111 protein-coding genes and 2 pseudogenes (2 of these 113 cut by a window edge) are annotated in these 112,194 nt (G+C 62.3%); 55 read left to right on the top strand and 58 right to left on the bottom strand.

Translation table 11 applies throughout. The annotated features are described in order from the left end of the window. From DL1_RS07505 to hslO, 6 genes are all read right to left on the bottom strand, one after another. Window positions 1-472, bottom strand: partial view of a L,D-transpeptidase family protein gene (locus DL1_RS07505; RefSeq protein WP_038064396.1) — the 5' portion only. The gene continues 29 nt to the left of window position 1, outside the view; only the first 472 of its 501 coding nucleotides appear in the window; it begins with the start codon at window positions 470-472; the stop codon falls past the left edge of the window. 61 nt (window positions 473-533) lie between these two features. After that, on the bottom strand, window positions 534-1,754 hold the full coding sequence (locus DL1_RS07500; RefSeq protein WP_038064395.1) for a class I SAM-dependent RNA methyltransferase: 1,221 nt from the start codon (window positions 1,752-1,754) through the stop codon (window positions 534-536). 49 nt (window positions 1,755-1,803) lie between these two features. Next, window positions 1,804-3,630, bottom strand: a complete 1,827-nt coding sequence (locus DL1_RS07495; RefSeq protein WP_038064393.1) for an ABC transporter ATP-binding protein — start codon at window positions 3,628-3,630, stop codon at window positions 1,804-1,806. Window positions 3,631-3,701: 71 nt separating this feature from the next. Then, on the bottom strand, window positions 3,702-4,835 hold the full coding sequence (locus tag DL1_RS07490) for a CCA tRNA nucleotidyltransferase (protein WP_038064391.1): 1,134 nt from the start codon (window positions 4,833-4,835) through the stop codon (window positions 3,702-3,704). Next, window positions 4,832-5,428, bottom strand: coding sequence for a CoA pyrophosphatase (locus DL1_RS07485; protein ID WP_038064389.1), 597 nt, complete (start codon window positions 5,426-5,428; stop codon window positions 4,832-4,834). The genes DL1_RS07490 and DL1_RS07485 overlap by 4 nt, the downstream gene beginning before the upstream one ends. Next, window positions 5,421-6,440: an Hsp33 family molecular chaperone HslO gene (hslO, locus tag DL1_RS07480; protein ID WP_038064388.1), complete on the bottom strand. Its 1,020-nt coding sequence runs from the start codon at window positions 6,438-6,440 to the stop codon at window positions 5,421-5,423. The genes DL1_RS07485 and hslO overlap by 8 nt, the downstream gene beginning before the upstream one ends. 98 nt (window positions 6,441-6,538) lie before the next feature. Here hslO and DL1_RS07475 point away from each other — a divergent pair, with 98 nt between their 5' ends. After that, window positions 6,539-6,997 (top strand): NUDIX domain-containing protein, encoded by a 459-nt coding sequence (locus DL1_RS07475; RefSeq protein WP_038064386.1) that lies wholly within the window; start codon window positions 6,539-6,541, stop codon window positions 6,995-6,997. Here the strand turns inward: DL1_RS07475 and DL1_RS07470 are convergent. Beyond that, window positions 6,994-8,253, bottom strand: a complete 1,260-nt coding sequence (locus DL1_RS07470) for a PP2C family protein-serine/threonine phosphatase (RefSeq protein WP_051693408.1) — start codon at window positions 8,251-8,253, stop codon at window positions 6,994-6,996. The genes DL1_RS07475 and DL1_RS07470 overlap by 4 nt on opposite strands. Before the next feature lie 152 nt (window positions 8,254-8,405). On the opposite strand from DL1_RS07470, the gene DL1_RS07465 reads away from it, so the two are divergent. Continuing rightward, a complete protein-coding gene (locus tag DL1_RS07465) occupies window positions 8,406-8,786 on the top strand; it encodes an Hpt domain-containing protein (protein WP_051693407.1) in 381 nt (126 codons plus the stop codon). Here DL1_RS07465 and ilvA read toward each other — a convergent pair. Together ilvA and DL1_RS07455 are read right to left on the bottom strand one after the other, a co-directional pair. After that, window positions 8,738-9,988: a threonine ammonia-lyase IlvA gene (gene ilvA, locus DL1_RS07460; protein ID WP_038064382.1), complete on the bottom strand. Its 1,251-nt coding sequence runs from the start codon at window positions 9,986-9,988 to the stop codon at window positions 8,738-8,740. The two genes, DL1_RS07465 and ilvA, sit on opposite strands and share 49 nt — an antisense overlap. Before the next feature lie 38 nt (window positions 9,989-10,026). Continuing rightward, the gene (locus DL1_RS07455) at window positions 10,027-10,797 is read right to left on the bottom strand and encodes a hypothetical protein (RefSeq protein WP_038064381.1); all 771 of its coding nucleotides are present in this window, start codon (window positions 10,795-10,797) and stop codon (window positions 10,027-10,029) included. Between the two features lie 131 nt (window positions 10,798-10,928). Between DL1_RS07455 and DL1_RS07450 the strand changes: the two genes are divergently transcribed. Then, window positions 10,929-12,158, top strand: coding sequence for an argininosuccinate synthase (locus DL1_RS07450; RefSeq protein ID WP_038064377.1), 1,230 nt, complete (start codon window positions 10,929-10,931; stop codon window positions 12,156-12,158). Continuing rightward, window positions 12,155-12,691: a molybdopterin adenylyltransferase gene (gene mog, locus DL1_RS07445; RefSeq protein ID WP_038064375.1), complete on the top strand. Its 537-nt coding sequence runs from the start codon at window positions 12,155-12,157 to the stop codon at window positions 12,689-12,691. Before DL1_RS07450 ends, mog begins: the two co-directional genes overlap by 4 nt. A gap of 24 nt (window positions 12,692-12,715) precedes the next feature. Here mog and ubiG read toward each other — a convergent pair whose 3' ends face one another. Then, window positions 12,716-13,459 carry a bifunctional 2-polyprenyl-6-hydroxyphenol methylase/3-demethylubiquinol 3-O-methyltransferase UbiG gene (ubiG, locus tag DL1_RS07440; protein WP_038064373.1) on the bottom strand — a complete coding sequence of 248 codons (744 nt, stop codon included), beginning with the start codon at window positions 13,457-13,459 and terminating at the stop codon, window positions 12,716-12,718. 64 nt (window positions 13,460-13,523) lie between these two features. Between ubiG and pip the strand changes: the two genes are divergently transcribed. The 6 genes from pip to infB all read left to right on the top strand — a co-directional run bounded on the left by pip (window position 13,524) and on the right by infB (window position 20,514). Then, window positions 13,524-14,495: a prolyl aminopeptidase gene (pip, locus tag DL1_RS07435; protein WP_038064372.1), complete on the top strand. Its 972-nt coding sequence runs from the start codon at window positions 13,524-13,526 to the stop codon at window positions 14,493-14,495. Window positions 14,496-14,520: 25 nt separating this feature from the next. Beyond that, window positions 14,521-14,985, top strand: a complete 465-nt coding sequence (tspO, locus tag DL1_RS07430; protein WP_038064369.1) for a tryptophan-rich sensory protein TspO — start codon at window positions 14,521-14,523, stop codon at window positions 14,983-14,985. 133 nt (window positions 14,986-15,118) lie between these two features. Next, on the top strand, window positions 15,119-15,700 hold the full coding sequence (gene rimP / locus DL1_RS07425) for a ribosome maturation factor RimP (protein WP_038064366.1): 582 nt from the start codon (window positions 15,119-15,121) through the stop codon (window positions 15,698-15,700). Between the two features lie 3 nt (window positions 15,701-15,703). Further along, complete coding sequence (nusA, locus tag DL1_RS07420) at window positions 15,704-17,323, top strand: transcription termination factor NusA (protein ID WP_038064364.1); 1,620 nt, start codon at window positions 15,704-15,706, stop codon at window positions 17,321-17,323. A gap of 27 nt (window positions 17,324-17,350) precedes the next feature. Beyond that, complete coding sequence (locus DL1_RS07415) at window positions 17,351-17,980, top strand: RNA-binding protein (RefSeq protein WP_038064362.1); 630 nt, start codon at window positions 17,351-17,353, stop codon at window positions 17,978-17,980. Beyond that, complete coding sequence (gene infB, locus DL1_RS07410; RefSeq protein ID WP_038064359.1) at window positions 17,977-20,514, top strand: translation initiation factor IF-2; 2,538 nt, start codon at window positions 17,977-17,979, stop codon at window positions 20,512-20,514. Before DL1_RS07415 ends, infB begins: the two co-directional genes overlap by 4 nt. Window positions 20,515-20,844: 330 nt before the next feature. Here infB and mutT read toward each other — a convergent pair whose 3' ends face one another. From mutT to DL1_RS07390, 3 genes are read right to left on the bottom strand one after another with little or no spacing between them, the layout of a single operon-like run. Continuing rightward, entirely contained in the window at window positions 20,845-21,243 is a 399-nt protein-coding gene (mutT, locus tag DL1_RS07400; protein WP_038064354.1) for an 8-oxo-dGTP diphosphatase MutT, read from the bottom strand. After that, entirely contained in the window at window positions 21,240-22,607 is a 1,368-nt protein-coding gene (argJ, locus tag DL1_RS07395) for a bifunctional glutamate N-acetyltransferase/amino-acid acetyltransferase ArgJ (protein ID WP_081856280.1), read from the bottom strand. The genes mutT and argJ overlap by 4 nt, the downstream gene beginning before the upstream one ends. A gap of 18 nt (window positions 22,608-22,625) precedes the next feature. After that, window positions 22,626-23,543, bottom strand: coding sequence for a peptidylprolyl isomerase (locus DL1_RS07390; RefSeq protein ID WP_245739604.1), 918 nt, complete (start codon window positions 23,541-23,543; stop codon window positions 22,626-22,628). 190 nt (window positions 23,544-23,733) lie between these two features. Here DL1_RS07390 and secA point away from each other — a divergent pair, with 190 nt between their 5' ends. Both secA and DL1_RS07380 read left to right on the top strand, forming a co-directional pair. Beyond that, on the top strand, window positions 23,734-26,427 hold the full coding sequence (gene secA, locus DL1_RS07385) for a preprotein translocase subunit SecA (protein WP_038064353.1): 2,694 nt from the start codon (window positions 23,734-23,736) through the stop codon (window positions 26,425-26,427). Between the two features lie 259 nt (window positions 26,428-26,686). Beyond that, window positions 26,687-27,652 carry a hypothetical protein gene (locus tag DL1_RS07380; RefSeq protein ID WP_038064351.1) on the top strand — a complete coding sequence of 322 codons (966 nt, stop codon included), beginning with the start codon at window positions 26,687-26,689 and terminating at the stop codon, window positions 27,650-27,652. Here DL1_RS07380 and radC read toward each other — a convergent pair. From radC to dnaK, 3 genes are all read right to left on the bottom strand, one after another. Further along, the gene (gene radC, locus DL1_RS07375; RefSeq protein ID WP_038064349.1) at window positions 27,643-28,416 is read right to left on the bottom strand and encodes a RadC family protein; all 774 of its coding nucleotides are present in this window, start codon (window positions 28,414-28,416) and stop codon (window positions 27,643-27,645) included. The two genes, DL1_RS07380 and radC, sit on opposite strands and share 10 nt — an antisense overlap. A 93-nt stretch (window positions 28,417-28,509) precedes the next feature. Then, window positions 28,510-29,673 carry a molecular chaperone DnaJ gene (dnaJ, locus tag DL1_RS07370; RefSeq protein WP_038064347.1) on the bottom strand — a complete coding sequence of 388 codons (1,164 nt, stop codon included), beginning with the start codon at window positions 29,671-29,673 and terminating at the stop codon, window positions 28,510-28,512. Between the two features lie 75 nt (window positions 29,674-29,748). Further along, entirely contained in the window at window positions 29,749-31,662 is a 1,914-nt protein-coding gene (dnaK, locus tag DL1_RS07365) for a molecular chaperone DnaK (RefSeq protein WP_038064345.1), read from the bottom strand. 194 nt (window positions 31,663-31,856) lie between these two features. On the opposite strand from dnaK, the gene DL1_RS07360 reads away from it, so the two are divergent. Further along, the gene (locus DL1_RS07360) at window positions 31,857-32,483 is read left to right on the top strand and encodes an alpha-ketoglutarate-dependent dioxygenase AlkB family protein (protein ID WP_051693405.1); all 627 of its coding nucleotides are present in this window, start codon (window positions 31,857-31,859) and stop codon (window positions 32,481-32,483) included. Here the strand turns inward: DL1_RS07360 and DL1_RS07355 are convergent. Continuing rightward, a complete protein-coding gene (locus DL1_RS07355) occupies window positions 32,480-33,100 on the bottom strand; it encodes a glutathione S-transferase family protein (protein ID WP_038064343.1) in 621 nt (206 codons plus the stop codon). The two genes, DL1_RS07360 and DL1_RS07355, sit on opposite strands and share 4 nt — an antisense overlap. Before the next feature lie 169 nt (window positions 33,101-33,269). On the opposite strand from DL1_RS07355, the gene DL1_RS07350 reads away from it, so the two are divergent. Then, complete coding sequence (locus tag DL1_RS07350; protein WP_038064341.1) at window positions 33,270-34,505, top strand: MFS transporter; 1,236 nt, start codon at window positions 33,270-33,272, stop codon at window positions 34,503-34,505. Here DL1_RS07350 and DL1_RS07345 read toward each other — a convergent pair. Next, a complete protein-coding gene (locus tag DL1_RS07345) occupies window positions 34,493-35,347 on the bottom strand; it encodes an SDR family oxidoreductase (protein WP_038064340.1) in 855 nt (284 codons plus the stop codon). The two genes, DL1_RS07350 and DL1_RS07345, sit on opposite strands and share 13 nt — an antisense overlap. A 102-nt stretch (window positions 35,348-35,449) precedes the next feature. Here DL1_RS07345 and ade point away from each other — a divergent pair, with 102 nt between their 5' ends. From ade to DL1_RS07325, 4 genes are all read left to right on the top strand, one after another. Then, window positions 35,450-37,252, top strand: coding sequence for an adenine deaminase (ade, locus tag DL1_RS07340; RefSeq protein WP_038064339.1), 1,803 nt, complete (start codon window positions 35,450-35,452; stop codon window positions 37,250-37,252). After that, the gene (locus tag DL1_RS07335; protein WP_038064338.1) at window positions 37,249-38,724 is read left to right on the top strand and encodes an AMP nucleosidase; all 1,476 of its coding nucleotides are present in this window, start codon (window positions 37,249-37,251) and stop codon (window positions 38,722-38,724) included. The genes ade and DL1_RS07335 overlap by 4 nt, the downstream gene beginning before the upstream one ends. Before the next feature lie 131 nt (window positions 38,725-38,855). Further along, complete coding sequence (locus DL1_RS07330; protein ID WP_038064337.1) at window positions 38,856-39,143, top strand: HU family DNA-binding protein; 288 nt, start codon at window positions 38,856-38,858, stop codon at window positions 39,141-39,143. Between the two features lie 99 nt (window positions 39,144-39,242). Further along, complete coding sequence (locus tag DL1_RS07325) at window positions 39,243-40,118, top strand: DMT family transporter (protein WP_038064335.1); 876 nt, start codon at window positions 39,243-39,245, stop codon at window positions 40,116-40,118. Window positions 40,119-40,173: 55 nt separating this feature from the next. Here the strand turns inward: DL1_RS07325 and DL1_RS07320 are convergent, their stop codons facing one another. The 4 genes from DL1_RS07320 to dapD all read right to left on the bottom strand — a co-directional run bounded on the left by DL1_RS07320 (window position 40,174) and on the right by dapD (window position 43,068). Next, window positions 40,174-41,349, bottom strand: a complete 1,176-nt coding sequence (locus DL1_RS07320; RefSeq protein ID WP_074854921.1) for a lytic murein transglycosylase — start codon at window positions 41,347-41,349, stop codon at window positions 40,174-40,176. 173 nt (window positions 41,350-41,522) lie between these two features. Next, window positions 41,523-41,894 carry a hypothetical protein gene (locus DL1_RS07315; protein WP_038064331.1) on the bottom strand — a complete coding sequence of 124 codons (372 nt, stop codon included), beginning with the start codon at window positions 41,892-41,894 and terminating at the stop codon, window positions 41,523-41,525. A gap of 37 nt (window positions 41,895-41,931) precedes the next feature. Continuing rightward, window positions 41,932-42,177, bottom strand: a complete 246-nt coding sequence (locus DL1_RS07310; protein WP_038064329.1) for a GlsB/YeaQ/YmgE family stress response membrane protein — start codon at window positions 42,175-42,177, stop codon at window positions 41,932-41,934. Between the two features lie 63 nt (window positions 42,178-42,240). After that, window positions 42,241-43,068 (bottom strand): 2,3,4,5-tetrahydropyridine-2,6-dicarboxylate N-succinyltransferase, encoded by an 828-nt coding sequence (gene dapD / locus DL1_RS07305; RefSeq protein WP_038064327.1) that lies wholly within the window; start codon window positions 43,066-43,068, stop codon window positions 42,241-42,243. An 81-nt stretch (window positions 43,069-43,149) separates the two neighbouring features. Between dapD and DL1_RS07300 the strand changes: the two genes are divergently transcribed. Then, window positions 43,150-43,971 carry an LOG family protein gene (locus DL1_RS07300; protein WP_038064325.1) on the top strand — a complete coding sequence of 274 codons (822 nt, stop codon included), beginning with the start codon at window positions 43,150-43,152 and terminating at the stop codon, window positions 43,969-43,971. On the opposite strand, the gene DL1_RS07295 is transcribed toward DL1_RS07300, so the two are convergent. The 4 genes from DL1_RS07295 to DL1_RS07280 all read right to left on the bottom strand — a co-directional run bounded on the left by DL1_RS07295 (window position 43,956) and on the right by DL1_RS07280 (window position 47,517). Beyond that, complete coding sequence (locus DL1_RS07295; protein ID WP_038064322.1) at window positions 43,956-44,672, bottom strand: gamma-glutamyl-gamma-aminobutyrate hydrolase family protein; 717 nt, start codon at window positions 44,670-44,672, stop codon at window positions 43,956-43,958. The two genes, DL1_RS07300 and DL1_RS07295, sit on opposite strands and share 16 nt — an antisense overlap. Then, window positions 44,669-45,628 (bottom strand): amidoligase family protein, encoded by a 960-nt coding sequence (locus DL1_RS07290; RefSeq protein ID WP_038064320.1) that lies wholly within the window; start codon window positions 45,626-45,628, stop codon window positions 44,669-44,671. The genes DL1_RS07295 and DL1_RS07290 overlap by 4 nt, the downstream gene beginning before the upstream one ends. 64 nt (window positions 45,629-45,692) lie before the next feature. Further along, window positions 45,693-46,874: a dual-specificity RNA methyltransferase RlmN gene (rlmN, locus tag DL1_RS07285; protein ID WP_038064317.1), complete on the bottom strand. Its 1,182-nt coding sequence runs from the start codon at window positions 46,872-46,874 to the stop codon at window positions 45,693-45,695. A gap of 121 nt (window positions 46,875-46,995) precedes the next feature. Beyond that, window positions 46,996-47,517, bottom strand: a complete 522-nt coding sequence (locus tag DL1_RS07280) for an invasion associated locus B family protein (RefSeq protein ID WP_038064503.1) — start codon at window positions 47,515-47,517, stop codon at window positions 46,996-46,998. Window positions 47,518-47,681: 164 nt separating this feature from the next. Between DL1_RS07280 and DL1_RS07275 the strand changes: the two genes are divergently transcribed. After that, window positions 47,682-48,671: an asparaginase gene (locus DL1_RS07275; protein ID WP_038064316.1), complete on the top strand. Its 990-nt coding sequence runs from the start codon at window positions 47,682-47,684 to the stop codon at window positions 48,669-48,671. Between the two features lie 15 nt (window positions 48,672-48,686). On the opposite strand, the gene DL1_RS07270 is transcribed toward DL1_RS07275, so the two are convergent. From DL1_RS07270 to DL1_RS07245, 6 genes are all read right to left on the bottom strand, one after another. Continuing rightward, the gene (locus DL1_RS07270) at window positions 48,687-49,505 is read right to left on the bottom strand and encodes a DUF1217 domain-containing protein (protein WP_038064315.1); all 819 of its coding nucleotides are present in this window, start codon (window positions 49,503-49,505) and stop codon (window positions 48,687-48,689) included. Continuing rightward, window positions 49,502-49,906 carry a flagellar biosynthesis repressor FlbT gene (gene flbT / locus DL1_RS07265; protein ID WP_038064314.1) on the bottom strand — a complete coding sequence of 135 codons (405 nt, stop codon included), beginning with the start codon at window positions 49,904-49,906 and terminating at the stop codon, window positions 49,502-49,504. The genes DL1_RS07270 and flbT overlap by 4 nt, the downstream gene beginning before the upstream one ends. Continuing rightward, complete coding sequence (flaF, locus tag DL1_RS07260) at window positions 49,903-50,280, bottom strand: flagellar biosynthesis regulator FlaF (protein ID WP_038064313.1); 378 nt, start codon at window positions 50,278-50,280, stop codon at window positions 49,903-49,905. The genes flbT and flaF overlap by 4 nt, the downstream gene beginning before the upstream one ends. A gap of 88 nt (window positions 50,281-50,368) precedes the next feature. Next, a complete protein-coding gene (locus tag DL1_RS07255; RefSeq protein WP_038064312.1) occupies window positions 50,369-51,673 on the bottom strand; it encodes a flagellin in 1,305 nt (434 codons plus the stop codon). 217 nt (window positions 51,674-51,890) lie between these two features. Beyond that, window positions 51,891-52,208, bottom strand: coding sequence for a hypothetical protein (locus tag DL1_RS20815; protein ID WP_143081683.1), 318 nt, complete (start codon window positions 52,206-52,208; stop codon window positions 51,891-51,893). 22 nt (window positions 52,209-52,230) lie between these two features. Then, the gene (locus DL1_RS07245; RefSeq protein ID WP_038064498.1) at window positions 52,231-52,524 is read right to left on the bottom strand and encodes a rod-binding protein; all 294 of its coding nucleotides are present in this window, start codon (window positions 52,522-52,524) and stop codon (window positions 52,231-52,233) included. Between the two features lie 332 nt (window positions 52,525-52,856). Between DL1_RS07245 and DL1_RS07240 the strand changes: the two genes are divergently transcribed. Continuing rightward, complete coding sequence (locus DL1_RS07240) at window positions 52,857-54,446, top strand: flagellar hook-length control protein FliK (RefSeq protein WP_038064311.1); 1,590 nt, start codon at window positions 52,857-52,859, stop codon at window positions 54,444-54,446. A 9-nt stretch (window positions 54,447-54,455) separates the two neighbouring features. Next, complete coding sequence (locus DL1_RS07235; RefSeq protein WP_038064310.1) at window positions 54,456-55,133, top strand: flagellar hook capping FlgD N-terminal domain-containing protein; 678 nt, start codon at window positions 54,456-54,458, stop codon at window positions 55,131-55,133. On the opposite strand, the gene ubiB is transcribed toward DL1_RS07235, so the two are convergent. Next, window positions 55,130-56,659 carry a 2-polyprenylphenol 6-hydroxylase gene (ubiB, locus tag DL1_RS07230; protein ID WP_038064308.1) on the bottom strand — a complete coding sequence of 510 codons (1,530 nt, stop codon included), beginning with the start codon at window positions 56,657-56,659 and terminating at the stop codon, window positions 55,130-55,132. The genes DL1_RS07235 and ubiB overlap by 4 nt on opposite strands. Then, window positions 56,660-57,412 (bottom strand): bifunctional demethylmenaquinone methyltransferase/2-methoxy-6-polyprenyl-1,4-benzoquinol methylase UbiE, encoded by a 753-nt coding sequence (gene ubiE / locus DL1_RS07225; RefSeq protein WP_038064306.1) that lies wholly within the window; start codon window positions 57,410-57,412, stop codon window positions 56,660-56,662. It lies immediately after the preceding gene. 88 nt (window positions 57,413-57,500) lie between these two features. On the opposite strand from ubiE, the gene mutM reads away from it, so the two are divergent. The 16 genes from mutM (at window position 57,501) to DL1_RS07145 (ending at window position 73,998) form a co-directional block, all read left to right on the top strand. Next, the gene (gene mutM, locus DL1_RS07220) at window positions 57,501-58,346 is read left to right on the top strand and encodes a bifunctional DNA-formamidopyrimidine glycosylase/DNA-(apurinic or apyrimidinic site) lyase (RefSeq protein ID WP_038064303.1); all 846 of its coding nucleotides are present in this window, start codon (window positions 57,501-57,503) and stop codon (window positions 58,344-58,346) included. 87 nt (window positions 58,347-58,433) lie between these two features. Further along, entirely contained in the window at window positions 58,434-59,210 is a 777-nt protein-coding gene (locus tag DL1_RS07215; protein ID WP_038064301.1) for an enoyl-CoA hydratase, read from the top strand. A 196-nt stretch (window positions 59,211-59,406) separates the two neighbouring features. Continuing rightward, window positions 59,407-59,673: a 30S ribosomal protein S20 gene (gene rpsT / locus DL1_RS07210; protein ID WP_038064298.1), complete on the top strand. Its 267-nt coding sequence runs from the start codon at window positions 59,407-59,409 to the stop codon at window positions 59,671-59,673. A 481-nt stretch (window positions 59,674-60,154) separates the two neighbouring features. Further along, window positions 60,155-61,528, top strand: coding sequence for a chromosomal replication initiator protein DnaA (gene dnaA / locus DL1_RS07205; RefSeq protein WP_038064296.1), 1,374 nt, complete (start codon window positions 60,155-60,157; stop codon window positions 61,526-61,528). A gap of 115 nt (window positions 61,529-61,643) precedes the next feature. Next, window positions 61,644-62,762, top strand: coding sequence for a DNA polymerase III subunit beta (dnaN, locus tag DL1_RS07200; RefSeq protein ID WP_038064294.1), 1,119 nt, complete (start codon window positions 61,644-61,646; stop codon window positions 62,760-62,762). A 40-nt stretch (window positions 62,763-62,802) separates the two neighbouring features. Further along, the gene (recF, locus tag DL1_RS07195) at window positions 62,803-63,861 is read left to right on the top strand and encodes a DNA replication/repair protein RecF (RefSeq protein ID WP_038064291.1); all 1,059 of its coding nucleotides are present in this window, start codon (window positions 62,803-62,805) and stop codon (window positions 63,859-63,861) included. After that, complete coding sequence (locus DL1_RS07190; protein WP_038064289.1) at window positions 63,858-64,283, top strand: VOC family protein; 426 nt, start codon at window positions 63,858-63,860, stop codon at window positions 64,281-64,283. Before recF ends, DL1_RS07190 begins: the two co-directional genes overlap by 4 nt. Beyond that, entirely contained in the window at window positions 64,283-64,903 is a 621-nt protein-coding gene (locus DL1_RS07185; RefSeq protein ID WP_038064495.1) for a LysE family translocator, read from the top strand. Before DL1_RS07190 ends, DL1_RS07185 begins: the two co-directional genes overlap by 1 nt. 82 nt (window positions 64,904-64,985) lie before the next feature. Continuing rightward, the gene (gene gyrB, locus DL1_RS07180; protein WP_038064288.1) at window positions 64,986-67,439 is read left to right on the top strand and encodes a DNA topoisomerase (ATP-hydrolyzing) subunit B; all 2,454 of its coding nucleotides are present in this window, start codon (window positions 64,986-64,988) and stop codon (window positions 67,437-67,439) included. A gap of 639 nt (window positions 67,440-68,078) precedes the next feature. Continuing rightward, window positions 68,079-69,026 carry a biotin synthase BioB gene (bioB, locus tag DL1_RS07175; RefSeq protein ID WP_051693415.1) on the top strand — a complete coding sequence of 316 codons (948 nt, stop codon included), beginning with the start codon at window positions 68,079-68,081 and terminating at the stop codon, window positions 69,024-69,026. After that, window positions 69,023-70,156, top strand: a complete 1,134-nt coding sequence (locus tag DL1_RS07170) for an 8-amino-7-oxononanoate synthase (protein WP_038064286.1) — start codon at window positions 69,023-69,025, stop codon at window positions 70,154-70,156. Before bioB ends, DL1_RS07170 begins: the two co-directional genes overlap by 4 nt. Further along, window positions 70,153-70,773, top strand: coding sequence for a dethiobiotin synthase (gene bioD / locus DL1_RS07165; protein ID WP_038064284.1), 621 nt, complete (start codon window positions 70,153-70,155; stop codon window positions 70,771-70,773). The genes DL1_RS07170 and bioD overlap by 4 nt, the downstream gene beginning before the upstream one ends. Continuing rightward, entirely contained in the window at window positions 70,770-72,038 is a 1,269-nt protein-coding gene (bioA, locus tag DL1_RS07160) for an adenosylmethionine--8-amino-7-oxononanoate transaminase (protein ID WP_038064281.1), read from the top strand. Before bioD ends, bioA begins: the two co-directional genes overlap by 4 nt. After that, window positions 72,038-72,634, top strand: coding sequence for a pimeloyl-ACP methyl esterase BioG family protein (locus DL1_RS07155; protein ID WP_038064279.1), 597 nt, complete (start codon window positions 72,038-72,040; stop codon window positions 72,632-72,634). Before bioA ends, DL1_RS07155 begins: the two co-directional genes overlap by 1 nt. Further along, entirely contained in the window at window positions 72,631-73,392 is a 762-nt protein-coding gene (locus tag DL1_RS07150; RefSeq protein ID WP_051693403.1) for a methyltransferase domain-containing protein, read from the top strand. Before DL1_RS07155 ends, DL1_RS07150 begins: the two co-directional genes overlap by 4 nt. A 42-nt stretch (window positions 73,393-73,434) precedes the next feature. Next, complete coding sequence (locus DL1_RS07145) at window positions 73,435-73,998, top strand: GntR family transcriptional regulator (protein WP_245739606.1); 564 nt, start codon at window positions 73,435-73,437, stop codon at window positions 73,996-73,998. Window positions 73,999-74,396: 398 nt separating this feature from the next. Here DL1_RS07145 and DL1_RS07140 read toward each other — a convergent pair whose 3' ends face one another. The 4 genes from DL1_RS07140 to DL1_RS07125 all read right to left on the bottom strand — a co-directional run bounded on the left by DL1_RS07140 (window position 74,397) and on the right by DL1_RS07125 (window position 77,910). Next, entirely contained in the window at window positions 74,397-74,654 is a 258-nt protein-coding gene (locus tag DL1_RS07140; protein WP_038064274.1) for a hypothetical protein, read from the bottom strand. 127 nt (window positions 74,655-74,781) lie between these two features. Then, a complete protein-coding gene (gene tcuB / locus DL1_RS07135; protein WP_038064272.1) occupies window positions 74,782-75,846 on the bottom strand; it encodes a tricarballylate utilization 4Fe-4S protein TcuB in 1,065 nt (354 codons plus the stop codon). Further along, entirely contained in the window at window positions 75,836-77,230 is a 1,395-nt protein-coding gene (gene tcuA / locus DL1_RS07130) for an FAD-dependent tricarballylate dehydrogenase TcuA (protein ID WP_038064270.1), read from the bottom strand. Before tcuA ends, tcuB begins: the two co-directional genes overlap by 11 nt. Next, window positions 77,227-77,910, bottom strand: a complete 684-nt coding sequence (locus tag DL1_RS07125; protein WP_038064487.1) for a GntR family transcriptional regulator — start codon at window positions 77,908-77,910, stop codon at window positions 77,227-77,229. The genes tcuA and DL1_RS07125 overlap by 4 nt, the downstream gene beginning before the upstream one ends. Before the next feature lie 197 nt (window positions 77,911-78,107). Between DL1_RS07125 and DL1_RS21185 the strand changes: the two are divergent. Beyond that, window positions 78,108-78,615 (top strand): annotated as a pseudogene (locus tag DL1_RS21185) (AbrB family transcriptional regulator). Here DL1_RS21185 and DL1_RS07115 read toward each other — a convergent pair. The 5 genes and pseudogenes from DL1_RS07115 to DL1_RS22225 all read right to left on the bottom strand — a co-directional run bounded on the left by DL1_RS07115 (window position 78,590) and on the right by DL1_RS22225 (window position 80,925). After that, on the bottom strand, window positions 78,590-79,564 hold the full coding sequence (locus DL1_RS07115) for a D-2-hydroxyacid dehydrogenase family protein (protein WP_038064268.1): 975 nt from the start codon (window positions 79,562-79,564) through the stop codon (window positions 78,590-78,592). The pseudogene DL1_RS21185 and the gene DL1_RS07115 sit on opposite strands and share 26 nt — an antisense overlap. A 5-nt stretch (window positions 79,565-79,569) precedes the next feature. Beyond that, entirely contained in the window at window positions 79,570-79,731 is a 162-nt protein-coding gene (locus DL1_RS21530) for a hypothetical protein (protein WP_156022721.1), read from the bottom strand. Between the two features lie 7 nt (window positions 79,732-79,738). Beyond that, the gene (locus DL1_RS07110; protein ID WP_038064266.1) at window positions 79,739-80,176 is read right to left on the bottom strand and encodes a PrpF domain-containing protein; all 438 of its coding nucleotides are present in this window, start codon (window positions 80,174-80,176) and stop codon (window positions 79,739-79,741) included. Continuing rightward, window positions 80,176-80,451, bottom strand: a pseudogene (locus DL1_RS21950) (tripartite tricarboxylate transporter permease); the annotation flags it as partial. The pseudogene DL1_RS21950 and the gene DL1_RS07110, both read right to left, overlap by 1 nt. A 339-nt stretch (window positions 80,452-80,790) precedes the next feature. Further along, on the bottom strand, window positions 80,791-80,925 hold the full coding sequence (locus tag DL1_RS22225; RefSeq protein WP_281244628.1) for a hypothetical protein: 135 nt from the start codon (window positions 80,923-80,925) through the stop codon (window positions 80,791-80,793). On the opposite strand from DL1_RS22225, the gene DL1_RS22045 reads away from it, so the two are divergent. Genes DL1_RS22045 through DL1_RS07095 form a run of 3 tightly spaced genes read left to right on the top strand, consistent with a single transcriptional unit; the run spans window position 80,924 to window position 82,289 of the window. Beyond that, window positions 80,924-81,109, top strand: coding sequence for a response regulator transcription factor (locus DL1_RS22045; RefSeq protein WP_074854923.1), 186 nt, complete (start codon window positions 80,924-80,926; stop codon window positions 81,107-81,109). The two genes, DL1_RS22225 and DL1_RS22045, sit on opposite strands and share 2 nt — an antisense overlap. Window positions 81,110-81,169: 60 nt before the next feature. After that, window positions 81,170-81,442 carry a helix-turn-helix domain-containing protein gene (locus DL1_RS22040; RefSeq protein WP_245739607.1) on the top strand — a complete coding sequence of 91 codons (273 nt, stop codon included), beginning with the start codon at window positions 81,170-81,172 and terminating at the stop codon, window positions 81,440-81,442. Continuing rightward, the gene (locus tag DL1_RS07095; RefSeq protein WP_245739608.1) at window positions 81,339-82,289 is read left to right on the top strand and encodes a sensor histidine kinase N-terminal domain-containing protein; all 951 of its coding nucleotides are present in this window, start codon (window positions 81,339-81,341) and stop codon (window positions 82,287-82,289) included. The genes DL1_RS22040 and DL1_RS07095 overlap by 104 nt, the downstream gene beginning before the upstream one ends. A gap of 21 nt (window positions 82,290-82,310) precedes the next feature. On the opposite strand, the gene DL1_RS07090 is transcribed toward DL1_RS07095, so the two are convergent. The 6 genes from DL1_RS07090 to DL1_RS07065 form a co-directional block, all read right to left on the bottom strand. Next, window positions 82,311-83,462: an aromatic ring-hydroxylating oxygenase subunit alpha gene (locus DL1_RS07090; RefSeq protein WP_425441847.1), complete on the bottom strand. Its 1,152-nt coding sequence runs from the start codon at window positions 83,460-83,462 to the stop codon at window positions 82,311-82,313. 136 nt (window positions 83,463-83,598) lie between these two features. Beyond that, entirely contained in the window at window positions 83,599-84,696 is a 1,098-nt protein-coding gene (gene argE / locus DL1_RS07085) for an acetylornithine deacetylase (protein ID WP_038064260.1), read from the bottom strand. Window positions 84,697-84,699: 3 nt separating this feature from the next. Continuing rightward, window positions 84,700-85,635 (bottom strand): LysR family transcriptional regulator, encoded by a 936-nt coding sequence (locus DL1_RS07080; RefSeq protein WP_038064258.1) that lies wholly within the window; start codon window positions 85,633-85,635, stop codon window positions 84,700-84,702. Then, window positions 85,635-86,312 (bottom strand): DUF1028 domain-containing protein, encoded by a 678-nt coding sequence (locus DL1_RS07075; RefSeq protein ID WP_038064256.1) that lies wholly within the window; start codon window positions 86,310-86,312, stop codon window positions 85,635-85,637. The genes DL1_RS07080 and DL1_RS07075 overlap by 1 nt, the downstream gene beginning before the upstream one ends. A gap of 30 nt (window positions 86,313-86,342) precedes the next feature. Then, window positions 86,343-86,756, bottom strand: a complete 414-nt coding sequence (locus DL1_RS07070) for a RidA family protein (protein ID WP_038064255.1) — start codon at window positions 86,754-86,756, stop codon at window positions 86,343-86,345. An 18-nt stretch (window positions 86,757-86,774) separates the two neighbouring features. After that, entirely contained in the window at window positions 86,775-88,070 is a 1,296-nt protein-coding gene (locus tag DL1_RS07065) for a flavin-containing monooxygenase (protein ID WP_038064254.1), read from the bottom strand. Between the two features lie 258 nt (window positions 88,071-88,328). Between DL1_RS07065 and DL1_RS07060 the strand changes: the two genes are divergently transcribed. The 7 genes from DL1_RS07060 to mprF all read left to right on the top strand — a co-directional run bounded on the left by DL1_RS07060 (window position 88,329) and on the right by mprF (window position 98,140). After that, window positions 88,329-89,255, top strand: a complete 927-nt coding sequence (locus tag DL1_RS07060; RefSeq protein ID WP_038064251.1) for a LysR family transcriptional regulator — start codon at window positions 88,329-88,331, stop codon at window positions 89,253-89,255. A gap of 120 nt (window positions 89,256-89,375) precedes the next feature. After that, a complete protein-coding gene (locus DL1_RS07055; RefSeq protein ID WP_038064249.1) occupies window positions 89,376-90,380 on the top strand; it encodes a tripartite tricarboxylate transporter substrate binding protein in 1,005 nt (334 codons plus the stop codon). A gap of 124 nt (window positions 90,381-90,504) precedes the next feature. Further along, window positions 90,505-91,074 carry a tripartite tricarboxylate transporter TctB family protein gene (locus DL1_RS07050; protein ID WP_038064247.1) on the top strand — a complete coding sequence of 190 codons (570 nt, stop codon included), beginning with the start codon at window positions 90,505-90,507 and terminating at the stop codon, window positions 91,072-91,074. Beyond that, window positions 91,074-92,594: a tripartite tricarboxylate transporter permease gene (locus DL1_RS07045; protein ID WP_038064245.1), complete on the top strand. Its 1,521-nt coding sequence runs from the start codon at window positions 91,074-91,076 to the stop codon at window positions 92,592-92,594. Before DL1_RS07050 ends, DL1_RS07045 begins: the two co-directional genes overlap by 1 nt. Then, window positions 92,591-93,442, top strand: a complete 852-nt coding sequence (locus tag DL1_RS07040; protein WP_038064243.1) for a shikimate dehydrogenase family protein — start codon at window positions 92,591-92,593, stop codon at window positions 93,440-93,442. Before DL1_RS07045 ends, DL1_RS07040 begins: the two co-directional genes overlap by 4 nt. Next, complete coding sequence (locus DL1_RS07035; RefSeq protein WP_038064241.1) at window positions 93,439-95,334, top strand: bifunctional sugar phosphate isomerase/epimerase/4-hydroxyphenylpyruvate dioxygenase family protein; 1,896 nt, start codon at window positions 93,439-93,441, stop codon at window positions 95,332-95,334. Before DL1_RS07040 ends, DL1_RS07035 begins: the two co-directional genes overlap by 4 nt. 199 nt (window positions 95,335-95,533) lie before the next feature. Beyond that, window positions 95,534-98,140 carry a bifunctional lysylphosphatidylglycerol flippase/synthetase MprF gene (gene mprF / locus DL1_RS07030; protein WP_038064238.1) on the top strand — a complete coding sequence of 869 codons (2,607 nt, stop codon included), beginning with the start codon at window positions 95,534-95,536 and terminating at the stop codon, window positions 98,138-98,140. 294 nt (window positions 98,141-98,434) lie between these two features. Here mprF and DL1_RS07025 read toward each other — a convergent pair whose 3' ends face one another. The 3 genes from DL1_RS07025 to DL1_RS07015 are packed head-to-tail and all read right to left on the bottom strand — an operon-like array spanning window position 98,435 to window position 101,237. Then, on the bottom strand, window positions 98,435-99,199 hold the full coding sequence (locus DL1_RS07025) for an ABC transporter ATP-binding protein (protein ID WP_038064236.1): 765 nt from the start codon (window positions 99,197-99,199) through the stop codon (window positions 98,435-98,437). Beyond that, a complete protein-coding gene (locus tag DL1_RS07020) occupies window positions 99,196-100,227 on the bottom strand; it encodes a FecCD family ABC transporter permease (RefSeq protein WP_038064234.1) in 1,032 nt (343 codons plus the stop codon). The genes DL1_RS07025 and DL1_RS07020 overlap by 4 nt, the downstream gene beginning before the upstream one ends. Beyond that, window positions 100,224-101,237, bottom strand: coding sequence for an ABC transporter substrate-binding protein (locus DL1_RS07015; protein ID WP_038064231.1), 1,014 nt, complete (start codon window positions 101,235-101,237; stop codon window positions 100,224-100,226). Before DL1_RS07015 ends, DL1_RS07020 begins: the two co-directional genes overlap by 4 nt. Before the next feature lie 244 nt (window positions 101,238-101,481). Between DL1_RS07015 and DL1_RS07010 the strand changes: the two genes are divergently transcribed. Together DL1_RS07010 and DL1_RS07005 are read left to right on the top strand one after the other, a co-directional pair. Beyond that, window positions 101,482-102,543 carry a dipeptidase gene (locus DL1_RS07010; RefSeq protein WP_143081685.1) on the top strand — a complete coding sequence of 354 codons (1,062 nt, stop codon included), beginning with the start codon at window positions 101,482-101,484 and terminating at the stop codon, window positions 102,541-102,543. A 41-nt stretch (window positions 102,544-102,584) separates the two neighbouring features. Continuing rightward, window positions 102,585-103,559, top strand: a complete 975-nt coding sequence (locus DL1_RS07005; RefSeq protein WP_038064229.1) for a class 1 fructose-bisphosphatase — start codon at window positions 102,585-102,587, stop codon at window positions 103,557-103,559. A 77-nt stretch (window positions 103,560-103,636) separates the two neighbouring features. On the opposite strand, the gene DL1_RS21175 is transcribed toward DL1_RS07005, so the two are convergent. Beyond that, window positions 103,637-103,810, bottom strand: coding sequence for a DUF1328 domain-containing protein (locus DL1_RS21175; RefSeq protein ID WP_038064227.1), 174 nt, complete (start codon window positions 103,808-103,810; stop codon window positions 103,637-103,639). 328 nt (window positions 103,811-104,138) lie between these two features. Here DL1_RS21175 and DL1_RS06995 point away from each other — a divergent pair, with 328 nt between their 5' ends. Continuing rightward, complete coding sequence (locus DL1_RS06995; protein ID WP_162178738.1) at window positions 104,139-104,558, top strand: phage holin family protein; 420 nt, start codon at window positions 104,139-104,141, stop codon at window positions 104,556-104,558. Beyond that, window positions 104,555-105,574, top strand: a complete 1,020-nt coding sequence (locus DL1_RS06990) for a hypothetical protein (RefSeq protein WP_038064224.1) — start codon at window positions 104,555-104,557, stop codon at window positions 105,572-105,574. Before DL1_RS06995 ends, DL1_RS06990 begins: the two co-directional genes overlap by 4 nt. A 169-nt stretch (window positions 105,575-105,743) precedes the next feature. Here DL1_RS06990 and DL1_RS06985 read toward each other — a convergent pair whose 3' ends face one another. Continuing rightward, complete coding sequence (locus DL1_RS06985; protein WP_038064222.1) at window positions 105,744-105,941, bottom strand: CsbD family protein; 198 nt, start codon at window positions 105,939-105,941, stop codon at window positions 105,744-105,746. 151 nt (window positions 105,942-106,092) lie between these two features. Here DL1_RS06985 and DL1_RS06980 point away from each other — a divergent pair, with 151 nt between their 5' ends. Continuing rightward, window positions 106,093-107,133: an AI-2E family transporter gene (locus DL1_RS06980; protein ID WP_051693398.1), complete on the top strand. Its 1,041-nt coding sequence runs from the start codon at window positions 106,093-106,095 to the stop codon at window positions 107,131-107,133. Here the strand turns inward: DL1_RS06980 and DL1_RS06975 are convergent, their stop codons facing one another. From DL1_RS06975 to DL1_RS06960, 4 genes are all read right to left on the bottom strand, one after another. Then, on the bottom strand, window positions 107,134-108,711 hold the full coding sequence (locus DL1_RS06975) for a phospholipase D family protein (protein WP_051693397.1): 1,578 nt from the start codon (window positions 108,709-108,711) through the stop codon (window positions 107,134-107,136). Between the two features lie 78 nt (window positions 108,712-108,789). After that, window positions 108,790-110,628 (bottom strand): sensor histidine kinase, encoded by a 1,839-nt coding sequence (locus tag DL1_RS06970; RefSeq protein ID WP_245739609.1) that lies wholly within the window; start codon window positions 110,626-110,628, stop codon window positions 108,790-108,792. Next, complete coding sequence (locus DL1_RS06965) at window positions 110,625-111,215, bottom strand: RNA polymerase sigma factor (RefSeq protein WP_038064221.1); 591 nt, start codon at window positions 111,213-111,215, stop codon at window positions 110,625-110,627. Before DL1_RS06965 ends, DL1_RS06970 begins: the two co-directional genes overlap by 4 nt. After that, window positions 111,212-111,370 carry a NepR family anti-sigma factor gene (locus DL1_RS06960; protein WP_245739610.1) on the bottom strand — a complete coding sequence of 53 codons (159 nt, stop codon included), beginning with the start codon at window positions 111,368-111,370 and terminating at the stop codon, window positions 111,212-111,214. The genes DL1_RS06965 and DL1_RS06960 overlap by 4 nt, the downstream gene beginning before the upstream one ends. An 87-nt stretch (window positions 111,371-111,457) precedes the next feature. Between DL1_RS06960 and DL1_RS06955 the strand changes: the two genes are divergently transcribed. Continuing rightward, window positions 111,458-112,194 carry the 5' portion of a response regulator gene (locus tag DL1_RS06955; protein ID WP_038064220.1) on the top strand. It continues 61 nt past the right edge of the window, so only the first 737 of its 798 coding nucleotides appear in the window; its start codon is at window positions 111,458-111,460; its stop codon lies off the right edge, out of view.

Below are 112,194 nucleotides of genomic sequence, written 5' to 3'. Positions count from 1 at the left end.
CGCGCACCATCGCATAGATCTCGCGGATCTCCTTGTCCTTCACAGCGATGCAGCCCGCCGTCCAGTCGCGCCCTTTGCCCTTGTTCTTGCCATCGCGGCCATGGATGAAAATATCCCCGCCCGCCTTCTTGCCCAGCGAGTCCGCATAGGCGACCTGCTGGGGGGTCGGATAGCTGATCCCGATCGAGAGGTAATAGGCCGAATTCGGATTGCGGCGGTTGATGTAATAGAGCCCCTCGGGCGTCTTGCCGTCGCCTTCGAACTGCTTCGGCCCAACCGGATCCCCGCCAAGCGCGATGTCATAGCTCTTGAGCACCTCGTCGCCGGACAGAAGATACATCATCCGCTTGGATTTGAAGATCTGGATCTGCGTCACGGGCGGGCCGTTATACGCAATGAATTTGCTGGAATCGCCGCAGGCGGCCAGCACGGCGAGTGCGGATGCGCCCAGCAGAAAGTTTCTACGGTTCATGATTGGCCTGCTCGAAGTTATGTTCGTTTTGTCCAGTGATACCCGATTTGCAGGGCCACATCTAGCGGGTGAACAGCGCCGCGACTTCGACATGGGCGGAAAAACGGAACTGATCGACCACAAGCAGGCGCTCCAGACGAAAGCCCGCCCCGATCAGGGTCGCCGCCTCGCGCGCGAAGGTCACCGGATTGCACGACACATGCACCAGACGGCGCAGCCGCGAGCTACAAATCTCGCGCACCTGCGATTCTGCCCCCGCGCGCGGCGGATCGATCACCACCGCATCGTAGCGGTTGATCTCGTCGGGCAGAAGCGGGCGGCGAAACAGATCGCGCGCCTCGGTGCTCAGCCGGTGCAGCCCCTTGGATTGCCGCCAGCCCTGATCGAGCGCCTCTGTCATCGCAGCCCATGCCTCGACCGCATGCACCTCGGCCTGCGCGGCGAGCGGAAGGGAAAACGTCCCGCAACCCGCGAAAAGATCAGCCACCTGCGCCACATCGCCCACCGCATCGCGCACGAAGGCCACAAGCGCTGCCTCGCCATGCGCGGTCGCTTGCAGGAAGGCACCGGGCGGCGGTGCGACCTGCGCGGCGCCGAAGCGCTGCAGCGGCGCATGGCGTTCCGCGATCACCTCACCATTCCAGCTCAGCCGCGCCAGATCAGAGCGGCGCGCGAGATCGGCCAGCGCTTCGAACTGCTTGCGATCCGTCTCTTTGCCGCCGGTGGCAGAGACATCGACCCCCGCCTCGGAATGGCTCAGCGCAAAGGCAATCTCGCCCTTGCGCGACCCGCCGATCAGCGTGGCCTCATTCAGAGCCGGGATCACGGCCATCAGTTCGGGGCGCAGGATCAGGCAATTGGGCACCTCGACCAGCGTGTCCGATGCGCGGGCATGAAACCCGATCATCGCGCCTTTCTTGGTGCGCCGCCCCGCCAGCGTCGCCCGCCTGCGCGAGCGCAGAGGTGAGGTATCCACCGGGACCTCGGGCGCCTCGATGCCCCGCGCGGCCAGCGCCTGGCGCACGACATCGCCCTTCCAGCGGGCGGTGAACTCCTCGGAGGCGTGCTGGATCGCACAGCCCCCGCAGGCGCGATAATGCGGACAGGGGGCGGCCACGCGCTCGGCGCTCGGCGTCACGATCTTCGGCGCGGCGATCTTCCCGTCAACCACCGATCCGTCAACCGTTTCGCCCGGCAGAGCCATCGCGACATGCACGGTCCCCTCGGGGCCATGCGCCACGCCATCGGCGTGCAGGGACAAGCGTTCGATCTGGTAGGTCATCGCTCTGCCTTAGCGCCCGCGCGGGGCGCTGAAAAGACCCTGATTGGGCCTATTGCGCAGCTTCGGTCTCTTCGTCGCAGCTTAGAAAGCCGCCCGACTGCCGCGCCCAGTAGCGCGCATAAAGCCCGTCTGCGGCCAAAAGCGCCTCGTGATTGCCCTGCTCCACGATCCGCCCCTGATCCAGCACGATGATCCGGTCCATCTCGGCAATCGTGCTCAGACGGTGCGCAATCGCAAGCACCGTCTTGCCCGCCATCACCCGATGCAACGCATCCTGGATCGACGCCTCGACCTCGGAATCGAGCGCAGAGGTCGCCTCGTCGAGCACAAGGATCGGCGCGTCCTTGAGGAAGGCACGGGCCAGAGCGATACGCTGGCGCTGTCCGCCCGAAAGCTTCACGCCGCGCTCGCCGAGCTTCGCGTCATAGCCGCGATTGCCCTCGTGATCCTGCATCGCAAGGATGAACTCATGCGCCTCTGCCTGCTTGGCTGCCAAGACCACCTCGGCCTCCGAAGCATCAGGGCGGCCGTAGAGGATATTTTCGCGCGCCGAGCGGTTGAACATCGCGGTTTCCTGCGTGACCATCGCGATCTGGCGGCGCAGGCTTTCCTGCGTGACATCGCGGATATCGGTACCGTCGATCTCGATTTTACCGGTCTCCGGGTCATAAAGCCGCAACAGCAGCGCCACGAGGGTGGATTTCCCGGCCCCCGACGCGCCCACGATCCCGATCCGCTCACCATCGGCAATGTTGAGATCAAGCCGCTCGACGCCGCCGGTCTTGCGGCCATAGGCAAAGCCCACATGATCAAAGCGGATCGCGCCCGCCACCGCACCGAGATCACGCGCATCGGGCGCATCTTCAAGATCATGCATCCGCGCCAGCGTGTGCATCCCGTCCTCAACCTCGCCGATATTGGTCCAAAGGCTCATCAGCGCGTTTGACACCCAGCCCGACATCTGCGCCAGCCGGATCGCGATTGCGCCCGAGGTGGCGATATCGCCAGCCGTGGTCTCGCCTTGGGTCCAAAGCACGATTGCACCGCCCACCAGCACCACAGGAAGCAGCCCTGAATAGGCCATCTGCACCGTGCGGTAGAGGCTTTGAACCTGCCCGAACCGGATCGTTGTGCCCCGAAACCGCGCCATTGCCGCCAGCGCCGCGCGATCCTCATACTCGGCATGAGCAAAGAGTTTAACCGTCTTGATATTGGTCACCGTGTCGACAACCTGCCCCGTCACCATCGCGCGTGCCGCTGCGCGCTTGCGCGAGCGGCCCCGGATATGCGGCAGGAACGCGCGAATGATAAAGCCAAGCCCAACGGTCCAGAGTACGAGCGCCAGCGCCCCCCACAGATCGACGCCCAACAGCAACAGCACTGAACCCAGAATCGAGGCCAGCGCAAACAGCGCGGTATTGACGATCTCAGAGACAGTATCGGTCACGGCGCGCGCGGTCTGCATCTGCTTTTGCGCGATCCGTCCGGCGAAATCATTGTCGAAGAACGTCACCGACTGGCCCATCGTCCAGCGATGCAACCGAGAGAGCACAAGCGGCAAGATATTGGGCGCAATCAAAAGGTTCGTCGTGGCCGAGCTGAGGGCAAAAGCCGCCGGGCGGATCAGCAGGTAGAAGCAGACAAACAGCACAAGCAGGCCGATATTGCGGCTCAGCACCTCGCCCGGTGCGCTGCCCAGTGCCGCATCAATCACCTGCCCCAAAAGCCAAGCCGAGACGACCTCCATCGCGCCCGCAAGGATCGAGGCCAGCCCCGATACGGTGACCACGCCGCCCGCGCCTTTCAGGCACCAACGAAAAAACGCGCCGAGACGCTGCGGGGGCGGTCCATCGGCTTTCTCAAATGCATCAATCATGGTCTCTCGCTTTCACAGGCGACCATATAGCCCATGGTCTGCGCGCGGAAAGCTCCGCGAAGGGCGCGCGTTCAGCCCAGCAGCTCTGAACGGCTCAGGGTGAAGCCCGAGGCCACCCAGCGCGCCTCCAACGCCCGCAGCTTTTCGCCCAGCGCCGCGCCTGTAAACTCCGGCATCAGATCGGCCGCCTGAACCGGAAAGACCTGCCTTGCGCCAAAGCCAATACGATCCTGCCAGCCCTCAGGCATCTCTTGGCCCATCAAGGCATGGTGCAAAAGACAGGCATCCGCGCCGTCCTCCGCGCCCAGCCGATAGCCAAGCACCTCTGGCCGCTCCGGGCTCAATGCCGCTTCGCGCAGACGCTCCAACCGTTTGCTTTGCGCCTTGGACAAGCGCAGCCGCTCGGCCACATCGGTCCCGCCCAGCACGGCCAGACGCCGCAGCGCATCGGCGGGCCGTGCCTCAAGATGGATCAGCGGTGCCAACCCGCGGGCATCGGCGCCCGGCAGCACGGCCTGCAAGATACCCGCCTGCGCCATCGCCGCCACCGCAGGCGCGGGATCGGGCGCACCGAGCAGCTTGAGCATCTCAGCCCCCACCCGCTCCCGCGAAAGCCCCGCAAGCCCGTAGAGATTGGCCGCGCAAGCCGCATAGCCGTCGGGATCAAGATCGCGCCCGTACCACGCGGTGAAGCGGAAAAACCGCAAAATCCGCAGATAATCCTCTTGGATGCGGGCATCAGGATCTCCGACAAAGCGCAGATGGCGGGCCGACAGATCCGCAAGGCCCTGCCCCAACGGATCGAGCACGGTGCCATCGGCCTGCGCGTAAAGCGCGTTCATCGTGAAATCGCGCCGCGCCGCATCCTCATGAATGTCGTCCGAGAAGGCCACCGTGGCATGACGCCCATGCGTCTCGACATCTCGGCGAAACGTGGTGACCTCATGCGCGCGGCCACCCGCAACAACGGTGACCGTCCCATGATCAATACCTGTGGGAATGGCCTTGAGCCCGGCCTGCGCCGCCAGATCCATCACCCGCTCGGGCCGCGCATCGGTGGCGATATCGATATCGCTCAGATCCTCGCCCAGCGCGGCGTTGCGGACACATCCGCCCACCAGCAGCGCCTGATGCCCTGCCTCGGTCAGCAGTCCAAGGACAGCTTGCAACGGCGCTGCGCGCAACCAGTCCCCATCCAGTTTCATGGTGCCATCCGATCCGCCAAGGATCGCAGTATACGCGCCGTCGCACCCCAGATGTAATAGGGGCCATAGGGGACCACGAAATAGCGGCGGCGCGTCCCGCGCCACTGCCGCGATTCCACACGGAAATTGGCCGGATCTGAGATATGCGAGAGCGGAACGGTAAAGACCTCGGCCACCTCGCCGGGCTCTGGCACCGGGGTGAAGGGCGATTTGATCCGCGCCAGCACCGGCGTTACCTGAAAAGCGGTCACGGTCTCATGCGGCTCGAACGTGCCCAGAACCTCGACATTCGCGCGATCCAGACCGATCTCTTCATGGGCCTCGCGCAGTGCGGCATGGATCGGATCGCCATCGCCGGGATCGACCTTGCCGCCCGGAAACGCGATCTGACCGGGATGGTTGCGCAGGTTTGAGCTGCGCTGCGTCAGATACAGCACCGGCTCGGGCCCCGAACTGTCAAACGCAACCAGCACCCCCGCCTGACGCAGCTTGCGGCCCTCGGGCAGGATCGTCTCCGGGTTCAGGTCAAAATCCGATGAGGGCCGCCCCGACCGACCAAGTGCTGCCAGTACAGGGGCGAGCGGATCAGTCATCGCTTTCCTCGCGCGGTGTGCCATCCGCATTCTTCACGGCCTCGAACCCCAGCGTCTCGGGGTCGAACTCGTAATGCGCGCCGCAGAATTGGCAATCGGCCGTGACCTTGCCGTCATCGGTCGTCATATGGCCGATATCGCGCGCCGAATAGATCGAGAGCGACTGGCGCACGCGATCTGCCGAACAGGTGCAGCCGAACTCCACGCGCTGCGGATCGAAGACGCGCGGCTTTTCTTCGTGGAACAGCCGCACCAACAGATCGGTGGGCTGCACCGTCGGACCGATCAGCTCCATATCCTCAACCGTGTCGAGCAGCACATTCGCGCGCACCCAGTTCTCGCCCTCTTCGCCATCGAGCAAATCTTCGGGGTTCAGCAAGCCTTCCTCGCCCGAGCCTTCCGGCGCGATATGCAGCGGCGATGCGGGAGGCATATGCTGCAACATCACACCGCCTGCGCGCCAGCTCTCGCCCTGCCCGGGCAGGATCGAGCGCCCAAAGGACAGCTCGAACCGCGTGGCAAGCTGCTCGGATTGCGCGAAATACGCCTCGGCACAGGCCGACAGCGACCCACCGGCCAGCGGCGTGATCCCCTGATAGGGCGTCGTGCCCTGACCCTGATCGATCAGAATGGCAAAATAGCCCTGCCCGATCTGCGAAAACGGATCGGCCGTCTCATCGAGCGCTTCCGCATCGTAGCTGGCCCAGCCGCGAATGCGCGCGGGCGCCCCGTCGGCGGTGGGGGCGTAATAATCGGTGGCGATGATCCGGATCGGGCCATCGCCGCGCACCTGGATCGAGAGCTTCCAGCGCAGCTTGATCGTCTGACCGATCATCGCGGTCAGCAGCGCGACCTCGGCCACGAGCATCTCTACGATGCGCGGGTAATCATGCTGCGAGAGCACCTCTTCGAGCACGCCATCAAGACGCGCGACACGGCCCCGGATATCGGACCGATCAAGTTGGAACGGCAAAACAGTGTCGTCCCAGGCGATTTGGGAAAGCTTGGACATGGTACTCCTGGCGGTCTCATTGGGGTTTTCGAGCGGCGCGGGGCCTGCCATACAGCGCCTATATAGGCAGGACAACCACAGACCCAAGGGGGCCAGTCATGATCCGTCGATTCGGCGAGCGCGTGAAACCGGAAAAACGCTACACGCTGCGACACGGCGCCTATGGCGTTCTGATCCGAAACGGGCAGGTTCTTTTGACCCATCAAAGCGCGCCCCTGCCGGAATTTCAGCTTCCCGGCGGCGGCATCGATCCGGGCGAGAGCGCGGTCACGGCCCTGCATCGCGAAGTTTTCGAAGAAACCGGCTGGGCGATCACCGGGCTGCGTCGGCTTGGCGCGTTCCGGCGCTTTACCTACATGCCCGATTACGAGATCTGGGCCGAAAAGCTCTGCACGATCTATCTTGCGCGCCCCGTATTGCGCCGCGGCCCGCCCAGCGAGCCCGCACATCGCGCCGTCTGGTTGGCCCCCGAAGCCGCGCTTGAGGCGCTGGAAAACGCAGGCGATCATCACTTCCTGCAGAGCGCCTTGCGCAGCCTGTCGCGGCGCGCGGCTTAATCGAGATTGATCTTGGCCCCATCAAAGCTGAAAACCACGGCGGAGACATCATCCGCCGGGGCCTCTTGTGCCCAAGCGTCAAGCTCCCAGCTCACCGCCTCCAGAAAAGCCCGCCCGCGCAGCTGCGCGAATTTTTGAAAGATCGCCGCGAGCCCATCGTGATCGATCATCTTGCCCTCCGGGGTCATGGCCTCTGTCATCCCGTCGGACAGCAAGATCAACCGATCCCCGGGATGAAGCCGGGTCTGCACGCTGTCATAGCGCGCCCCCGCAATCAGCCCGACCGGCAGCCCGCCATTGCCGATGAACTCCACCTCGCCAGAGCGGCGCTGCACCACCGGATAGGGATGGCCCGCCTGCACCAGCACGACCTCCCCCGTGACCAGATCCACATCTGCATAGACAAGCGTGAAATAACTCTCGGTTTGCATTTCCTCGAGCACCAGCTCATTGAGCATCGCGGCCAGTTCCGCAGGCGGACGCCCTTCGTAGATCCCGAATTCCGACTCGACCATTGCCAGATTCTGCTCGGCACTCGCCCCCGACAGATAGCCCGCCAGCCGCGCCACCATGACCGCCGAGGTAATCCCGTGCCCTGACACGTCGATCCCATAGAGCCCGACGCGCCGCGCATTGATCGGAAAGAACCCCACCAGATCGCCGCCCACATGGCCCACAGGGCGCAGCAGCAGCGACACTTCCGCAGTGCCAAAGCTGCGATAATCCTCGCGCACAAGACTTTGTTGCAGCTTGCGCGCCTCCCGCAGATCGCGCTCAATCGCCTCTTGCGAGGACCGCAGCAACGCGTTCTTCGCGCTTAGCTCCTCATGCATCGCAAGGATGCGCTGCCCCGCGATCAGCCTTGCGCGCAACTCCGAGCCATTGACCGGTTTCGACAGAAAATCATCTGCCCCGCTCTCAAGCCCGTGCGACACATCCATCGTGTCGCTTTTCGAGGTGAGCAGAATGAAGTAACCATAGCTCGCGCGCTCCATCCGCCGAAAGGCACGACAGAAATCCGGCCCGTTCATTCCCGTCATCATCCAGTCCGAAATCACGATATCGGGCGGGCTATGCGCACAGATCCCAAGCGCCTCTTCGGCACTGATTGCCGTGATCACCTCAAAGTCCGAGCGCGCAAGCTGCGCACTGATGATGCGAAGCTGCATGCGGCTGTCATCCACGACAAGGATACGTCGCCGCGCTGACGCACACGGCGTCACCTCAGAGCCAAGAGCGCGCGCAACAGGAACCATTTATCGTCTTTCACAAGCCGTCAATTTCCCCGTTTTCGCGCATTTCGCCTAACAAAGCGTGAAGCCTGTTGCAGAGCGGGGATTAAACTTTCCTCAATCTCTGCGCCCTAGGGTCGATCAGACAGAGTTCGGCGCGAAGCCAGGAGGATGCGATGATCGATTGGGACCGCGTGACAGAGTTGCGTTCGGAAATTGGCGCCGAGGGGTTCGCCGAAGTGGTGGACCTGTTCCTGGACGAGGTTGAAGCCGTGGCCTTGGCGCTCGGGCAAAGGCCCGGCAAGCTTGAAGACGAGCTGCATTTTCTCAAAGGGTCCGCGCTCAATCTCGGCTTTGGTACATTCGGGCGGCTTTGCCAGCAGGGGGAGCGTCTCTGCGCCAATGGCCAAGACGCGCAGGTCGATGTCGCGGCTATCATCTCAGGCTATCACGACTCCAAGGCCGAATTCATGACTCGGCTTGCGGAATTCACCACAATCGACGGATCTCAGATCAAGAACTCGGACAGCGTCGCATCCTCGGTGATATCGCGATAAACGAACCCTGCCGCATCAAGCTTGCCAAACAAAGTCGGAAAGTTCGTGGCCTGTTTGGTCTCGATCCCGATCAGCACAGACCCGAAATTTCGCGCGGATTTCTTGAGATACTCGAAGCGGGCGATGTCATCCTGCGGACCAAGCATCTCAAGAAAATCACGCAAGGCACCGGGCCGCTGCGGCAGGCGCAGGATGAAATACTTCTTGAGCCCTGAGTAACGTTGCGCGCGCTCCTTCACATCGGGCAGGCGCTCAAAATCGAAATTGCCGCCAGAGGTGATGCACACAACGCGCTTCCCCGCGATCTGATCGCGCAACTCCGGCAAGACATCGAGAGACAGCGCACCCGCAGGCTCCAGCACGATACCTTCGACATTCAGCATCTCGAGCATCGTCAGACAGATCCGGTCCTCTGGCGCGCGCATCACCTGCTCCGGGCTCACCCAACCCAGGTTTTGAAACGGGATCTCGCCGATCTTCGCGACAGCTGCGCCATCGACAAAGCTGTTCACCTGCGGCAGCGCGACCGGCGCGCCTTGCGCCACGGCCGCCGTGAGGCTCGCGCCGCCCGCAGGCTCGACGAACCGAAACGCGGTCTCCGGCGCCATGTCGCGCAGATAGCGCGTGACGCCCGCCGCCAATCCGCCCCCGCCCACCGGCAAGATCACAAGATCCGGCGGCGTATCGCCCATCTGCTCCAGCAGTTCGACCGCAACCGAGGCCTGCCCCTCAATCACCGAGGCATCATCGAACGGCGCGAGGAAATCAGCCTTCGACTCGCGACAGAACGCCTGCGCGGCGGCCAGCGTGTCATCGAAGTAATCGCCGGTCAGCACGACCTCGATCGAGTCCCCGCCAAAAGTCTTGGTCTTGTCGATCTTCTGCTGCGGCGTCGTCACCGGCATGAAGATCGTGCCACGCACGCCGAAATGGCGGCAGGCAAAAGCAACCCCCTGCGCATGATTGCCCGCGCTTGCGCAGACGAAGTGATCCGCGCCCGGATTGCTCTCACGCAGCTTGCGCATCGCGGTAAACGCGCCGCGCAGCTTGTAGCTGCGCACCGGCGTCAAATCCTCGCGTTTGAGCCAGATATCGGCCCCGAAACGCTTGGACAGATGCGCGTTGCGCTGCAACGGCGTGGGCTCGAACAACGCGCGCAGGGCACGGGTTGCAGATTGGGCGGACAGGGCGAATTCACTCATGCGTCATGATGTGGCCCGCCCCGCCCGGTTTGGCAAGCTCAGACGAGTTCGCGCCCCTCGACGTAATGCCCGTAAATCGTTGTCAGGATCGACAGGACCAGCATCATGGTGAACCAGCCGACAGCGAGATCCCAAAGGATTTTGACAATTAGAAACAAAAAGACCTTCGCCCCCAAAGCGGCCAAAATCATGCCTATCAACCAAATTAGAATGGAAAAGCCGATATAGATTAATGTCAGCAGGAACATCGTGCCCCACGTGCCGCGTGTCATATCCAACACCTTCCAAAGCGAGTAGCCATCCACTGCCGCCCCGGGCAGAGACGCAAAACACCGCCAGGCCACCGGCCCCAAAACGACAGATGCGACAATCATCATCACGGTTGCTGTCACAAGACCGCCAGAGGTGCCGTCGTGGCTAAGAGCGATGGCAATCCCAAGAGCGATCCCGAAAACGAGACCCAGGCCGATCCCGATCAACAGGCTGCGCCCGAAATACCGCAAGATCCGTCCGCCGTGAAAGCGTGGCCACCACGTAACCGGCTCATTGAGCAAGACGAAACGGTGCCAGTTCACGGCAATGGACGTGAACAGCGCGGCGAAAAAAATGTATCCCACGATGACCAGAAACACACCGCCTGCGCCCATTCGGAAACCTGTACCACTCGCGCTCATCATGCCGGCACCCAGAATTCCCGCAAAAAGCAAGAGCACCCCGAGCGCCCATGGCACCAGCGAGACCCGCGCTACAGCCGGCAGATTATGTGTCACCTGACGAAACGCGTGTCGGAAAATGGCCCAGGCTGTCATAATATCTCTCGCTTCAAAATTGATTTTGACGCAATCAACGGGCGCTATGTGCCGCTGTCAATCGCCTCACCTTGCCCTTGGCGCGAAAAATCGGTAATCGCGGCTCAAAATCCGCATCAGGAGTTGTTCTCATGTCCGCGCCCAAGAAAGTCGTGCTTGCCTATTCCGGCGGCCTCGATACCTCGATCATCCTGAAATGGCTGCAAACGGAATATGGCTGTGAAGTCGTGACCTTCACCGCAGATCTGGGTCAGGGCGAAGAATTGGACCCGGCGCGCAAAAAGGCCGAGCTGCTTGGCATCAAGCCGGAAAATATCTTCATCGAGGATGTGCGCGAGGAATTCGTGCGCGATTTCGTCTTCCCGATGTTCCGCGCCAATGCGGTCTATGAGGGCCTGTATCTGCTGGGCACCTCGATCGCACGTCCGCTGATTTCCAAACGTTTGGTCGAGATCGCGCGCGAAACCGGTGCCGATGCCGTGGCCCATGGCGCAACCGGCAAGGGCAACGATCAGGTCCGCTTCGAGCTGGCCGCCTATGCGCTCGACCCCGCGATCAAGGTCATCGCCCCTTGGCGCGAATGGGATCTGAGCTCGCGCACCAAGCTTCTGGAATTCGCCGAGGCCAACCAGATCCCGATCGCCAAGGACAAGCGCGGCGAGGCCCCGTTCTCGGTCGATGCGAACCTTCTGCACACCTCCTCCGAGGGCAAAGTGCTTGAGAACCCCGCCGATATGGCGCCCGATTACGTCTATCAGCGCACCAATGACCCGCTGAGCGAGGCACCCGACGAGCCCGAATACGTTGAGATCGGCTTTGAGCGCGGCGATGCGGTTTCGATTAACGGCCAGACGCTGAGCCCGGCCACCATCCTGACCCAGCTCAACGCGCTTGGCAAAACACATGGCATCGGGCGGCTCGATTTCGTCGAGAACCGTTTCGTTGGCATGAAGTCGCGCGGCGTCTATGAGACCCCCGGCGGCGCGATCTTGCTTGAGGCGCATCGCGGGATCGAACAGATCACCCTCGATTCCGGCGCGGGCCACCTGAAGGATTCGATCATGCCGCGCTATGCCGAGCTGATCTATAACGGCTTCTGGTTCAGCCCCGAGCGCGAAGCCCTGCAGGCGCTGATCGACAAGACGCAGGAATATGTCACCGGCACCGTCAAGCTGATGCTTTTCAAAGGCTCGGCCCGCACGGTTGCGCGCTGGTCGGACCATTCGCTTTATTCCGAAGCGCATGTGACCTTTGAAGAAGACGCCGGCGCCTATGATCAAAAAGACGCGGCCGGTTTCATCAACCTCAACGCGCTGCGCCTGAAACTGATCGCGACGCGCAACGCCCGCGTGAAAAAATGAGCCAATCGCAGCCTCGGGCCGCCATCGTCACCGTTTCCGATCGCGCCAGTCGCGGCGAATACGAGGACAGGGGCGGTCCGGGCTGCGAAGACTATCTGCGCGGTGTTGTCACCTCGCCGCTCGAGATCACCCGCCACATCATCCCTGATGGCCGCGAAAGCGTGGCCGACACGCTTCGCGAACTGGTCGCAGCGCAGGCCGATCTGATCCTTGTGACGGGCGGCACCGGCCCGGCCCCGCGCGACGAAACGCCTGAAGGCTGTTTCGACGTGATCGAGAAAGAGCTCGCGGGCTTTGGCGAGGAAATGCGCCGCGCGTCACTGCGCGAAGTGCCAACCGCGATCCTGTCGCGCCAATCCGCCGGGATTGCCGGGCAATCGCTGATCATCATGGTCCCCGGCAAACCCAGCGCGATCGCGACCTGCCTCGACGCGGTCTTTGCCGCTGTCCCCTATTGCCTCGATCTGATCGGTGCGGCCTATCTGGAAACAGATCCCGCCCGGATCGCGGCGTTTCGACCCAAGGCAAAATAGTCTGGGGGCAGAGCCCCTCTTCGGTCAGGGTTTCACCGCGGCGATCGCATAATTCACAGACAGGTCGCGCTCGGAGAGCGACCAGCGCCAGCTCAGCGGATTGAACACCATGCCGCGCCGATCCACCGGCAAAAGCCCCGCCTTGCGCGACAGCTCATAAAGCTCGTCGGGGGTGATGAATTTCGACCACTCATGCGTGCCGACCGGCAGCCAGCGCATCACACGTTCGGCCCCGAAAATCGCCATCATGTAGCTCTTTGGATTCCGGTTCAGGGTGGAGCAGATCATCACGCCGCCCGGCTTGAGGAGCTGCGAGATCGTATCGGCAAAGCCTTGCGGATGGGAGACATGCTCGATGATTTCCATCGCGAGGACGACATCGAACGTCTCGCCTGCCGCTGCAAGATCTTCCGCCGCACAGCAGCGGTAGTCGATTTCGAGGCCCGATTGTTCGGCATGCAACTGGGCGACAGGGATATTGCCACTCGCCGCATCCGCGCCCACGACATCTGCGCCCAAGCGTGCCATCGGTTCCGACAGCAGGCCGCCGCCGCAGCCGATATCGAGCAGCCGCAGGCCCTCAAAGGGGCGCGTGCCGGTCAGATCCCGGTTGAACTGGGTCGCAATCTGCCCCGTCAGGTAGTCGAGCCTGCAGGGATTAAGCATATGGAGCGGTTTGAACTTTCCGTTCGGATCCCACCATTCCGCCGCCATCGCTTCGAATTTCGCGACTTCGTCTGGATCGATGCTGTTTGCCGCCTCGGCCATTCTTCCCTCATCTCGTTGCCAAACGCCCATGGCAGGCGCCTCGAATGCTCTATATAGTCGAGATATGGACAGAACAGCAGGGCAAAAGCGCACGCCGGAGGCACGGCTCTACCCGCCGATCGAGCCATTCGATCAGCGCAGGCTCGATATGGGCGATGGCCACGTGATCTATGTCGAGCAATCGGGGCACCCGCAGGGCCAACCGGTTGTCGTCTGTCATGGCGGGCCGGGCGGCGGCTGCTCTCCCACGATGCGGCGGTTTTTCGACCCCGCGCATTACCGGATCATTCTGTTTGATCAGCGTGGCTGTGGATTGTCGCGCCCCCATGCCAGCGTCGAGGCCAACACCACGTGGCATCTGATCGCGGATATGGAGCGGATCCGCGAAACGCTTGATATTCCCGCATGGATCGTGTTCGGCGGAAGCTGGGGGGCCACGCTTGCTCTGCTCTATGCCCAGACCCATCCCGACCGCGCCGAAGCGCTTGTGCTGCGCGGCGTGTTTCTTGCGACCCAAGCCGAGCTCGACTGGTTCTACGGTGGCGGCGCGGGCCGGTTTTATCCCGATCTCTGGGCCAATTTCCTGCGCCCCATCCCCGAAGACGAGCATGGCGATCTGATCGGGGCCTATCACAAGCGGCTGTTCTGTGGCGATTACGTCAAGGAAGCGCGCTACGGGCGCCATTGGGCGATGTGGGAAAACGCGCTGGCCTCGGTGCGCTTCGATGGCCCGCCGGGAGAGGCCTCACCCGATTACGCCCGTGCCTTTTCCCGACTGGAGAATCACTATTTCCAGAACAAGGCTTTTCTTGAGGTCGATGGGCAGATCCTGCGTGACCGCAAGCGGATCGAACATATCCCGACGACGATCGTTCAGGGGCGGCTCGATATGATCTGCCCGCCGGTTTCGGCCTATCGGCTGGCACAGGATTGGCCGCGCGCGGATCTCCAGCTGGTCTCAGCGGCGGGTCACGCGCTTAGCGAGCCGGGAATCACCCGGGGCCTTGTCCATGCGATGGATACGCTTAGATCCTAAGAAGCCCCGATCCGAGGATATCCAGATGCTGACCTATTTCCTGCTTTTTCTCGGCGCATCCGCAGCGGCGGCCGCGACCGGCGTCATCTTCAAGCCCGGCGACTGGTACGAGAGCCTCAACCGCCCCGATTTCACACCGCCGAACTGGGCCTTCCCCGTTGCTTGGACCTATATCTACGTCTCTGTCGCCTATGCGACGGCCCGCGTGGCCCAGCTGGACGGATCGCAACTGGCGCTGGCACTCTTCGCGGTGCAGATCGCGCTCAATACGCTCTGGACGCCGGTCTTTTTTGGCGCGCATCGGGTAAGGCTGGCGATGATTGTGCTGGTGTTGCTGTGGATCGCGGTGGCCGCGATGCTACTGGCCTTCCTCAGGGTCGACATGATCGCGGGCCTGCTGGTTTTCCCCTATCTCGTCTGGCTGTGCATCGCGGCGGCGCTGAACTGGCGGATCTGGCGCGACAATCCGCGCCCGGAGCGGGTGGGCTGAACTTCCGCTTGCGGAATCTGTCGCAATTGCCTATATCGCCTTCAACAGCGGCGCGCTGGGGTCCAAACTCAGCGCCCACCGGAAACGTGTGACGGGCCGCTTAGGCCCGTTTTTTTTTGAAGGATCGGAGAATATGACCGACCTGATCGCCAAGACCGCCATTGACCGGCGGCTCGCCGATATCGTCGTCCCCGTGATCGAAGGGCTTGGCTTCGAGCTTGTGCGTCTGCGCCTGCAAGGCGGCAAGACCGCGACCCTGCAGATCATGGCAGATCGCCCCGAAGGCGGGATTGTCGTCGATGACTGCGCCAAGATCTCGACCGCGGTGTCGGCCACGCTCGACGTGGAAGATCCGATCGAGGACAATTACACGCTTGAAGTGTCCTCGCCGGGCATCGACCGTCCGCTGACCCGTCTCAAGGATTTCGAGATGTGGCAGGACCACGAGGCGAAGATCGAGACCGACGAGATGATCGATGGGCGCAAGCGCTTCAAAGGCATGCTACGCGGGATCGAAGGGTCCGAGATCCTGATCGAGATCGAGAATCAGGGCGAGCAGGTCGTGATCGGCCTGCAATTTGACTGGCTTTCGGATGCGAAGCTGGTGCTGACGGATGAACTGATTACCGAGATGCTGCGGCAGAAGAAGGCCGAGGGTCTCATCAACGAAGACGAATTTGACGAAATCGACGAATCCCCCGACGAGGAGACCTGAGCCATGGCAATCACCTCTGCCAACCAGTTGGAACTTCTGCAGACCGCCGAGGCGGTCGCCCGCGAGAAGATGATTGATCCCGAGCTGGTGATCGAAGCGATGGAGGATAGCCTCGCCCGGGCCGCGAAGTCGCGCTACGGCACCGAGATGGACATCCGCGTCTCCATCGACCGCAAGACGGGCCGCGCGACCTTTACCCGGGTGCGCACCGTGGTCGAAGATGACCTTCTGGAGAACTACCAGGCAGAGCTGACCGTCGCGCAGGCCAAGCAATATCTCGACGCGCCGGCTGTGGGCGACGAGATCGTTGACGAAGTGCCGCCGGTCGATCTGGGCCGGATCGCCGCCCAGAGCGCCAAGCAGGTGATCTTGCAGCGCGTCCGCGAGGCCGAGCGTGATCGTCAATACGAGGAATTCAAGGACCGCGCAGGCACCATCCTCAACGGTGTCGTCAAGCGCGAGGAATACGGCAATATCATCGTCGATATCGGTCGTGGCGAGGCAATCCTGCGCCGCAACGAGAAGATCGGCCGCGAAAGCTATCGCCCGAACGACCGCATCCGCGCCTATGTCAAAGACGTCCGCCGCGAAGCGCGGGGCCCGCAGGTCTTCCTGTCGCGCACCGACCCGCAATTCATGGCCGAGCTGTTCAAGATGGAAGTGCCCGAGATCTATGACGGCATCATCGAGATCAAGGCCGTGGCCCGTGATCCCGGCTCGCGCGCGAAGATCGGCGTGATCTCCTATGACAACTCGATCGACCCGGTCGGTGCCTGCGTCGGTATGCGCGGCTCGCGCGTGCAGGCTGTTGTCGGCGAATTGCAGGGCGAGAAGATCGACATCATTCCGTGGAATGAAGATCAGGCGACCTTCCTCGTGAACGCGCTGCAACCGGCCGAAGTGTCGAAAGTTGTGATCGACGAGGAAGCGGGCAAGATCGAGGTCGTGGTGCCCGACGAGCAGCTGTCGCTCGCCATCGGTCGTCGCGGTCAGAACGTGCGCCTCGCAAGCCAGCTCACCGGTCTGGATATCGACATCCTGACCGAAGCCGAGGAAAGCCAGCGTCGTCAGGCCGAGTTCGCGCTGCGCACCAAGCTATTCGTCGACTCGCTCGATCTCGACGAGTTCTTCGCGCAGCTTCTCGTCGCCGAAGGCTTCACCTCGCTCGAAGAGGTCGCCTATGTCGACATGGAAGAACTGCTGTCGATCGAGGGCGTCGATTCCGACACCGCGAGCGAGTTGCAAGCCCGTGCGCAAGATGTCATCGAGGCGCAGAACCGCCGCGCGCTGGAAGCCGCGAAGGAACTGGGCGTCGAGCAATCGCTGTTCGATTTCGACGGGCTGACCCCGCAGATGATCGAAGTGCTCGCTCAGGACGGCATCAAGACGCTCGAAGATTTCGCGACCTGTGCGGATTGGGAACTGGCAGGTGGCTGGACCACGGTCGACGGCCAGCGCGTCAAGGATGACGGCTTGCTTGAGAAGTTCGAAATGAGCCTCGAAGAGGCGCAGAACCTGATCATGACCGCGCGCATCCAGCTTGGCTGGGTCGATCCGTCCGAGCTGGAAAGCGAGGCCGAGGAAGGCGCGGAAGACGAAAACGAGGAGGAGGCCGAGGCGTAAGCCTCGGTCCCCCCGAGAGGAGCCCAGATGAGTCGCGGCGGACGTGTGAAAGAAAATGACGACCCCGAACGGCGCTGCATCGTCACGGGAGACGTTCAGCCGAAGGCCGGGCTTGTCCGGTTCGTGCTGGGCCCCGACGGTCTGATCTATCCCGATGTCGCGGAAAAACTCCCCGGTCGCGGGATCTGGGTGACCTGCGAGCGCGGCACGATCGAGACCGCGATCAAGAAGGGATTGTTCGCCCGCGCCGCCAAGGCACCGGCCGAAACACCAGAAAATCTGGTGGAAATGGTCGAAACTGCCCTTGCCAGCCGCGTGGTTGAGCTTATCTCTCTGGTTCGGAAATCCGGTAAAGCAGTTATCGGATTCGAGAAAGTCAAAGGCTGGCTGGCCGAAGGACGCGCGAAGGTGTTGCTTCAGGCCAGCGACGGCTCGGACAGGGGAAAAGGCAAACTGTGGACCCCTGAGGGCGGTCGATGGTTCGGCTGCCTGACCTCTCAGGAATTGGGTTTGGCATTTGGTCGCGATCGTGCGATACACGGCGCGCTTGCAGCCGGTGGCCTCACCCCGCGTGTTATAGAAGATGCATCGAGGCTTGCGGGATTGCGCAAGCAGGACGGCGGCCAGACCGCCATGAAGGATACGAAGACGGCATGAGCGATACGGACGGCAAAAAAACTCTTGGTCTTGGCGCAGCGTCGCGTCCCGGGCAGGTGAAGCAGAGCTTCTCGCACGGGCGGACTAAAAACGTTGTGGTCGAAACCAAGGGCAAGAAGCGGGTTGTCAACAAACCGAGCGCCGGGGCTGGCAAAGGCCCGGGCGGCGGCAAGCCTGCGGGCGGTGACCCGTCCAGACGCCCAGCCGGGATTTCCGACGCCGAGATGGAGCGTCGCATGAAGGCATTGCAGGCCGCGAAGGCCCGCGAAGTCGACGAGGCCAAAGCCCGCGAAGCCGATGAGAAGGCCCGCGAAGAAGAGCGCGAGCGCCGCCGGGCCGAGATGGAAGCCAAGGAGCGCGAAGACCGCGAGCGCGAGGATGCGCTCAAGGCCAAGGCAGAAGAGGACGAGCGCAAGAAGCGCGAGGCCGAACTGCGCGACAAGAAAAAAGAAGAGATCCGCAAGGGTGGTCCCAAGAAGGACGAAGTGCCCGATCAGGCGGCAGTCGAAGCCGCGGCGGCACGCGCCGAGACCAAAGGCGTTGTCGCCTCGGGTCCGCGCAAGACCGACCGCGAGCGCGACACGCGCAACGAGCGCGACAACCGCGCGGGCAAGGGCAAGACCGACGGCGGCGGCAACCGCCGCACCGGCAAGCTCTCGCTGAACGAAGCTTTGGGAGCTGGCGAAGGTCGTCAGCGCTCGATGGCTGCGATGAAGCGCAAGCAGGAACGCCAACGCCAGAAGGCCATGGGCGGCGCCACCCGTGCCGAGAAGCAAGTCCGTGACGTGCAGCTCCCCGAGACGATCGTCGTCTCCGAGCTGGCCAACCGGATGGCCGAGCGGAGCGCGGATGTCGTTAAATCGCTGATGAATATGGGCATGATGGTCACGGCCAACCAGCCCATCGACGCAGACACTGCAGAGCTGGTGATCGAAGAATTCGGCCACCGCACGGTTCGGGTCTCGGATTCCGATGTCGAGCAGGTGATCGACCAGGTCGATGACAAGCCCGAAGACATGCAGACGCGCCCCCCGATCGTCACGATCATGGGCCACGTCGACCACGGCAAGACCTCGCTGCTGGACGCGATCCGCAAGGCCAATGTGGTCTCGGGCGAAGCCGGGGGCATCACACAGCATATCGGCGCCTATCAGGTGACGACCGAAAGCGGTGCGGTGCTGTCCTTCCTTGACACGCCCGGCCACGCGGCCTTCACGTCGATGCGGGCACGCGGTGCCAATGTCACCGATATCGTGGTGCTTGTTGTGGCAGCCGATGATTCGGTGATGCCGCAGACCATCGAGGCGATCAACCATGCCAAGGCCGCCAATGTTCCGATGATCGTCGCGATCAACAAATGCGACAAGCCGGGCGCTGATCCGCAAAAAGTCCGCACCCAGTTGCTGCAGCACGAAGTTGTTGTCGAAGAGATGTCGGGTGATGTGCAGGACGTCGAAGTGTCGGCCAAAACCGGTGCTGGGCTCGACAACCTGCTTGAGGCCATCGCGCTTCAGTCCGAATTGCTCGAATTGCGGGCCAACCCGGATCGGGCGGCCCAAGGTGCGGTGATCGAAGCCAAGCTTGACGTCGGTCGGGGTCCCGTGGCCACCGTTCTGGTGCAAAACGGCACCCTGCGCCGCGGCGATATCTTTGTCGTGGGCGAGCAATGGGGCAAGGTCCGCGCACTGATCAACGACAAGGGTGAGCGCGTCGAGGACGCAGCGCCGTCGGTTCCGGTCGAAGTGCTTGGTCTGAACGGTACGCCGGAAGCCGGTGACGTACTCAACGTCGTCGAGACCGAGGCTCAGGCCCGCGAGATCGCCGAATACCGTCAGGAAGCCGCGAAAGACAAACGCGCGGCGGCTGGTGCGGCCACGACGCTCGAACAGCTGATGGCGAAAGCCAAGGCGGACGAGAGCGTGACGGAGCTTCCGGTGCTGGTGAAAGCCGACGTGCAGGGCTCTGCCGAGGCGATTGTTCAGGCGCTCGAGAAAGTCGGCAACGAAGAGGTGCGCGTGCGCATCCTGCATTCGGGCGTCGGTGCGATCACCGAATCCGATATCGGTCTAGCCGAAGCAAGCCAGGCGCCGGTCATCGGCTTCAACGTCCGTGCCAACGCGCCGGCCCGCAACTCGGCCAACCAGAAAGGTGTCGAGATCCGCTATTACTCGATCATCTACGATCTGGTGGATGACATCAAAGCCGCAGCCTCGGGCCTTCTGTCGGCCGAGATCCGCGAACATTTCATCGGCTATGCCGAGATCAAGGAAGTGTTCAAGGTCACGGGCGTGGGCAAGGTTGCAGGTTGTCTCGTGACCGAGGGCCAAGCGCGCCGCTCTGCTGGTGTGCGCCTGCTGCGCGACAACGTGGTGATCCACGAGGGCACGCTCAAGACGCTCAAGCGCTTCAAGGACGAGGTCAAGGAAGTGCCGGTCGGTCAGGAATGCGGTATGGCTTTCGAGAATTACGAAGACATTCGCGCAGGCGATGTCATCGAGATCTTCGAGCGCGAGGAGATCGAGCGCACGCTCTGATCCTCAGACCACGATCCGAAATAAAAACGGGGGCTCGCAAGAGCCCCCGTTTTTCTATTTTATTTCGCGCATCTATCGGGCGAGGACAGGTCGGCCTGCAAACAGGCTATCGCCAACGCGCACGAGGATGCGTCCCGTGTCCAGTTGGCGTTCGAACACGCCCTGAATCGACACACTACTACCAATCAAAATCGTTCTGAGCATGATGTTTCTCCTTCTCCCTGTTACAAATATCAGGAGAGGATTTACATAATGCAAACAAAAAGAGCGGATTGTCGCGCAATATGGACACAAGGTTAGCAGTTTGCAAAAATTTCTAGCAAATGCCTATTATAGCCAATCTCTCAGGATCGGGATGAGCGGCTCATCCGCAGGCGGCATCGGATAGTCGCGCAGCGCATTCGCCTTGACCCAGCTAAGCTGCTGGCCCTCCTGCGGGGCCACCTGCCCCGTCCATTTGCGACAGGCAAAGAGCGGCATGAGAAGGTGAAACCCCTCATAGCTGTGGCTGGCGAAGGTCAGCGGCGCAAGGCAGCTTTCCTGCGTCTCGATCCCGAGCTCCTCGCGCAACTCGCGGATAAGGCAGGCTTCGGGCGTCTCGCCCGGCTCGACCTTGCCGCCGGGAAATTCCCACAGTCCGGCCATCGATTTGCCCTCGGGACGCTGCGCGAGCAGGATCCGCCCCTCGACATCGATCAGGGCAACGGCAGAGACAAGAAGCAGCTTCACGAACGGTAATCCGCGTTGATGTCTATATATCCGTGGGTGAGATCGCAGGTCCAAACCGATTTCGACGCCCGGCCAAGACCGAGATCGACCGCGATCACCAGCTCTTCGCCCTTCATATAGGCGCTGGCCGCCTCTTCGGAGTAATCCGGCGCGCGCCAGCCCTTCTCGGCCAGCACCATGTCGCCAAAGGAGATCTTGAGCTTGTCGCGATCCGCCTGAGCCCCGGACTTGCCGACAGCCGCCACGACGCGGCCCCAATTCGCATCCTCACCCGCAATCGCAGTCTTCACCAATGGCGAGTTCGCAATCGACATTGCGACCCTATGGGCATCTTCCTTGGAAGCGGCCCGAGTGACGCGGATCTCGACGAATTTCGTGGCCCCCTCCCCGTCGCGCACGACCTGATGGGCCAGATCCATCATCACCGATCGCAAGGCGGCCTCAAACGCTTTTGCCTCGGCAGAGCGCAAATCGCTGATCTCGGCGGCTTTCGATTGGCCCGTGGCCGCAACGATCAGCGCATCGGAGGTCGACGTGTCGCTGTCCACCGTGATCGCGTTAAACGTGTCATCGACTTGGCGCGAGAGCATCTTTTGCAGCCGATCCGCAGAAATCCGGGCATCGGTGAACAGATAGACCAGCATCGTCGCCATATTGGGCGCGATCATCCCAGAGCCTTTGGCGATCCCGGCAATGCGGATCGTGCCGCCATCGCCTTCAATCTCGGCCATTGCGCCCTTGGGATAGGTATCGGTCGTCATGATCGCGCGGGCGGCATCCTCGATCCCGGCGGGCGAGAGGCTGTCCTTCAGACCGGTCACCGCCTCGACGATCTTCTCATAGGGCAGCGGCTCGCCGATCACCCCGGTCGAGGAGGAAAACACCCGGCTTGCAGGCATATCGAGCGCCTCGGCCACAGCGCCGGTCACGGCATCCACCGCAGACTGACCCGCCTGTCCGGTAAAGGCATTCGCATTGCCGGAATTGACGATGATCGCGGCGCCCGCATCCTGCGGCACGCGCATCGCAAGCTTGGCCTGACAATCGAGCACACAGGCCGCGCGGGTCGAAGAGGTGGTGAACACCCCCGCAATCGCAGAACCCGGAGCGACACGGGCCAGCATCACATCGGTGCGGCCCGCATAGCGCACGCCCGCAGCTGCCGAGGCAAACTCCACCCCCCCGATCTGCGGTAGATCGGGGAAGGATTTCGGTGCCAGCGGTGACACCGCGACCGTCTTGCTTTTGATCTTGGCAGGGGCCACGGCGGCAAGTTCGGCTTTCAACGCCTTGGCTTTGGTGCGCAGCTTCTTAACCTTGGCCTTCAGCTTGTCGTCCTTGTCAGCCTTTTTCTTCTTCGCCATAGCCCCTGCCTGTTCCGATCACTTATCCAAAATCGATTGATCGTTGAGTACCGACGGATCAATCCCTTTGGTCATTTTGTCGATTTTTGCGGCGTCTACAACATCCGTAACGCGCTTTTCGACCGCTGCCTGACGGATCTCGCCGGCCAGCTTGTCTTTCACATCCGCCAGCTTCGGCGCATCGACCATTTTGGTGCCGATCAGCTTGACGACATGCCAGCCATATTGCGTCTGGATCGGACCCTTGACCTGGCCGTCCTTCATATCGGTGAGCGCGTCGGCAAAGGGTTTGACCATCGCATCAAGCTTGAACCAGCCCAGATCGCCGCCATTGGAGGCAGAGCCATCGGTCGAATATTTCTTGGCCTCAGCCGCGAAATCCGCACCGCCATCGATCTCTTTCTTGATCTTCTCGGCCTCGTCCTTGGTCTTCACGATAATATGGGCTGCGTGATATTCCTTGGTCGGCTTGGCATCCGCGTATTTGGCTTCATAGGCCTTTTTCAGCGCCGCGTCGGTCACAGCCTTATCGGCGGTGTAGTTCAGCAACGAGCCTGCGAGATAGGCGCGCTTTTGCACCTCAAGCGCGATCTTGTCGCGCTGGGTCATCCGCTTTTCACCGATCTCGGCCAGCGCGGTCTGCTGGATCAACTGATTGAGCACGCCATCGAACAGCTTGTCGGCGGGAATCGATTGATATTGTGCGGGCAAACCGTCGCGCACAGTGATCATCTGGCCCAAGGTGATGTCTTGACCGTTGACCGTGGCCACGACCGTATTCGCCTTGAGATCGGTGCGCGGCTTGGCGGCCGCATCCGATTGTGCCGCATCCGCCTTGGGCGTATCTGACGCCGCTGCCGGTGCTTTCGCATCATCGGCCATCGCGGCCCCGCCGATCAGGGCGATCACTGCTGCGCTTGCGAGATAACTTTTCATTCCGGGCATCCTTGCCACTCCCTCCTGGCCGCTTCCTCAAGCGGCGTTGACACTGTGACGGTCGCCCCTTACATCGCCTTAGGTCTGTACGAGGCGTACCGCCCTTGTTTCGTTCGCCGTTCTAACAGGCCGACCCGGCGCGACAAGTCGCTTGGTTACACGATATGGTCAGCTACCGCTCGGAGATTACATGCTTGGCATCGGAACAGTCGCGAAGAAAGTCTTCGGAACATCGAATGACCGTCAGGTAAAATCGGTGCGCCCGCTGGTGGCAAAAATCAATGCGCTCGAGGCGGAATACGAAGCCCTGAGCGATGACGCCATCATCGAGAAAACCCGTGAGTTTCAACGCCGGGTGCAAGACGAGGGCGAGAGCCTCGATTCCATCCTGCCCGAAGCCTTCGCAAACTGCCGCGAAGGCGCGCGCCGCGCCCTTGGCTTGCGGGCCTTCGACGTGCAGCTCATCGGCGGGATCTTCCTGCACCAAGGCAATATCGCTGAGATGAAGACGGGCGAGGGCAAAACCCTTGTCGCGACCTTCCCGGCCTATCTCAATGCGCTGGCAGGCAAGGGCGTCCATGTCGTCACCGTCAACGATTACCTCGCCCGCCGCGACGCAGACTGGATGGGCAAGGTCTATGCCGCGCTTGGGATGACCTGCGGCGTCGTCGTGCCGTTCCAGCCCGATGCCGAGAAGCGCGAGGCCTATGCAGCCGACGTCACCTATTCCACGAATAACGAGCTGGGCTTTGACTACCTGCGCGACAACATGCGCACCTCGGTCGAGGAAATGGCGCAGCGCGGGCATTTCTTCGCGATCGTCGATGAGGTTGACTCGATCCTGATCGACGAGGCCCGCACGCCTCTGATCATCTCGGGCCCCTCGGATGACCGCTCCGATCTCTACAAGACGCTCAACGTCTACATCCCCCAGCTCGAAGAGGGGGACTATGAGGTTAACGAGAAGGACCGCAACGCGACCTTCACCGAAGAGGGCAACGAGCATCTCGAGCAGATCCTGCTCGCCGCCGGTATCCTGCCCGAAGGCCAGTCGCTCTATGACCCCGAGAGCACGACCATCGTGCACCACGCCAACCAGGCGCTGCGGGCTCACAAGCTGTTCTTCAAGGATCAGAACTACGTCGTCAAAGACGGCGAGATCATGCTGGTCGACGAATTTACCGGCCGGATGATGAAGGGCCGTCGTCTGTCCGACGGTCTGCATCAGGCCATCGAGGCCAAGGAAGGCGTCGAAATCAAGCCCGAGAACGTCACCCTCGCCTCGGTCACCTTCCAGAACTATTTCCGCCTCTATGAAAAGCTGGGCGGCATGACTGGTACCGCGGCCACCGAGGCCGACGAATTCTCCGAAATCTACAGCCTCGGCGTGGTCGAAATCCCGACCAACCGCCCGATTGCGCGTAAAGACGAGCATGACCGGGTCTACCGCACCGCGCGCGAGAAATATGAGGCGGTGATCAAGGCGATTGGCGTGGCACATGAAAAGGGTCAGCCGATCCTCGTGGGCACCACCTCGATCGAGAAATCCGAGATGCTCTCGGAAATGCTCACCAAGAATGGCGTCACCCATAACGTGCTCAACGCCCGCCAGCACGAGCAGGAAGCTAAGATCGTGTCCGATGCGGGCCGGTTGGGCGCGGTGACGATTGCGACCAACATGGCCGGTCGCGGGACCGATATTCAGCTTGGCGGCAATGTCGACATGAAAGTGCTCGAAGAGCTGGACGCCAACCCGGAGGCCGATCCCGACGCCGTGCGCGCCCGGATCGAGGCCGAGCATGCCGATGAGAAAGCCAAGGTGCTTGAGGCAGGCGGTCTGTTCGTGCTCGCCACTGAGCGTCACGAAAGCCGCCGCATCGACAACCAGCTGCGCGGCCGTTCGGGCCGTCAGGGCGACCCGGGCCGCTCGCTGTTCTTCCTCTCGCTCGAAGACGATCTGATGCGGATCTTCGGCTCCGACAAGCTCGACGCCGTGCTCTCGAAACTGGGCATGCAGGAAGGCGAGGCGATCATCCACCCGTGGGTCAACAAATCGCTGGAACGCGCGCAAGCGAAGGTTGAGGGCCGCAACTTCGATATCCGCAAGCAGCTGCTGAAATTCGACGATGTGATGAACGATCAGCGTAAGGCGATCTTCAGCCAGCGTCGTGAGATCATGGAAAGCGAAGAGCTCAGCGAGATCACCGGCGACATGCGCGATCAGGTGATCGACGATCTGATCAACACCTATATGCCGCCGAAATCCTACGCCGATCAGTGGGATGTCGAGGGTATGCACGCCGCTCTGATCGAGCAGCTCTCGATTGATCTGCCGATTGCCGAATGGGCCGAAGAAGAGGGCGTCGATCAGGACGTCGTGGCCGAGCGCCTCGAAGAGGCGACCCGCGCCCAGATGGCCGAAAAAACCGAAGCTTTCGGCGCAGACACGATGCAGATGATCCAAAAGCAGGTCTTGCTGCAAACCATCGACAGCAAGTGGCGTGAGCATCTTGTGACGCTCGAGCACCTGCGCTCCACGATCAACTTCCGCGGCTATGCGCAACGCGATCCGCTGTCGGAGTTCAAGACCGAAAGCTTCCAGCTCTTTGAGATCATGCTCGACGGGTTGCGCTCGGATGTCTCGCAGCAGCTATCGCGCGTGCGCCCGCTGACCGAGGAAGAGCAGGCGCAACTCCTGCAACAGCAGGCCCCGCAAGAAGCCGCGCCGAATCTCGAGATCGTGGAAACCGCCGAAATGCCAGACATGGCCGTGCCGGGCTTTGATGAAACCGATCCCACGACATGGGGCGATCCCGGGCGCAACGATCCCTGCCCCTGCGGATCGGGCAAGAAATTCAAGCACTGCCACGGGCAACTTACCTGATCAGACCAAAGGCAGCTTCGGCTGCCTTTGTTTTTATGCGACTTGGCGGGCACCTGCGCGGCGCAGGACTCGATTGAACTTTGACATGATTGAGGCAGCTCCGCCCCAATTCGATCCAGACCTTGCGGCGCAGTCGGGAAATAGCCCCATATTCAGGGCGAAATGTGTTCGGCTGTGAGCCGCTTTTCCCCATTCACGCCTAAGCTTCGCCCAACTCCCCGCTTAGATTGAACCTGTTCGAAAGACCGGGAAGCGACTCATGCGCAGAATGCACAAACTGACATTGATAGGCGCCACATTCTTTCTGGCGGCCGCCACCGGTCACGTCATGCAAAGCGTTACCCCCTCTCCCGAGCAGGCGGGCCTGTCCCCTGCGCGTGACGTCGGGATGGCCTCGACGGCCAAACCGACCCCGCCCAAAACGCCGCGCACACAGCTCGCCTCGATGACCGTTCTGCGCAATCCGACGTCGAAAGTGATCGCGCAGGATACCGGAGTCGAGATGATCCCGCAGATGCCCGACGAAAGCCAGCACAGCTTTACGGCGCTCAGCACCTCGCAATGCCCGGACGCCACGCTGCACCTTGACGTGACGCCGGCCGGCTCCGTCTCGGCAGCCCTGAGCGCAAGCTGCGCAGGTGGCGCTAATATCAAGGTCTCCGACGGCATCCTGACGCTCACGGCCATGGCAGATCAGGATGGCAACTGGCAGGCACTGCTCCCCGCCCTCACGGCGCGCACAGAAGTCTCTGTGCAGTTCCAGCAGGCGCAGATCGCCACGCAGACCATCGACACGCCAAGCGCCACCAAGCTTGATCGGGTCATTCTCACCGCCGATAGCGCGTCGAGCATGCATCTCGACATTCACGAGATGGCCCCGGGCGAAGAGGGCTCCGGCGACATCAGCGCCGAAATGCCGCGCAACCCCGATGACACGATTGGCGGCTACCTCATGAGCTACGCCGGCCCCGAGGGTAGCCAGATCGAGCTTTACACCGCCCCGTCCTCTGTGACGCAGGCGCGCCTGCAAATCGAAGCGGAGGTGACGCCCGACAATTGCGGCACCACTGCGACCGGAACGCTGCAGCGCTTCGACGCAGGCGTCCCCGGGCCCACACAGCCGGTCTCGATCGATATGCCCTCTTGCGAGGCCGTGGGGCAATCCGTTGTTCTGCCGCTGCCCGACCTGCATGCAGAGGCGCTTCAGCGCATCGCTCAGAAATAACCTGCCGATCGCAAACTCAGTTCTTTCGACTTCCCGATGATCAGATGGTCATGCAGCACGATGCCAAACACCGCGGCGGCCTGCTCGATCTGTTGTGTCATGGTGATATCGGCCTCTGAAGGGGTCGGATCGCCCGATGGATGATTGTGCACCAAGATAAGCGCGGAGGCGTTCAGCTCCAGCGCCCGCTTGACGACTTCGCGCGGATAGACAGGGACATGGTCGACCGTGCCCTTCCCCTGCTCCTGATCGGCGATCAGTACATTCTTCCGGTCTAGAAACAGCGTTCGAAATTGCTCTGTCTCGCGATGGGCGAGCGTCGTGTGACAATAGTCCAGCAGCGCCTGCCACGAGCTGAGCACAGGCCGGTTGATCACCTTCGAACGCGCCAGACGCTGCGCCGCGATCTCAACGAACTTCACCTCCTGAATGACCGCCAGATCCACCCCCTCCACTTCGCGCAGGCGCGCGGGCGCCGCCGAGATCACACGCCCAAAATCGCCAAAGGTCGCGAGCAGCTCATGCGCGAGCTTGGTGACATCCCGGCGTGGGATCGCCCGAAACAACACCAGCTCGAGAAGGTCGAAATCCGAAAGCGCGCCTCCGTCACCATCGACACAGCGATCACGCAAGCCCCGCCTGTGCTGTTGCAGATAGGCGGGACGCATCCCGTCCTTGCCGCCCAGTGCCAGCGCGCGCAGCTCATCCTGCGCCGCAAAAAGCGGCAATGCGGGGTCAGTAAAGGGATTGCGGCGCTGGCTCATGTACCGACTGTCTCCGATTCTCGGTGAACAATCCGTAAACATGAGAACAAAGCGGGCTCATTTATAGAAAAAAGGCGCCCGGAGGCGCCTTTCTCATTGGGTCATGCCGTCCCAGAAGCTTTTGACCTTGCGGAAGAAACTCGCCCCTTCGGGATTGTTCTCCGCTTCGATCTCCTGGAACTCGCGCAGGATCTCTTTCTGGCGTCCGGTCAGATTCACCGGCGTCTCGACGGCCAGCTCAATGAACATGTCACCGACACCGCCACCGCGCAGCGCAGGCATCCCCTTACCACGCAGACGCATCTGCCGACCCGACTGGCTGCCGGAGGGGATCTTCACCCGCGAGCGCCCGCCATCAATCGTCGGCACCTCGACCTCACCGCCCAGTGCAGCTGTCGCCATCGACACCGGCACCCGGCAATGCAGATCGACATTGTCGCGCTCGAACAAGGCATGCGCGCTGACCTCAATGAAGATATAGAGGTCGCCCGAAGGCCCGCCGCGCAGACCGGCCTCACCCTCATTCGCGTGGCGAATACGGGTACCCGTCTCAACGCCCGGCGGAATGTTCACCTGCAACTGGCGCTCAACCTCGACCCGGCCCGCGCCATGACAGACGCGGCAGGGGTTCTTGACCACCTGACCTTGTCCACCGCAGGTCGGACAGGTCCGCTCCACGGTGAAAAAGCCGTTCTGCGCGCGCACCTTACCCATGCCCGAACAGGTCGGGCAGGTTTGCGGCTCGGCCCCCCCTTCCGCGCCCGTACCGTTGCACGAGGTGCAAGCAGCGGAGCTGGGAACGGTGATGGTTTTTTGCGTCCCCGCGAACGCCTCTTCGAGCGAAATGCGCAAGTTGTAGCGCAGGTCCGAGCCACGTTGCGCACGCGAGCGGCCACCGCCGCCGCCCGGACGTCCACCCATGAAGTCGCCAAACAGATCTTCAAACACATCCGAGAAGGCCGAGGCGAAATCGCCCTGCCCGGCCCCGCCGCCATATCCGGCACCGGGACGTGCACCGCCCCCCATACCGCCTTCAAACGCGGCATGACCAAAGCGGTCATAGGCGGCTTTCTTTTCCGGGTCTTTCAGAACGTCATAGGCCTCATTGGCCTCTTTGAACTGCGCTTCGGCTTCCGGGTTATCCTTGTTGCGGTCAGGATGCAGCTCCTTCGCTTTGGTCCGGTAGCCCTTCTTGATCTCGTCAGCAGAGGCGCCCTTGGCGACTCCGAGAATGTCGTAATAATCGCGTTTTGCCATCGGTTATCCCCCTCTGGGGGAACATGAAAACGGGCCCGCCTGATCGGGCAGGCCCGTTTCGTGTTCCATTCGCGCTTACTTGCGCTCGTCGTCGCGCATATCTTCGAAATCGGCATCGACGATATCGTCATCGACGTCGCGCGGCGCTTCCGCATCCGAGGACTCAGCCTCACCGGCCTTCTCTTGCTCAGCCTTGTAGATGGCCTCGCCAAGTTTCATGGCCGCATCGGTGAGGTTCTGGACCGCGCCTTTGATCTTGCCGACCTCTTCGGTCTTGAGAGCTTCTTCAAGCGCGTTGGCTGCCAGTTCGATCGCCTCAACCGTGGAGGCATCGACCTTGTCGCCATGCTCTTCGAGCGACTTGCGCGTCGAATGCAGCAGCGACTCGCCTTGGTTGCGGGTCTCGACGAGCTCCTTGCGGGTCTTGTCGGATTCCGCGTTGGCCTCGGCGTCCTGCACCATCTTTTCGATCTCATCATCCGTGAGACCGCCCGACGCTTGGATCGTGATCTTCTGCTCTTTGCCGGTGCCTTTGTCCTTGGCCGAGACCGAGACGATACCATCGGCGTTGATGTCGAAGGTCACTTCGATCTGCGGCATGCCACGCGGCGCCGGCGGGATGTTCTCAAGGTTGAACATGCCCAGCAGCTTGTTATCGGCAGCCATCTCGCGCTCACCCTGGAAGACCCGGATCGTCACGGCGTTCTGGTTGTCCTCGGCGGTCGAGAAGATCTGCGACTTCTTCGTCGGGATCGTGGTGTTGCGGTCGATCAGGCGGGTGAACACGCCACCCAGCGTCTCGATGCCAAGGCTCAGCGGGGTCACGTCGAGCAAGACCACGTCCTTGACGTCGCCTTGCAGAACGCCTGCCTGAATCGCAGCACCCATGGCGACGACTTCGTCAGGGTTTACGCCCTTGTTCGGCTCTTTGCCGAAGAAGCTCGTCACCTCGGCCACGACTTTCGGCATCCGCGTCATACCGCCCACGAGAACGATCTCGTCGATCTCGTCCTTGGTGACACCGGCATCCTTGAGCGCTGCGGCACAGGGCTTCATCGAGGCCTTGATCAGGTCGTTGACGAGGCTTTCCAGCTTCGCACGGGTCAGCTTCATGACCATGTGCAGCGGCGTGCCATCCTTGCCCATCGAAATGAAGGGCTGGTTGATTTCGGTCTGGCTCGAGGAGGACAGTTCGATCTTGGCTTTCTCGGCAGCTTCCTTGAGGCGCTGAAGCGCCATCTTGTCTTTCGTCAGATCGACGCCGTGCTCTTTCTTGAACTCGTCGGCGAGGTAGTTGACGATCCGCATGTCGAAGTCTTCACCGCCAAGGAACGTGTCGCCATTGGTGGATTTCACTTCGAACAGACCATCGTCGATCTCAAGGATCGTGATGTCGAACGTACCGCCGCCAAGGTCATAGACCGCGATCGTCTTGGTCTCTTTCTTGTCGAGACCATAAGCGAGCGCTGCCGCCGTCGGCTCGTTGATGATGCGCAGCACCTCAAGACCGGCGATCTTGCCTGCGTCTTTGGTGGCCTGACGCTGAGCGTCGTTGAAATAGGCGGGCACAGTGATGACGGCCTGCGTCACCTCTTCGCCAAGATAGCTCTCGGCGGTTTCCTTCATCTTCTGCAAGATCACGGCCGAGACCTGCGCGGGCGAGAATTTCTCACCGCGGACCTGAACCCAAGCGTCGCCATTGCCACCATCAACGATGTCATAAGGCACGAGCTTGCGATCTTTTTCGACTTCGGCATCGGTGGTGCGACGCCCCACCAGACGTTTGACAGCAAAGACGGTGTTGGTCGGGTTGGTGACCGCCTGGCGCTTCGCCGGCTGCCCCACCAGACGTTCGTCGTCGGTATAGGCGACGATGGAGGGCGTGGTGCGTGCCCCTTCAGAGTTTTCGATCACACGGGCCTGCGCGCCGTCCATGATAGCCACGCAGCTGTTTGTGGTCCCGAGATCGATGCCGATAACTTTGGCCATTTTGTTCCCTCTCTTGGCGATATGGTGGGGTGCAGGTCCTGTCAGGCACCCGGCCCCTATCCCTTGGGTTTCGGTTTGCTACTCTTTGTCCTGACGCCGAACTGGCCAGCGCCGGGCTTCGGAGCGTATATAAGGAGCCAAAATTGGGGCTGCAAGAACCGTCTCCTCATGAAGATTGCGAGAAAATGTCAGAAATGTCGGAACAGAGCGAAAATATTCCCGATCCACAGAAGATTCGCGGATTTTTGCACTATGCCGGGCTTTTGGACCTGCAGGCGCAAACCGAGATGCGCGACGCTCTACGCGAGGTCGTGGCCGCCGCCCCGCTATTCTCGCCCGTCACCCCGTCGGGCAAGGCGATGTCGGTGCGCATGACCTCGGCCGGGCGCTATGGCTGGGTCTCCGATCGCAGCGGCTATCGCTATAGCGAAACCCACCCGTCCGGCACGCCCTGGCCCGCGATTCCCGCCTCGATCCTGTCGGTCTGGCGCGCCGTCTCAGGCAGTGCGCGCGATCCCGAATGCTGCCTGATCAACTTCTACTCCGAAGGCGCGAAAATGGGCCTGCATCAAGATCGCGACGAGGCCGATTTCAACGAGCCCGTGGTCTCGATCAGCCTTGGCGATGACGGGCTGTTCCGCATCGGCAACGCCACGCGGGGCGGCAAGACCCAAAGCCTCTGGCTGCGCTCGGGCGATGTGATGGTGATGGGGGGCGAGGCCCGTCTGCTCTATCATGGGATCGACCGGATCGCGCCCGCCACCTCGACGCTGTTGCCCAAGGGCGGGCGCATCAACATCACGATGCGCGTCGTCAGTTAAGACCCGGCATCCTGAGAGCCCGAGGCCTCGCGCCGGGCCACCGCGCGCTTGAAGGCAGGCCGCGCGCGCATCCGCTGGTGATAGGCAGTCAGGCTCTCGGAGATGATCGGAAACTTCGCCATGACCGCCCATTCCAGACAATGGCCAAGCAAAATATCGGGCACGGTCATCTCGCCGCCCATCACGAAATCGCCCCCGCCCATGCGCCGGATCAGCGTGCGCTGCGAGCGCTCAAACTCCCAGCGCAGGGACTCCTTGATGCCCGACAGGCGCAGCTCCTCAGGCAGGATGAAACTGTGCCGCGCAGCCGTCCAGAGATTGGAATCGAACTCATCGAGCAGAAACTGCGTCAGGCTGTCTTGCCGCGCGCGCTCCAGCGTCCCGGCGCGATGGGTGAACCGGCCATGCGCATCGGCCAGATAGGTCAGAATCGCCGTCGAATCGGTGATCGGCGTGCCCTCCACGATCAGCACCGGCACCTTGCCTGCGGGATTGATCGCCACGACATCTTCCGAGCGCGGTGCCGCCTGTACATGCTCATACTCAAGGCCCAGCTCTTCGAGCATCCACAGCACCCGCAAAGTGCGCGATCCCACCGTCCCGATCACCGTATACATACTGCCTCCCTTGCCGTGCCCATTGTGCTGACCATTGGGCCATGTGGGCGAAGAAGGTGCAAGACGCGCGCGCGATTGTGACCGGAACAAGCAAAGATTTGACGCAACGCAAAGGAAGCTGCACAAATCCGTTCTGCGCTTCGAAAGCGGCGCTTTTGCGGAGAGCGTCATGACCCAGACCCGAATTTTCACCCCCGTTCTCGTCGGCGGCGCGATCATCTTGATGATGAGTTTCGCGATCCGGGCAAGCTTTGGCGTCTTCCAGATCCCGATTGCGAGCGAGTTCAACTGGCCCCGTGCGGAATTCTCGCTCGCCATCGCGATCCAGAACCTCGCCTGGGGCATCGGTCAGCCGATCTTTGGCGCGCTCGCCGAGAAATGGGGCGACCGGCTTGCGATCATCCTTGGCGCTCTGGTCTATGCGCTTGGCCTCGTGCTCTCGTCCTTTGCCGTGGAACCGGGACAGCATCAGGTTCTGGAGATCCTCGTGGGCTTTGGCGTGGCGGGCACCGGGTTCGGCGTGATCCTCGCCGTCGTGGGCCGGGCAAGCAGTGACGAGAACCGCTCGCTCGCACTTGGTATCGCCACCGCCGCGGGCTCTGCCGGGCAGGTCTTTGGCGCGCCGATGGCCGAGCTGTTGCTGGGCTATTTCCCTTGGCAGACGGTCTTTTTGATCTTCGCCGCCGTGATCCTTGCCAGCCTCTGCGCCCTGCCGCTGCTGCGCGCTCCGGTGCGCGCCACCCGCGACGAGTTGATCGAGAGCATGGGCACCGTTCTGATGCGCGCTTTCCGAGACCCAAGCTTCACGCTGATCTTTTTGGGGTTTTTCTCCTGCGGCTATCAGCTTGGCTTCATCACCGCCCATTTCCCCGCGATGGTGACAGAGATGTGCGGCGCGATTGCGCCCAATTCGCTGCTGGCAGGGCTCGGGATCGAGACCACCTCGGCGCTCGGCGCCATCGCGATATCGCTGATCGGGCTGGCCAATATCGTGGGCACGATCGCTGCGGGCTGGGCGGGCAAGCGCTGGTCGAAGAAGAACCTGCTCGCCGGGATCTATCTGGCGCGCACCGTCGTTGCGGGTGCCTTCATCTTGCTGCCGATGACCCCGGCCAGCGTGCTGCTTTTCTCGCTCGCGATGGGCGCGCTTTGGCTCGCGACCGTGCCGCTCACCTCAGGGCTCGTCGCGCATATCTACGGGCTGCGCTACATGGGAACGCTCTACGGGATCGTGTTCTTCTCTCACCAGCTCGGGGCCTTCCTTGGCGTCTGGCTGGGCGGCAGGCTCTATGATCTTTACGGGAATTACACGCTCGTCTGGTGGGTGGGCGTCGGCGTCGGGGCCTTCTCGGCCCTGCTCCACCTGCCCGTGCGTGAGCGCCGCGAGCAGCTTCAACCCGCCTGATCGAGCAGCGCGCGCAGCCCAACGCGGTAGTCGGGATACAACAGCTCGACGCCCAGATCCTGCTTGATCTTGTCGTTGCGCACGCGCTTGCTCTCGGCATAAAAGCTGCGCGCCATCGGCGACATCTCGGCGGTTTCGAAATAGACCTCGGGCGGCTGTGGCACGCCCAGCAACTCGGCGGCGTAGCCGATCACATCCTGCGGCGGGGCGGGATCATCATCGCAGACATTGTAAATCGCCCCCGGATCGGGCCGGTCGATCGAGGCGAGCAGCACCTGTGCGATATCGGCCACGTGGATGCGCGAGAAGACCTGACCCGGCTTGATCACCCGCCGCGCGGTCCCGCGCCGCACCTTCTCGAAGGGGCCACGCCCCGGGCCGTAGATCCCGGCAAGGCGGAAGTAATGCAGCGGCAGGCGATGCGCCGACGCCAGCGCGCCCCAAGCGGCCTCGGCCTCGACCCGGGCCTGCCCGCGCCGCGTTGAGGGGGTGAGGGGTGTCGCCTCATCGACCCAGCCGCCCGCGTGATCGCCATAGACGCCCACGGTCGAGTGATAGCCGATCCAGTCGAACTGGGCGCTCGCCTGCGCGATCTGCTCGGAGGCCGCGTTCAAGACCGGATCCCCGTCCGCGCCGGGCGGCACCGAGCTCATCAGATGCGTCACCCCTTCAAGCGGCAGATCGCCCCCCTCCCAGATTACCGGCTCGACCCCCTGATCGCGCAAAATCGCGGCTTTCTCGGGGCTGCGCGTCGTCCCGATGACACGCCAGCCGCGCGCCAGCAGCAAGGGCGTCAGCGCCTGCGCGGAAAACCCATGTCCGATCGAAAGAAGCACCGGCATCTGCCTCTCCTTTTGCCAAAATGTCACCTCGCATAGGTAGAGCCTGCGCCAAGTGATCACAACGACTCTTGAACCTTCTCGCGCGCAGTGACAGGCTGGGACATGGAACTAGAGAACAAGATTAAATCCTGGCCCGAGTCCGCAGCGCGCTTGATCGCCGTTGCCGCCGGGCGCGACACCGCCGACCTCGTCATCCGCAATGGGATATGGGTCAATGTTCATACCCGCGAGACCCTTGAGGGCTACGATATTGCCGTAGCCAATGGCCGGTTTGCCGCAATCGCCCCGGATCTGTCAGGCGCAATCGGACCCGATACAGAGGTAATCGAGGCTGAGGGGCGCTTCATGGTCCCCGGCCTGTGCGATGCCCATATGCATGTCGAAAGCGGCATGCTGACCCCTGCCGAATTCGCCGCCGCCGTGATCCCTCACGGCACCACGAGCATGTTCACCGACCCGCATGAAATCGCCAATGTGCTGGGGCTTGCAGGCGTGAAGATGATGCATGACGAGGCGCTGATGCAGCCAGTCAACATCTTCACGCAGATGCCCTCCTGCGCCCCCTCCGCGCCGGGGCTTGAGACGACGGGATTCGAGATCACGCCCGAGGATGTGGCCGAGGCGATGCAATGGCCCGGCATCATCGGGCTGGGCGAGATGATGAACTTTCCGGGCGTGGTTGCGGGCGATGCCCAGATGCTGGCCGAGATCGCCGCCACGCAAAACGCAGGCAAGACCGTGGGCGGGCACTACGCCTCCCCCGATCTGGGCGCACCGTTCAGGGCCTATGCTGCGGGTGGCCCTGCGGATGATCACGAGGGCACCTGCGAGGCCGATGCGATTGCACGGGTGCGCAACGGGATGCGCTCGATGATGCGGCTGGGCTCGGCTTGGTACGATGTGGAAACCCAGATCACCGCGGTCACCGAGAAAGGGCTCGATCCGCGCAACTTCATCCTGTGCACCGATGATTGCCATTCCGGCACGCTGGTCAATGATGGTCATATGAACCGGGTCTATCGGCATGCGGTTGAGTGCGGCTGCGATCCGCTGGTGGCGCTGCAGATGTGCACGATCAACACGGCGAGCCATTTCGGGCTGGAGCGCGAGCTTGGCTCAATCACGCCGGGACGCCGCGCCGATCTGATCCTGACCTCGGATCTCAAGACGCTGCCGGTGGAACATGTCATCGCGCGCGGCAAGACCGTCGCGAAGAACGGTAAGTTGCTGACGGAATGCCCGCATTTCGACTGGCCTGAAGAGGCCCGCGACACGGTCCATCTGGGCCGCGAACTGACAGAGACCGATTTCGCAATTCCCGCACCCGAAGGGGCCGCCAAAGTGCAGGCCCGCGTGATCGGCGTGATCGAGAACCAAGCCCCCACCAAGGCACTGAGCTGCGAAATGACGGTTACGCAGGGCAATGTACACCCCGACCCCGCCCGCGACATCGCCCAGATCGCATTGGTGGAGCGCCACAAGGGCACGGGGACTGTCACCAACGGCTTCGTCTCGGGCTTCGGCTATCAGGGGCGCATGGCGATGGGATCGACCGTGGCCCATGACAGCCACCACATGATCGTCGTGGGCACCGACCGCGAGATGATGGCCGCCTGCGCCAATCGGCTGGGCGAGATCGGCGGCGGTGTCTCGGTCTGGAAGGACGGGGCCGAGCTGGCCTGCGTTCCCCTCCCCATAGCCGGTCTGATGTCGGACGATCCCGCGCAGACCGTGGCCGCGCGTGCCGGCAAGATGGTGGAGGCGATGGCCGAATGCGGCTGCACCCTCAACAACGCTTACATGCAGCATTCGCTGCTCGCGCTCGTCGTCATCCCCGAAATCCGGATCTCGGATCTGGGGCTGGTCGATGTGTCGCGCTTTGAACTGACGGAACTTTTTGAATGAACGAACCTCTGACGACCCAAACTCCCGAAATGTGTGATCCCGAGAAATTCACCGATGCGGCTGCCGCCGTGGCGCGCCTTGAGGCGCTCTACGAAGAGGCCACCGCCTTCCTGCTTGGCAAGTTCAACGAGACCCTGAGCTCGCAGCGCGCCTCGGCCCGGTTCCGGGCCTTCTACCCGGAGGTGCGCATCACGGTGCCCTCGCATGTGAAGGGCGACAGCCGGATCAGCTTTGGCCATGTGCCGATCCCCGGCACCTATGCCGCGACGATCACCCGGCCCGATCTGTTTCGCAACTACCTGACGCAGCAGCTGGGCCTTCTGATCAAGAACCACGGCGTCCCGGTTCAGGTGGGCCCCTCCACCACCCCGATGCCAGTGCATTTCGCCGTCGCCTCCAACCCCGAAGTCGCGGTGCCCCAAGAGGGCGTGCTCGATTTCAGCCTGCGCGATGTGTTCGACGTGCCCGATCTGATGACGATGAACGATGATATCGTGAACGGCGCGGCAGGCCCAAATCCCGACGGCTCGGGTCATCTCGCGCCGTTCACCGCCCAAAGGGTCGATTACTCGCTGGCGCGCCTGTCGCATTACACAGCGACCCTGCCCGAGCATTTCCAGAACCACGTGCTCTTCACCAACTACCAGTTCTATGTCGATGAGTTCGAGGCCGTGGCGCGTCGCCTGCTGAGCGATCCGGCGCTTGGCTATACCAGCTTCGTGGCGCCCGGAAACCAAGAGATCTCGGACCCGCAGGCCGAGATCCCGGGCCTTGCGAAAATGCCGCAAATGCCCGCCTATCACCTCAAGCGCCCCGACGGTCAGGGCATCACGCTGGTCAATATCGGCGTCGGCCCCTCCAACGCCAAAACCGCAACCGACCACATCGCCGTGCTGCGCCCGCATGCCTGGCTGATGGTGGGCCACTGCGCGGGGCTGCGTAACTCGCAGAATTTGGGCGATTTCGTGCTGGCTCATGCCTATCTGCGCGAGGACAAGGTGCTTGATGACGACCTGCCGGTCTGGGTGCCGATCCCGGCGCTGGCCGAGGTACAGGTTGCCCTCCAAGAGGCCGTGGCCGAGGTCACCCAGCTTGAGGGCTACGAGCTCAAGCGCGTGATGCGCACGGGCACGGTCGCTACGCTCGACAACCGCAACTGGGAGCTGCGCGACCATTCCGGCCCGGTCCACCGGCTTAGCCAGTCGCGGGCGGTGGCTCTGGATATGGAAAGCGCCACGATCGCGGCCAACGGTTTTCGCTTCCGGGTGCCCTATGGCACCCTCCTTTGCGTGTCGGACAAACCCCTGCACGGAGAGCTGAAACTGCCCGGCATGGCCACGGAATTCTACCGCACCCAAGTCGCCAGCCACCTGCTGATCGGCATCCGTGCCATGGAGAAGCTGCGCGAGATGCCGCTGGAGCGGATCCACAGCCGCAAATTGCGTAGTTTTGAAGAAACAGCGTTCCTATGACGCGCGGAAATCCATAAAATAAGGCAAAAGGGGCTTGCCATAATCTCGAAAAACGTGTCGAACAATGCCCACTAACCGTGGAATGCGGATCAAATTGACCCCGGCCAAGCGGGGCGAAGAGAGGAATACAGATGTCGAAACCGATGACCAAGACCCAGCTCGTGGCCGCTCTTGCAGAAGCCATGGATGCCGACAAGAAAACCGCGACGGTCGCGCTTGACGCGATCACCGACGTGATCACCAAAGAAGTCGCCGCTGGCGGCGCAGTCACCCTCCCGGGTATTGGTAAAGTTTACTGCCGCGAGCGCCCCGAGCGTATGGTTCGCAACCCCGCGACCGGCGAGCAGATGCAAAAGCCCGCAGACAAGCAGGTCAAGGTTACCGTGGCAAAGGCGCTCAAGGATAGCGTGAACGCCTGATCCCCTCTTCGCGACGAGGGACCTGAACTTGAGCTGGGCCGCAAGCGCAACGACGCAGGCGGCCCTTTTCAATGCGACTTTACCACCGGGAGCACTGTTTTGGATCTGCGCGCAATTGGAATGGGGCTCGCCTTTGCCCTGATGTGGTCTTCAGCCTTCACCTCCACCCATATCATCGTGGCCGAGGCCCCGCCGCTGGCCGCATTGTCAGTGCGCTTCCTGATCTCTGGCCTGCTTGGCATCGCGCTGGCGCTGGCATTGGGCCAAAGCTGGCGGCTGAGCCGGGCGCAATGGCGTGCGACCTTCATTTTCGGCCTGTGCCAGAACGCGCTCTATCTTGGGTTCAACTGGGTTGCGATGACCACGGTCGAGGCCTCGGTCGCGGCGATCATCGCCTCTACAATGCCGCTGATCGTGGGGGCCTTGGGTTGGATCGTCTTTCGTGAGCGGCTCTCGCCGCTGGGCCTTGGCGGGCTGATCGCGGGCTTTGCGGGCGTCGCCATCATCATGGGCGGACGGCTGCAGGGGGGCGTCGATCCCTTCGGCCTGATGCTGTGCATCTTCGGCGCGTTGGCCCTTGCGGTCGCCACATTGACCGTGCGCGGCGCAAGCTCGGGCGGCGGCGGCGTGCTGATGGTTGTCGGGCTCCAGATGCTGGTGGGCGCAGCCATCTTGGCCGTGGTTTCCGTGCTGATCGAGCCGCTGCAGGTCACGGTCACGCCGCGCCTTGCCTATGCGTTCATCTATACCGTCATCGTGCCGGGGCTGGCCGCGACATGGGTCTGGTTCCAGTTGGTCGGTCGGATCGGCGCGGTGCGCGCGGCGACCTTCCACTTCCTGACGCCGGTCTTTGGGGTGACGATTGCGGCGCTGGTACTGGGCGAGCCGCTGGACTGGCATGATGCGCTGGGGGTCGCTGTGATCGCTTTGGGCATTCTCGCCGTGCAGCTCTCCAAGCAGAAACGGGTGCAATAAGACGGGCCGGGCACCCTGCGATGCCCGGCCCCTCCCGTTTTCCAAGCGCTCCGCCTCAGCGCAGCGTCTGAAGCAGCTCCAACGTCGCGTAGCCATCAGGCGCAAGCCCCTTGGCCCGCTGATAGGCAACGATTGCCTTGGAGGTGTTCGGCCCGATCTTGCCGTCCGTCCCGTCCGTGTCATAGCCCGCTGCTGTCAGTCGCTCCTGTAGCTCGACCTTCTGGCTCGCGCTCAGCGGCTTTCCGGTGCGCGGCCAGTCCTGAACGAAGGGCCCCTTGCCCTTGAGCCGGTCCGACAGATGCCCGACACCGATCACGTAGCTATCGGCGGCGTTGTAGCGCGAGATCGCCCGGAAATTCCCGAAGATCATGAAGGCAGGCCCTTTGGCGCCTGCTGGCACGAGGATCGAGGCCGGACCGTAATTGGCAATGCGCCCCCCTTCCGCCGAGCGCACACCCAAGGCGGCCCATGCGGCAGGCGACTTTGTCGTGCCCTTGCCGGTCAGCCCGTAATTGAAGCCCTGCGGCAAGACCACCTCGACGCCCCAAGGCTGCCCCTTGGTCCAGCCAGACCGCGCCAGATAGGCGGCGGTGGAGGCCAGCGCGTCGGTCGGGTCGTTTGACCAGATGTCGCGCTTGCCATCACCGTTGAAATCGACCGCATAGGCCTCGTAGGAGGTCGGGATGAACTGGGTATGCCCCATCGCCCCTGCCCAAGAGCCCGTCATGTGCTGCTCATCGACATCGCCGTTCTGAATGATCTTGAGCGCGGCAATCAGCTGCTTGGAAAAGAACTCGCCGCGCCGCCCATCATAGGCCAGCGTCGCCAGCGCCGGGATGATCGCGGTCGTGCCACGATACTCACCGTAGCGGCTCTCCATGCCCCAGATCGCGACGACGACTTCCTTGTCGACGCCGTATTTGCGCTCGATCGCGTTCAGCGTCGGGCCGTATTCGCGCAGCATCTGCTTGCCGGTCGCCACCCGCTCGGGCGAGACTGCGCTGTCGAGATAATCCCAGATCGATTTGGTGAATTCCGACTGGTAGCGATCGCGCTCGATGACTTTGGGATTGTAGCTCACATCGGCCATCGCGCGACGCCAGGTCGCATCCGTGATCCCATTGGCCAACGCGCGCGATTTGAACCCCGCCAGCCAGGTTTCGAATCTCGCCTCGGTCGCCGCATCAGTGGCCGGAACCGGGTCTGCCAGCGGCATAACCCCCTTGGCCATCGGACGCGGCGAGCTCTCTGGCGGACCTGCGCAAGCCGCAAGCCCGGAAAACGCGACGAAAGTAAGCGGAAAAAGATGTAAAAGACGTGTCATGACCTGCCCGAACGTTATTTGTTTGGGCCAGTCTAACAGGCGCCTGTGCCGTTTCAACGGAACTCGCAGCGCCAAGCGATTTATTGCAAGGGCGCTTTCTTTTCGCCGTAAAACGGCGTCATCTGCGCGACGATCACCGAGTTTTCCGTCAGCGCGCGCTCCATCAGCTCGCGTTCTTCAGGCGACACCTCGTGGCCCTGCTCCTCGCGCTCGGAAATCGTGCCGTAACCCGTCACGTCGAGCGGTGCCATCTCGGCCTGTTTCAGGATCGCCGCGGTCTCGCGCACAGCCTCTGCCTCATCGACACCGCTGGCGTAGCACAGTAGCCCCGCACCGGAGGCGCCCTTGGGCAGTCCGTCTCCGGGGGAGCGACCGACCTCGACCAGCAAGGTATAGACCTGCTGGCGCGAGGGTTTCTTCGGGGGTTTCTCGTGATCGGATGTCCCGGCCATTTTCGTGTCTCCGAACCTGGCCGAGAGATCGGCCGTCCTATTTGCGGATCGCGCGCACGACGGCAATCAAAAGCGCCGCGCCGATGATCCCGACGATCAGTTGCGGGATCACGGCACTGGCCGCATAGATCCCCATGATCCCGAGGATGAAGTTAAGCACGACAGCACCCACGATCCCCAGAATGATATTCAGCAAAAGGCCCGTATTGGCCTTCATGATCATCGAGGCGATCCAGCCCGCCAGACCGCCCACGATGATCGATGCGATAAGTCCCAAACCCATTGTCACTCTCCCTGATTGAGTCTCTTCCCAACCAGATAGGCGACGATTGGTTCCGGGAAAGCCTTAATCGCGCAGCAGCTCGTTGATCGAGGTCTTGGAGCGCGTCTTGGCATCGACTTTCTTGACGATGACCGCGCAATAGAGGTTCACACCGCCCGTCGAAGGCAACGAGCCCGACACGACGACCGAGCCTGCCGGGATCTCGCCATAGCTGACGTTTCCGGTCTCGCGGTCAAAGATCTTGGTCGATTGCCCAAGATAGACCCCCATGCCCAGCACCGAGCCTTCGCGCACGATCACGCCCTCGACCACTTCGGAGCGCGCGCCGATGAAGCACCCATCCTCGATGATGGTCGGACCGGCCTGCATCGGCTCAAGCACGCCGCCGATACCAACGCCGCCCGACAGGTGCACGCCCTTGCCGATCTGGGCGCAAGAGCCGACCGTCGCCCAAGTGTCGACCATCGTGCCCTCATCGACATAGGCGCCGAGATTGACGAAGGAAGGCATCAGCACCACGCCCTTGGCGATGAAAGCCGAGCGGCGCACGATACAGTTCGGCACGGCGCGGAAGCCCGCAGCCTTCCACTGGTTCTCACCCCAACCGGCGAACTTGCTGTCCACCTTGTCCCACCAGCCGCCGCCCTGCGGACCGCCATCCTGAATTTCCATGTCCTTGAGACGGAAGCCCAGCAACACCGCCTTCTTGGCCCATTGATTGACCTTCCAGTCGCCATTGTCCTGACGCTCGGCCACGCGCAGCGCGCCGCTGTCGAGTGCATTCAGCGTATCCTCGATCGCTTCGCGCGTTTCCCCGGTGGTTGCGGGCGTGATCGTGTCGCGCGCGTCCCACGCGGCTTCAATGGCAGTTTCCAACGCGGCATTGGACATGGGAATTTCCTCTTTCAGGTGGCCTTTATTGCGTTCTGGCTATAGTTGGTCAAAGCCCAACGCGCAATGAGCAGGACCATCATGAGAGACGATCGCCGCCACGCCTTCCGCGACAGCCAAGAAGACGCCGCCGCCGCAGACCGGATTCCCGATACGCCGCAGACGCGCGCCCCGGCCTATCGGCTGGCCTTTACCGACACCGATTTCCTGATGCGCGACGAGCTGCGCCCGGTGCGCCTTCAGCTTGAGCTGCTCAAACCCGAGCTGATCATGGACGAGCGCGGCATCGAGAGCACCATCGTGATGTTTGGCGGCGCGCGCATCCCTGCGCCCGAGAACAAGGATCAGGCCCGCACGCCCTATCTCGCCGAGTTGACGCGCTTTTATGAAGAGGCGCGCAAATTTGCTCAGATCATGACCGAACGCTCGATGCAGAATTACGGGCGTGAGAATGTCATCTGCACCGGCGGCGGACCCGGCGTGATGGAGGCGGGCAATCGCGGCGCGCATGAAGCGGGCGGCCAGTCCATCGGGCTCAACATCGTGCTTCCGCATGAACAGGCACCCAATGAATTCGTCACCCCGGATCTGAGCTTCAACTTCCACTATTTCGCCATCCGCAAGATGCATTTCCTGATGCGCGCCAAGGCCGTCACGGTCTTTCCGGGCGGCTTCGGCACGCTCGATGAGATGTTCGAGGCGCTCACGCTGATCCAGACCAAGCGGATGGACAAGATCCCCTTCATCCTCTTTGGCAAGGAGTTCTGGAGCGAGATCATCAACTGGGAGCGCCTAAAGGAGGCAGGCACGATCTCGCCCGAGGATCTCGATCTGGTGAGCTTTGTGGACACCGCCGATGAGGCCGTGAAGATCATCGACAGCTGGGATTACGAGAGCTGCTGAGCCGTCGCGCTGACTTCGGGCAATTGCGCGCGGTGCTGAGCCTGCGCGCGTGCCGCAGCCACCAGCGCGCGAAACAGCGCGCGCTGGCGATGCGCATAGGTCAGGTATTCCGGGTGCCACTGGACGCCCAACGCAAAGGGCTCTTCCACCCGCTCGACCGCCTGCACCATTCCTGACGTGTCGCGTGCCGCCACCCGCAGCCCCGCGCCCAGACGGTCCACCGCTTGGCTGTGCAGCGCGTTGACCCGCATCGGCTCGGTCCCGGCCAGCGCGGCCAACCGCGTGTCGGGTTCGACCACGACATCCTTCTTGGGCAGAATAGTGGAATGCTTGCGCGCGCCGTAATGCGCATAAGCGTCTTGATAGAGATTGCCGCCCAGCGCGACGTTGAGCATCTGCGCCCCGCGACAAATCCCCAACACCGGCTTACCTTGCGTCATCGCCTCCTCAACGAGGCAACGCTCCAGCGCGTCGCGATCGGGGTCGAGCACGGCGGTCGCCACCAGCTCGCCACCATATAGCTCGGGCGAAATATCGTCGCCGCCCCCCACGATGACTCCATCAACATTGGTGACTTCGGCACGCTTTCCGGCCTGCCAACGGCGCGAGCGCCCGCCCGCCAGCCAGACCCCCAGCGCGATAAAGGGATAGACCCGCCATCCGGTGCGGCGCGAGGTCGATATGCCGATCAGTGGCCTCATGCCAGCCCGGTGCCCTCGAGCAGCGTGGCGCAGCGTTTGACCCAACGGGTGCCAAAGAGATGCACGCCCTCTTGCTCTGCAAGCCATTCGCGGCACAGGTCTTCAAGCAGATGCGTGTCAGCCGCGATGCTCTCGACCAGCCACCAGCGGCGCCACTCCGTATCGAGCGACCAATCGGGATCGTCGATCCGACAATCGGGCAACCGGAAGTGAAATGCTGGCCGCGGCGAGACAGTGCCCCCCTTGCCCTCCGATGCCGCGATCAGATCCGGGCGCAGCTCCACAAAAATTGGCAGCATGTCGAGCCCGTGATTGCGCGACAGCGTCACTCCGCGATAGGCATGAATGACTTGCTCGAGGCTCGCATCCGGACCAAGGCGCGCCAGCTCAGAAATCAGCTTCTTGGGATAGGGGGCTGTGAAGGGCAACAGCTCACGGGTGCGCTCGATCGGCTGCGCGTCACGCATCCATTCCTCGATCAGCGCATAGGCCAGAAGCGGGCGCACGACATCGCAATCCTGCGCGCTGGCGATCTCTGGGTTCAGATGCAGCCCGAAGCCAAACAGCAGCGAGCTGCCAGTTCCCTCGGCCCCTTCGCTGCGCAGCAAATCAAGAAAATCAGAGAGTTGAAAAAGCCCTTCGCGATCCAAAGGCGCCGTCACGATCTCAACCGGAATGACCTCGCGCCCTATCCGCAAGCTCAAGTCCTTGAAGGCGCTATCCGCTTCCTTGCGCAGAAAAATGTCGAGATAGATCTGGAGATCGCCGATCGCGCTGCCGCTGACCTCCCAGTCATTCCCCGAGCTTTGCTGCGCCTCGCCACCCATGGCCTGGACCGCGAGCCGCGCGATCTGAGCCTCTGTAAGACCAGACAGTTCGACCTCCACGCCGGTCTTGCGCGGAGCGCCTTGCGCATTCTTCGGCTTGGGAAGCGGGGCGATGGCCTCTCGCGTCATGGTCTCTCCAGTTCAGGTGTCGTCCCGTTGCAGAGGCAATGCCATGTAATGCGCGAAGGTTCCGTTAAATCCCCGCCTCCGCCTGAATTTCAGCACGCGACTTGCGCGACCGCTCGGTGGCCGATTTGAGCTGCCCACAGGCCGCCATGATATCTTCGCCGCGCGGCGTGCGGATCGGGCTGGCGTATCCGGCCTTGTAGACGATATCGGCAAAGCTCTCGATCCGCTCCCAATCCGAGCGCTCATAGGGCGCGCCGGGCCATTCGTTGAACGGGATCAAGTTGATCTTGGCGGGGATGCCACGGATCAGACGGACCAGACGGCGCGCATCCTCGTCGCTGTCATTCACACCCTTGAGCATGACATATTCAAAGGTGATCCGCTCGGAATTGGACAGGCGCGGATACTCACGCAGCGCGCCCAGAAGCGTCTCGATGTTCCAACGCTTGTTGATCGGAACAAGCTGATTGCGCACCTCATCGGTCGTCGCATGGAACGACACCGCCAGCAGACAACCGATCTCTTCAGCGGTCTTGGCAATCTCGGGGACAACGCCCGAAGTCGAGAGCGTGATGCGGCGACGCGACAGGCTCAGCCCCTCATTGTCCATCACGACCTTCATCGCGTCGCGGACATTCTCAAAGTTATAAAGCGGCTCGCCCATGCCCATCAGAACGACATTGCTCACAAGCCGCGTCTCATTGCGGGGGCTGTTCTGCTCGGGCCATTCGCCCAGATCGTCCCGCGCAACCATGACCTGACCGACGATCTCGCCCGGCGTCAGGTTACGCACCAGCTTCTGCGTGCCCGTGTGACAGAACGAACAGGTCAGCGTGCAGCCGACCTGACTGGAAATGCACAGCGTGCCGCGCGTCTCCTCCGGGATATAAACGGCCTCGACCTCATGCCCGCCCGCGATACGCAGCAGATATTTGCGCGTACCATCCTCGGAGACCTGCTTGGAGACGATCTCCGGCAAGGCAATCTCGAACGTCGCCTCAAGCATCGCGCGATAGTCTTTGGCGAGGTTCGTCATCAGGGCGAAGTCGCGCACCCCCCAGTGATAGATCCACTGCCAGACCTGCCCAACGCGCATCTTGGCCTGTTTCTCAGGCGTGCCGGCCTCCATCAGAGCCGTGCGCAATTGCTCCCGTGTCAGGCCGACAAGGTTCACCTTGCCACCTTGGGGCAGTTTGCGAGGGATCGTGTGCACGTCTTGCGTGATCGGTGCATTCGGCTGGGTCATGACGCATTTCCTTGGAATCAAGCGCCTCATATAGGGGATTTACCCCTGCGCGTGTAGAGAAAATCCAAAAAAATAACGCCCTGACGGATCCGTCAGGGCGCATCTTCTGGATCTGGCTGGCTCACTTGCAGCGCGATTGCGCCTCATCCGTGGCCGCCGTGAAGCCCATGAGCGAGAAGGTGTCTTTGGTTTGCGTGCCCCGGCTCGAATGGCCGGTCAGCGACACATCGCTGCCCGCCTTCAGCGCCGCGATCACCTTGGCATCCTCCTCGGGAGAGCCTGCCCAAGCCCCTTCGCCATCGGTAAACAGCGTAAACGTCGTGCCACCTACCTCAAGATCCACGGTCGAGCCATCCTCGAAGGGATAGCCACCCCGGAACGAGATTTCCGGCGCTTTTCCGGGGCGATAGGTCACGAAAAGCAAGATATCGCCACGGCGCACCTGAACGACCTTGCCATCTTTCGTATTCACCGTCTTCTTCGGCTTTGAGACACCCCAGCATTCCTTGGGGCCATCATCAACGAAGACACTCCAGTCAGTCTCGGCGGCAACGCGGTTGGTACTTTCCTGTGCCGCGACGCTCTGGCTCACCCCGAATGTGAGCGCAGCAACGGTCGCGATCCGAAGACACATATTATTCATGCTGACAGCCTCCAGCTGCGGTTTTGCCTCTGCATCGCCCGGGCTGATCACCCTTTTCTTTCTGGCGGATGCCTTTTCCTCTCGATAACACCTGTTTAACCCATAAATGCCTAGAGGGAAAACCCCCGGACGGCGAGAAATCGCGCATGTGAAGGAGCAAACAGATGACGGCTGTACCGATGATCGAATTGTGGCGCGGCGGGATCCGCGAATCCGTGCATACCGGGCACGCGGTTGTGTTTGGCCCGGGCGGGATCGAACTGGCTTGGGGTGACCCGGAAGCGGTGATTTTTCCGCGCTCCTCTGTCAAGATGATCCAGGCGCTGCCGCTGCTGGAAAGCGGGGCCGCCGATGCGGCGGGGCTGAGCGAAAGCCATCTGGCCTTCGCCTGTGCCAGCCATAGCGGTGCAGCACTGCACCGCGATTCCGCCGCGCAATGGCTCGCGCATCTGGGTCTGCACGAGCAGGATCTGCGCTGTGGCGCGCATATGCCGCAAGATCCCGACGAGAAAAAGCGCCTGACCTGTTCTGACGAGGCCCCCTGCCAGTTGCACAACAATTGCTCGGGCAAGCATGTCGGATTTCTGACGCTCAATCAGCATATTGGCGGCGGCTCGGAATATGTCGAGGTCAGCCACCCGATCCAGCAATCCATCAAGACCACCTTCGAGGAAGTGACAGATGTGACCTCGCCCGGGTTCGGGATCGATGGCTGCTCGGCCCCGAATTTCGCAACGACCGTGACCGGACTGGCGCGGGCGATGCAGCTTTTTGCCGCAGCCAATCCCGAGGGGTCGACGCGCGAGCGCGCCGCCGCCCGTCTGACCCGCGCGATGGCCAGCTTCCCCGAGCTGGTCGCCGGTGAAGGGCGCGCCTGCACCGAACTGATGCGCGCAATGGGCGGACGCGTGGCCGTTAAAACCGGTGCAGAAGCCGTTTATGTCGCAATCTTGCCAGAGCAAAAGCGCGGCATCGCGCTGAAAATCGTCGATGGCGGAACGCGCGGCGCAGAGGCGGCAATCACAGCCCTTCTCATCCGGCTCGGTGTGCTCGACCGGAATCATCCCGTCGTCGAAAAACGCCTGAGCGGTGCACAGAAGAACTGGCGCGGCCTGATCACCGGAGAAATGCGTCTCGCCCCGGGCTTTGGCTGACGCGCGGCAGGTGCGTCAGAGCAACAGCGACAATCGGTTCTGCTGCGCGCCTTGAAGCAAGCTCAGGGCTGCGTTGCCGGCCGTGATTGTCGTTCCGGTAGTGAGTTGCGAACGCAGAAAATAGTCACGCGTCAATTGTTTGAGCGTGTCGGGCTCGGCGAACTGAGCGGGATCGGTCGAACCGTAAAGCCGATCCGCCTTCTCCGCATAGATCCGTACCTGCGCATCCACATCAAGTGCGCCTATACTTTTGGGGAGCCCCAACGCCGTCTGCATCATCTCGCTCATCGCGGGTGAGCCGATGATCGTATACCACTTGGTCTTTTCGCTGCTGTCTTTCGCAGCCAGTTCCGGCAGGTCTCGCTGCACCGAAAGCGCAATCCTGAGGCTGTTGTCCGTTTCACCGACGGCGACTTCGAACTGGCGCCTTTCATATTTCTGCACGATTTCGTCGGGAAAATCCGACAGGACCGTGCGTGGAATTCCGTAATCGCCAAACCCGAAAGCCTGCGTCAGCTTGAGATAGCGCTTGTCGGACAACTTGTTGGCAAGAGACTCCGAATCCAGCGACCCCTCCTCGAGCACTTTTCGGATAAAGAACTTGTTGTTGATATCCTCGTCCAATCCGAAGGCGCCAAGCGCAACACTCAACAAACGGCGATCATTGACCAAGTCTTCTGCCGTCTCGATCGAGCCGATTTTCTCGCGAAAATAGTCCTCGTTGCGCTGGATCTCGCTCGAGGCGTTGAACGCGGCCTGCTGCTTTTCCATCGTGCGGTTGAGAAAGCTCCACCCCGCATAGCCAGAAAACGGTATGATCGGTTGGTAGCTCATTGTGGCTTGGCGGCAAAAAGACGCTCTTCACGCGGCAACAGGCTGCGCAGCGCCTTAAGAGCTTGATAGGTCTGCCCGTCCAGCACGGCTTGGCTGGCGTGATTCAATTGGGTTCGGCTGTCGTGATCGGTCAGAACCTGACTCAGCTGCTCGATCCCGCGCAAGAGTTGCTGACGTGCCTCTCGCGGATCGGCATCCCCGGACAAAACAAGCTGCGCGATATAGCACACCCGCCGCACGGGGGTATTGACCTCCTCTGGATGGATCGCATCGCGCAGCCGCAGGATATTGGCGTTCGGGGTCATAATCGCGAGCCGCGATCTGCGCTCACCGTTCTCGATCACCGCGCCGTTGATCAAGACCCGCTCCTTGGGAGCGAGTTTGAGGACAAGCCCGCTCATGATGCTGCCCGTTCCTGTCTAAGGCCGCGCATGATCGAGGTATTGATCTCGATGAGGATATCCGCCGTCGCCTTTCCCGAAAGCACCTTACGGCTGTGATCTTGCGTAAAGGCCCCCAGGTAGAAGAGGCGCGCGCGCAAATCGTCGGGCAAGCCGTTTTCCGGCAGAGATACATCGTCGGAAAGGATCGCCCAGAGTTTCCGGTTCTCGTAAATGGCGGCCGCGAGCGCGGGAAATCCTGTCTCGCCTTCCGCTGCGGCCTGTTTCAAGCGGCGCGTGACACGAGCGAAGACTTCGAATTCGGTACCGCGCGCGGTGCGCGTCGGCAGGCTGGGATCTGCGTAGGCCGTTTTGGCCAAAGTCGTTGCAAACACGGGAGTTCCTTCCGATGACGTGCTACCTCAGATCGCGGTTTGGCCGCGGGGAAACCGGGGCGCCGGGTCATGGCGCCCCGATATGTCGTCAGCGGAAGAGCGACATGATGTTCTGCGGCTGCTGGTTGGCAATCGAGAGCGCCTGAATGCCAAGCTGCTGCTGGGTTTGCAGAGCCTGAAGACGGGCCGAAGCCTCTTCCATATTCGCATCGACCAGCGCACCAATCCCCGCTTTCATCGACCCCGAAAGATCGGCGATGAAATCGGCTTGTGTCTGAATACGACCCTCGGCAGAACCGAAAGCGGCCGCCGAATCCGTTGCCTTCTCGATCAGCGCGTCGATGCTGCTCAGCGCACCGGTCGCACCAGCATCCGAGGTCACATCGATATTGGCCAAAGCACCCAGACCGCCGGTGGAGACATCCGAGCCAGCGGTACCGCCGCTCGTTGCACGCAGACCGACGTCGACATCAGTGCCGGAGTTGTTGGTGATGGTGATCTCGTTCGCGTTTGCGCCCAGCACCGCCGTGTAGCTGCCATCTGTCGCGGCCGAGAAGAACGAGTTCATCTGGCTCAGCAGGTTGCGCGTCACATCTGCGGTACCGTCCGAGTCGCTGGCCACATATTGGAAGGTGCGCGTACCATTCGCCGTGCTGCCATCCGCAGTCTTGATATCCAGCCCGTCGAGGACAATCTCATAGCCGATCCCTTCGGCCACCTGACCGACGGTGATGGTTTCCGTGCCACCGCCGTTGGCAGCGGTCGCCGCCGCCGTCAGCGCGTCGTTGGTCGAGGATTGGGTCGTGCCACCGCCCGAAAGGTAGTCCGGGGCGTTTGCGCCGAGGTCACCGGTTGCAAAGTTCTGAGCCGTCACCGGCGTGGTGACCGACAGATTCTGGCGCGAGACCTGAATCTTGCTGGCGTTGACATTGCCGCTGGCGTCGCGATCCAGCGAGGACAGAACATTCATATCGCCGCTGCTGGATCCGTCGATCAGGTTAAGCCCGTTGAACTGAGCAGCGCCCACGACGGATTTGATCTGGTCGGTCAGAGCCACGATATCGGTCTGGATCTTGCCGCGATCGACGTTCTCTTCCTGGGCGGCAACGATCTTGCCCTTAATATCGGTCAGAAGATCGGTCACCGTCTCGGAGGCCTGGCGGGCCACTGCGACGGTCGATTCGCCCAATGCAAGGCTTCCGGAAATTCCGTCGAACCCTTTCACGTCGGATTCCATCACCTTCGAGATCGCCCAAACCGCGGCGTTATCCTTCGCGGAGGCGACCGACTTACCGGTCGAAATCTCGGACTGCGTGGTTGCGAGGCCGGAATTGATCCCTTTGAGGGTTTGCAGCGCGACCATTGCGCCATTGTTGGTCAGAATGCTGGACATAAATATCCCCTTCATTTCGGCGCTTTACGCCGGTTTTCCCTAGCCGTTCTCAAAAACGGCACTGATGTCATTCTGACGTTACGCGGGTCCCTCGTGGATGCGTGCCATCGCATTCGATGCGAGCCCAACATGCATCTCGCTGCCCTAAGAAATCGCTAAGATCCGAAAAAATTCTCGCCACCGGATTCGGACAAATTTCAGCAAATTCTCTGAACCATCATGCGCGAAATTCGAGCGAGCCATCGTCTTTGCGAATCGGCTTGACCTGCCCCGATCGGTCATAGGCATTAAAGCCATTCGCCGCGTTGATCACCGCCCGCAAACGGCGTTGCGCCGATCGCACCCCCTTGAGCGCGGCCTCAAGCAACCGCTGGTTTTCTGCAGCAATCGCGCGCAGCGCCTCGAGCGCTTGCGGATCAAGCGGCTCAAGCGCGGCCACCTGTTCGATGAGGCTCTCTTTCTGTGCCGCCAATTCCGTCAAGGCGTTGAATTCTCCAGCGCGGATTGCATCCCGCTCGACACGCAAAAGATCCATGAGATCTTGAAAGGTTGTGTTCTCAATTCCGATCACTGCCGCTCTCCCGTCGCTTCATCGCCTCAAAAAATGTCTCGGCCAAACCGATTCCGCCGGCTTGCGCCATTGCCTCAGCCTGCTCTCGGCGCAGGAAAGAGGCGAATTGCGCCTCCCCCTCCCCGCCGCCGAACGCACCTTTCATCTCGCCTAGACCGGCATGCTGCAACATCTCGGCCAGAAAGCTCGCCTCGAGCTTTTGAGCGGCTGCTCTCAAACTCTCTTCGCGAGGATGCGTTTGCGGCGGCGTAACCGCGCTGGGACGTGAAATCGTGAACATGGGGTGCTCCGTTGGAACCGGTTTTTCCAACTCTGCCTGTTCGGGGTAAAGAATCAGTAACCCTCTCATGACATGCTGAGTCTCATAGCAGGCAGAAAGTCGTGAAACGCATGGTTCCAGCATCCGCAAGAGACCTCTACTCCGCCGCCGTCTCCGCTTCCGGCTCCGGAGGCGCAGCGGCGAAAGTTGCGCCGAAGGGGGATGGTCCACGCTTTCAAGAAGCGTTCGCTGCCGAGGGTCGGGACTTGCGGAAGCCCACCTCCGCACAGCCAGACGGACGCGGTGGCGCGCGCGAGTTCGGACCGTCAGGGCCTAGAGCTCAGGCACATGAGGTGCTGGCGACCAAGGACACCGACGCAAAACTGCCGACGTCCGACGAAGTCGCGGCCCAGTTTCTGCCAGAGGGGGATGAGGAAACTCCTCTGTCCGAGCTCGAAGAGGAGACTGAAACAGCAGATCCGGCCATGCCCGACCTCGCCGTCGCATCCGAAGCGTTCCAACACCGCGCAGAGCCCGCAAGCGACAGGGTTTTGACCTCTGCAGCAGCGCTCGAAACGGCGATGCGGGGATCATCGACTTTGCCGATTGGCACTGGCGATGGCGGCCCGAACATGCACGACCTCGCGCCGCAAATCGGCACGGGCGCGATGACGGTGCCGCAAAAATCTGACCCCGCCCAAAGCACTGGGACCGCCGCTGAACCGGAGTTCGTCATAGGACAGCCGAAACCCGCATCCGACGCGGCGAAGGAACAGCCAACAGTACAGCTCCGCTCGACAGCACAGATTGAACAGGATTCAGGCAATATCATCGCAACGCGCGGAGCTGAACGCGCTCAGACGGGCACCATTGCGGACGCAACCTTGAAGGCACAGGCGCAAGAGCCTGCGGAACCCGATGCGCCGCCACCGAGGCACGCAGCGCCAGGCACAGAGCCAATCCGCCGCGCGCAGCAATCAACTGACCTGACCCCTGAAATCCCTGACAAGCAGCTACCTTCCGCTGCGGATACCACGTCCACCGCGCGCGCGACCAAGACCGCGACTCTCGAGATTCGCGACATCTCCGCCCCACCTGAGGCGGGTGCTCCGAAACGGGAAGATCACAACGCGGTTCAACCGCTTGCGTCCGCGACACATCGCACGCAGTTTTCTCCGGTGACGCCTAATGCATCGGTCCAAGCTGCGCCGCGACTCGTTCCGCCAGTGGCGCCGGCGAACCGCGATCCTGAAGCGCAGCGCAGTGCAGCTTTGGGGAGCCCGACTGAGATATCGACAGCCGCCCTCCCCATTGCCCCGCCGAGCACAAGCGCAGCCGCCAATACTCAGACGCCTTTCTTCACGGCGAATCAGCCGCCGCCCGCGTCCGGTCTGATCGGGGTCGCAGATCAAGATGCCCTGAGCGCACCGATCGAGAACGATCCTGCGGCGGAGCTTGATATCCCGCGCGAGCACAGCCTGCAGGCACCGGGCGGCGCGGCGCTGCGCCATGACGCGCCCCAAAACTCAGCGATCACTGGCGCACATGCGCAATTGATCAGTCGACAGGTGACAACGGCCATCGCACAGATGCCCGACCGGCCCGTAGAGATTGCTCTATCGCCGGAAGAATTGGGGCGCGTGCGTCTGGTTTTGCATGCAGGCGATCATGGAATGGTCGTTACCGTTCAGGCAGAGCGGCCCGAAACGCTCGACCTGATGCGACGAAATATCGAGATGCTGGCAGATGACATGCGGGATCTCGGTTATAGCGATGTCAGCTTTCAGTTCGGTGATCATCCGCAAAACCCGCGCGATGAGACCCAAGCGACCGGGTTCGACGCCCCAGGTCCAGAGCCAGAGCCCGACATGAGCCCACGCATCATCGACGCCACCCCGATCATGCCCGCGACAGGTAGCACCAGCCTTGATCTGCGTTTCTAGGAGCAAACCATGACGACGATTCCCGCCACAGGCGCATCGCAATCGACGAGCGCATCGAGCAATGCTGAAAAGCCAGCCAAGGAGGCCACTCCGCAGATCAGTGCTGATTTCGAGACGTTTCTGACGATGCTGACAGTTCAGATGAAGAACCAAGATCCGCTCAATCCCATCGAAAGCACGGATTATGCGGTTCAGCTCGCGACGTTTTCCGGTGTGGAGCAACAGGTCAAGACCAACGACTTGATCGCAAACCTTGCCACACACATGAATGCGTCGGGTATGTCAGGTCTGGCGGGCTGGGTCGGGATGGAGGCGCGTGCCGCAGCCCCGGCTTGGTTCGATGGGGCCGAACCGGTTTCTCTGGCCCCCAAACCCGCCACGGGCGCGGATCAAGTCGTGCTAGTGGTGCGCGATGCAGATGGGACAGAGGTCTCGCGCGAAGCAATCGCACCGACCTCCGATCCCTTGCAGTGGTCCGGGACCACTGCAAATGGCGACAGCTTCCCCGCAGGTCTCTACAGTTTTTCGCTCGAAAGCTATAAAGACGAGACGCTTTTGAGCACGAAAACCGTCGAAACCTATGGCCGCGTAACCGAGGCGCAGCTTGGCGCAAGCGGCCCCGAACTGATCCTTCAGGGCGGTGCGCGTGTGATGGCAAGTGAAGTTTCGGCGCTGCGCGAGGCTTAAAGGACCTCGCCCAGCAAAAACCCAATCACCAGAAGGGCAACGCCGCCCGCTCCCAGAAGAACGTAACGCCAGCGCGGCGTCTCAGGCGGTTTCGGCGGCGGCTCGGTCTGGCGCCGGATCGCCGCCTTCAGCAGATCCGGCAGCTCTGGTCCGAACCGCGCAATCACCTGCATCGTGCGGCGCAGATCGCGCATGGCGGCCCGCGGCCCGAGGTTTTCGCGGATATATTTCTCGACGACCGGCTGGGCAACTTCCCAGATATTGATCGACGGGTGCAGCGACCGCGCCACGCCCTCGACAACGACCATTGTGCGTTGCAGCAAGATCAGCTCGGTGCGCGTCGGCATCCCGAATCGCTCGGTCACCTCGAACAGATAAGATAGAAGCCGCGCCATCGAGATATGCGCCGCGTCCATGCCAAAGATCGGCTCGCCCACCGCGCGGAGTGCCAGCGCGAATTCCTCGACATCCTGATCGGCGGGCACATAGCCCGCTTCAAAATGCACCTCTGCCACACGCTTATAGTCGCGCTGAATGAACCCCATCAGGATCTCGGCATAGACCCGGCGGGTATAGACATCGATCTGCCCCATGATCCCGAAATCATAGGCCAGAATGTCGCCATTTTCGGCAACCTTGAGGTTCCCGTGATGCATGTCTGCATGGAAGTAGCCGTCGCGCAGCGCGTGGTTCAGGAAGATCTGCAACACATGCGCGCCCAGTGCCTCAACATCATGGCCCGCCTCGATCAGCGCGGGCCTGTCACCCATCGGCAACCCTTCGGCCCAGTCCAGCACCATCACCCGGCGCGCGGATAGATGCCACACGGGTTGGGGCACCTTGAAGCCCGCATCCTGAGTCGTATTCGCGCCGAATTGCGATGCGGCCGCAGATTCGAGACGCAGGTCCAACTCGCCCAAAACCACCGATTCAAAATGCTTCACCACCTCGGTCGGGCGCAGGCGCCGCGAGGCGGGCGACAGCCGTTCGATCATGCCTGCGGCAAAATGGAAGGCATCGAGATCGCGCCGGAAGGCCCGTTCGATCCCGGGGCGCAGCACTTTCACGGCGACCTTCTCGCCCGTATCGGCGCGCCGCGCGGCGTGAACCTGCGCAATCGAAGCCGCCGCGACCGGCTCGGAAAACGACATGAACAACGTGTCAGCCGGGGTGCCCAGCTCTTGCTCGACCATACGCTTGGCAATCGCGGTATCGAAAGGCGGCAGCTTGTCCTGAAGCACCCGAAGCTGATCGGCGAGTTCCTCGCCCACCACGTCAGGCCGCGTCGAGAGGACCTGACCGAATTTGATATAGGCCGGGCCGAGGGCGGTAATCGCGCGGGTCACCGGCGGCAGGCTCTCATCCCCCTTGTAGCCCAGCCAAGCGAACGGCCAGCTCAGCGCATAGGCCACCGCGCGCAATCGCGGCGGCGCGTCGATCGCCTCAAGCGCCTGATGCATCGCCCGCGAGCGCACGAAGGTGGCGCCCGTACGGATCAGCCTCCAGATATTATGGGGTCCCCGCATTCAGAGCTTCCAGCCCGAATGCAGCGCTGCGATCCCGAACGACAGGTTGCGATAGCTCACATTGCCAAAGCCCGCATCGCGGATCAGCCCGGCAAACCGCTCCTGATCGGGGAATTTGCGGATCGACTCGACGAGATACTGGTAGCTGTCACGGTCGCCCGCGACCAGCTCTCCCATTTTCGGGATCACGTTGAAAGAATAGAGGTCATAAGCCTTTTGCATCAACTCGTTCGGAATTTGCGAAAACTCCAGAACCATGAGACGACCGCCGGGCCGCAGTACCCGGTAAGCTTCTGAGAGAGCGTCGGGGATACGCGTTACATTCCGAATGCCGAAAGAGATCGTGTAGGCGTCAAAGCTGTTATCGGCGAAAGGCAGCGCCATCGCATCGCCCACCACCCAGTCAAGGCTCTCGGCCATGCTTTCGGCCTCGGCGCGCTTGCGGCCCTCGACCAGCATCGATTCCGTCATGTCACACACGGTCGCATGGGCCGAGCCCGCGCGATTGAGGAAGCGGAAGGCCACGTCGCCCGTCCCGCCCGCGACGTCGAGCAACTTCTGGCCAGAGCGCGGCACAAGCCAATCCATCATCGCATCTTTCCAGACCCGGTGAATGCCGACACTCATCAGGTCATTCATGATGTCGTATTTAGAGGCCACCCGCGAAAAGACACCGTGGACCATCCCGGCCTTGGCGTCCTCATCAACGGTCTGATAGCCGAAATGTGTGGTCTTGGAATTTTCTGCGCTCATGATATCGCTTCTGCGCCCTTGCCGATCGGGAAATCTCTCCCTTCTTATAGGGGCCCGCCCAGCCATTACAATGCGACAGGAGTGATCAATGCCCGAACTTCCCGAGGTCGAAACGGTCCGACGTGGACTCGCCCCGGCGATGGAGGGCACCCGGATCGCACGCGCCGAGGTGAACCGCCCCGATTTGCGCTGGCCCCTGCCCGAACAAATGGCAGAACGGCTGACCGGCGCGAAGGTCGAACGCTTGCGGCGCCGTTCCAAATATATCCTTGCGGATCTCGATACCGGGGAGAGCCTTTTGATCCATCTTGGGATGTCAGGGCGAATGATGGTGTCGGGCGTGATGCTGGGCGATTTCCACCTCGATCACCCAGCGCCCCTCAAGCATGATCACGTTGTCCTGCACATGGATGGCGGCGCGCGCGTGACCTTTAACGATGCCCGCCGCTTCGGCGCGATGGATCTGGTGCGCACCGACCGCGAGGCGGCGCATTGGCTTCTGGCCGGTCTCGGACCGGAACCATTCGGCAATGACTTCCACGAAAACTACCTGATCAATGCCCTCAAAACCCGCGCCACGCCGATAAAATCGGCACTTCTTGATCAGCATGTCGTGGCCGGTCTGGGAAATATCTATGTCTGCGAAGTGCTGCACCGCGCCGGGATCGATCCGCGCCGGCAAGCCAGACGGATTGCGGCGAAACGTCTTGCCCAGCTTGTTCCGATCATCCGTCAGGTGCTGAGCGAGGCGATCACCGCCGGCGGCTCGAGCCTGCGCGACCATCGCCAAGCCGATGGAGAACTTGGATATTTTCAGCACACCTTCCGCGTCTACGACCGCGAGGACACGCCTTGCGTCACTTGCGGGACGACAATCCGGCGCATCGTGCAATCGGGGCGCTCCACCTTCTTTTGCCCCTCCTGTCAGAAATGACGTTGCGCGCCAGAGGGAACAAGATGCTTGATCTACCCCTCTCACCTGATAGGACTCGCGTTCAAAGATAAGGAAAGGCAAGACCGAATGGCCTACCAGACCCTGATCGTCGAGATCGAGGATTACGTCGCCCTCATCCGGCTCAACCGCCCTGATGCATTGAACGCCCTGAACGCCCAATTGCTGGGTGAATTGGCGGATGCGCTCAAATCTGCGGATGAGAATGACAAGGTGCGCTGCATCGTCATCACCGGATCGGAAAAGGCCTTCGCGGCAGGCGCCGACATCAAGGAGATGGCGGAAAAGTCTTTCGTCGACATGTTCTCCTCCGATTATTTCGCCAATGAATCCGAGGCGATCACGCGCACCCGCAAGCCCGTCATCGCGGCTGTTTCGGGCTATGCTCTGGGCGGAGGCTGTGAGCTGGCCTTGATGTGCGACTTCATCATCTGCTCGGAAAGCGCCAAATTCGGCCAGCCGGAGATCAACCTTGGTGTGATCGCGGGAATCGGCGGCACGCAACGCCTGACCCGCTTTGTCGGCAAGGCCAAGGCGATGGATATGCACCTCACGGGACGCTTCATGGATGCCGCCGAAGCCGAGCGTTCAGGCCTCGTGAGCCGCGTCGTGCCCAATGCCAAGCTGATCGCTGAAGCCAAAGCCGCCGCCTCCAAGATCGCCGAGAAATCGACCCTGGCCACGATTGCCGCCAAGGAGGCCGTGAACCGCTCTTACGAGACCACGCTGCGCGAGGGCATCTTGTTTGAACGCCGCGTATTCCATGCGCTCTTTGCGACCGAAGACCAGAAAGAGGGCATGGCGGCCTTCCTCGAGAAGCGCGAGCCGCAATTTCGCGACAAGTAAGCTTGCGGAAAGCCCCCTGATCCCGCCACTTGCGCAGGTTTTGCACATAGGGGCTTTCCAACTTCGTCGTTTCATACTAATGACGCCGCTTACATGCGCGTGGAGCCCGCTCAGGCTAGAATCACTTTGGTTCGCTGGAACCGGGGCTGTCATGCGATTTTGAGATTTGAACAGACCCGGAAAGTGGGAAAACACCATGGCAAATACGCCCCAGTCCAAGAAACGCGCCCGTCAGAACGAGCGCCGTCAAGACATCAACAAAGCACGTCGCTCGCGCATCCGCACCTACCTGCGCAAAGTCGAGGAAGCGATTGCTTCGGGCGACCAAGCTGCCGCGACCGCCGCTCTGCGCGCCGCCCAGCCCGAGCTGATGCGTGGCGTCACCAAAGGCGTGGTTCACAAGAACACCGCCGCCCGTAAAATGTCGCGTCTCTCCTCGCGCGTGAAGGCCCTTTCGGCCTAATTGCCAATCGGCATTAAATTCCCGAGATTTTAAGGCGCCCACAGGGCGCCTTTTTAGTTTTTAAATAGATTTCAGATACTTGTTATAATTGTGTTGCAGTTTTGCGCAGCCCACCGAGATTCGTTTTTGAGAATCCGCCGTCAAGTGAAAAGGTCAGTTGCCTGTGCTCCTGCCAAATTGCTAGCTTCTCATTGCGATTCACGTCGCCTTGGGGGACATGACGCATTCTCGAAGTACATCGCTGGCGATAAAGTCTGCCGTAACAACGATATAACGCCAGAACGATGACTTGAAGAAATGCGACTCCGATTCGAGAGGGTTCCTAGCTCTCAGATCGGCAGCTAATGCCAGTCACCGGCAGATTTGCCGGCGGGTGAAGTATGTCCTGTTGCACGGTTCGAGCTGCTGCCAATGGCTCTTTCCGTGTCGACCCAATGGCTACGCAAAACGCGACTGATTTGTGTTTTTGATGGGCGGGACAATGACAGACGAAACCTGGGGGCAGGTCTGCAATCAGCTTCAAAGAGCGGTTGGACAGAATAATTTTACAACTTGGATTGCGCCGCTGGAGCCGGTTGGACTGACGGACGGTGTCGCGTCGTTCCACGCACCTACGAAATTCATGCGCGACTGGGTGTCGCGCAATTTCGCAGAACCGATCCTGCGCGAAATGCGCTCGGCGGGTGTGATCGTCGAACGGGTCGAAATCTCGGTCATGAAGAACACGCGTCCGGCCAACGCGGCCCCGGCGCCCACCGCGCGGCCTGCCGCATCCAGCCCGCGCCATCAGCCCCGCACGGGCTCGGAAGAGACGCTGCCCGGTGCCCCGCTCGATGCCCGCTTCACCTTCGACAATTTCGTCGTCGGCAAGCCCAACGAGCTGGCCCATGCCGCCGCCAAACGTGTGGCCGAGGGTGGCCCGGTCACCTTTAACCCGTTGTTTCTCTACGGTGGTGTGGGGCTCGGCAAAACCCACCTGATGCATGCGATCGCCCATGATCTGCAGGTCCAACGCCCCGATCTGCGCGTGCTCTACCTGTCCGCCGAGCAGTTCATGTATCGCTTCGTGCAAGCCCTGCGCGACAAGCAAATCATGGATTTCAAAGAGATGTTCCGCTCCATCGACGTGCTGATGGTCGATGATGTGCAGTTCATCGCGGGCAAGGAAAGCACGCAAGAAGAGTTCTTCCACACGTTCAACGCGCTGGTCGATCAGGGCAAGCAGATCGTGATCTCCGCGGATCGCGCCCCCGGCGAAATCAAGGATCTCGAAGAGCGGATCAAGTCGCGCCTGTCCTGCGGCCTCGTCGTCGACCTGCACCCGACCGATTACGAGCTGCGCCTTGGCATCTTGCAGACCAAGACCGACGGCTACCGCAACCAGTACCCCGATCTTCAGATCGCCCCCGGCGTGCTGGAGTTCCTTGCCCACCGCATCACCTCGAACGTGCGCATTCTCGAAGGCGCGCTGACGCGTCTCTTCGCCTATGCCTCGCTGATCGGGAAGGAAATCACGCTCGATCTGGCGCAGGACTGCCTCAAGGACCAGCTCCGGCAATCCGAGCGCAAGGTCACGGTCGAAGAAATCCTGCGCAAAGTGGCAGAGCACTACAATGTGCGCCTGTCCGATCTTGTCGGCCCCAAGCGGCTGCGCGCCATCGCCCGGCCCCGTCAGGTCGCGATGTTCCTGTCGAAATCGCTGACCACCCGCTCCCTGCCCGATATCGGGCGGCGGTTCGGTGGCCGTGATCACACGACGATCATGCATGGAATTCGCAAGATCGAGGAGCTGCGTGCGTCCGATACGCAACTTGCCGAAGATATCGACCTGTTGCGGCGGCTTCTGGAAAGCTGATTTCCGGGCGCGGGCTTGACGCTCCGGCCAAAGCAACAGAATGTCTCGGAAAATCTATTGTGCCGGCGCGGTGAGGTGCTACGTTGCCTCCCCCGGATACTCATGAGGGATCGACATGAAATTCAGCATTGAACGCGCTGTGCTCCTCAAGGCCGTTTCGCAAGCCCAGTCCGTCGTGGAGCGCCGCAACACGATCCCGATCCTTGCCAACGTGCTGATCGAAGCCGAGGGCGACACGGTTCAGTTCCGCGCGACCGATCTCGATATCGAGGTGGTCGACAAGGCCAATGCGCAGGTCGAACGGGCGGGCGCCACCACCGTCTCGGCGCTGATGCTGCATGAAATCGTGCGCAAACTGCCCGATGGTGCGCTGGTCTCGATCGCGGATGATCCCGCGGCAGGCCGTCTCAGCGTGCAGGCGGGGCGCTCGAGCTTCAACCTCGCGACGCTGCCCAAAGAAGATTTCCCGGTCATGGCCTCGTCGGAATATGCGGCGAATTTCGTGGCCAAGGCAGGCGTGCTCAAGCGCCTCTTCGACAAATCGAAATTCGCGATCTCAACCGAAGAGACCCGCTACTACCTCAACGGCGTCTATATGCATGTGGCGACCGGCGAAGAGGGTCAGATGCTGCGCTGCGTGGCGACCGATGGTCACCGGCTGGCGCGGATCGACGCCGCCCTGCCCGAGGGCGCATCGGAGATGCCCGGCGTTATCGTTCCGCGCAAGACCGTGGGCGAGCTGCGCAAACTGCTCGATGACGAAGATCAGGATATCGCGGTGTCGGTCTCGGAAACCAAGGTGCGTTTTGCCACCCCTGTGATCACGCTGACCTCCAAGGTCATCGACGGCACCTTCCCCGACTACACCCGTGTGATTCCGGTTGGAAACACCCGTCAGCTTGAAGTCGACGCAAAGGAATTCGCCAAGGCCGTGGACCGTGTGGCCACGGTATCCTCGGAACGCTCGCGCGCGGTAAAGCTGACGCTTGAGGCCGACAAGCTGGTGCTCTCGGTCAACGCCCCAGATGCGGGTGCCGCCGAAGAAGAGCTGGTCGTCGCCTATAATGACGAACCGCTGGAAATCGGCTTCAACGCCAAATATCTGCAAGAGATCGCCGATCAGGTGGACCGTGAAAACGCGGTGTTCCTGTTCAACTCTTCGGGCGATCCGACGCTGATGCGCGAGGGTGGCGACACGTCGGCGGTCTATGTCGTGATGCCGATGCGCGTGTGAGCGCAGGGCTCTTTTTCTTCCATCAGGACATCGAGGCGCGATGCTGCGGGATCTGACGCTTTTGCAGTTCCGCTCGCATCGTCGCGCGCAGGTCGCCTTTGACGGGCGGCCTTTGGCGATTTTTGGCCCCAACGGCGCGGGCAAGACGAACCTGCTTGAGGCCGTCTCGCTGCTCTCGCCCGGGCGGGGCCTGCGCCGCGCGCAGTCGGATGAGCTGATGCGGCGCGCCGAGGCGGTTGGCTGGAAGCTGCGCGCCACAACCGACGCCCATGAGATCGAGACCTCAGCCCTGCCCGGCGAGCCGCGCCGCGTCGAGATCGACGGCAAATCCGCGCCACAGATCGCCTTGGCACAGATCCTGCGCGTGCTCTGGCTGATCCCCGCGATGGACCGGCTTTGGATCGAGGGCGCCGAGGGGCGCCGCCGCTTTCTCGACCGCATGGTCATGAGCTTTGTGCCGCGTCATGCCGAGGTGACGCTCGCCTATGACAAAGCGATGCGCGAGCGCAACCGGCTGCTCAAGGACATGGTGCGCGATCCGACGTGGTATCATGCGCTCGAGGTGCAGATGGCCGAGGCCGCAGGCGCGATCCGGGCCAATCGGGCCGAGGCGCTGATCCGCATCGCACACGCGCAAGACGGCTCGGCCACCGCCTTTCCCGCAGCCACACTGACGCTGGAAAACGAAGGCCCCGAGGATCTTGCCGCAGCGCTTGATGCCAACCGCCCGCGCGACATGGCGGCGGGCCGCACGCTCGAAGGTCCCCACCGTGCCGATCTGCAAGCGATCTATGCCGAAAAGGACGCCCCCGCCGCACAATGCTCGACAGGCGAGCAAAAGGCGCTGCTGATCTCGTTGATCCTCGCCAATGCGCGCGCCCTGCGGGGCGAAGATGTCGTCTTGCTGCTCGACGAGGTCGCAGCCCATCTGGATTCCGCCCGCCGGGCGGCGCTTTATGACGAGATCTGCGCGCTCGACGCTCAGGTGCTGATGACCGGCACCGGGGCGGAGCTGTTCGACAGTCTCGGCGCGCGCGGACAGTATATCGAGGTGACGGAGGGGCCCGAGGGCTCGCAGACACAGGAGACTTCCCCATGAGCTACCCCGTTCAGCGCGTCACCCTGATCACCTTGGGCGTCGCAGACCTCGCGCGTGCCAAGGCGTTTTACGCAGCGCTTGGCTGGCAGCCCGCGCAGGAGGAGGAAGCCATCGCCTTCTACCAGATGAACGGGCTTGTGCTCGGACTGTTCGGGCGGGCGGATCTGGCCCAAGATCAAAACCGCCCAGAGACAGAGCTGGGCACCGGCGCGATGACACTGGCGCAGAATTTCGCCTCTCCCGAGGATGTAGATCAGGCGTTCGCGCGCGCGATCGAGGCGGGAGCGAAGACCCTGAAGCAGCCAGAGAAGGTCTTTTGGGGCGGCTATTCGGGCTATTATGCCGATCCTGACGGGCATGTCTGGGAACTGGCGCATAACCCGTTCTGGCCGCTGGCTGAAGACGGGAACCTGACGCTGTGATCACACTGACTTTTGCGCAGACTTCGCTCTATGCGGGCGCGCTTGTCGTCCTGTTCATGACCCCCGGCCCGGTTTGGCTCGCCCTGCTGGCGCGCGGCATGTCGGGCGGCTTTGCAGCGGCTTGGCCGCTGGCCTTGGGCGTGACCGTGGGCGACATCCTCTGGCCTGCGCTCGCCATCCTCGGCGTGTCTTGGCTGGTGCAGGAGTTTTCCTATTTCCTGATCGTTCTGCGCTGGGTCGCGGTGGCGGTGTTCGTCGTGATGGGGATTTTGCTCATCCGCCATGCCGAGATGAAGATCAGCCAGGATTCCCGCCTCACACGGCCCGGGAAATGGGCGGGGTTTATCGCCGGCCTGATCGTGATCATCGGCAACCCCAAGGCGATCTTGTTCTACATGGGCATCCTGCCGGGCTTCTTCCCGATTGCCACGATGACATGGGCCGATATCGCGCTGGTGAGCCTGATTTCCGCCATCGTGCCGCTGGCCGGAAACCTCGTTCTCGCAAGCTTCGTGGACCGGATCCGAAACTTCGTGGCCAGCCGTGGAAAGCTGGCGCGACTCAACCGGATCGCAGGCGCGCTGATGATCGCCGTGGGCGTGCTGATCGCATTCACTTGAGCCCAGTAAAACTTGTGTCGCGGGCGTGACATTGCCCGCCCTGTAGCCTATAAAATCCACAGATAAATAAGGACGGGCGGGCATGGCCGAAAATATTCCGAACAACAACAGTTACGGCGCCAATTCTATCAAGGTTCTCAAAGGCTTGGAGGCCGTGCGCAAGCGGCCCGGCATGTATATCGGCGACACCGATGACGGCTCGGGTCTGCATCACATGGTCTATGAGGTCGTTGATAACGGGATCGATGAAGCGCTGGCCGGTCACGCCGACTACGTCACGGTCAAAATTCACGCCGACAGCTCGGTCTCGGTGCGCGATAACGGGCGCGGGATTCCGGTCGACATGCACGAGGAAGAGGGCGTCTCGGCGGCCGAGGTCATCATGACCCAGTTGCATGCAGGCGGCAAATTCAACAACACCGATACCGACGGCAATGCCTATAAGGTTTCGGGCGGTCTGCACGGCGTGGGTGTATCCGTGGTCAACGCGCTTTCGGATTGGCTTGAGCTGACAGTCTGGCGCGACGACAAGATCTATCAGGCCCGGTTCGAGCATGGCGAATGCGTCGAGCATGTGCACGTCGTCGGCGATGCGCCCGGCGAAAAGGGCACGCAGGTCCGGTTCATGGCCTCCAACAAAGAGACCGACCCCGAAGAGGGGACATTCTCGAACCTCGATTACAGCTTCACTACGCTTGAAAAGCGCCTGCGTGAACTGGCCTTCCTGAATTCCGGCGTGCGCATCCTGATCGAGGATGAGCGCCCCGCCGAGCCGCTGCATGTCGAGCTGCATTATGACGGCGGCGTGCGCGAATTCGTGAAATATCTCGACCGGTCCAAGACCTCTGTGATGCCCGAGCCGATCTACATGGTCGGCGAGGTGCGCGGCATCGGTGTTGAGGTCGCGCTGTGGTGGAACGACAGCTACCACGAGACGGTTCTGCCCTTCACCAACAACATCCCGCAGCGCGACGGCGGCACCCATATGGCGGGCTTCCGCGCCGCGTTGACGCGCACCATCACGAAATACGCGCAGGAAAGCGGCATCGCCAAGCGCGAGAAGGTCGATTTCACTGGCGATGACGCCCGCGAAGGCCTCACCTGCGTACTTTCGGTCAAAGCGCCCGACCCGAAATTCTCGAGCCAGACCAAGGACAAGCTGGTCTCTTCCGAGGTCCGGCCCGCGGTCGAGAACCTCGTGAACCAGAAGCTCGCTGAATGGTTCGAGGAAAACCCAACCGAGGCCAAGCAGATCGTCGGAAAGATCGTCGAGGCGGCGCTGGCCCGCGAAGCGGCCCGCAAAGCACGCGAACTAACCCGTCGCAAAACCGCGATGGACGTGGCCTCCCTGCCCGGCAAACTCGCCGATTGTCAGGAGAAAGACCCTGCCCTCTCCGAAGTCTTCCTCGTCGAGGGGGACTCCGCTGGCGGTTCGGCCAAACAGGGCCGCGAACGCAAGAACCAAGCTGTGCTGCCGCTGCGCGGTAAGATCCTCAATGTCGAGCGGGCGCGCTTCGACCGGATGCTTGGCTCGGATCAGATCGGCACGCTCATCACAGCACTCGGCACCGGCATTGGCCGCGACGAGTTCAACATCGACAAACTGCGCTACCACAAGATCGTCATCATGACCGATGCTGACGTCGACGGCGCACACATCCGCACGCTGCTGCTGACCTTCTTCTTCCGGCAGATGCCCGAGCTGATCGAGCGCGGCTATCTCTATATCGCGCAGCCGCCGCTCTATAAGGTCGCGCGCGGCAAATCCGAGGTCTACCTCAAGGACCAGACCGGGCTGGAAGATTACCTGATCGATCAGGGCGTCGACGGTGCGGTGCTGCGGCTCAATACCGGCGAAGAAATCTCGGGGCAGGATCTGCGGCGCGTCGTCGAAGAGGCCCGCTTGATCAAGCGCATCCTCGGCGCCTTCCCGACGCATTATCCGCGCCATATCCTTGAGCAAGCGGCGATCGCAGGAGCCATGGAGCCCGGCAAGCTTGATGCAAACGCACAGGGCGTCGCGGATGCAGTTGCCAATCGGCTTGATCTGGTCGCTCTGGAATATGAGCGTGGCTGGCAAGGACGTCCGACCCAGGATCATGGCCTGCGCATGACCCGCATTCTGCGCGGCGTCGAAGAGGTCCGCACGCTCGACGGTGCCGTTCTGCGCTCGGGCGAGGCCCGTCGCCTCGGTCAGCACACCGAGAGCATGAACGAGGTCTATAATCGCCCCGCCAAGCTGATGCGCAAAGAGCGCGGGATCCTCATTCACGGCCCGCTGGAACTGCTCGACGCGATCCTCAAGGAAGGCGAAAAGGGCCTCAGCCTGCAACGTTACAAAGGTCTGGGCGAGATGAACCCCGAGCAGCTTTGGGAAACCACGCTCGACCCTTCCGCCCGCACGCTCTTGCAGGTGCGTATCGAGGATGTGGCCGAGGCCGAGGATATTTTCTCCAAGCTGATGGGCGACGTCGTCGAACCGCGCCGCGAGTTCATCCAGCAAAACGCCCTGACGGTCGCAAACCTCGATTTCTAAACCGGTGTAGGGCAGCGCATAGTGTTTCGCGCTGCCCATGCGTCTTCACGACATGCCCATGAGCTTTCTTATTGGCCGCTTTGCCGTCAGTGGATGACACAGGAATTCGACTGCGCGGATTGAAGTTTTCCACGTGAAGAGATCCGAAAAATCACGCGACCGCGTCGTGCAACTTCCACTGCCCTGAACGGGTTGCGACCTGCCATTTGCTCGCGATGTCCCTTGGGAACGCCGTCACCACCATCCTGAAAATCGCCGGATTGGTGAAATGTGCCGATAGCGCGCCTTTGGGTACCGCCATCCTCGATCAGACAAAGTAGAACTCACTCTCAGCCCCTTGCGTGCTCCTTTGCCCGCAAGGCGAAGGACCGGCTTTTTCAAGACACAGCACAAGGCGGCACAAACCAGAGACCCCCAAGGGGCCCCTCTTTGCGCATCACGGCACGTTAAGTCAGATCATAGATAATAGATTGAATTTGCGACTCTCTGCGCCTCGCGCATGTTACGTTATGGATAATTTTCATTTTACTTCAAAATCTTATCTGAATCTCTCCGCGCGCAAACAATAGATTTCTTTGCAAATTGAGATATGCCGCGCCGCGTCATCTTCTGACGACCACATTCAAAAATTGGGTCGCCATGAAAGATCGAGCACACGAAATCTATAATCTTCCCCTGATGGACCTGCTGTTCCGTGCCCATGGCGTGCACAGAGCGAACTTCCATCCGAACAGGATCCAATGCGCCAAGCTGCTTTCGATAAAAACCGGGGGCTGCCCCGAGGATTGCGCCTATTGCGCGCAATCAGCGCGCAACGGCTCCGCACTCAGCGCATCGAAATTGATGGAGGTGGAGAGAGTTCTCACCGAAGCGCGCAGGGCCAAGGCGGCGGGTGCCACGCGCTACTGCATGGGGGCGGCATGGCGCTCGCCCAAGCAACGAGACATGCCCGCGGTCATCGCCATGGTCGAGGGGGTCAAGGCCATGGGGCTGGAAACCTGCATGACCCTCGGGATGCTGGACGACGAACAGGTGATGCAACTCAAGCAAGCGGGGCTCGATTACTACAACCACAACATAGACACTTCCGAGGGTTTTTATTCCTCGATCGTTTCGACCCGCAGCTTCGCCGACAGGATCAACACGCTGGAGCGCGTGCGACAGGCGGGGATCAATGTCTGCTCGGGCGGCATCTTGGGTATGGGCGAGACCAAAGACGACCGTATCAGCATGATCCAGACCCTCGCCGATCTGCCGGAGCCTCCGAAGTCCATCCCGATCAACCTGTTGATCCCGATGCCAGGCACCCCGATGGCCGACGCGCCGCCGCTCGATCCGTTCGAGCTCGTGCGGGCCATCGCGACGGCGCGGATTCTTGCGCCGAGCTCCTATGTTCGCCTTTCGGCCGGACGTAGCGCGATGTCCGACGAGTTGCAGGCGATGTGTTTCTTCGCGGGAGCCAACTCAATCTTCGTGGGCGATACGCTGCTGACCGCCGGGAACCCTGAGGACAGCAAAGACGCGAAGCTCTTTGCCCGACTCGGGCTAAAGCCTGAAGCTCTGCAAGAGATCGCGGATCAGCCATGACCCCTTATCCTCGTCACGCCTTGCGCCTCGAGCAACTCGAAGCCCGTGGGCGACTGCGTGCGCTTGCTCCCGGGAGAGGGCTCGATTTCTCATCGAACGACTATCTGGGGCTCCGCGACTCCATAGAGCTTGCCCAGAGTGTCTCGGAGGCCTTGGCACGCGGTGTCCCCGTCGGGTCCGGCGGCTCACGGCTACTGCGCGGCAATGACGCGGAATTCGAGCGGCTCGAAGCCGAAGCCGCCGCTTTCTTCGGGGCTAAAGCCTGTCTCTACATGGGCGGTGGCTTTCAGGCCAATCAGGCGCTGCTAAGCTGCCTGCCAATGAACGGCGATCTCGTCCTGCATGATGCGCTGGTCCACGCCAGCATGCATGAGGGCATGCGACTGGGATCGGCGGAGCAGCGCAGCTTTCGTCACAACGACGCACGCGACGCCGCCGCCCAGATCCGACGCTGGCGTGAGCGAGGCGGCAAAGGCCGGGTCTGGCTGGCACTGGAGACGCTCTATTCAATGGATGGCGACTTCGCACCCCTGGCGGATTTCGTTGCGATCGCCCGGAAGCATGATGCCACACTGATCCTCGACGAAGCCCATGCGACCGGCCTTTACGGCGCCAATGGCCGCGGCCTCGCGCCGAGCGATTGTGACGTGCCGATGATCGTGATCCATACCTGCGGCAAAGCGCTCGGGGCGAGCGGGGCGCTGATCTGTGCCGACAGTGTCGTCATCCGAACTCTGATCAACCGGGCCCGACCCTTCATCTATGCCACGGCGCCCTCGCCGCTGATGGCGGCCGCCGTGCGGTGCGCACTGCGTCTACTGCAAACCCAGCCGCAATGGCGAAACCATGCCGCAGCACTCCGCCAGCGCGCCCATCAAGCGGCGGAAAGCATCGGCCTGCGCCATTCCGGCAGCCAGATTTTACCGCTGATCGTCGGCGATGATCCTGCCGCTATCCGTCTCGCGCAGAGGCTGCAGGCGGCAGGGCTCGACCTGCGGGCCGTGCGCCCGCCGACGGTGCCCAGAGGCACCGCGCGGCTGCGGATATCGCTGACAGGCCGGTTGCAACCGCGCGATATCGACACCCTGTTCAGCACCCTAGCCACTCTTGCACCGGAGCTTACCCCATGACGCCACCCATCGTTGTCACCGGCACCGATACCGGCATCGGCAAGACCGTCTTCAGCGCGGCGCTGACACTGGCGCTTCAGGCAAGCTACTGGAAACCTGTGCAAGCGGGGCTGGACGAGGAAACCGACAGCGAAACCGTCGCGCGCCTGACGGGGCGACCCACCCTGCCCGAGGCGTGGCGCCTGCGCACCCCGGCCTCGCCCCATCTCGCAGCTCAACTGGACGGGGTCGAGATCGGCCCTCTGGAGCTGCCTCAAGTGACAGGCCCTCTCGTCATCGAAGGCGCGGGCGGTGCGCTGGTGCCCCTGAATGGCCCCCGTCTCTATGCCGACCAGATGGCGGAATGGGGCGCGCCCGTTATCGTCGTCGCACGCACCACGCTCGGCACGATCAATCACAGCCTGCTGACGGTCGAAGCCCTGCGGGCCCGAGATGTGCCGCTCGTTGGCATCGCCTTCGTCGGCGACGAGATGGCCGACAGTCAGGACACTATCTGTCGCATCGCGACCCTGCCGATGCTGGGCAGACTGCCCCTGATCTCCGATCTGACGATACAGACACTGCGCGATGCGGCCCAGCGGCTGGACCTTGATCGCATCGCTGGAGCGCTGCAATGACGGACATGGCTTTCGAACAGGCGCATGTCTGGCACCCTTATACCGAACGTGCCCTTCCACAGCGCCTGCATAAGATCGTCGCGGCGGAAGGAATCTGGCTGACCTGCGACGATGGACGACGGATGATCGACGCCATGTCCTCGTGGTGGGCCGTGGCCTTCGGCCATGCGCCGGCGCCACTGGTGCAGGCGCTCAAAGACCAAGCGGAGATCCTCCCGCATGTGATGTTTGCAGGCCTTACCCATCAACCCGTGATCGATCTCACCCGACACCTCGTCGCGGCCATGCCCGCCGGGCTCGATCAGATTTTCTATTCCGACAGCGGGTCGGTCTCGGTCGAGGTGGCCGTGAAAATGGCCACCCAGTCCCAGGTAAACCGAGGCAACCCCCACCGCACGGATTTCGCGACCGCGAGGGGCGGCTATCATGGCGATACGTGGAAGGCCATGAGCCTGAGCGATCCAGAGACCGGGATGCATACCCAATTCGGACGCGCTCTGCAGGCGCAGCACTTCGTCTCGCGCCCGCCGATCCCCTACGATGCGCCGTGGAGCGAGGATCCTGCGCGCAACGGGCTGGCAGAGGTCGAGACGCTGTTCCGGACCCACGGTGACCGGATCGCGGCCTTCATTATCGAACCCATCGTTCAAGGGGCCGGCGGAATGCATTTCCATCACCCGGGTTACCTGCGCGGATTGCGCGCCCTGTGCGACCACTTCGGGATCCACCTGATCTTCGACGAGATCGCCACGGGGTTCAGCCGCACGGGGGCGGATTTTGCGATGGAGACGGCGGGCGTCACCCCCGACATCCTGTGCCTCGGCAAGGCGCTCACCGGCGGTCTGATGACCCTCGCCGCGACGATCACGACCAAGGAGCTGGCCGCGAATGTCGGCGCGCTCATGCATGGCCCGACCTTCATGGCCAATCCGCTGGCCTGTGCGGTGGCCTCGGCCGCGATGGATCTCTGGAAAGGCCGCGACTGGTCCGCCCGTGCCCGCGCCATCGAGACACAGCTTGCCATCGAACTGGCCCCTGCCCGAGCCATCACCGGTGTGCGCGACTTACGTACGCTCGGTGCGATCGGCGTCATCGAGATGGATGCCCCCCTTCCGGTCGAGCGCGTGCATCAGGTCTGTGTCGAAAGCGGGGTCTGGCTGCGCCCTCTGGGACGGCTCCTTTACGCCATGCCCCCCCTGAGCATCGAACCCGACGAGTTGAGCAAAGTCACGCATGCGATGCTGACCATCACGAAAGGGCTGTGATGCAGGCGCATTGGATCAAGCAGCGGGGGCATGCCCATCTGGTATTGTTCTATTCAGGCTGGGCCACCGAAACCGCCGAAATCGCGCGTCTGGCGGGCGACAGTGACCTGTTGATCCTGAGCGATTACCGTGACGAGACCTTCGATCCAGCATGGTTGCAGAGGCATGACCGGGTCACGCTTGTCGCCTATTCGATGGGTGTGGCGGTGGCGGCGCGGCATCTGGGCAATCTGCGCCCCGATCGTGCCATTGCGATCTGCGGCTCGACCGACCCGCGCCTCACGATTGGCGAGGACATCTACGATGGCACCATTGTCGGTCTCGACCTCCGAAGCCTTGCCCGCTTCGCGCGTCGGGCGGGCTTGCCGAAGCCGCAGGCGCCCGACCTAGCTGCCCTTGGCGACGAGCTGCGCGCACTCAAGACCCGGCCCGCAGCGTCGCCCTGCGTATTCGACCGGATCATAGCGGCGCGCAAGGATCGCATCTTTCCCGCCGACGCAATGACAGCCGCCTGGCAAGGCCGTCCGATCGACTGGGTGGACACGGGCCATTTCCCGTTCGGCCACTGGCAGGACTGGCAGGAGATCACTCGATGAAAGAGCGCATCGCCGCAGGCTTCTCGCGCCATCTGGCAAGCTATGACGAGGCCGCTTCGGTGCAGGCGCAGATCGCGGCACGGCTGAGCGAACGCCTCAATCCCATCATGCCCCCAAAGCCTCGCGTGATCGAACTTGGTCATGGCACCGGCTTTCTGACCCGCCACCTCCTGCCGTTGACGCCAAAGGAGATCTGGCTCAACGACCTCGCAGCGCCGCTGCCCGACCTGCAATGGCCAGAGCAGACGCGGGTCCACGCCCTCAGGGGCGATGCAACAGAGATCGACTGGCCGGAGCGGCTCGATCTGGTTGCCTCTGCCTCAATGCTCCAATGGCTGGGCGCACCGCGCGATCTGCTTGACAAGGCGGCAGAAAACCTCGTCCCCGGCGGGCTCGTCGCCGTGACCAGTTTCGGCCCGGGGAATTTCCCGGAACTCGCGCGACTGGGACTTGCCGCTGGCGCCCCCTCCTATCGCGACGCAATAGGGCTGTGCCATGACATGCCTCGGAAGATGGAGGTGATCGCTGCGTGGGATGAGACCATCCGCCTCGAATTCGCCGATGCGCGGGCCCTGTTCGGGCATCTACGTGCGACCGGCGTCAACGGTTTGATGGGCGGGCAACTGTCGGTGCCGCGCCTGCGTCACCTGATGAAACGGATGGATCGTCAGGGACCTGTAACTTTGACCTATCGCCCGTCGTGTTGTATTGCCCGCAAGCCCGGACCTTCGGCCAGCGCGCCCCCCTCGAAAGCCTGAACCATTCCCGCCTCGCCCACGCCCGAACTGATCGCAGATGAATTGGCCCGCCGCATCATTCGTGGCGAGTTGATCGCAGGCGAACGGCTGCGGCAGGACTATGTCGCCGCCGAGTTCAACGTGAGCCATGTCCCGGTACGCGAAGCCCTGCTCAGACTTTCCGCGCGCGGGCTCGTGGTATCGCGACCCAACAAGGGGGTTCACGTCGCTCCGCTCGATCCGCTGGCCCAACGCGAGCTGAAACTGATGCGACTGGCGCTCGAACCGCTCACGCTCCTGCATTCGGTGCCCAATCTGACGCCAACGCAGGTGCGTCAGGCAGACGAGTTGCGCCAAGCCTGCGATCAGGCCTCCAATATCTACGACTGGGAAGAGCAGAACCGCGCGTTCCATATCAAGATCTACGAGGCCTGTGAAATGCCACGCCTGCTTGAATCGGTCGAGAATATGCAGAACCTCGCGGCACGCTATATCCTGGTCCACTACCGAGCGCGCTGGCGGCCTCGGATCGACAAGGACCACCATGGGATCATGAGCGCGATCCGGCGCCAAGACGCCACGTCGGCAGCCGCGATTCTGACGCGCCACCTTCAGCGGCTTAACTAAACCCGGACACCCAGAAATAGCCCGTCTCCGCTTTTTCGGCGGCGAGCGTCTCTTCCGCGACGAACTGCGACGCAACGCGATGTCCCAAAGCGGACGCGGATGAACGAGCCCTCGGAGATCCGCGACTGGGATCTGTCGACTGCATCCCCACCGTTGCGTTGTCCTGAAAAGGAAGCAACCGTGCAACACCGAGACCTAGCCAACTGCGCCAAGACGTCAGAAAGCCTCGAAGAGCCTGCCCTCCTCGATCTTGGGAAAGATACGCGTCATCTGGTCTGGTTCGACCGCACCGGTCAGGCGTCATAGCGTGAACAAACCAAGCCCCTCGACCACCTCCGCTTTCGTCGCATCCGTCACCTCTCGCGCACGTTCCGTGCCCGCCCGTATCACGTCGCGCACTAAGCCCGGGTCCTGAGCAAGCGCTGCGCCGGATCAGTAACCATCGCGCGCACCGCCGCCGAGATCTGATCGGGGGTTGCCGAAAGCGGAATCGCATTTCCCCCCGATTTCGACATTTTGGCCTTTCCATCGACGCCGGGCAGACGGCCCGCACGCGGGATGATCGCCTGCGCCTCGGGCAACAGATCGGCCAGAAGCAGATAAGTCTCATGGCTGTCTTGCAACTCCAGCCGCGCACGCAGGAAGCTGGAAAACAAAGGCCGCCTTCGCGGCGGCCCAACTCGCATGAAACGTCCGGCCGCCTATAAGCTGGCCGGCCACCAGATGTTTGCGGTGGCGATCACGTGTTCCATCAGGCGAGGATACAGGCGCCGAGCGCGCCCGTCAGCCCTTTTTCTTTTGCGCATCAGCTACCAGTGCCGCGAGGCGATAGAAGCCGTGGACCATCTTGGAAAACGGCGTCAGCAGGAAGAACGCGAGCACAGCCCCGAGATGCAGAGCGAGCAGGCTCGGCATTAGCACGGTTTGACCAAGCGCATAAAGCGCCAAGCCGCTCAGGCTCACGAAGCCCAGCAAAGCGACAAAGCCAAGCTCGCCGCTCGTCGCGCCCGAGGCACCAAGCTTTGGGTCGGCTTTCAGCTTCAGCCGGATCATCTCGATGCAACCCAGGCTCAGAAGCACGCCGCCTGACACCCCAAAGAGCTTCGGCAGCGACCAGAACGGGTAAGGCGCGGACATGCCCAGCACATAATGCATCAGAGTGGCCACGCTCGTGGCGGCGAAACAGAGCAGAAAGCCATACATCACCGCCTGATGCGCGAACCTGCGGGCGTGGGAAAAACGGTCCTCGTCCTCGAAATTGCACCCATCGCCATGCCCCCCCTTGAGATCGCGCATATTCGCCGCAGCCGCAAAGCCCGCCCGCAGATCAGAGATCCGCAGCGGGCCTGCCCCGACGGCCCGCCAATAACGCCGCAAGCTGATTGCAATGCTGAGAAGCGGGAACAGGAAGGCCGGGAGAAAGATCGCCACCATCGTGTTATGCGCCATCACCGCGTAAAAACCGTTGCCGCCCGCACTCGCAATCGCCCGCATGGCCAAGATCAGCAGCGCAAAGCCCAGCACGGTCGCGAGCGCGATGCGCAGCCCGCTTTTCTGGAAGACGTGCGCGGCCGCGCGCGGAAAGGCAAACTCTTCCCAGCTGTCCTGCCGTACATTCGCCAGCGCCTGCGGCAGATTGAGGGCAAACTCATGCGGCGCCGTATATTGGCAGGCGTAATAGCAGCCGCGGCAGTTGTGGCACAGATTGGCAAGCTGCGTCAGATCGCCATCGCTGAAGGCGCGCTCGGCATGGAGCGCGGGGAAGACCGAACAATAGCCTTCGCAATAGCGGCACGCGTTGCAGATCTCGGCCTGACGGCGCGCCTCTTCAAGAAATTCAGTTTGCATGGGCGGCGGCCTCTTTGCCTGCGATACGTCCGAAAACAGTGCCGATCGTCATGCCGAACCCCGCGAGATACCCCTGACCCAAGATCGACCCGGCCATGGTTTCGCCCGCGGCCCAAAGGTTCGAGACCGGGCGATCTCCAATGGAGCATTGCGCGCGCGCGTCGACCTTCAGGCCCAGATAGGTGAAGGTCACGCCGGTGCGCAGCGAGTATCCGTAGAATGGGGGGTCGGTGATCGGGCGCGCCCAGTTGGTCTTGGGCGGGGTGATCCCGGTGGTGGACACGCCATCGAGCTCGGTCGGATGAAACCCCGACGTGTCGCCGCAGGCGGCGTTGAACTCGGCCACGGTCTTGGTCAAAGCCGCAGGGGGCAGCCCCATCTCGACCGCCAGACCTTCGAGCGTCTCGGATTTGATCGGCGGAAAGACCGAGGGCATGAACAGCTCAAGCGATTTCGCGTCGATGATGACATAGCCCACCTGATCGGGCTGCGCCGCAACGAGGCGACCCCAGATCGCATAGCGCTTTGGCCAGACATCCTCCCCCTCGTCATAGAAGCGTTCGCCGTTCTTGTTCACGACGATGGAGAACGGCACGCAATCGAGCCGCGTGACGATACCGCCGTCGAATTTCGGCGCGCGCCCATCGATGGCGACCGCGTGGCATTGGGTCGGATCGCCCACCTGTTCGACGCCCTGCCCCAGCAGATCGGCCAAGACGATTCCGCGATTGTAGGGCGTGCCCCGGATCAGGAAGTTCTTCGCAGCTGGCCCCCATGCGCGCGCGAGCCAATCGGTATCGGCCTGAAAGCCGCCCGAAGCGACCACGACCGATTTCGGGTTGATACGCCGCGTCTCGCCAGTCTGCGTGTACTCGATATGCGTGACGCGATCGTCGTCGATCTCCAGATGGGTGACAGCGGCTTCATATTCGACCTGAACCCCAAGCGCCTCTGCCGTGCGGTAATAGGCATTCACCAACCCCTTGCCGCCGCCCAGAAAGAACGCATTGGTCCGCGCAAGCGACAGCGTGCCCGAGAGCGAGGGCTGAAAGCGCACGCCATGCGCCTCCATCCAAGGCAGGCACGCCTCAGAGCTTCGGATCGCAAGCCGCGCCAGCCCCTCATCGGTCTTGCTGCCGGTGACCTTCATCAGATCGGCGAGATATTCCTCCTCGGTGTAGCTATCCGTGAGCGGACCCAGCGGGCCACGATGCATGCAGCGAAAATTGCGCGTGTGGCGGGAATTTCCGCCCCGGTAGGGCTTGGGCGCGGTTTCCAGAATCACCACGCGCGCCCCGGCCTCGGCGGCCGCAATCGCCGCACAAAGCGCCGCATTCCCGCCGCCAATGACCGCAATATCGGGTTGCGGTGAAACAGTTTTCACAGCAGATCTCCGTCATAGCTCGGGGTCTGGCCGGGCTCAGAGCGCAGCGCGCGCACGCGCACCCGCTGCGCCGCCTCGATATGCGCGCGCATCGCGGCCTCGGCGAGCGCGCCGTCACGCGCCTTGATCGCATCGAGTATGCCGAAATGCTCCTCGACCGCCTTTTCTGCACGGTCCGGCTCGGTCAGCGTCGTCGGGCCGAGGATCATGAGCGCCTTTTGCAGCGTGTGGATGGACCGGGCGAGAAACCGGTTCTTGGCCGCATCCAGAAGGGCCGCGTGGAATTGCCGGTTCAGGATGAAGGCCTCGGGGGCACTGCCCAGCTTGGCCATTTGCTGGTTCATCTCGATCAACTCCTCGATCTCGATATCCGAGGCAGCCCGCGCGGCCAGCCGCGCGGCGGTGCCTTCGAGCACGGCGCGCATCTCGTAAAGCTCCATGACCTCGGCATAGTCGAGCCTGCGGATCGTGGCGCCCTGCCGCGCGACATGGCTGACGATGTTATCCGCCTCAAGCTTGCGGATCGCTTCGCGAACGGGAGTGCGCGACATGCCCAAACGCTCGGCCAGCTCGGTTTCCCGCAAGCGATCGCCCGGGTTGAGACGCCCTTCGCGCAATTCGGTCAGCAGACGGTCATAGGCCGTGTTTCCCTGCGGCGTGCTGCCATCTTCATTCGCCATTTTGCTCTCCGCATCCATATTGTATCCCATTGGATACAATTGCATGCAAGAGTCGTCAAGACGAAGAGGAGGCCAGTTGGCGCAGACACATATTCGCGGGTGCCATGCAACGGCGCGGCCTGACCTTTGTGTGGGCCGCCGCGGGCACCGCGCTTTCCTGGGCGCTGGACCTGCCGCTGCTCCTCCTCTTCGGCGCGATGGCGTTTTGCCTCGCAGGCGCGCTGGCGCATCTGCCACTACAGAGTTTCGGCAGGATCTCCGTCGGCGCACGCACGATCCTTGGGGTGGCGGTCGGGGCTTCGATGATCGTGACGGCGACGCTCTCGCTCCCGGGCATCATCCATTTCCGCCCGCCTGCCGAGGCGACCCTCGCGGCGCAAGTCTTCATCGGCTGCGGAATCGGCGTGCATTTCCTCGGCGTGACTTGGAAAGAGCCGCATCGTGTCGGCAGGCATTGCCTATGCGCCGGTGCTGGCCGTACTGGCTGCCGGGTTTTCCGGTTTGGTGACCGTCTTGGGACTGGGCGAGCGCGTGCCCGCCTTTCTGGCCTTTGCCCCCGGCGGTCAGGCGGAGATGACGGTGCTTGCGATTGTCACAGGGGCAGATCTGGGCTTTGTCATCACCCACCACCTGACGCGCATCTTGCTCGTGATCGTTGGCGCGCCCGTGGTGGCGAAGGTCATCGCGCAGCGGCGGACGGGTTGACCATGTGGATCGGCGCACCCTCGGCATAGGCCTTCACCTGCGCGAAGATATCGGAGAACTGCTTGTCGAACTCATCCTCGGTCACATAGCCGATATGGGGCGTGGCTATGAGGTTTGGATGCGCAAGCAGCGGGTCGGCTGCATTGGTCTCGGGCTCGCGATCAAAGACATCCACCGCCGCCTGCCCGGGGCGTCCGGCCTTGAGCGCCTCCAGCAACACGCCCGGCGCGATCAGCCCCGCCCGCGAGGTGTTCACCAGCACGGAGCGCGGCGACATCTGCGCGAGATCTTCGGCTGTCACGATCCCACGGGTCTCGGGCGTCAAACGCAGATGCAGCGAGACAATGTCGCTTTGCGCAAAGAAGGCCGCGCGGCTCTCGGCAACGTTCGCCCCATCGGCCAAGGCACGTGCGCGCCCGGCCTCTGACGCCCACCAGATGACCTCCATCCCGAAGGCCCGGGCGTAGTCAGCCAAGGCACGCCCGATCCGTCCGTATCCGTAAAGGCCGAGTACCCGCCCCCGCAGGCCGCGCCCGACGCCCATCTGCCAATTGCCGGATTTGACGCTGGCCATCTGCTGCGGAAGCTGACGCATTGCGGCCAGCATCAGCGCGAAACTCAGCTCGGCGGCTGCGCAATTCGCGCCATCCCCGCCCGTGTTCGAGCACAGCAAAACACCACGCGCGCTGCAGGCCTCCACATCGACATGCGGCCATGTGCCCCGCTGAGAAATCAGCCGCAGCTTGGGCAGTCGCTCCAGCAAGCCGCGGGTGATTTTCGTGCGTTCCCGAAAGAGCACCACGCAATCCGCATCCGCGAGCCTGCCCGCAAGTGCCGCCTCATCGGGCTCGTGATCGGTCCAGACCGTGACATCGTGGCCGTCCAAAATCTTGAAACAAGGCAAGTACCGCAGCGTATCGAACCAGTCGTCAAGAATATGGACTTTCACTGCACCTATCCTTGTCCGTGAAACGCTTTGATCGCCTTGCTAACACGTTCATGCAGAAGCGCAAGTTCGGGCGTTTTGCCTTCGTCCTCGGCGATCTTCGCGACGATCTCTTTGCGAGTATCCTCCAGATTCTGACGGGCGCGGCTCAGTTTCTTGAAATGGGTCATGGGCTTCTCAATGCGACAACAGGACGGGAATTTGCCTGCGCGCAAGCACCTCAGCGGTCACCGTGCCGGGCGTCAGCGCGCAGGAGGCAAGACATTGCGACCCGGTGACCGCCAACGACGGATGCGTGTTCCACGGCATGAAATAGCGCGTCGCGATGGTGCTGCCGGCCTTCGCGGGCGCGAGCAGACCGAATTTCGGCGTGACCGATTTCGTCACATCGCCAATGCCCATGGCCGCGCCCGCCTTGAGACGCGCGACCTCCATGCACGCGAGAAATGCGGTGTTTGCGTCAAGCTCTGCCGCGCTCTCATAGCCCGTCAGACCGAAATCCTGTGCCCGCGCGATCACCAGCAGGAAGATCAGCCGGGCGCGCTTGGAGCCGGACTCCACATCGCCCTCGGCCATGATCGATTTCGCCTGACGCAGCCCGAGGCTGCGATGCACAGCAGGGCCAGCGCGCCGATGAAGATCGCCATCGAGCCCGAACCCGGAAGACCGAACAGCAGCGTCGGAAGCAGCCTGCCGCCCTCTTTGGCGTTGTTCGCGTTTTCCGGCCCGATCACGCCGCGGATTTAGCCTTTGCCGAAATTCGACTTGTCCTTGGTGGTCTGGACGGCATGCCCATAGGCGATCCAACCAACGACCGAGCCACCCAGCCCCGGGATCACGCCGACAACGACGCCGATCAGCGAGCAGCGCACGGACAGCCAGTTGGTCACATAGGCTTTGGCCTCAGGAGACACTGTCGTGCCTTCTTTCGTGGCCCGCTTGGCACCCTCGCCGACAAATACCTCGCAATCGCCAACCTGCTGTTTCGCGATCTGCTTGAAGTCCGGGCGGTTGCGCACGGCGTCGAAGGCTTTGGTGTAGGCCCGAACCACCTCATCCGGCGTGCCTCGCGGCAGGAAGGCGAGTGCCGCCGCAGAATAGACGGATTGCTTGATGGTCATTCGTGTCCTCCCTTAGACATTTTGAACCGGGCTGGCCCGAAGCCCACCGGTGTGCCGTTACTCTCCAAAAGAGACGTATCCTTCCTCCTACATGCGCAACATTCCGTCCTAACCTGCGCGAACCTTGCGCATCATGACAAAGAAGCAACCATACGCATCGCTGTCATCGAAGATAATGAGGCTTTGTCCCGCGCCATCGCCTTCCGCCTGCGAGACCGCGGCCATGCCGTTGATCTTCTGCATGACGGCGGATGACTATCTCACAAAACCCTTCGAGATGGACGAGCTGGAGGCCCGGCTGCGCGCGATGGCGCGGCGCAAGAATCTCGAGTTCATGGCGCGCGACACGTTCGGCCCGCTCGTCTTCGACCGCACCAGCTGCCAATTGAGGCATGACGAGACCGCGCTCGACATTCCACGAAAGTAAATCGCCACGCTGGAATGCCTGCTCGAACGCCGTGATCGGATCGGCTCCAAATCGGCCTTGATGACGCATCTCTACGGCACGGGCTCGGATGCCGAAGGGAACGCGATCGAGTCGCATGTCTCGCGGCTGCGCAAACGGCTTAAACCCTACGGGATCAAGATCAAGACGGCTCGCGGATGCTTGAGGTCGCAGAGAGATGACGACGCAGCCCAAGGCCATCTCTCTGCGGATGCGGCTGTTTCTCGTCATCCTCCCGCCGCTCTTATTGGTCTTGGTCCTGCTTGGATGGTGGCGCTTCACGGCGGGGCAGCGCACCTCCGACGAGCTCTTTGACCAGAGCCTCCTTTCCGCAGCGCTTGCAATTTCGCGCGATGTCGCAATCTCTGAGGGCGATGCACTGTCGCCAAGCACTCGCGATATCATCTCGGATGCAGGCGGCGGAGAAGTGTTCTACCATGTGACCGACTACGCCTATCCGCCGCGCCCCGAAACGGCAGCGCCGCAGGACAAACCCTACCACTATCTGGCGGAGTATCGGGGCGAATTGATGCGCGTTCTGCGCATGCAGGAACGACACATAATCGGCACTATGACCGGAGAAGCCGTTGTGACGGTCTGGCAGCGCGTCAGGGATCGCCGCGCCTTTGCACGTCAATTGGCCCAACGGTCAGCGGCCGTGATCGTCTGTTTGATGGGCGTCTTGAGCCTGCTGATCTGGGTCGGCGTCCAGATCGGCCTGCGTCCACTGAACGGTCTTCAGGCCGCAATCGAGAAACGCTCGCCCGACGATCTCGGGCGTATCCGACGCCCTGTGCCCAAGGAGGTTCTGGGCATCGTCACGACCCTCAACAGGCGGCTCTTGCAGATGCGTCACAGCATCGAAGAACATCAGGCCTTCATTTCCGACGCCGCCCAGCATCTGCGCAATCCCGCCTCTGCCCTGCGCCATGGCGGGGCGACGATGACCCAGATCACCGTGCAAGACGACGGGATCGGTATCCCGCTCGATCAGGCGGAAGCGGTGTTTCGGCGCTTCTCGCAGCTGCGCAACGGCGAAGGCACGGAGCTTGGGCTTGCGATTGTCGAGCAGGTTTTGCGCCGCCACCACGGGGAGGTCACACTGGCCCCCTGTGATCGCGGAACCCGCTTTATCTTCAGCCTGCCGCCCCGCGCGGCGTGATCTCTGCGACGCAAGGCAGGCTCAGCCCGCCTGCACCATCCGCGAGAGCCATTGCGCAAATTCGTAGTTTGGCCGTTCAAGATGCGACAGCGCGCCGGGCTTGGCAAAGCGGCTTTGCATGCCCTTCCAGACTTTCTCCGTGCAGCCCTTGTCTTCGGCATTCACCGCATCGAGCAGGGTCTTGAGCGACAAGAGATGCGCCTCCGCCTCGGGGTCTGAAAGGAAGTCGGGCGAGAGGCCCCCGCCATAGAGGATCTTCACGTGATCAGGCCCATCGGGGCGCAGCGAGAGATACCAGAAATAGCCCGGCGTCAGCGTGATCATCAGCGACGGATACATCGCCAGCAGCCACGTGCGGCGGCGGTCATCGCCCTGCAGGACGGTGTTGCTCGGATGCGCGAGCGCCAGCGGGACGGAATCGGCCTTAAGGATGTGATGGAAGTTGAAATTCGCAAACCCCTCGGGGCAGACCATCTCCCGAAGCTTGGTCGCGCCGCCGATCGTGCCCGCATGGCAGACCGGCAGGTGATAGCTCTCCATGAAATTCTCAGCGAGGATCTTCCAATTGGTGTTCCAGCGATGCTCTTCGCGGAAGGTCTCGCGGTAGCTGGCCATATCGAGATACCCGACAAGCGCGTCCCACTCGGCATAAACCTCGGATGGTTCCGCCAGATCGGGATCGAGGGTCAGCATGATCCACCCTTTCCAGTCGACGCAGCGGATCGCAGGCAGCCCCGAGTTTTCCTTGCAAAAGGAGCCGTTCAGCTCCATCGCCGGGGCACCGCGCAGCGAGCCATCGAGCGAATAGGTCCAGGCATGGTAGGGACAGGTAATCACCCGCGCCGTGCCGCGTCCCTCCAGAAGCGTCGACATCCGGTGGCGGCAGACATTCGACATCGCGCGCAGCGCACCCTTGGCATCGCGCAGCACGATGATCGGCTCGCCCGCGATCTCGGTTGTCATATAGGCGCCCGGCCCGTCGAGCGACTCGGCGCGGCCCGCACAGACCCAGCTCTTGGCAAAGACCCGCTCCTCCTCGAGCGCGAGAAACGCTTTCGACGTGTAAACAGAGGTCGGCATCGCAGAGGCGCGCTCAAACGGGACCGCAACAGTGGCGGCGAGTTCGGCGGCAGGATCGATCCGGGGGATCGTCACTGGGGTGGTCTCGTTCATTGAGGGCTCCTTGTGGGATACCAGAGGTGCGCGCGCAGGGCCTACTTATGAATGCCGCCGGATCCGCTTTGGTAAAAGAAATTTTCCTATTAGTCTGGCTTAGGCACGGGCTAAGCGCCCCGTCGGGCTGCCCCGCCTAGCGCGACAAGTAGGTGCGCAAGATCCGGATGCAGCCGTCAAGCTCCGAGATCGCGACGGATTCGTCTGGCTGATGGCCATCGCGCATATCTCCCGGCCCCCAGACAATCGTCGGCAGGCCCAGCGCTGCGAAAAACCCCGCCTCGGTTCCAAACGCAACGGTGCCGGGCTCTGGCTGGGCCAGACCCGAGGCAAAGGCCCGGATCGCTGGCTGATCCGCATCGCTGAGAAGGCCCGGGTAGCGCCCGGTCTGGGTGATGCTCACATCGCGCGGCGCATCAAGGCTTGCGAGGATTGCCTCCGGCGTCTCGGTCGCAAGGTGCCGGATCTCGAACAACAACTCCGCACGGTCGGGCACGATGTTGAGCGCGGTGCCGCCGCGCAAAACCCCCGCATGGATCGTCGAGAATGGCGGGTCATAGCCTGCGTCCCGGGCGCCCTGCGCCACAAGCGCCGCCTGCCGGTCGCGGATCGCCTGAACCAGGTCGGCGGCAGGATGCAAAGCGTTGCGAAACTGCGGTGCCATAGCCGAGTGCCCGGCGTCACCTGTCGCCACGGCCCGGTAACTTGCCTTGCCCTTATGCCCGCACACCAGCTTGAGCGAAGTCGGCTCGCCCACAATGCAAAGCTCCGGCCTGCCCAGCGTCGGGATCACGGCATCGATCATCTCGGCGATACCACGGCAACCGATCTCTTCGTCCCAGCTCAGCGCAAGGCTCAGCGGCATACGCTGATCCTCAGGCCTTAGCGATTGCGCGACAGAGAGCACACAGGCGAGGAAGCCCTTCATATCGGTCGTGCCCCTCCCGACATAGCGGCCATCCTCCTCGCCCAAGACAAAGGGATCGCGCGACCAGTCTTGACCCGCGACCGGCACGACATCGGAATGGGCCGAACAGAGCAGCCCGCCCTCCCCGCTCCCGCGCTTGGCCAGCAGCCCCGCCTTCACGCCATCGGCGGACTCAACGCGCCATGTCGCAAATCCCTGCCCCTTCAAGAAGACCTCAACCCAGTCCACGAGCGCGCCGTTCGGCCCGTCCGTGATCGTCGGGAACCCGACAAGTGCTGCAAGAATATCCTTGGTCGAAAGCTCCATCGCCTAGTGCGCCTCCGTGCCAAAGCTGAACTCGCTCGCATCGCTCAGATTGTCGCGGACATGCTCGACGAAAGCCGCGACCGTACGCGAAGTCTCAGCCCCCCGGCTTGTCAGGATGCCCATCTTGAGCAGCCGTGGCCCGCCCGAGATCGGAACGAAACGCAGCGTGCCGCCATCGGGCGCCTGATCGGTGATCGGACGGATATTGGCGATAGAATAGCCGAAATCATTCGCCACAAGCGAGCGCATCACAGCGATGTCCCGCGTGCGCTCCACCACGCGCGGACGCTGCCCGGTCTCGGCGAAAAGCGAGAGGAAATAGTCCGAGCTCACCGGCAGATCGAGCAGAATCATCGGCAGGTCGACCAGTTCCGAGGGCGCGACGTCGCGCCGCGCGGCCAGGGGATGATCTTGTGCGAAATGCGCAACGGGCGGCAGGTCGATCAAAGGATGGAAGTCGAGATCGGGAGGAATATCGAGATCATAGGTGATCGCCACATCCAACCGAGCGTCGCGCAGCTGCTCGAAAATCTCCGATTGGTCGCGTTCGAATTGATGGAAGGTGACATCCGGGTAAGTGTCGACAAAGCCGCGCCGCAGCTTGGGCAGCACGATCTGCGCGAAGGTGATCAGGCAGCCCACATGCAGATCGCCCCGCACCGTGCCTGCCAATTCGCTCGCAAGATCACCAAGCGCTTCCGCCCGCGCGACGGCTTCGCGTGCCCCCTCCAGAAACCGACGCCCAACCTGCGAGACGGCGAGCCCGTGCGCGTGGCGGCGGATGAAAAGCTTGAGGCCGACCTCCGCCTCAAGCTGGGCAATCGCGGTGGAGATCGACGGCGAAGAGACGTTGAGCCGCCGCGCGGCCAGCACAATGGAGCCGCAATCGCAGACGGCGATGAAATATTCGAGCTGGCGGAGGGTGATCCGCAGCGGCATCAAGCGTCGCCCGGCACGCCATAGGACGGCGCCCCGCTGGGGTTCAGCGCGCGGGTCACGTAATCATCGGCCTGCGGGCGGTAGAGCTTCCAGAGATCGGACAGCGCGGCGATCGGGCAGGCCTCATCCAGCCAATCGACGCGCAGATCGGCATAGGGCCAGCTTTGCTTATCCACGATCAGCAGACCCGCGGAATGCACAGGCCCCGCCTCGCCACCCGCTGCAAGTCCGGCCTTCATCGCTGCGATCAATCGATCCCCAAGCGTCCCCTCGGCCGCCTCGAACGCCGCGACCATGGCCGCCGGAATACCGTCATTTTTCAACATATTGCCACCCGCCGCGCAGTCGCGCCCCTCGGCAGACGTCCAGATGCCAAGCGCCTTCGGGCCGGAATGCACCGATGTCGTCCCGCGCGCATCAATTGCCAGAAGCTGGCGGTATTCGGGATCGGTATCGCCATCCCGAGCAGCGGCAACCGCCTCGGCAGCGCGCGCGCCCGATGCCATCCGATCCAGCATCAGGGGGCCCAGCTCGGGATTGGTCACATTTTGCGACGAGACCGCACCGGTCCCGGCCTGCGCCCGCGCACAGCGCGCCGCAACCGCCGGGGAGGACGAGGAAATCGCTACGCCGAGCTGGCCGCTTTGCGCACATCTGGCGACGATGGAAAAGGTCATGGGGCGCTCCGTTTCACTGCAAATCTTGGGTCAGTCGGGGATCACGGCGGTCGCGTCAATCTCCACCAGCCATTCGGGCCGCGCAAGGGCTACGACAACAAGGCCAGTGCAGACCGGATGCACGCCGCGGATATACTCACCCATCACCCGGTAGACCGCCTCGCGGTGGCGCACATCGGTCAGGTAGACGACGAGCTTGGTCAGATGCGCCATCTCGCCGCCCGCCTCTTCGATGAGCTGGCGAATATTCTGCATGACCTTATGGGTCTGCTCCACCGGGTCGTGGCTGTCGATATTTTTCGCGGTATCAAGCTCTTGCGGGCATTGACCGCGCAGAAAGATCACCTGCCCGCGCGCCACGACGGCCTGCGCGAGATCATTGTCGAGATTTTGCTCGGGATAGGTGTCCTTCGTATTGAAGGCGCGGATGCGGGTATGGGCCATGGCGGGTTCCAGTTCAGGTCAGGCGGTGTGAGAGGCAGCGCGCGCAGTGCTGCAAGGCGCGTCGGGATCGGGGCGATAGGCGCGGTATCCAGCTTGGATCTCGATATGATCCGCAAGGTATTTCGCATCGTGCCAGACGCCCCAGATGAAACTGGAGCCGCGCCCCGAAAGCCATGGTAGGCCGAGGAAATAGACACCGGGCGCACGCGACACACCGCGCTGATGCGCGGGTCGGCCTGTCTCGTCAAAGGCATCGACCGCCATCCAGCCGTAATCATTGGCAAAGCCAGTCGCCCAAATGATCGTGGAGAGGCCCGCCGCTTCGATGTCGAGCTCCGAGAGCGGATCGGTCACGCAGCCGGGCATCGCAGGCAGCGCGCGGGCCGAGGGTTCGGGCGGCAAATCCAGCCCGTTGCGGGTGACATATGCGTCGGCCTCATCAAGGACAGAAAGGTAATTCTCGTCGCCGCGCCGGATGTTGCGTTCAAGGTCGGGCCCAAAGGACAGCACGCCATCGGCACAGCTTTCGGTGCGCCCGACAAGGGTCATGCCGTCATGGGCAAGCCGCCGGAAATCGACCGTCTGGCCGCCATTCGCCCCGCTGACCGCGATGGTGACATGCTCGGTGCCGGGCGCGCTCGCCTGACGGTCCCATTTCCCGAGCACACCCAGCCACCAGACGAAATCGCGACCGCGATAGCTGCGCGGCGGCCGGTCATGCGGGCCGACCGATAGATAGACGCGCCGCCCGGATTGCATCAGCTCTTGTGCGATCTGCGTGCCGGACGAGCCCGCGCCGACGACAAGCACCGCGCCCTCGGGCAGCGCATCGGGATTGCGGTACGCGCTGGAATGAATCTGGGTGAGCCCCTTGGTCTCGGGCACGATCCGGGGGATCACAGGCGTCTGGAATGCCCCGGTCGCAACCACGACGCTCTGCGCCTCGATACCGCCATCGGAGGTCTCGGCAAGATAGCCCGGACGCCCATCCAGCGGCGCAAGCGCTGTCACCTCGACGCCGCAGCGCACCGTCCCCGCGAAGCGCTCGGCATAGGTTTCGAAATAGGCGGCAACATCGTCCTTGGCGATGAAGGCATCCGGCGAGTGACCCTCGAATTCCATCGTCGGGAAACGATCATGCCAAGCCGGTCCGTTCGCAACAAGCGAGTCCCAACGGCGCGTGCGCCAGGATTCAGCGATGCGGTCACGCTCAACGACGATATGCGCGATCCCCCGGCGCGTCAGATGCTCGCTCATGGCGATCCCGGCCTGTCCGGCCCCAATGACAAGCGTGTCGGTGGTCTCGAACTTCATCGCTGCATTCCCCAACAGTGTGATCCGATGCCCGCAATTGATCCGGGGGCACTGTCCCTCCTTCCTATAGCCGAGTTTGATTAACTAAAATAACGATTTCTTATAGCATTGATTAGCCAATGCCTAAGAATAGGCCGCGTGCCAGACCCGGCCCGGGGACAACTCCCTCTCGACTCAATGCGCGCGGATTCATAACTTAGGTTATGAATAAAATACGCAGCGTAACATGATGTTAATATCAGGGCCGGGGAGGGATGCATGCGCGAAATCACGCTTCGCCAGATCGAGGTAATCCGCGCCGTCATGTTGCGCGGCACGATCAGCGGCGCCGCAGAGCACCTTGGCGTCTCGGCGCCCGGCGTCAGCCGGCTGATCAAGCACTCCGAGGACTCGCTAGGGCTGCGGCTGTTCGAGCGCCGCGCGGGGCTCTTTGTGCCATCGGTCGAGGCCGGGCCTGTCTTTGACCAGATCCGCGAGGTCTATAAGGGGGTCGAGAACCTTCAGGTCGCACTCGGCTCGCTTCAGAAAGGCGAAAATGTTCGCCTCTCCTTCGCCTCTGCGCCCTCGGTGGCCCAGTTCATCGCCGCCCGTTCCATCCGCACGATGCGGGCGCGCTACCCGGATCTCTATATCGACCTCAATATCCTGAAAATCGAGGAAACGATTGACTATTTGCTGCTGGAACGCGGCGAGTTCGTCATCATGAGTTCGCCGATCCACAATCCCGGGATCGAGAGTAAGGCGCTCGCCCATGGCAAGATCGTCGCGATTTTGCCAGAGGGGCACAGGCTGGCCGCGCAGGATGTGATCTCGGTCCATGATCTGGCAAAGGAGCCGCTGATCGGGGTCGCCCCCTCCGATCCCTACGGCGCCGCCGTCGCCCAGCCCTTCCGCAATGCGGGCATTGAGGTGCAGCATTCGATGCGGGGCCGCTTCGCGCAAACCGTCGTGAGCCTTGTCCGGCATGGGCTGGGCGTTGCGCTGATCGACGAGTTCTCGGTGGCCGAGGTCTATATGCCGGGCCTCGTGCGGCGACCGATCACGCAAGACGTTCCGATCTCGATCTATGTCGTCTCGAAGAAGGGCCGCAGCCTGTCCAACTTCGCGGAGTTCGGCATCCGCCAGTTCCGCAAGGAATTGAACGAGGCGCACAAACATTGGGCCGCGATCCCTAACCCAACTTAACATGAAGTTAACATACCCTTAAAATTGATAATTTGAGTTACGGTCAAAATCAGGCATTCTGTATCTCAACGGGCTGGCAGGAGGTGCCGACCCTGGATCAACCTTGGGAGGAGGAACCCCATGAAAAGAGTATTGATTGGTGCCGTCGCGGCATTGGCCTTGGGAACGGGCGCTGCCCTAGCGGACGGTTACCCTTCGAAAGAGATTCAAGGCGTCATCCAATGGGGCGCGGGCGGCTCGACCGACACAGTGATGCGTTCGGTGACACCGCATGCCGAGAAAACCCTCGGTGGCACCGTCGTGATGCAGAACATGACCGGCGGCGTCGGTGCAATCGCGCTGAACTCGGTCGCAAGCAAACCCGCAGATGGCTACACGTTGCTGATGGGCGCTGAAAACCCGCTTCTTTACAAGGTGATGGGCCTTGGTCAGAAAGATTATAGCGACTTCACCCCGGTCGATATTCTGGCCCGTGGCACGGCAGTTCTTGTCGCGCGCCCCGGCGTTCCCTTCGACGATTACAAAAGCATGATCGCCTATATCAAGGCGCATCCCGACGAGGTGCGTTTCGGCGCGACCGGTCCCGGCGGTCTGCCCTCGGTCGTGACCGCGATGATGGATTCGGTCGAAGGCAAACTGCCGGTGATCTCGGTGCCCTACGATGGCGACGGCCCGGCTCTGACCGCACTGCAAGGTGGCGCGATCGACGTGATGCCTGCCGTTCTGGGCGCCGCGCTGGAAAGCATTCGCGCAGGCAAGATGAAGCCGCTGGCGGTCTTTGAAGAGAAACCCAACCCGTTGCTTCCGAAAGTGCCTGCGGTCGTCTCGTTCAACGAAGACTATGCCAAATATCTGCCCTGGGGCCCGTTCTTCGGCGTTTTCGTGAAGAAGGGCACGCCTGAGGATATCGTGACCAAGCTCTCGGATGCCTATAAGGCCGGTGCCGAGAGCCCGGACTTCCAGAAACTGATGGACGGTCGCGGCTACACGATCATGAACATCTCGGGCCCGGAGGCCGAAGACTTCCTGAGCAAGTGGCAGTCGAACACCACCTGGCTGCTTCAGGATGCAGGTCTCACCAAAGCCTCGCCCGAAAAATTCGGCATCCCAAAGCCCGGCAACTGATCGGCGCCCGGACGCCCCCCTCTGACGCGGGGGATGTCCCTTAGATGACCCAGCGCCGCACTTCGCACCCAGAAGTGCGGCGCCATTTTTTGCGAACCTGCGCGAATGCCCGAGGGAGGCCTCCATGTCGACGCATATCGACCCCGACCAACACGACGGAACATCCGACGCCACGCCGGGCGGCTACGAAAAACAGCGCCGCCCGGGCGAGGCGATCTTTGCCCTGTTCATGCTGCTCGCAAGTCTCGGCTTGCTCTGGAGCGCCTATGGCATCGCGGGGTTCTCCTCGCTTTCCTCGCCCGGCGCGATCCCGATGGCCACGACAGCCGTGATGGTGATCGCAGCCGCAACTGTACTGATCCAGACCGTCAAGCGGCCGCGCGTCCCCGGTGAGACATTCGTCAAGAACATCCTGCCGGGCGTTGTCGTGCTCTTCGTGGCGCTGCTGGTGTGCTATGGTGCGCTCTTGGAGCCGCTTGGCTTCCTCCCGACCTCGGCAATCTTTCTGGTCATCGCCTTCAAGGTGCTGTGGCGTCGCAACTGGCTGGTCACATTGGGCGTGGCGGCGTTCAGCCTGCTGTTGATCTGGCTGATCTTCCGCATCGTGTTTACCGTGCTGATCCCCGAGGGTGTCGTGCCCGAAGCCGAGATCATCCAGTTCTTCCGTAACCTTCTCAGCGGAGGGGCCGCGTGATGGAACATCTCATGGCATTCCTGATGATTTTCACCCATCCCGAGCTGCTGATGCTGGTCGCTGTGGGGACATTTGCGGGCGTCTATGTGGGCGCCATCCCCGGTCTCTCGGTCACCATGGCCGCGTCGATCCTGATCTCCTTCACCTTCTCATGGGACGTCTATCCGGCGCTCGCGCTGATGGTCGGCATCTATATGGGCGGGGTCTATGGCGGCTCGCGCACGGCGATCTTGCTCAACATCCCCGGCGCGCCTTCGGCCATTGCGACCGCCATGGACGGCTACCCGATGGCCCAGCGCGGCGAGGCAGGCACGGCAATCGGCATCACCACCACCATGTCCTTCTTTGGCGGCTTCGTTGGCATTTTGGTGCTGGCACTGGCCGCGCCATGGGTCTCGGAATTTGCGCTGAAATTCCAGCCGCGCGACTACATGCTGCTGGCCGTGCTCGGCATTTTTCTGGTGGGCTCGCTCTCGCAGGGCAGCCTGACCAAGGGCATCTTAGCAGGGGCTTTGGGGATTGCCATCGGCTCTGTCGGACGCGACCCGCTGACCTTTGCCGAGCGCTTCACCTTCAACATGCCGCTGATGGAGCCCGGCATTTCGTTCATTGCGGTCATGATCGGGATGTTCGGCGTCTCCGAAGCGCTGTTGCAGCTTCACCATGTCGGTCAACCCGCGATCAAGCAAAAGATCACCCGCATCGTGCCCTCATGGTCCACGATCCGCAAACACCTGCCGCTGTCGCTTCAGACCTCGAGCATTGGCGTGATCATCGGGGCCCTGCCCGGCACTGGCGGCGATATCGCAGCGCTGATGGCCTATGATCACGCCAAGCGCGTAACCAAAAAGCCCTCGCGCCCGTTCGGACAAGGCGCAATCGAGGGGCTCGTCGCACCCGAAACCGCCAATAACGCAGCCGTCGGTGGCGCTTTCATCCCGATGATGACGCTGGGCATTCCCGGCGACGCGGTGACCGCGATCATGATCGGGGCGCTCTACATCCACGGCTTGAATCCCGGCCCCATGCTGATGGTCGAGCAGCCCAACATGTTCTGGTTCATCGTCGGCGCACTGGTGATGGCGAATTTCTTCATGCTGATTTTCGGCCTGACCGGGATCAAGCTCTTCACGAAGATCGTCGCGATGCCCCGGCCGGTCCTGATCCCACTGATCATGCTGCTGTCAATCGTCGGCGCCTATGCGGTGAACAACTCGATCACGGATGTCTACTGGATGCTGGGCTTTGGTATCTTCGGCTACATGATGCGCCATTACGGCTACCCGCTGGGGCCGGTGATCCTTGGCGTGATCCTGTCGCGACTTCTCGATGACAACTGGCGTCGGGCGATCATCTCGGAGCGTGGCGATCTGGGCCGGTTCTTTGGCGGCCTCTTCTCAAGCCCGCTTTCAACCGTGCTGTTGCTCGCCGTCATCGCGATCTTCGTGTCGCAAACCCCGATCTGGCGCTGGATCAAGACGAAACTCTTCGGACGCAATTCAAGGAGCCTCGAGCCATGACGTCCAATCCCTCCCTTCTGCTGGGCCTGATCGGCGACAATATCTCGCGCTCGCATTCGCCCCGTCTGCACCGGCTGGCGGGCGCACAGAACGCCCTGCGCGTGCGCTATGACAGCCTGATCCCGATCGATCTTGGGCGCGCCTTCGAGACCGTTCTGAACGAGTCCCTCGACACCGGCTATCGCGGGCTCAACATCACCTATCCCTATAAGGAGAAGGTGGTTGATCTGGTGCGCGTCCACGATCCGCTGGTGCGCGCCATGGGCTCGGTCAACACGGTGTTGTTCGAGCCCGAGGGACCGCTGGGGCTCAACACCGATTATACCGGCTTCATGGCCGCCTATCGTGCGGTTCGGGGCAATTCTGAGCCCGGTATCGTGACAATGATCGGCACCGGCGGTGTCGGGCGCGCGGTGGCTTTCGGCTTGCTGGGGCTGGGCGCACACGAAGTGCGGTTGGTCGACAGGGATCCGGCCAAGGCCGAGGCGCTGGCCGAGGCGCTCAACCGCGCAGCGCCCGATCTTGCCGTCACCATCTGGGTCGATGCCGAGCGCGCCGCCGCCGGCGCAACTGGCCTGATCAATTGCACACCAATTGGGATGTATGGCTATGAGGGCACGGTCCTGACCGCAGCCGCCATGCAAGGTGCGGAGTGGGCGTTCGATGCGGTCTATACACCCGCCGACACGCAGTTTCTGACCGAAGCGAAAGCGGCGGGGCTCACGATCATCTCGGGATGGGAGCTGTTCTTCTATCAAGGCGTCCACGCGTGGAAGCTGTTCTCGGGCCGCGATGTCGACGAGCCGAAGCTGCGCGATTCACTCATCAGACAGGAGGATGCGGCATGAAAACCTCGATCGCCACCGTATCGATCTCTGGCAACCTTCAGGAAAAGCTCGAGGCGATTGCCGCGGCGGGCTTCGACGGGATCGAGATCTTCGAGCAGGATTTCCTGACCGATGACCGCAGCCCGGCAGAGATCGGGCGGATCATCCGGGACCACGGGCTCGAGATCACCCTGTTCCAGCCCTTCCGCGATTTCGAGGGCCTGCCCGCATCGCTGCGCAGCAAAGCCTTCGACCGGGCGGAGCGCAAATTCGACGTGATGCAGGAGTTGGGCTGCGATCTGGCGCTGTTTTGCTCTTCGGTTCACCCGGAGGCGCTTGGCGGTATCGACCGCGCCGCCGCCGATTTCAACGAGCTGGGCGCACGGGCTGCGGCACGCGGTCTGCGCGTGGGCTATGAGGCGCTGGCCTGGGGCAAGCATGTCAACGATCACCGCGACGCCTGGGAGATCGTGCGCCGCGCCGATCATCCCGCGATTGGCCTGATCCTCGACAGTTTCCACACGCTGAGCCGCAGGATCGACCCGGAGACGATCCGGCGCATCCCCGGCGACCGGATTTTCTTCGTTCAACTGGCCGACGCACCGCTGATCGACATGGATCTGCTCTACTGGTCGCGCCACTTCCGCAACATGCCCGGTGAGGGAGATCTGGACGTGACCGCGTTCACGCGTGCGGTGATGGCCACCGGTTACAGCGGACCGATCAGCCTTGAGATTTTCAACGATCAGTTCCGGGGCGGCAGACCTGCGACGATTGCGCAGGATGGCTACCGCTCGCTGGTCAATCTGACGGACGATATCCGCCGCAAAGAGCCGGGCCTCGCCCCCGATCTGGCGCCGATGCCCGCGAGGGTGTCGGTCTCGGGCACGGCCTTTCTCGAATTCGCTTCGCGCGCTGACGAGGCCGAGGCACTGCGCGACGTTTTGCGCGGGCTTGGCTTTTCCCGCGTCGGGCGGCACCGTTCCAAGGATCTGGGCCTTTGGCGGCAGGGCGATATTCGCTTTCTCATCAACGAAGAGGACCGCGATTTCGCGGCCACCGCCTATAATGTCCACGGCACCAGCATCTGTGATATCGGCCTGACGGTGTCCTCCGCCTCCGACACGATCGCACGGGCCACGGCGCTTGGCGCGGATATGTTCGACCAGCCGCTCAGCCCGGTGCAAGTGGACATCCCCGCGATCCGCGGCCTTGGGGGCAGCGTGCTGCATTTCCTTGATGGCTCGCAGGATCTTGCACAGGTCTGGGATCAGGAATTCACCTCAGACGGGGCCGAGGCCCAAGACGAGGTTGGCCTCACCCGTGTCGATCACATCGCCCAGACGATGACCTATGATGCGATGCTCAGCTGGTCCTTGTTCTACACTTCGCTATTCGCGATGGAAAAAGCGCCGATGGTCGATGTGACCGATCCCGACGGGCTGGTGCGCAGCCAAGCTCTGAGCACGCAAGGCGACGCAGAGGGCCTGCGGATCACGCTCAATGGCGCGGAAACCCATCGCACGGTAGCGGGCGCCTTCCTGTCGGAGAGCTTCGGCGCTCCGGTCCAGCATGTGGCCCTTGCGACCGACGACATTTTCGCAACGGCCGAGGCGCTGGTCGGGCGCAATTTCGGGGCACTGCCGATCCCGCCGAATTACTACGCGGATCTGGCCGCTCGGTTCGATCTGGATGAGACCCAGCTGGAACGGATGAAAAAGCTCAACATCCTCTATGACCGCGACGGCGCGGGGGAGTTCTTCCAGCTCTATTCGCGCCCCTTCGCGGGCGGCATGTTCGTCGAGATCGTCGAGCGGCGCGGCGGCTATAGCGGCTATGGAGCCCCCAACGCCCCATTCCGCATTGCAGCCCAGCGGCGGCTGATGCGGGTCAAGGGGATGCCACGCGGATAACATCCCTTTGTGGAGATACTCACCGATCTCGGATCGTCCTATGCGACAAGATCATCGCTACGCCCTATTCCTTTGTCCGCAGTCTCCTGTCACGGTCGCGTTTGCATTGACTGCGCGGCCTCTTGCGGGTTTGTAAGTCGGCCATTGGCTCACGTCACATTGGACGCGGCATAGGCGGATAGAACCAGGAACGGTAACGATGACACTTTTTGACCCGGGGCAGCCGCTGTCCTCTCCGGCACGTGTAAAAGTGCTCTGGCCAATCGCGCTTGGCCTTGCCTTGTTCCTGATGGGACTTTGGGCACTGCATCACCTGCTCGCCCATATCGACGTGCGCCAAGTGATCGCCCAGATCAAGACCACGCCATGGCCGACGCTGGCGACAGCGCTTGGCGCCACTGCCATCGGCTATATGGCGCTTGTGGGCTACGACTTCTGGGCACTGAAATATCTGGGCAAAAGCCTGCCTCTGCGCACCGTCGCGCTGGGCGGCTTTCTGGGCTACGCCTTTGGCAATACGGTGGGGATCAGCGTGATTTCGGGCGGGGCTGTGCGCTACCGGATCTATTCCGCCGCTGGCCTCAACGCCTTCGACGTCGCGGCCCTGTCTTCCTATATCGCAGTCGCGATGGGCATGGGTCTGACGCTGGTGGGACTGATGGCGCTTGCGGTTCATCCCGCAGCGCTCGCGGGGCTGATCAACGCGCCCGACATCTGGATCCGGCTGGGAGCCGGAGGGGCTGCAGCCGTCATCCTGATTGGTGCGGGCTGGCTCTCGTTCAGCGGGCGCGCGCTGCGCATCCGGGGCTACGAGATCGCGATGCCCGCGCCGCGCATCCTTGCAGGCCAGCTTGTCGTGGCACTGTTCGACTCGACGATGGCCGCCATTGCGCTTTGGGTGCTGATGCCCGCCGGAACCCCACCCTTCGCAAGCTTCCTCGCGATCTACGCAGCCGCCACCATGGTCGGCGTGCTCAGCCATGTCCCCGGCGGCGTGGGGGTCTTCGAGACGGTTGTGATCGCGGCTCTGCCCGCAGATGTCCCGCTGGGCGATGCGGCAGCGGCCCTTCTGGCCTTTCGACTGATCTATTTCCTGCTGCCCTTCGCGGTGGCCTTCGTGGTGGTCTCGCTCAACGAAGCGCGCCTCGCTGGCGGCTGGGCGGCCCGGCTCTTCGGCGAGATCTCCGAGCCGATGCGTCCGGTGATCGGCGGCATCGAAGGGGTCGTGCCACGGATCGCCGGGGTTGCCGTCCTCGGGCTTGGCTTCTGGCTGATTATCGTGGCGCTGATGCCCGCGCTGAGCCTGCGCTCGCAAGAGCCCGGGCTCGTCGGTGCGATCCTTGCCGAAGGCGGGACGCTTGCCTGCGCGTTGGCCGGTGTTCTGCTGATCGTGCTCTCGAACGCACTCGTGCGTCGGGTCCGGCTGGCGCATGGGCTGGCCGTGACGGCGCTGATCGTCGGCGTCTTCGCGGTACTGGCCGACGATCATGATATCGACAGCGCGGTGGTGCTGGCGCTCGCGGCCCTCGCGCTCTTACCGTTTCGCCGCGCCTTTCACCGCAAGGCCGCACTGACCGATGGCGGCGTCGGGCCGCTCTGGATCGCCTTGATCGCGGGGATGCTGGCCACCGCCGCGGTGTTCTTCTTCCTTGCCCATGAAGCCACCCCCTATACCAACGCACTCTGGCTGGATTTCACCGCCCGCTCCGCCACGCCCCGAGCGCTGCGGGCGGGCTTGCTCGCAAGCGCGCTTTTACTGGGAATTTTTCTCTGGCTGGCCCTGCGCCCGGCGCGCCGCTTCGAAATCTCCTCCGATCCCGAGCAGGATGCGACCGTCGCCGCGATCCTTGCCGCGCAGGACGTGCCGCAGGGGTGGTTTGCGCTGACCGGGGATAAGCAGGTGGTGTTTTCGCCCGAGCGGGATGCCTTCTTGATGTATGCGCGTCGTCACGGGATCTGTGCGGTACTGGGCGATCCGGTAGGCCCACCCGATGCGGCCCGGAGCCTTGTGTGGGATTTCCATGAGCGGGCGCGCAGCGAGGGGCTCACACCCGTCTTCTACGAGGTCTCGACGCAAAACCTGCCGCTCTGGATCGAGATGGGCTATGCGCTCCACAAGATCGGCGAAGAGGCGGTGATCGACCTGACCGCCTTCTCGCTTGGCGGCTCGAAATTCAAGACCATGCGGGCCGAGCAAAACCGGGCGCTGCGCGAGGGCTATACGCTTGAGATCGTCGGCCCCCCGCATGCGCCCGAGCTGCTGGACACACTCCGCGCGATTTCCGAAAGCTGGCTTGCCGGACAAAAGGGCCGCGAGAAGGGATTTTCGATTGGCCGCTTCGAGCCGGGCTATCTCAACCAATGCGAAATCGCGCTGATCCGGCGCGAGGGTGAGATCCTTGGCTTTGCCAACCTGCTGGGCAGGCCGGACGGGCTGCATTTCGGGATCGATCTGATGCGCTACCGCCCCGACGCCGCCGATGGCGTCATGCAGTTCCTGTTCCTCTCGCTCATCGAGGCGCTGCGCGAACGGAGCGCAACCGAGTTGAGCCTCGGGCTGGCGCCGCTCGCCGGTCTTCCCGAGCGCGCCTCGGCCCGGCTGACAAGCAGGCTTGGCAACATGATCTACCGGCACGGCGGAAGCTTCTACAATTTCGAGGGCTTGCGGCGCTTCAAGCAAAAGTTCCGCCCTGATTGGCGCCCGCGATACGTAGCCCTGCCGCCGGGGACATCGCCCTATCTCGCCCTGACAGAGATCGCGCTGCTGATCTCGGGCGGGGCGCGCAACCTTCTGACGAAAGACTAAACGGCTCAGTTCTATCCACGACGTTCTGGGTTGGCTGGACCAGAGCCGCACCGCCGGCGCTGACCTCTTTGGCGGGATCTGCCTTTGGGACGCTGCATGAAAAGACGCGCCCGGGGCCGCAATCGCGCCGCTGTTCTGGCACAATATTCCCAGCACGCTTGGTTTCAGCCAAGACAGCCGCCGCAAGGCGCAGAGCGTCGGGCAGATTTCGGGCTCAGAGCATCGCAAGACTCCGGTGCTTGCCCTGCGCTGACGTACCAAGTTTTTCAAACCCGCAAGACCCGGAAAGCGCGCCTATTCGGGCAAGAAATCGATCTGCGGGCGACCGTGATAGGGCGAGGTGGCGACCCGCGCGCGCACCCGGAAAATCTCTTGCAAAAGGTCCTCGGTCAGCACCTCTTCAGGCGTGCCCGACGCATGAACCGAGCCGCCCTGCAAAACGACGATCCGGTCACAGAACATCGCCGCAAGATTGAGGTCATGCAGCGCCACGATATTTGTCATCTCAAGCGCGCGGACGAGCCGCAGGATTTCGATCTGATGATGTATGTCGAGATGGTTCGTGGGCTCATCGAGGATCATCCTCGTCGGTTCCTGCGCGAGCGCCTTGGCGATATGCACCCGCTGACGCTCACCGCCCGACAGGGTCATCCACGGTTGGCCCGCATGGCCCAGCATATCGACCCGCGTCAAGGCATCGCGCACCGCGGCCTCATCGGCGGAAGACCATGCCGAGAGGGCCGAGCGATGCGGTGTCCGGCCCAGCTTGACGACATCGCGCACGCTCATATTCGTATCGCTCGCCGCACTTTGCTGCACGAAAGCACATTGGCGCGCCAAAGCGCGGCGCGGGAGTTTCGCGATATCTTGTCCGTTGAACGCCACCCGGCCGGATTGGGGCCGCCTGAGCCCGGCAAGCAGGCGCAGCAACGAGGATTTGCCCGAGCCGTTGGGACCAATCAGTCCCAGCGTTTCGCCCGGTGCAACCGACAGCGAGACATCCGACACGATGGTCTTGCGCTTGACGCCCCAAACGAGATTTTGCGCAACGATACTCATGCCTGCGGTCTCGCACGGTAAAGGATGATCGCAAAGAACGGCACGCCCACCAGCGCCGTGACCACACCGATCGGGATCGTTTGCTGCGCAACGATCACCCGCGACATGATATCGGCCACGACCATGAAGACCGCGCCGACGATTGCACTGGCCGGGATCAACCGCATATGCATCGGCCCGATAAGGAAGCGCGCGGCATGCGGCACCACCAGACCCACAAAGCCAATCGCGCCGACCATGCTGACAATCGTCGCGGTCACCAGCGCCGTGACGCCGAACAAAACCAGCCGGATGCGACCGACCGGCACGCCAAGCGCTGCGGCATCCTCATCGCCGAAGGTGAAGGCATCGAGCGACCGGGCCAGCAACAGACAGACCGCCAGCCCAAGGCCCACCACGATCAAAAGCAGATGGAAATCGGGCCAGCGCACGCCTCCGAAACTGCCCAGAAGCCAGAACATGACATCGCGGGCCTGCTGCGCATTGCCCGCGGTCGTCACGATATAGGAGGTCAGGGCATTGAAGAGCTGCGAGGCCGCGACCCCGGCCAGAATAGTGTGATTGGGGCCGCTGGTGGCGCCGTTCGACAGCAAGGCCACCATCCCGAAGGCCGCAAACGCCCCGGCAAATGCGCCCAGCGAGAGCGAGAGCGCCCCCGCGCCAAGTCCCAGAACGATCACGCAGACCGCCCCCGTCGAGGCGCCCGCCGAGACACCAAGCACGAAGGGTTCTGCCAGAGGATTGCGCAGCAGCGCCTGCAAGATCGCACCGCAGATCGCCAATCCGGCCCCCGCGAGCGCGGCAACCAGAGAGCGGCTCAGGCGCAGGTTCCAGACCACGCTTTCCTCGATCTTCGGAATATCGATCTCGGTCAGGCCAAGCCCGTTGGTCACCGACCAAAAGACCGTGCGCAGACCGATGTGGAAATCACCGATCGATGTCGCGACCGCGACGGCGATCCCCAGCAGAGAGATCGAGCCTGCGAGCAGCAGCACAAGCCCCGCCCCCCGCGTTCCGTCCGGCGTCATTGTGGCAGATCGAGCTTATCAAGCTGCGCGGCCACTTCCTCGGCGCCGTAAAGCGTGCGGATGCTCGGGTTCATCGCTGCGCCGCTCATCACCACGATGCGCCCGGCTTGAACCGCGCTCATCTGGCTGACCGTAGGATCGCTCTTGAGGAACTCGATCTTCTTGGCCGCGGAATCGAGCGTCCAACGCTTGCGGTCCACCTGAGCGGCCACGATCACCGTCGGGTTGGAGGCGATGATGCCCTCCCAGCCCTCCGACGGCCAATCCGCTTTGGTCTTGATGGCATTGGAGCCGCCAAGGATATTGGCAATATAGCCAGAGGGCCCATTGCCCCCGCCCAGATAGGCATCCTCGGTCGGCGACAGGCTGGAGAACCAAAACAGGAAGGTCAGATCAGGCCGCTTGGCGAATTTGGCCCGCAGCGTCGCTTCGCGGGCCTTGAAATCAGCGATCAAAGCCTGTCCGCGATCTTGAACGTCAAAGATCCGCGAGAGATCGTCGATCTCCTGATAGACCAGATCCATGCTCCAGAGCTCGTCGCGGCTGCCAAAGATATTGCCCGCCATTTTCTCGGTCGAGCAGGCGCTGGGAGACAGGTAAGTCGGAATCCCGAGATCGCTGAAATCGGTCCGTTTCGCGACTTTGCTGTCGGGGCCAAGCAAGGTCACGAGCATAGCCGCCACGAAATCGGGCTTCTTGGCGAGAATCGACTCGAGCGTCGGAAACTCGACGCTCAGCACATCCACTTTCGCATTCGACTCTGCCAGCTGCGGCAAGACCTTGTTGGGCCAGAAGGCCGTCGCGGCCATCCGATCTTGGAGGCCAAGCAGCAACATGATCTCGGCGGTGTTCTGGCCCAGCGCCACCGCATGTTGTGGCGCGTGATCAAACGTAACGGTCTGTCCGCAATTTTCGATCTCAAGCGGATACTGGGTCGGCTCGGCGCGAACTCCGCCACTTGCAAGGCTCGCAACGATACATCCTGCCACCAAAAGCGCTTTGCGGGTCATCAAGCCGTCTCCCGTTCCTGTTCATGTCTCGCAGCCCGCTTACAGAGACGCTCACGGAGTTTCAATAGTATTTTAGTCAGGTATTTTGCGAAGCCTTTGGCGCACCTGCGCACAACCGCCAGATCCGCGCCAAACCATGTGCAGTTGGCCTGCGCCGCGCGATGGGCTAACGATAAGGCGTGGCGCGTCTGTCCGCCCCTGCGCGGCTGGGCGCCGTCCCCTCTTGCACGAAGGACATATTCCCATGAGCGATCTGGTCCCGATCTTCGATGGTCACAACGATTTCCTGCTGCGCCTTCTGCACGACCGGGCGGCGCGCGAGACGACGTGGCTCACGCAAACCGGAGAGGGCCAGCTTGATCTGCCGCGCATGAAGGCGGGCGGTTTCGCGGGTGGGTTCTTCGCGGTCTATATCCCCTCGCCCAAGGCGCATGACGCGCCCGATCTGCAAAGCCTGCTGCGCGAACCGCCCTTCGCGCTGCCGCTGCCGGAGCCCGTCCCCTATGAGCACGCGCTGCCCATCGCGATGGAGATGGTGGGCCATCTGCTTTGGATGGAGCGCAGCGGTCATCTGTCGATCTGCCGCACGGTCGCCGATATCCGCGCGGCGATGGCGGCAGGCCGGATCGCCGCGATCCTGCATATGGAGGGCGCCGAGGCCATCGGCCCCGATCTCGATGCGCTGCATGTCTGGCACGCGATGGGGCTGCGCAGCCTTGGGCCGGTCTGGTCGCGCCCGACGGCCTTCGGCCACGGTGTCCCCTTCGCCTTCCCCTCAACCCCCGATACCGGCGACGGGCTGACACCCGCCGGAAAAGATCTGGTGCGCGCGTGCAATCAGCTTGGCATCATGATCGACCTCAGCCACCTCAACGAGAAGGGCTTCAACGATGTCGCAGCGCTCTCCGATGCGCCGCTCATCGCGACCCATTCCAATGCCCATGCGCTCTGCCGCTCCTCGCGCAACCTGACCGACCGGCAGCTTGCGATGATCCGCGACAGCGACGGGATGGTCGGGCTGAACTATGCGCTCAGCTTCTTGCGCGAAGACGGCGCGGCGCAGCCCTTTTCCGGCTTCGATCCGATGCTGCGCCACCTCGACCACCTGATCGAGATGCTTGGCGAGGACCGGGTCGGGCTTGGTTCGGATTTCGACGGTGCCGAAATCCCGCCCGATCTGGGGGATGCAAGCGGGTTGCCGCGCCTGATCGACGCGATGCGCGCGCATGGCTATGACGCCGCACTGATCGCCAAGCTCGCCCACGAAAACTGGCTCGCGGCCCTTGGCCGTGTCTGGAAAGAGTGACCCCGCCTCTTGGCCCGAAACGACAGACAGGATGCCTGCCGATGCTGACCCTTCCCAATGACCGCGCGCCCGATGGCGCATTCCTGCATTCGCGCCTGCCCGACGAAGGAGCAAGCCGCATCATTCGTCATATCTCCGAGGCGTTGATGCCCGTCGCGGATCGGCTTGCGGCCGGGCTGTTGCCCGGAAATCCGGCGGCAATCGTGGGCGATAATAGCAGCGGCGATGCCCAGAAGGCGCTCGATATCGGCGCGCATGAGCACATGGTGGCAGCGCTTCGGAATTGCGATATCCGCCATATCCTCTCCGAAGAGGCCGAAGAGATCGTCACGCTCGACCCTCAGGGCCGCTTTGACGTGGCGATGGACCCGATCGACGGCTCGGGCTCCATCGGGATCTGCGCGCTGCTGGGCATGCTGTTTGTGATCTATCCGGCAGGCGACGGACGCTTTGCCCGCCCGGGCTCCGAGGCAGTGGCGGCGGGCTATGCCTGCTTTGGCCATTCAGTGGATTTCGTCTGGTCGCTGGGCGATGGCGTGCATATGGCCACGCTCGACCGTACCGCGGGGGATTTTCGGATCACCACCGAGGGCATCAGGCTGTCAGACAAGACCTCGATGATTGCCTATAATGCCTCCAACGAAGGGCTCTGGGATCCGGGCCTGCAACGCTATGCTCAGGATCTGCGGGCCGGTGTCGACGGCCCACGCGGCAAAAACTTCAATATGCGCTGGCTGGCCGCTGCCGTTGGCGACCTGCACCGGATCATGCTTAAGGGCGGGGCGTTTCTCTATCCGCAGGACAGCCGCAAGGGCTATGAGAGCGGGCGCCTGCGCCTTGCCTATGAGGCGATCCCGATTGCCTTCATCGTCGAGCAGGCAGGCGGTCGCGCCAGCGACGGCAAAACCCGCATCCTTGATCTTGTGCCCGATCACCCGCATGGCTTTTGCCCGCTGATTTTCGGCTCGGCAGACGAGGTCACCCGGATCGAGCAGTACATCGCGGACCACGGCTAAGGCCCCGATAGAACATGAAAAAAGGCCGCCTCCCGAAGGAGTGCGGCCTTTTTCTTCGATTTTTTTCGATTCCGCGATCAGACGGGCGGCTTGCCGCGCACAGCGCGCGCAACCATGGCCACGACGAAGAGGATAAGGAAGATCACGAACAGGATCTGTGCGATCCCGGCGGATGCACCGGCAATACCACCGAAGCCAAGCGCTGCGGCGATGAGCGCGATGATGAGGAAAGTCAGGGCCCAGCCTAGCATGGGAAGTCTCCTTGCATCTGTGTTCAGTTAAAAGACGCCTTCACGTTGCGTCATCTGGGAAATCAACTGCTGATTGCGGTCACGGTTCCGCGAAAAGAATCCTGACAGACTTGGGAACTGACAGGCCCAGATTGCCGTTTCGCGCCCCCACCTGCGCGCCGCGCGAATGGGTAGCCCGCGCAGCGGACCCCACATGCGGCGGCGCGCTGCCCAACCGCTCCCTGCCCTTTGCGCAGGCCGATCACACGCCGGGAACCGTTCTGTCGAGATTGCGTTAAACCCTCAGAAACGCGGCATGTCGCCGTGTCAGGCAGAACCGGGGGCGCCGATGAACCATGACGACGCAGCCAACCAAAACACTGGTAGGTCCAATCGGACGATTACCGAATTGTTCGCTCGTGTGATTGAGCAAACCCGGGAAATCGCCCGTGCCGAGGCAGACCTTGTGCGTGCGGAGGCTGTGCATCGCGCATCTCTGGTGAAGAACGCCGCCCTGTTCGGTGCCGTCGCTTTGATCTTCGGGATCGGCGCCGTCGGCCCGCTCGTGCAATCCGCGATCTACGCGCTGGAATGGCTCGGCCTCGACCGCGCCCCGGCAACACTGATCGCGGGGGCCACGCTGGCGATCCTCGCAATCATTCTGGCACTCGTCGCCGTAGCACAGCTCAAGCGCGCGGGCCGTGCGCCCAAGCGTATCAAAGATAACCTCTCTGCCGACATGCAGACCCTCAAGGAGCCACTCAAATGACAGAGAAGACAACGATCAAGGAAATCGAAAGCCGCCTGACCGACGATCGCGCGGATTTGGCATCGACTTTGGCCGATCTCGCCGGTCGCATCGCGCCGGACTACCTCTCCGACCAGATGTCGGCGATGGTCCATGATTACGCACGCCCGGTGGCCAAGAAAGCCGAAGAGACCGTGCGCTCCAATCCGGTCGCTTTCGCGGTCGCCGGTGCCGGTCTTGCGTGGCTTTTGTTGAGCAGCCGCAAGGACAAACCCGCCAGCGACGGCGTACGTGCGCCGCTCGACGCGCTCGCTGCGGATGACCTCGTGACCGAAGACTGGCTCGACGAGATCGACGAGCTGCGTGAAACCGCGTCGGATCGGATGCATCAGCTTGAGCTGGACTCGCGCAGCACGCTCGACAAGACCCGCGATTTCGCCACAGAGCGCGCCGAGATGGTCAGCCAATTCGCCTCTGATCTGCGCGACACGCTCAATACCGGGCTGCATGACCTGAGCGAAGATGCGCGTGCCCGTGTCGTCCGTGCCCGTGAGGCCGCCTATTCCGCCCGTCTGCGTGTGCAGTCAGGTGTGAAAAGCGCAGGCCAGTCCAGCTCGCAGATGGTCAAGGATCATCCGGTGATCACGGCCGCGCTCGGGATTGCCATCGGTGCCGCGATCGTCAGCGTCATGCCCAAGCCCGAGTTCAACCGCCGCTCGCTTGGTCCGCGCGCCAACCGTCTCATCGACGAGGCTCAGGCCGCGTTTGCCGAAGAGAAGCGCCGCGCTCGCCGTTTGGCCGGAGAAGTTGGCGACGAGATGAAGCGCGCCGCAGGCTCGGTTGCAGATACCGCGCGCGACGAGGCCTATAAGACCGCGCAGGACATCTCGGATCAGGCGATTTCGGCGGGAAAGGACCTCAGCGAACGCCTCGCTCAGCAGCTGGCAGACGAGGCCACGCGCGCCATCCACGACGTCGGCGAGCATCTGCGCGACGGCGCTAAAAAAGCCACCGCGACGAGCGACAAGACGCACTGATCGCTACCGTGTCAAGCAAAGCGGAAAGCCGGGCCCAGCGCCCGGCTTTTTCATGTCCTACGAAGGATGAACACCATCGCGCGCTGGCACCTCGCCCCCGACCCTGCGCCCATGAAAAAGGGCGCATCGCTTATGCAATACGCCCTCTCTCATTCAAGTGTCACTGCGATCAGTGCTTGGCACGCCACGCGTCGACTTCCTGCTCGGCAGCCTCTTTGGTCTTGCCGTATTTCTTCTGGATGAGGCCAACGAGTTGCTCGCGTTGACCCTGAGCCTGATCCAGCTCGTCATCGGTCAGCTCGCCCCATTTTTCACGGGCTTTGCCTTTGACTTGTTTCCAGTTACCTTTGATTTCATCCCAGTTCATAACGCTCTCCTTTCGCGTGATTAGGATCTGCAAAGGTAACGCCCGATCGATCCCCGCTGTTCCGTCTGGACGGGTGATGAATTTCTCACCCGGCGAGGAACCGCGAGCGATACGTGGCGTTGTTCACGAAAGCAGGAGTTACACACATACCATGAATCGCCTGGAGACCCTGTCGCGCGCCTCCGTCATAATTATTGCCGTCGTGGTGGTAGTTGGAGCGCTCGAACAGGTGGAGAGCCTGATTGCCCCGGTGGTGCTTGCACTGGTCGTGGGCATTGTCCTCTCACCGATTTCCGATGCATGGGAAAATCGAGGTCTACCGCCTGTCTGGGGGGCGCTGACTTCGCTCGTAATCTCACTGCTTGTCGCGGCGCTTCTGGTTGTCGTGATCCAGCCGCTCGCCGCCAATATGATCGATCAGGCCCCCAAGGTCTGGAACGACATGCGCTCGAGCGTCCATGACCTGCAATCGACTTTCAAAGGGTTTCAGGACGCCAGCAAGGAAGTCTCGGACGCGATCACCCCGGCCTCTGAGGGCGGCAAAGACAAAGGCGGCAGCGGTGCGTCGATGCCCGATGCCGCCGATGTGCTTCTGCTGGCACCTGCGATTTTGGCGCAGGCGCTGATCTATATCGGGACGCTCTTCTTCTTCCAGCTTTCACGCCGAGAGATCTACGAATGGATCGCCAAACATCTGGCCGATTCAACGCAGCGTGGCAGCACGGCAGCCAGACTGCGCGCCGCTGAGAACAAGGTGTCGCGCTACTTCCTGACGATCACCGTGATCAATGCAGGCTTGGGCGTTTGCGTGGGCATCGGGCTGAGCATTATCGGCATGCCCAACGCACCGCTCTGGGGCGTGATCGCCTTTTTGATCAACTACATTCTCTACCTTGGCCCGGCGGTTCTGGCCGTCACACTGGTCTTCGCCGGTGTCGCGGCCTTTGACGGCATTCGCGTGCTGCTTCCCGCGCTGCTTTATCTCGCGATGAACACGACCGAAGGTCAGTTCGTGACTCCCACGATGGTGGGCAAACATATGCGGATCAACCCTTTGCTGGTCTTCCTGTCGCTGACCTTCGGGATCTGGCTCTGGGGGCCGCTGGGCGGTGTGGTGGCGATCCCGCTGCTGCTCTGGGCGCTGGTGCTCACCAGCAGCCTGCCCGAGATCAAATCCACCAAAGCAGACTGATCACACCATCTCTTCGGGAATGAACGGCAGGTTGCGCCCGATCTCCTGCGCTTTCGAGCGGCTATAGGGCATCAGGAAACCGCGGCGGTCATCGGGCGGCACATCGGCATTCTTGCGCGCAATCTCGGTCCAGCGCGCAACGGCTGTCTCCAGCGCAAAACACTCCGGCCCGGCATTCTCCGGCAGCCAATGACGCATGATCCGATAACGGATCTGCTCAACCCCGTCGCTGCGCCGCAGATAGACGCCCGCCTCGGTATCCCAAGCCAGCGAGCGCCCATTCAGATTGGCCGAAGAAACAATCGCGGACTCATCGTCGAAAATCGAGACTTTCGCATGCGTGTAGACCAGTGGTGCTCCCGACAGACGGTCGCGCCCATCCTCTTGCTGCGCGGGTCTGCGCGCAGAGCGGGGCTGCCCCGGACATCCCACGAAGAGCCGGTCGCCAAAGGCCTCCCGCACGATCTTGACCGCGCGGGCCTGCAGGAATTCGCCATAGCGCACATCCGGGCCGGTCGAATGTTCGAAAGCAAGCTCCTCGGGGGCTGCGGGAAGCAACAAGATCATCTGAAGTGCCGAATTGTCGCGCGCCGCCTTTGCAAGTTGCTTGGCCAGCGCCGTTGAGCGGAAAAACTGCGTCTCAAGATAAATCAGCTTCTGAGCCCGCGCGACCAGCATGCCATGGGCAGTTGCGATCTCGAAGCGGTAGGATTTGGGGCCGATGGCAAAGGGCGCCCGCTTGCGACGCCGCGCAATCGTGCGCAGCAAGCGGCGCGGCGGTGGTGCATCGGCCTGCCCGGCGCAGGCTTCGTGATATGTCTCAAGATGGGCCTTGGCCTCACGCGCAACAGGCCCGGTCATCAAAAGCTGGACGTCATGCCAGGTGCGCTCGCCACGGCGTTCATGATCGGGTGTGTCGTAACGCCGGTTATCCAGATCCAGCCCGCCGATATAGAGCTTTTTCGCATCGAAAAGCGCGATTTTCTGATGATGTGTCGCGGGAAAAAGATGCGGCAGCCCGCTCAGGCGTCGCGCGTAGCGCCCCTGCCCCGAAGGCACCAGATGCGGCGCCAGCCCGGGCATGTCGCGCAGCAGCGTGGCGCGGGACTTCTCAGGTTGCTCATTGAGCCATTGCGCATGTTTCGACAGCTTGCTCATCACCAGCGGCCAGAAAGCCAGCCGCACCGCGATCCCGGAGCGCGCAGGATGCAAAAGCGCCCGCGTCGTAAGCTGCGCCCGCGGTCCCGCAAGCTCGCGCGCCGCCGCCAGCATCCGCATCGACCGCCATGTGCCGCGATGCAGATCGGGCCGCGCGCAAGGATCGAAATCGCACAGATCCACCTGAACCCGCAGCCCGCGCGCCACGACATGCACGATCAGATCGAACCAAGTTTTGCCGACTTGCCGCCCGCGCGCCGAAAACAGCTTGGTTTCAAGATCGAAGACCCGAAACGAGACATGAATTTCCTCACGCGCATCCAGAAATGCCGCCTCAAGAACGGGATAGGCTTCTGCGGCCGTCAGCAGCAGTTTTGTCCTGCTTGCGGGCTGAATTCCTACTCTGCGTAGCCGGTCCATAAAACCTGTTCACTTGCATCGTCTCTAGTGGAGCTTGATCGCACGAAACTCTGTTTAAATTGGGGCGTCTTCTACCCTTCAAACTGTTTCCGTCGTCTCCGATTTCAAGCGCTCTTCATGTCGCAATTCGCTTTCCTCCAGCGGTCGCAGCGCAAACTCAGTGACCAGCAGATAGCGCTCTCCCTCATTCTCGATTTTCAGCTGCCCCGAGAGCTGCTGCACGAAAGCATTCACAAGCTGAGAGCCCAGCCCAGAGCCGTCCACGCTTGAGGAGGGTTCGGCATCGGGATCGACAGTGTTGGACACCCGAAGCCGCGCACGCATGCCCTCAAGCTTGCGCAGGCTGATATCGAGCTGCGGCGTGCCGTTCCGGTTCGAGGCGTATTTCATTGCGTTGGTCATCGCCTCTGTCAGCAACAGCGACAAGGGCACCGCCTGATCGGGCGTCAGATGAATATCGTCGATCTGACAATCCACACCGATCCGCCGCTCCGGGCCGGTGGCCAGCCGCGTAATCTGGCGCACGATGTCGGGCAGCAATTCCTGCGCGCGAATATCGGTCAGTCCCGAGGTCTGATACAGGCCCCGGTGGATCGTCGCGAGCGAGATTACCCGCTCTTGCAGCGACTTCATCAGCCCCTTGGCCTCAGGCGTGCGGGCCTTACGCATCTGCATATTGATGATCGAGGCGATGAGCTGGAGGTTGTTCTTCACCCGGTGATGCACTTCGCGCAGCAGCACCTCTTTGTGATGCACGATATCCTCAAGCTCCGCCTCGTCATGCAAGATCGTCTCGGTCATCTTGTCATAGGCTTCGGCAAGATCGCGGATCTCGGTCGGCGCGCGGCTGAGATTGAGCTTGCCCACGATCCGGCTGCCGGTCGCAAAATTCGAAATCGCGAAGACCAGCTTGCGAATATGGCCGATCACCAGTTTCTGCATCGCGAAATAGGCCACCAGAAGGCTTGCGGCCCACATCAATGCGGGAAACAGGATCGGCGAGATATCGGCGAACGGCCCCAGCGACGAGGCGGCCTGTGCAGGCCAACTCCCGAGCGCATAAAGCTGATCGGGGACCAACTCCACCACGGAATAGACCCGCTTGATGCCCTTGTTCGATTTCCCAGAAAACGTAACCGCACCGGCCCCCGCCAACAGCTTGAGCGACCGGTCGGTGGGCAGATGCGCCTGCGTGTTGCTCAAACCGTCCGAGGAGGTCAGGATCGCGCCTTCCTTGTCGAAGGTCATGATGACAAGCGGGCGATCATCGTTCAGCTTCGGCCCATCCTTGGCCAGCGACAATTCGGTATGCGGCATCGAGATCGAGATCACCCCGATATGTTTGCCCTGCGCATTATAAACCGGGTTCGCCACTCCCAGCACAGACGTATCCGAGATCGGCGCGGCACGGTTGACGAAGAACGTCATCTGCTTGGCCTGCGAGATCTGTTTGAAGATATCACTGCCGCGAAAATCGAAAGGCGTGTCCCGATTGGAGCAGGTCATCTGTCCGGAATCGGGGATAAAGGCGACGAGCGAGAAATTCGGGAAGGTCTGTGCCACTTTCCCCATCAGCGCCGAACAGGCGGGATTATCATCGATCACCGGCAGCACCGTGCTCGACAAAAGCCGGGCGGCATCCTGAGCATGCTGAATCACCCGCGTCTCGCCTGCGACGGCCCGCATCGTCTCGCCCATAAGGGCGGCTTCGGATTTCGCCTGCGCCTCGCGCGCCACCGACGAAGATTGCAGGATCGCGATGATCAGAAGTGGAAAGAGCGCAACGGCCAGCATCACTGCCAGCCGTATACCAAGCCCGTCAAACGCGGCGCGCAAGCCTTTGCTTTTCGCGCGCCGCTCGTGATCCATTTCGGGCGGATCTTCTGATGGTGCCGCCGAAGCAGCGTCGGGCGTCATGCGGCGGCAACTCCGGATCTACCCATAACGGCAAGAGAGTTCCGGTCAGATCCCGAAAGGATATCCTCGCCCTCTTCCAGCTCAAGCATTTCGCACAGCCGCGCCCGGGCCCGGTTCGCCCGGCTCTTCACGGTGCCCACTGCGACATTCATCATGCCAGCAGCTTCCTCGTAGGAAAATCCCGAGGCGCCTACGAGCGTAAGAACCTCACGGTGCTCCGGGCTGAGCTGATCGAAGGCGCGCACGAAATCGCCCATCGCCAATCGGCCGTCATGCGCGGGTTTCTCAAACAAAGCGGCTGCGTGAATGCCATCGGGATCGGGCACCTCGCGCTTGCGCTTGCGGCGATCAGAATAAAACGTGTTGCGCAAGATGGTGAACAGCCAAGCGCGCAGATTGGTCCCGCGCTCAAATTTCTCGATATTGGACCAGGCTTTCACGATGGTGTCCTGCACCAAATCATCTGCCGCAGCCCCGTTCCGGGTCAGCGACAGGGCAAAAGCACGCAACGCTCCGAGATGTTCGGGCAACTCGTCGCGCGGATCGCGGGTCTCGGGAGTGCTGGTCGGGTTGGAAGGAGCGTTCATTTACCGTCCTCCTTTGCCTTGAGCTGTGCCAGAAGATCTTTGAACCGATCAGGAACCTCTTCTTGAAGTGCTTGTTCGTAAACGCGCTTCAGGTTGTCATTGATCTGATCTTTGATACTGGACTTGGACTTTTCTTCAGCCATGTCACTATACATTCCGGTTTCCGATCCCACATACTTTGCACGGAACCAAACGCGGAGCCAGAACGTTTGGTTCCCGAAAAACGACAAAAGGGGGTTTTCATGCCCGAAGACATCGCCGGCACCATCGGGGCCAACCTTCCGTACCTGCGCCGCTACGCGCGGGCCCTTACCGGCAGCCAAGACAGCGGCGATCGCTTTGCCGCAGCAACGCTCGAGGCGATCCTCGAGGATACGTCACCTTTCGAGGACAACGATCCCAAGCTGGGCTTGTTCCATGCGTTCCACCTCGTCTGGGCTTCAGCCGGGTCGCCGCTGGGTGAGCCTGACAACCGTATGTCCGCAAGCGCGCAGGATCACATGGCCTCGCTGACGCCCAACACGCGTGAGGCGCTGCTGTTGCACTCGATCGAAGGATTCCGCATCGAGGAAATCGCGACGATCATGCAAGTCGATTCCGACGAGGCGCAGGATCTGATCGACATCGCCCTGCGCGAGATGGAAGCCTCGATTGCAGGCAAGATCATGATCATCGAGGACGAAGCCATCATCGCGATGGATATTCGCGCCATCGTCGAGGATATGGGCCACACCATCACCGGGGTTGCCCGCACGCGTACCGAGGCTGTGGAACTGGCAGCGAAGGAAAAGCCCGATCTCATCCTTGCCGACATCCAGCTGGCCGACAATTCGTCGGGCATCGATGCGGTGAACGATATTTTGGCGCAGTTCGGCAACGATCTTCCGGTCGTGTTCATCACGGCTTTCCCGGAGCGGCTGTTGACCGGCGAGCGTCCTGAACCGGCCTTCCTGATCACCAAGCCCTATACCGAGGCTCA

The organism is Thioclava dalianensis, assembly GCF_000715505.1.
GTDB lineage: Bacteria > Pseudomonadota > Alphaproteobacteria > Rhodobacterales > Rhodobacteraceae > Thioclava > Thioclava dalianensis.
This window is presented reverse-complemented; position numbering and strand designations above follow the sequence as displayed.

Bases quoted from the DNA above. Each gene is read 5' to 3' on its own strand.
- DL1_RS21530 (WP_156022721.1), bottom strand. From the start codon at position 79,731: ATGACCCATTTCAAGAAACTGAGCCGCGCCCGTCAGAATCTGGAGGAT.
- DL1_RS07080 (WP_038064258.1), bottom strand. From the start codon at position 85,635: ATGCCGCTGCGGATCACCCTCCGCCAGCTCGAATATTTCATCGCCGTC.
- bioD (WP_038064284.1), top strand. From the start codon at position 70,153: ATGACGCCACCCATCGTTGTCACCGGCACCGATACCGGCATCGGCAAG.
- DL1_RS22045 (WP_074854923.1), top strand. From the start codon at position 80,924: ATGACGGCGGATGACTATCTCACAAAACCCTTCGAGATGGACGAGCTG.
- DL1_RS07500 (WP_038064395.1), bottom strand. From the start codon at position 1,754: ATGACCTACCAGATCGAACGCTTGTCCCTGCACGCCGATGGCGTGGCG.
- bioB (WP_051693415.1), top strand. From the start codon at position 68,079: ATGAAAGATCGAGCACACGAAATCTATAATCTTCCCCTGATGGACCTG.
- DL1_RS06960 (WP_245739610.1), bottom strand. From the start codon at position 111,370: ATGTATAGTGACATGGCTGAAGAAAAGTCCAAGTCCAGTATCAAAGAT.
- DL1_RS07290 (WP_038064320.1), bottom strand. From the start codon at position 45,628: ATGACGCGAGAGGCCATCGCCCCGCTTCCCAAGCCGAAGAATGCGCAA.
- DL1_RS07125 (WP_038064487.1), bottom strand. From the start codon at position 77,910: ATGGCGAATGAAGATGGCAGCACGCCGCAGGGAAACACGGCCTATGAC.
- DL1_RS06975 (WP_051693397.1), bottom strand. From the start codon at position 108,711: ATGGACCGGCTACGCAGAGTAGGAATTCAGCCCGCAAGCAGGACAAAA.
- tcuB (WP_038064272.1), bottom strand. From the start codon at position 75,846: ATGCAAACTGAATTTCTTGAAGAGGCGCGCCGTCAGGCCGAGATCTGC.
- DL1_RS07090 (WP_425441847.1), bottom strand. From the start codon at position 83,462: ATGAACGAGACCACCCCAGTGACGATCCCCCGGATCGATCCTGCCGCC.
- DL1_RS07470 (WP_051693408.1), bottom strand. From the start codon at position 8,253: ATGGTTCCTGTTGCGCGCGCTCTTGGCTCTGAGGTGACGCCGTGTGCG.
- argE (WP_038064260.1), bottom strand. From the start codon at position 84,696: ATGGAGCTTTCGACCAAGGATATTCTTGCAGCACTTGTCGGGTTCCCG.
- bioA (WP_038064281.1), top strand. From the start codon at position 70,770: ATGACGGACATGGCTTTCGAACAGGCGCATGTCTGGCACCCTTATACC.
- rimP (WP_038064366.1), top strand. From the start codon at position 15,119: ATGACCGACCTGATCGCCAAGACCGCCATTGACCGGCGGCTCGCCGAT.
- radC (WP_038064349.1), bottom strand. From the start codon at position 28,416: ATGAGCCAGCGCCGCAATCCCTTTACTGACCCCGCATTGCCGCTTTTT.
- argJ (WP_081856280.1), bottom strand. From the start codon at position 22,607: ATGGCGAAGAAGAAAAAGGCTGACAAGGACGACAAGCTGAAGGCCAAG.
- ade (WP_038064339.1), top strand. From the start codon at position 35,450: ATGGAACTAGAGAACAAGATTAAATCCTGGCCCGAGTCCGCAGCGCGC.
- recF (WP_038064291.1), top strand. From the start codon at position 62,803: ATGCTGCGGGATCTGACGCTTTTGCAGTTCCGCTCGCATCGTCGCGCG.
- DL1_RS07345 (WP_038064340.1), bottom strand. From the start codon at position 35,347: ATGCCGGTGCTTCTTTCGATCGGACATGGGTTTTCCGCGCAGGCGCTG.
- DL1_RS06995 (WP_162178738.1), top strand. From the start codon at position 104,139: ATGAACCATGACGACGCAGCCAACCAAAACACTGGTAGGTCCAATCGG.
- DL1_RS20815 (WP_143081683.1), bottom strand. From the start codon at position 52,208: ATGGATCTTTTGCGTGTCGAGCGGGATGCAATCCGCGCTGGAGAATTC.
- DL1_RS07070 (WP_038064255.1), bottom strand. From the start codon at position 86,756: ATGGCCCATACCCGCATCCGCGCCTTCAATACGAAGGACACCTATCCC.
- DL1_RS07320 (WP_074854921.1), bottom strand. From the start codon at position 41,349: ATGGCCAAGGGGGTTATGCCGCTGGCAGACCCGGTTCCGGCCACTGAT.
- DL1_RS21175 (WP_038064227.1), bottom strand. From the start codon at position 103,810: ATGCTAGGCTGGGCCCTGACTTTCCTCATCATCGCGCTCATCGCCGCA.
- DL1_RS06980 (WP_051693398.1), top strand. From the start codon at position 106,093: ATGAATCGCCTGGAGACCCTGTCGCGCGCCTCCGTCATAATTATTGCC.
- ilvA (WP_038064382.1), bottom strand. From the start codon at position 9,988: ATGAGTGAATTCGCCCTGTCCGCCCAATCTGCAACCCGTGCCCTGCGC.
- DL1_RS07465 (WP_051693407.1), top strand. From the start codon at position 8,406: ATGATCGATTGGGACCGCGTGACAGAGTTGCGTTCGGAAATTGGCGCC.
- flbT (WP_038064314.1), bottom strand. From the start codon at position 49,906: ATGAGCGGGCTTGTCCTCAAACTCGCTCCCAAGGAGCGGGTCTTGATC.
- tspO (WP_038064369.1), top strand. From the start codon at position 14,521: ATGCTGACCTATTTCCTGCTTTTTCTCGGCGCATCCGCAGCGGCGGCC.
- DL1_RS22040 (WP_245739607.1), top strand. From the start codon at position 81,170: ATGACGCATCTCTACGGCACGGGCTCGGATGCCGAAGGGAACGCGATC.
- DL1_RS07330 (WP_038064337.1), top strand. From the start codon at position 38,856: ATGTCGAAACCGATGACCAAGACCCAGCTCGTGGCCGCTCTTGCAGAA.
- secA (WP_038064353.1), top strand. From the start codon at position 23,734: ATGCTTGGCATCGGAACAGTCGCGAAGAAAGTCTTCGGAACATCGAAT.
- DL1_RS07315 (WP_038064331.1), bottom strand. From the start codon at position 41,894: ATGGCCGGGACATCCGATCACGAGAAACCCCCGAAGAAACCCTCGCGC.
- DL1_RS07035 (WP_038064241.1), top strand. From the start codon at position 93,439: ATGAAAACCTCGATCGCCACCGTATCGATCTCTGGCAACCTTCAGGAA.
- DL1_RS07415 (WP_038064362.1), top strand. From the start codon at position 17,351: ATGAGTCGCGGCGGACGTGTGAAAGAAAATGACGACCCCGAACGGCGC.
- DL1_RS07010 (WP_143081685.1), top strand. From the start codon at position 101,482: ATGAGCGATCTGGTCCCGATCTTCGATGGTCACAACGATTTCCTGCTG.
- DL1_RS07095 (WP_245739608.1), top strand. From the start codon at position 81,339: ATGCGGCTGTTTCTCGTCATCCTCCCGCCGCTCTTATTGGTCTTGGTC.
- DL1_RS07280 (WP_038064503.1), bottom strand. From the start codon at position 47,517: ATGAATAATATGTGTCTTCGGATCGCGACCGTTGCTGCGCTCACATTC.
- DL1_RS07360 (WP_051693405.1), top strand. From the start codon at position 31,857: ATGTCGGAACAGAGCGAAAATATTCCCGATCCACAGAAGATTCGCGGA.
- DL1_RS22225 (WP_281244628.1), bottom strand. From the start codon at position 80,925: ATGCAGAAGATCAACGGCATGGCCGCGGTCTCGCAGGCGGAAGGCGAT.
- DL1_RS07295 (WP_038064322.1), bottom strand. From the start codon at position 44,672: ATGAGGCCACTGATCGGCATATCGACCTCGCGCCGCACCGGATGGCGG.
- DL1_RS07170 (WP_038064286.1), top strand. From the start codon at position 69,023: ATGACCCCTTATCCTCGTCACGCCTTGCGCCTCGAGCAACTCGAAGCC.
- hslO (WP_038064388.1), bottom strand. From the start codon at position 6,440: ATGTCCAAGCTTTCCCAAATCGCCTGGGACGACACTGTTTTGCCGTTC.
- gyrB (WP_038064288.1), top strand. From the start codon at position 64,986: ATGGCCGAAAATATTCCGAACAACAACAGTTACGGCGCCAATTCTATC.
- DL1_RS07075 (WP_038064256.1), bottom strand. From the start codon at position 86,312: ATGACCTTTTCCATCGTCGCCAGATGTGCGCAAAGCGGCCAGCTCGGC.
- DL1_RS07060 (WP_038064251.1), top strand. From the start codon at position 88,329: ATGCGCGAAATCACGCTTCGCCAGATCGAGGTAATCCGCGCCGTCATG.
- DL1_RS07495 (WP_038064393.1), bottom strand. From the start codon at position 3,630: ATGATTGATGCATTTGAGAAAGCCGATGGACCGCCCCCGCAGCGTCTC.
- DL1_RS07065 (WP_038064254.1), bottom strand. From the start codon at position 88,070: ATGAAGTTCGAGACCACCGACACGCTTGTCATTGGGGCCGGACAGGCC.
- ubiG (WP_038064373.1), bottom strand. From the start codon at position 13,459: ATGGCCGAGGCGGCAAACAGCATCGATCCAGACGAAGTCGCGAAATTC.
- mutM (WP_038064303.1), top strand. From the start codon at position 57,501: ATGCCCGAACTTCCCGAGGTCGAAACGGTCCGACGTGGACTCGCCCCG.
- DL1_RS07015 (WP_038064231.1), bottom strand. From the start codon at position 101,237: ATGACCCGCAAAGCGCTTTTGGTGGCAGGATGTATCGTTGCGAGCCTT.
- DL1_RS07025 (WP_038064236.1), bottom strand. From the start codon at position 99,199: ATGAGTATCGTTGCGCAAAATCTCGTTTGGGGCGTCAAGCGCAAGACC.
- DL1_RS07475 (WP_038064386.1), top strand. From the start codon at position 6,539: ATGATCCGTCGATTCGGCGAGCGCGTGAAACCGGAAAAACGCTACACG.
- DL1_RS07215 (WP_038064301.1), top strand. From the start codon at position 58,434: ATGGCCTACCAGACCCTGATCGTCGAGATCGAGGATTACGTCGCCCTC.
- DL1_RS07245 (WP_038064498.1), bottom strand. From the start codon at position 52,524: ATGTTCACGATTTCACGTCCCAGCGCGGTTACGCCGCCGCAAACGCAT.
- DL1_RS07355 (WP_038064343.1), bottom strand. From the start codon at position 33,100: ATGTATACGGTGATCGGGACGGTGGGATCGCGCACTTTGCGGGTGCTG.
- dnaN (WP_038064294.1), top strand. From the start codon at position 61,644: ATGAAATTCAGCATTGAACGCGCTGTGCTCCTCAAGGCCGTTTCGCAA.
- DL1_RS07390 (WP_245739604.1), bottom strand. From the start codon at position 23,543: ATGAAAAGTTATCTCGCAAGCGCAGCAGTGATCGCCCTGATCGGCGGG.
- mog (WP_038064375.1), top strand. From the start codon at position 12,155: ATGAGCCAATCGCAGCCTCGGGCCGCCATCGTCACCGTTTCCGATCGC.
- DL1_RS07485 (WP_038064389.1), bottom strand. From the start codon at position 5,428: ATGACTGATCCGCTCGCCCCTGTACTGGCAGCACTTGGTCGGTCGGGG.
- DL1_RS07190 (WP_038064289.1), top strand. From the start codon at position 63,858: ATGAGCTACCCCGTTCAGCGCGTCACCCTGATCACCTTGGGCGTCGCA.
- DL1_RS07335 (WP_038064338.1), top strand. From the start codon at position 37,249: ATGAACGAACCTCTGACGACCCAAACTCCCGAAATGTGTGATCCCGAG.
- ubiB (WP_038064308.1), bottom strand. From the start codon at position 56,659: ATGCGGGGACCCCATAATATCTGGAGGCTGATCCGTACGGGCGCCACC.
- DL1_RS07050 (WP_038064247.1), top strand. From the start codon at position 90,505: ATGTCGACGCATATCGACCCCGACCAACACGACGGAACATCCGACGCC.
- dnaJ (WP_038064347.1), bottom strand. From the start codon at position 29,673: ATGGCAAAACGCGATTATTACGACATTCTCGGAGTCGCCAAGGGCGCC.
- DL1_RS07020 (WP_038064234.1), bottom strand. From the start codon at position 100,227: ATGACGCCGGACGGAACGCGGGGGGCGGGGCTTGTGCTGCTGCTCGCA.
- infB (WP_038064359.1), top strand. From the start codon at position 17,977: ATGAGCGATACGGACGGCAAAAAAACTCTTGGTCTTGGCGCAGCGTCG.
- DL1_RS07235 (WP_038064310.1), top strand. From the start codon at position 54,456: ATGACGACGATTCCCGCCACAGGCGCATCGCAATCGACGAGCGCATCG.
- DL1_RS07155 (WP_038064279.1), top strand. From the start codon at position 72,038: ATGCAGGCGCATTGGATCAAGCAGCGGGGGCATGCCCATCTGGTATTG.
- DL1_RS06985 (WP_038064222.1), bottom strand. From the start codon at position 105,941: ATGAACTGGGATGAAATCAAAGGTAACTGGAAACAAGTCAAAGGCAAA.
- DL1_RS07255 (WP_038064312.1), bottom strand. From the start codon at position 51,673: ATGTCCAGCATTCTGACCAACAATGGCGCAATGGTCGCGCTGCAAACC.
- DL1_RS07300 (WP_038064325.1), top strand. From the start codon at position 43,150: ATGAGAGACGATCGCCGCCACGCCTTCCGCGACAGCCAAGAAGACGCC.
- DL1_RS07455 (WP_038064381.1), bottom strand. From the start codon at position 10,797: ATGACAGCCTGGGCCATTTTCCGACACGCGTTTCGTCAGGTGACACAT.
- DL1_RS07150 (WP_051693403.1), top strand. From the start codon at position 72,631: ATGAAAGAGCGCATCGCCGCAGGCTTCTCGCGCCATCTGGCAAGCTAT.
- DL1_RS07450 (WP_038064377.1), top strand. From the start codon at position 10,929: ATGTCCGCGCCCAAGAAAGTCGTGCTTGCCTATTCCGGCGGCCTCGAT.
- DL1_RS07045 (WP_038064245.1), top strand. From the start codon at position 91,074: ATGGAACATCTCATGGCATTCCTGATGATTTTCACCCATCCCGAGCTG.
- dnaA (WP_038064296.1), top strand. From the start codon at position 60,155: ATGACAGACGAAACCTGGGGGCAGGTCTGCAATCAGCTTCAAAGAGCG.
- ubiE (WP_038064306.1), bottom strand. From the start codon at position 57,412: ATGAGCGCAGAAAATTCCAAGACCACACATTTCGGCTATCAGACCGTT.
- DL1_RS06990 (WP_038064224.1), top strand. From the start codon at position 104,555: ATGACAGAGAAGACAACGATCAAGGAAATCGAAAGCCGCCTGACCGAC.
- DL1_RS07055 (WP_038064249.1), top strand. From the start codon at position 89,376: ATGAAAAGAGTATTGATTGGTGCCGTCGCGGCATTGGCCTTGGGAACG.
- DL1_RS06970 (WP_245739609.1), bottom strand. From the start codon at position 110,628: ATGACGCCCGACGCTGCTTCGGCGGCACCATCAGAAGATCCGCCCGAA.
- mprF (WP_038064238.1), top strand. From the start codon at position 95,534: ATGACACTTTTTGACCCGGGGCAGCCGCTGTCCTCTCCGGCACGTGTA.
- DL1_RS07270 (WP_038064315.1), bottom strand. From the start codon at position 49,505: ATGAGCTACCAACCGATCATACCGTTTTCTGGCTATGCGGGGTGGAGC.
- dnaK (WP_038064345.1), bottom strand. From the start codon at position 31,662: ATGGCCAAAGTTATCGGCATCGATCTCGGGACCACAAACAGCTGCGTG.
- DL1_RS07310 (WP_038064329.1), bottom strand. From the start codon at position 42,177: ATGGGTTTGGGACTTATCGCATCGATCATCGTGGGCGGTCTGGCGGGC.
- DL1_RS07350 (WP_038064341.1), top strand. From the start codon at position 33,270: ATGACCCAGACCCGAATTTTCACCCCCGTTCTCGTCGGCGGCGCGATC.
- nusA (WP_038064364.1), top strand. From the start codon at position 15,704: ATGGCAATCACCTCTGCCAACCAGTTGGAACTTCTGCAGACCGCCGAG.
- DL1_RS07380 (WP_038064351.1), top strand. From the start codon at position 26,687: ATGCGCAGAATGCACAAACTGACATTGATAGGCGCCACATTCTTTCTG.
- DL1_RS06965 (WP_038064221.1), bottom strand. From the start codon at position 111,215: ATGAACGCTCCTTCCAACCCGACCAGCACTCCCGAGACCCGCGATCCG.
- rlmN (WP_038064317.1), bottom strand. From the start codon at position 46,874: ATGACCCAGCCGAATGCACCGATCACGCAAGACGTGCACACGATCCCT.
- DL1_RS07275 (WP_038064316.1), top strand. From the start codon at position 47,682: ATGACGGCTGTACCGATGATCGAATTGTGGCGCGGCGGGATCCGCGAA.
- DL1_RS07005 (WP_038064229.1), top strand. From the start codon at position 102,585: ATGCTGACCCTTCCCAATGACCGCGCGCCCGATGGCGCATTCCTGCAT.
- rpsT (WP_038064298.1), top strand. From the start codon at position 59,407: ATGGCAAATACGCCCCAGTCCAAGAAACGCGCCCGTCAGAACGAGCGC.
- pip (WP_038064372.1), top strand. From the start codon at position 13,524: ATGGACAGAACAGCAGGGCAAAAGCGCACGCCGGAGGCACGGCTCTAC.
- DL1_RS07040 (WP_038064243.1), top strand. From the start codon at position 92,591: ATGACGTCCAATCCCTCCCTTCTGCTGGGCCTGATCGGCGACAATATC.
- dapD (WP_038064327.1), bottom strand. From the start codon at position 43,068: ATGTCCAATGCCGCGTTGGAAACTGCCATTGAAGCCGCGTGGGACGCG.
- DL1_RS07490 (WP_038064391.1), bottom strand. From the start codon at position 4,835: ATGAAACTGGATGGGGACTGGTTGCGCGCAGCGCCGTTGCAAGCTGTC.